Annotated in this window: 104 protein-coding genes and 1 riboswitch (2 of these 105 running past the window's edge); of the genes, 58 read left to right on the top strand and 46 right to left on the bottom strand. The window is 62.3% G+C overall.

Annotated features, from left to right (window positions below):
* The 6 genes from ACB037_RS15340 to ilvN all read left to right on the top strand — a co-directional run.
* Positions 1–590, top strand: partial view of a TetR/AcrR family transcriptional regulator gene (locus ACB037_RS15340; protein WP_010673155.1) — the 3' portion only. The gene continues 34 nt to the left of window position 1, outside the view; 590 of the gene's 624 nt are visible here — the last part of the coding sequence; its start codon lies beyond the left edge, outside the window; its stop codon occupies positions 588–590.
* A 125-nt stretch (positions 591–715) separates the two neighbouring features.
* Entirely contained in the window at positions 716–1,219 is a 504-nt protein-coding gene (locus ACB037_RS15335) for a phosphatase PAP2 family protein (protein ID WP_182935839.1), read from the top strand.
* Positions 1,216–2,325, top strand: coding sequence for an MJ1255/VC2487 family glycosyltransferase (locus ACB037_RS15330; RefSeq protein ID WP_069651847.1), 1,110 nt, complete (start codon positions 1,216–1,218; stop codon positions 2,323–2,325). The genes ACB037_RS15335 and ACB037_RS15330 overlap by 4 nt, the downstream gene beginning before the upstream one ends.
* A 35-nt stretch (positions 2,326–2,360) precedes the next feature.
* Positions 2,361–2,513 (top strand): hypothetical protein, encoded by a 153-nt coding sequence (locus ACB037_RS15325; RefSeq protein ID WP_010673158.1) that lies wholly within the window; start codon positions 2,361–2,363, stop codon positions 2,511–2,513.
* 390 nt (positions 2,514–2,903) lie between these two features.
* Positions 2,904–4,622, top strand: a complete 1,719-nt coding sequence (locus tag ACB037_RS15320) for an acetolactate synthase 3 large subunit (RefSeq protein ID WP_043156169.1) — start codon at positions 2,904–2,906, stop codon at positions 4,620–4,622.
* Positions 4,622–5,116, top strand: coding sequence for an acetolactate synthase small subunit (gene ilvN / locus ACB037_RS15315; protein WP_010673160.1), 495 nt, complete (start codon positions 4,622–4,624; stop codon positions 5,114–5,116). Before ACB037_RS15320 ends, ilvN begins: the two co-directional genes overlap by 1 nt.
* A gap of 478 nt (positions 5,117–5,594) precedes the next feature.
* Here ilvN and pta read toward each other — a convergent pair whose 3' ends face one another.
* Complete coding sequence (gene pta / locus ACB037_RS15310) at positions 5,595–7,748, bottom strand: phosphate acetyltransferase (protein WP_010673161.1); 2,154 nt, start codon at positions 7,746–7,748, stop codon at positions 5,595–5,597.
* A 70-nt stretch (positions 7,749–7,818) separates the two neighbouring features.
* Positions 7,819–9,021 (bottom strand): acetate kinase, encoded by a 1,203-nt coding sequence (locus tag ACB037_RS15305; protein WP_010673162.1) that lies wholly within the window; start codon positions 9,019–9,021, stop codon positions 7,819–7,821.
* Between the two features lie 301 nt (positions 9,022–9,322).
* On the opposite strand from ACB037_RS15305, the gene yfbV reads away from it, so the two are divergent.
* Positions 9,323–9,763, top strand: a complete 441-nt coding sequence (yfbV, locus tag ACB037_RS15300; RefSeq protein WP_029313829.1) for a terminus macrodomain insulation protein YfbV — start codon at positions 9,323–9,325, stop codon at positions 9,761–9,763.
* Positions 9,764–9,815: 52 nt separating this feature from the next.
* Here yfbV and ACB037_RS15295 read toward each other — a convergent pair whose 3' ends face one another.
* The 3 genes from ACB037_RS15295 to ACB037_RS15285 all read right to left on the bottom strand — a co-directional run bounded on the left by ACB037_RS15295 (position 9,816) and on the right by ACB037_RS15285 (position 11,532).
* Positions 9,816–10,316, bottom strand: coding sequence for a YfbU family protein (locus ACB037_RS15295; RefSeq protein ID WP_039040945.1), 501 nt, complete (start codon positions 10,314–10,316; stop codon positions 9,816–9,818).
* A 194-nt stretch (positions 10,317–10,510) separates the two neighbouring features.
* Positions 10,511–10,975 carry a thioredoxin-dependent thiol peroxidase gene (gene bcp, locus ACB037_RS15290; protein WP_010673165.1) on the bottom strand — a complete coding sequence of 155 codons (465 nt, stop codon included), beginning with the start codon at positions 10,973–10,975 and terminating at the stop codon, positions 10,511–10,513.
* Between the two features lie 23 nt (positions 10,976–10,998).
* Positions 10,999–11,532, bottom strand: a complete 534-nt coding sequence (locus ACB037_RS15285; RefSeq protein ID WP_010673166.1) for a glycine cleavage system protein R — start codon at positions 11,530–11,532, stop codon at positions 10,999–11,001.
* Positions 11,533–11,720: 188 nt separating this feature from the next.
* On the opposite strand from ACB037_RS15285, the gene dapA reads away from it, so the two are divergent.
* The 3 genes from dapA to ACB037_RS15270 all read left to right on the top strand — a co-directional run bounded on the left by dapA (position 11,721) and on the right by ACB037_RS15270 (position 14,992).
* Entirely contained in the window at positions 11,721–12,608 is an 888-nt protein-coding gene (gene dapA, locus ACB037_RS15280) for a 4-hydroxy-tetrahydrodipicolinate synthase (RefSeq protein ID WP_029313831.1), read from the top strand.
* Positions 12,601–13,719 carry an outer membrane protein assembly factor BamC gene (gene bamC, locus ACB037_RS15275; protein ID WP_029313833.1) on the top strand — a complete coding sequence of 373 codons (1,119 nt, stop codon included), beginning with the start codon at positions 12,601–12,603 and terminating at the stop codon, positions 13,717–13,719. Before dapA ends, bamC begins: the two co-directional genes overlap by 8 nt.
* Before the next feature lie 169 nt (positions 13,720–13,888).
* The gene (locus ACB037_RS15270; RefSeq protein ID WP_039040947.1) at positions 13,889–14,992 is read left to right on the top strand and encodes a phosphoribosylaminoimidazolesuccinocarboxamide synthase; all 1,104 of its coding nucleotides are present in this window, start codon (positions 13,889–13,891) and stop codon (positions 14,990–14,992) included.
* Between the two features lie 123 nt (positions 14,993–15,115).
* On the opposite strand, the gene ACB037_RS15265 is transcribed toward ACB037_RS15270, so the two are convergent.
* Positions 15,116–15,718, bottom strand: coding sequence for a short chain dehydrogenase (locus ACB037_RS15265; RefSeq protein WP_371175528.1), 603 nt, complete (start codon positions 15,716–15,718; stop codon positions 15,116–15,118).
* A 97-nt stretch (positions 15,719–15,815) separates the two neighbouring features.
* Here ACB037_RS15265 and ACB037_RS15260 point away from each other — a divergent pair, with 97 nt between their 5' ends.
* The 4 genes from ACB037_RS15260 to ACB037_RS15245 all read left to right on the top strand — a co-directional run bounded on the left by ACB037_RS15260 (position 15,816) and on the right by ACB037_RS15245 (position 18,747).
* Positions 15,816–16,718 carry a LysR family transcriptional regulator gene (locus ACB037_RS15260; protein WP_371175527.1) on the top strand — a complete coding sequence of 301 codons (903 nt, stop codon included), beginning with the start codon at positions 15,816–15,818 and terminating at the stop codon, positions 16,716–16,718.
* Between the two features lie 74 nt (positions 16,719–16,792).
* Positions 16,793–17,416, top strand: a complete 624-nt coding sequence (locus ACB037_RS15255; protein WP_319881644.1) for a DUF2057 domain-containing protein — start codon at positions 16,793–16,795, stop codon at positions 17,414–17,416.
* A 73-nt stretch (positions 17,417–17,489) separates the two neighbouring features.
* Positions 17,490–17,936 carry an HIT domain-containing protein gene (locus ACB037_RS15250; RefSeq protein WP_039040966.1) on the top strand — a complete coding sequence of 149 codons (447 nt, stop codon included), beginning with the start codon at positions 17,490–17,492 and terminating at the stop codon, positions 17,934–17,936.
* Positions 17,937–18,054: 118 nt separating this feature from the next.
* Positions 18,055–18,747 (top strand): DUF3334 family protein, encoded by a 693-nt coding sequence (locus ACB037_RS15245; RefSeq protein ID WP_029313837.1) that lies wholly within the window; start codon positions 18,055–18,057, stop codon positions 18,745–18,747.
* Between the two features lie 61 nt (positions 18,748–18,808).
* Here the strand turns inward: ACB037_RS15245 and ACB037_RS15240 are convergent, their stop codons facing one another.
* Entirely contained in the window at positions 18,809–19,807 is a 999-nt protein-coding gene (locus tag ACB037_RS15240) for a DUF2860 family protein (protein ID WP_042881204.1), read from the bottom strand.
* A gap of 202 nt (positions 19,808–20,009) precedes the next feature.
* Here ACB037_RS15240 and arcB point away from each other — a divergent pair, with 202 nt between their 5' ends.
* From arcB to ACB037_RS15210, 6 genes are all read left to right on the top strand, one after another.
* A complete protein-coding gene (gene arcB, locus ACB037_RS15235) occupies positions 20,010–22,322 on the top strand; it encodes an aerobic respiration two-component sensor histidine kinase ArcB (protein WP_069784566.1) in 2,313 nt (770 codons plus the stop codon).
* A 29-nt stretch (positions 22,323–22,351) separates the two neighbouring features.
* Positions 22,352–23,728 carry a dGTPase gene (gene dgt / locus ACB037_RS15230; RefSeq protein ID WP_069651844.1) on the top strand — a complete coding sequence of 459 codons (1,377 nt, stop codon included), beginning with the start codon at positions 22,352–22,354 and terminating at the stop codon, positions 23,726–23,728.
* Positions 23,729–24,021: 293 nt separating this feature from the next.
* Positions 24,022–24,225, top strand: a complete 204-nt coding sequence (locus tag ACB037_RS15225) for a hypothetical protein (RefSeq protein ID WP_080768051.1) — start codon at positions 24,022–24,024, stop codon at positions 24,223–24,225.
* 144 nt (positions 24,226–24,369) lie between these two features.
* Complete coding sequence (locus ACB037_RS15220; RefSeq protein WP_371175526.1) at positions 24,370–28,644, top strand: transporter substrate-binding domain-containing protein; 4,275 nt, start codon at positions 24,370–24,372, stop codon at positions 28,642–28,644.
* The gene (locus ACB037_RS15215) at positions 28,637–29,848 is read left to right on the top strand and encodes an EAL domain-containing protein (protein ID WP_371175525.1); all 1,212 of its coding nucleotides are present in this window, start codon (positions 28,637–28,639) and stop codon (positions 29,846–29,848) included. Before ACB037_RS15220 ends, ACB037_RS15215 begins: the two co-directional genes overlap by 8 nt.
* Before the next feature lie 37 nt (positions 29,849–29,885).
* Positions 29,886–31,862: a methyl-accepting chemotaxis protein gene (locus ACB037_RS15210; RefSeq protein WP_043152548.1), complete on the top strand. Its 1,977-nt coding sequence runs from the start codon at positions 29,886–29,888 to the stop codon at positions 31,860–31,862.
* 167 nt (positions 31,863–32,029) lie between these two features.
* Here the strand turns inward: ACB037_RS15210 and rfaH are convergent, their stop codons facing one another.
* From rfaH to metN, 4 genes are all read right to left on the bottom strand, one after another.
* Entirely contained in the window at positions 32,030–32,530 is a 501-nt protein-coding gene (rfaH, locus tag ACB037_RS15205; RefSeq protein ID WP_010673182.1) for a transcription/translation regulatory transformer protein RfaH, read from the bottom strand.
* A 97-nt stretch (positions 32,531–32,627) separates the two neighbouring features.
* Positions 32,628–33,428 (bottom strand): methionine ABC transporter substrate-binding lipoprotein MetQ, encoded by an 801-nt coding sequence (gene metQ, locus ACB037_RS15200; RefSeq protein ID WP_010673183.1) that lies wholly within the window; start codon positions 33,426–33,428, stop codon positions 32,628–32,630.
* A 26-nt stretch (positions 33,429–33,454) separates the two neighbouring features.
* Positions 33,455–34,108 (bottom strand): methionine ABC transporter permease, encoded by a 654-nt coding sequence (locus ACB037_RS15195; RefSeq protein WP_029313844.1) that lies wholly within the window; start codon positions 34,106–34,108, stop codon positions 33,455–33,457.
* The gene (metN, locus tag ACB037_RS15190) at positions 34,089–35,132 is read right to left on the bottom strand and encodes a methionine ABC transporter ATP-binding protein MetN (RefSeq protein ID WP_039040957.1); all 1,044 of its coding nucleotides are present in this window, start codon (positions 35,130–35,132) and stop codon (positions 34,089–34,091) included. Before metN ends, ACB037_RS15195 begins: the two co-directional genes overlap by 20 nt.
* A 472-nt stretch (positions 35,133–35,604) precedes the next feature.
* On the opposite strand from metN, the gene ACB037_RS15185 reads away from it, so the two are divergent.
* On the top strand, positions 35,605–36,060 hold the full coding sequence (locus ACB037_RS15185; RefSeq protein WP_371175524.1) for a hypothetical protein: 456 nt from the start codon (positions 35,605–35,607) through the stop codon (positions 36,058–36,060).
* 52 nt (positions 36,061–36,112) lie between these two features.
* Here the strand turns inward: ACB037_RS15185 and ppgK are convergent, their stop codons facing one another.
* Both ppgK and queG read right to left on the bottom strand, forming a co-directional pair.
* A complete protein-coding gene (ppgK, locus tag ACB037_RS15180; RefSeq protein WP_010673187.1) occupies positions 36,113–36,856 on the bottom strand; it encodes a polyphosphate--glucose phosphotransferase in 744 nt (247 codons plus the stop codon).
* Positions 36,857–36,939: 83 nt separating this feature from the next.
* Positions 36,940–38,094: a tRNA epoxyqueuosine(34) reductase QueG gene (queG, locus tag ACB037_RS15175; RefSeq protein ID WP_371175523.1), complete on the bottom strand. Its 1,155-nt coding sequence runs from the start codon at positions 38,092–38,094 to the stop codon at positions 36,940–36,942.
* A 99-nt stretch (positions 38,095–38,193) separates the two neighbouring features.
* On the opposite strand from queG, the gene ACB037_RS15170 reads away from it, so the two are divergent.
* The 10 genes from ACB037_RS15170 to ACB037_RS15125 all read left to right on the top strand — a co-directional run bounded on the left by ACB037_RS15170 (position 38,194) and on the right by ACB037_RS15125 (position 48,836).
* Positions 38,194–39,696, top strand: a complete 1,503-nt coding sequence (locus ACB037_RS15170) for an NAD(P)H-hydrate dehydratase (protein WP_319861851.1) — start codon at positions 38,194–38,196, stop codon at positions 39,694–39,696.
* 17 nt (positions 39,697–39,713) lie between these two features.
* Positions 39,714–40,187: a tRNA (adenosine(37)-N6)-threonylcarbamoyltransferase complex ATPase subunit type 1 TsaE gene (gene tsaE, locus ACB037_RS15165; RefSeq protein ID WP_029313846.1), complete on the top strand. Its 474-nt coding sequence runs from the start codon at positions 39,714–39,716 to the stop codon at positions 40,185–40,187.
* Positions 40,188–40,210: 23 nt separating this feature from the next.
* Positions 40,211–41,737: an N-acetylmuramoyl-L-alanine amidase gene (locus tag ACB037_RS15160; protein ID WP_319861850.1), complete on the top strand. Its 1,527-nt coding sequence runs from the start codon at positions 40,211–40,213 to the stop codon at positions 41,735–41,737.
* Between the two features lie 106 nt (positions 41,738–41,843).
* A complete protein-coding gene (mutL, locus tag ACB037_RS15155) occupies positions 41,844–43,727 on the top strand; it encodes a DNA mismatch repair endonuclease MutL (RefSeq protein WP_319859139.1) in 1,884 nt (627 codons plus the stop codon).
* A 92-nt stretch (positions 43,728–43,819) separates the two neighbouring features.
* Positions 43,820–44,737 (top strand): tRNA (adenosine(37)-N6)-dimethylallyltransferase MiaA, encoded by a 918-nt coding sequence (gene miaA, locus ACB037_RS15150; protein ID WP_371175522.1) that lies wholly within the window; start codon positions 43,820–43,822, stop codon positions 44,735–44,737.
* Between the two features lie 72 nt (positions 44,738–44,809).
* Positions 44,810–45,073 carry an RNA chaperone Hfq gene (gene hfq / locus ACB037_RS15145; RefSeq protein ID WP_011704864.1) on the top strand — a complete coding sequence of 88 codons (264 nt, stop codon included), beginning with the start codon at positions 44,810–44,812 and terminating at the stop codon, positions 45,071–45,073.
* Between the two features lie 63 nt (positions 45,074–45,136).
* Positions 45,137–46,423 (top strand): ribosome rescue GTPase HflX, encoded by a 1,287-nt coding sequence (gene hflX / locus ACB037_RS15140; RefSeq protein WP_010673194.1) that lies wholly within the window; start codon positions 45,137–45,139, stop codon positions 46,421–46,423.
* Between the two features lie 93 nt (positions 46,424–46,516).
* Positions 46,517–47,668: an FtsH protease activity modulator HflK gene (gene hflK, locus ACB037_RS15135; protein WP_010673195.1), complete on the top strand. Its 1,152-nt coding sequence runs from the start codon at positions 46,517–46,519 to the stop codon at positions 47,666–47,668.
* Positions 47,669–47,671: 3 nt separating this feature from the next.
* Positions 47,672–48,556 carry a protease modulator HflC gene (gene hflC, locus ACB037_RS15130; protein ID WP_010673196.1) on the top strand — a complete coding sequence of 295 codons (885 nt, stop codon included), beginning with the start codon at positions 47,672–47,674 and terminating at the stop codon, positions 48,554–48,556.
* Positions 48,557–48,647: 91 nt separating this feature from the next.
* Complete coding sequence (locus ACB037_RS15125) at positions 48,648–48,836, top strand: DUF2065 family protein (protein WP_010673197.1); 189 nt, start codon at positions 48,648–48,650, stop codon at positions 48,834–48,836.
* An 88-nt stretch (positions 48,837–48,924) separates the two neighbouring features.
* On the opposite strand, the gene ispB is transcribed toward ACB037_RS15125, so the two are convergent.
* Positions 48,925–49,896, bottom strand: a complete 972-nt coding sequence (ispB, locus tag ACB037_RS15120; RefSeq protein WP_043152564.1) for an octaprenyl diphosphate synthase — start codon at positions 49,894–49,896, stop codon at positions 48,925–48,927.
* A 242-nt stretch (positions 49,897–50,138) separates the two neighbouring features.
* Between ispB and rplU the strand changes: the two genes are divergently transcribed.
* The 4 genes from rplU to ACB037_RS15100 all read left to right on the top strand — a co-directional run bounded on the left by rplU (position 50,139) and on the right by ACB037_RS15100 (position 53,854).
* On the top strand, positions 50,139–50,450 hold the full coding sequence (rplU, locus tag ACB037_RS15115; RefSeq protein WP_005304210.1) for a 50S ribosomal protein L21: 312 nt from the start codon (positions 50,139–50,141) through the stop codon (positions 50,448–50,450).
* Positions 50,451–50,467: 17 nt separating this feature from the next.
* The gene (rpmA, locus tag ACB037_RS15110; protein ID WP_010673199.1) at positions 50,468–50,725 is read left to right on the top strand and encodes a 50S ribosomal protein L27; all 258 of its coding nucleotides are present in this window, start codon (positions 50,468–50,470) and stop codon (positions 50,723–50,725) included.
* A gap of 189 nt (positions 50,726–50,914) precedes the next feature.
* Positions 50,915–52,117 carry an Obg family GTPase CgtA gene (gene cgtA, locus ACB037_RS15105; RefSeq protein WP_010673200.1) on the top strand — a complete coding sequence of 401 codons (1,203 nt, stop codon included), beginning with the start codon at positions 50,915–50,917 and terminating at the stop codon, positions 52,115–52,117.
* Positions 52,118–52,483: 366 nt separating this feature from the next.
* Complete coding sequence (locus ACB037_RS15100) at positions 52,484–53,854, top strand: YjiH family protein (protein WP_201984548.1); 1,371 nt, start codon at positions 52,484–52,486, stop codon at positions 53,852–53,854.
* Between the two features lie 70 nt (positions 53,855–53,924).
* On the opposite strand, the gene ACB037_RS15095 is transcribed toward ACB037_RS15100, so the two are convergent.
* A complete protein-coding gene (locus ACB037_RS15095; RefSeq protein ID WP_371175521.1) occupies positions 53,925–56,810 on the bottom strand; it encodes an HD domain-containing phosphohydrolase in 2,886 nt (961 codons plus the stop codon).
* Positions 56,811–57,026: 216 nt separating this feature from the next.
* Between ACB037_RS15095 and ACB037_RS15090 the strand changes: the two genes are divergently transcribed.
* The gene (locus ACB037_RS15090; RefSeq protein ID WP_371175520.1) at positions 57,027–58,016 is read left to right on the top strand and encodes a luciferase-like monooxygenase; all 990 of its coding nucleotides are present in this window, start codon (positions 57,027–57,029) and stop codon (positions 58,014–58,016) included.
* Positions 58,017–58,198: 182 nt separating this feature from the next.
* The gene (locus ACB037_RS15085) at positions 58,199–58,684 is read left to right on the top strand and encodes a 2TM domain-containing protein (RefSeq protein ID WP_045523772.1); all 486 of its coding nucleotides are present in this window, start codon (positions 58,199–58,201) and stop codon (positions 58,682–58,684) included.
* Positions 58,685–58,810: 126 nt separating this feature from the next.
* On the opposite strand, the gene ACB037_RS15080 is transcribed toward ACB037_RS15085, so the two are convergent.
* From ACB037_RS15080 to lptD, 6 genes are read right to left on the bottom strand one after another with little or no spacing between them, the layout of a single operon-like run.
* The gene (locus ACB037_RS15080; RefSeq protein WP_039040022.1) at positions 58,811–59,632 is read right to left on the bottom strand and encodes a symmetrical bis(5'-nucleosyl)-tetraphosphatase; all 822 of its coding nucleotides are present in this window, start codon (positions 59,630–59,632) and stop codon (positions 58,811–58,813) included.
* Between the two features lie 6 nt (positions 59,633–59,638).
* On the bottom strand, positions 59,639–60,001 hold the full coding sequence (apaG, locus tag ACB037_RS15075) for a Co2+/Mg2+ efflux protein ApaG (protein WP_010673206.1): 363 nt from the start codon (positions 59,999–60,001) through the stop codon (positions 59,639–59,641).
* Between the two features lie 4 nt (positions 60,002–60,005).
* Positions 60,006–60,818: a 16S rRNA (adenine(1518)-N(6)/adenine(1519)-N(6))-dimethyltransferase RsmA gene (rsmA, locus tag ACB037_RS15070; RefSeq protein ID WP_010673207.1), complete on the bottom strand. Its 813-nt coding sequence runs from the start codon at positions 60,816–60,818 to the stop codon at positions 60,006–60,008.
* Positions 60,808–61,803 (bottom strand): 4-hydroxythreonine-4-phosphate dehydrogenase PdxA, encoded by a 996-nt coding sequence (pdxA, locus tag ACB037_RS15065; protein ID WP_080944220.1) that lies wholly within the window; start codon positions 61,801–61,803, stop codon positions 60,808–60,810. The genes rsmA and pdxA overlap by 11 nt, the downstream gene beginning before the upstream one ends.
* Before the next feature lie 50 nt (positions 61,804–61,853).
* Positions 61,854–63,146, bottom strand: coding sequence for a peptidylprolyl isomerase SurA (gene surA / locus ACB037_RS15060; protein WP_010673209.1), 1,293 nt, complete (start codon positions 63,144–63,146; stop codon positions 61,854–61,856).
* 30 nt (positions 63,147–63,176) lie between these two features.
* The gene (lptD, locus tag ACB037_RS15055) at positions 63,177–65,609 is read right to left on the bottom strand and encodes an LPS assembly protein LptD (RefSeq protein ID WP_371175519.1); all 2,433 of its coding nucleotides are present in this window, start codon (positions 65,607–65,609) and stop codon (positions 63,177–63,179) included.
* A 174-nt stretch (positions 65,610–65,783) separates the two neighbouring features.
* Between lptD and ACB037_RS15050 the strand changes: the two genes are divergently transcribed.
* The 3 genes from ACB037_RS15050 to djlA are packed head-to-tail and all read left to right on the top strand — an operon-like array spanning position 65,784 to position 68,303.
* On the top strand, positions 65,784–66,794 hold the full coding sequence (locus tag ACB037_RS15050) for an aminoglycoside phosphotransferase family protein (RefSeq protein WP_371175518.1): 1,011 nt from the start codon (positions 65,784–65,786) through the stop codon (positions 66,792–66,794).
* Positions 66,791–67,459, top strand: coding sequence for an N-acetylmuramate alpha-1-phosphate uridylyltransferase MurU (gene murU, locus ACB037_RS15045; RefSeq protein ID WP_323879718.1), 669 nt, complete (start codon positions 66,791–66,793; stop codon positions 67,457–67,459). The genes ACB037_RS15050 and murU overlap by 4 nt, the downstream gene beginning before the upstream one ends.
* A 19-nt stretch (positions 67,460–67,478) precedes the next feature.
* Positions 67,479–68,303: a co-chaperone DjlA gene (gene djlA, locus ACB037_RS15040; RefSeq protein ID WP_104454692.1), complete on the top strand. Its 825-nt coding sequence runs from the start codon at positions 67,479–67,481 to the stop codon at positions 68,301–68,303.
* An 84-nt stretch (positions 68,304–68,387) separates the two neighbouring features.
* Here the strand turns inward: djlA and ACB037_RS15035 are convergent, their stop codons facing one another.
* The 4 genes from ACB037_RS15035 to ACB037_RS15020 form a co-directional block, all read right to left on the bottom strand.
* Entirely contained in the window at positions 68,388–69,743 is a 1,356-nt protein-coding gene (locus tag ACB037_RS15035) for an NCS2 family permease (protein ID WP_045523766.1), read from the bottom strand.
* A 255-nt stretch (positions 69,744–69,998) separates the two neighbouring features.
* Positions 69,999–70,328 carry a hypothetical protein gene (locus ACB037_RS15030; protein ID WP_201901547.1) on the bottom strand — a complete coding sequence of 110 codons (330 nt, stop codon included), beginning with the start codon at positions 70,326–70,328 and terminating at the stop codon, positions 69,999–70,001.
* 111 nt (positions 70,329–70,439) lie between these two features.
* The gene (gene ettA / locus ACB037_RS15025) at positions 70,440–72,107 is read right to left on the bottom strand and encodes an energy-dependent translational throttle protein EttA (protein WP_010673216.1); all 1,668 of its coding nucleotides are present in this window, start codon (positions 72,105–72,107) and stop codon (positions 70,440–70,442) included.
* A gap of 198 nt (positions 72,108–72,305) precedes the next feature.
* Positions 72,306–73,151 carry a transglycosylase SLT domain-containing protein gene (locus ACB037_RS15020; protein ID WP_371175517.1) on the bottom strand — a complete coding sequence of 282 codons (846 nt, stop codon included), beginning with the start codon at positions 73,149–73,151 and terminating at the stop codon, positions 72,306–72,308.
* Positions 73,152–73,462: 311 nt separating this feature from the next.
* Between ACB037_RS15020 and ACB037_RS15015 the strand changes: the two genes are divergently transcribed.
* The 3 genes from ACB037_RS15015 to ACB037_RS15005 are packed head-to-tail and all read left to right on the top strand — an operon-like array spanning position 73,463 to position 76,240.
* Positions 73,463–74,203 (top strand): glycosyltransferase family 2 protein, encoded by a 741-nt coding sequence (locus ACB037_RS15015; RefSeq protein WP_045523762.1) that lies wholly within the window; start codon positions 73,463–73,465, stop codon positions 74,201–74,203.
* Positions 74,203–74,562 (top strand): lipid-A-disaccharide synthase N-terminal domain-containing protein, encoded by a 360-nt coding sequence (locus ACB037_RS15010; protein ID WP_045523761.1) that lies wholly within the window; start codon positions 74,203–74,205, stop codon positions 74,560–74,562. The genes ACB037_RS15015 and ACB037_RS15010 overlap by 1 nt, the downstream gene beginning before the upstream one ends.
* Positions 74,552–76,240: an ArnT family glycosyltransferase gene (locus ACB037_RS15005; RefSeq protein ID WP_371175516.1), complete on the top strand. Its 1,689-nt coding sequence runs from the start codon at positions 74,552–74,554 to the stop codon at positions 76,238–76,240. Before ACB037_RS15010 ends, ACB037_RS15005 begins: the two co-directional genes overlap by 11 nt.
* 41 nt (positions 76,241–76,281) lie before the next feature.
* Here ACB037_RS15005 and ACB037_RS15000 read toward each other — a convergent pair whose 3' ends face one another.
* Both ACB037_RS15000 and ACB037_RS14995 read right to left on the bottom strand, forming a co-directional pair.
* Positions 76,282–77,280 carry an NAD-dependent epimerase gene (locus tag ACB037_RS15000; protein ID WP_371175515.1) on the bottom strand — a complete coding sequence of 333 codons (999 nt, stop codon included), beginning with the start codon at positions 77,278–77,280 and terminating at the stop codon, positions 76,282–76,284.
* Entirely contained in the window at positions 77,277–78,626 is a 1,350-nt protein-coding gene (locus ACB037_RS14995; protein ID WP_371175514.1) for a UDP-glucose/GDP-mannose dehydrogenase family protein, read from the bottom strand. Before ACB037_RS14995 ends, ACB037_RS15000 begins: the two co-directional genes overlap by 4 nt.
* Before the next feature lie 292 nt (positions 78,627–78,918).
* On the opposite strand from ACB037_RS14995, the gene ACB037_RS14990 reads away from it, so the two are divergent.
* A complete protein-coding gene (locus tag ACB037_RS14990; RefSeq protein WP_124243950.1) occupies positions 78,919–79,527 on the top strand; it encodes a YitT family protein in 609 nt (202 codons plus the stop codon).
* A gap of 97 nt (positions 79,528–79,624) precedes the next feature.
* Here ACB037_RS14990 and ACB037_RS14985 read toward each other — a convergent pair whose 3' ends face one another.
* From ACB037_RS14985 to ACB037_RS14975, 3 genes are read right to left on the bottom strand one after another with little or no spacing between them, the layout of a single operon-like run.
* On the bottom strand, positions 79,625–80,416 hold the full coding sequence (locus ACB037_RS14985; protein WP_371175513.1) for a heme ABC transporter ATP-binding protein: 792 nt from the start codon (positions 80,414–80,416) through the stop codon (positions 79,625–79,627).
* A 15-nt stretch (positions 80,417–80,431) separates the two neighbouring features.
* Positions 80,432–81,463 carry a FecCD family ABC transporter permease gene (locus ACB037_RS14980; RefSeq protein WP_371175533.1) on the bottom strand — a complete coding sequence of 344 codons (1,032 nt, stop codon included), beginning with the start codon at positions 81,461–81,463 and terminating at the stop codon, positions 80,432–80,434.
* Positions 81,460–82,305, bottom strand: a complete 846-nt coding sequence (locus tag ACB037_RS14975) for a hemin ABC transporter substrate-binding protein (RefSeq protein ID WP_041214611.1) — start codon at positions 82,303–82,305, stop codon at positions 81,460–81,462. Before ACB037_RS14975 ends, ACB037_RS14980 begins: the two co-directional genes overlap by 4 nt.
* Positions 82,306–82,472: 167 nt before the next feature.
* Here ACB037_RS14975 and hutX point away from each other — a divergent pair, with 167 nt between their 5' ends.
* Both hutX and hutZ read left to right on the top strand, forming a co-directional pair.
* On the top strand, positions 82,473–82,985 hold the full coding sequence (gene hutX, locus ACB037_RS14970; protein WP_286700462.1) for a heme utilization cystosolic carrier protein HutX: 513 nt from the start codon (positions 82,473–82,475) through the stop codon (positions 82,983–82,985).
* Positions 82,982–83,539, top strand: a complete 558-nt coding sequence (gene hutZ, locus ACB037_RS14965) for a heme utilization protein HutZ (RefSeq protein WP_010673228.1) — start codon at positions 82,982–82,984, stop codon at positions 83,537–83,539. Before hutX ends, hutZ begins: the two co-directional genes overlap by 4 nt.
* Positions 83,540–83,604: 65 nt before the next feature.
* Here the strand turns inward: hutZ and ACB037_RS14960 are convergent, their stop codons facing one another.
* Genes ACB037_RS14960 through ACB037_RS14950 form a run of 3 tightly spaced genes read right to left on the bottom strand, consistent with a single transcriptional unit; the run spans position 83,605 to position 85,586 of the window.
* Positions 83,605–84,012: a hypothetical protein gene (locus ACB037_RS14960; protein WP_041211184.1), complete on the bottom strand. Its 408-nt coding sequence runs from the start codon at positions 84,010–84,012 to the stop codon at positions 83,605–83,607.
* Positions 84,013–84,051: 39 nt separating this feature from the next.
* Entirely contained in the window at positions 84,052–84,603 is a 552-nt protein-coding gene (locus ACB037_RS14955) for a cysteine hydrolase family protein (protein ID WP_048208276.1), read from the bottom strand.
* A gap of 14 nt (positions 84,604–84,617) precedes the next feature.
* Positions 84,618–85,586: a ChaN family lipoprotein gene (locus ACB037_RS14950; RefSeq protein ID WP_371175512.1), complete on the bottom strand. Its 969-nt coding sequence runs from the start codon at positions 85,584–85,586 to the stop codon at positions 84,618–84,620.
* A 195-nt stretch (positions 85,587–85,781) separates the two neighbouring features.
* On the opposite strand from ACB037_RS14950, the gene ACB037_RS14945 reads away from it, so the two are divergent.
* The 4 genes from ACB037_RS14945 (at position 85,782) to ACB037_RS14930 (ending at position 95,801) form a co-directional block, all read left to right on the top strand.
* A complete protein-coding gene (locus ACB037_RS14945) occupies positions 85,782–87,875 on the top strand; it encodes a TonB-dependent hemoglobin/transferrin/lactoferrin family receptor (RefSeq protein ID WP_042881282.1) in 2,094 nt (697 codons plus the stop codon).
* Between the two features lie 261 nt (positions 87,876–88,136).
* Entirely contained in the window at positions 88,137–89,279 is a 1,143-nt protein-coding gene (locus tag ACB037_RS14940) for a 3-phenylpropionate MFS transporter (RefSeq protein WP_010673233.1), read from the top strand.
* Positions 89,280–89,342: 63 nt separating this feature from the next.
* Positions 89,343–92,804, top strand: a complete 3,462-nt coding sequence (locus ACB037_RS14935) for a PAS domain-containing hybrid sensor histidine kinase/response regulator (RefSeq protein ID WP_010673234.1) — start codon at positions 89,343–89,345, stop codon at positions 92,802–92,804.
* Positions 92,805–93,005: 201 nt separating this feature from the next.
* Positions 93,006–93,092: riboswitch (cyclic di-GMP riboswitch) on the top strand.
* Between the two features lie 111 nt (positions 93,093–93,203).
* Complete coding sequence (locus ACB037_RS14930; RefSeq protein ID WP_371175511.1) at positions 93,204–95,801, top strand: glycosyl hydrolase family 18 protein; 2,598 nt, start codon at positions 93,204–93,206, stop codon at positions 95,799–95,801.
* 140 nt (positions 95,802–95,941) lie between these two features.
* Here ACB037_RS14930 and ACB037_RS14925 read toward each other — a convergent pair whose 3' ends face one another.
* Both ACB037_RS14925 and crp read right to left on the bottom strand, forming a co-directional pair.
* Positions 95,942–96,742: a putative RNA methyltransferase gene (locus ACB037_RS14925; RefSeq protein ID WP_010673236.1), complete on the bottom strand. Its 801-nt coding sequence runs from the start codon at positions 96,740–96,742 to the stop codon at positions 95,942–95,944.
* 127 nt (positions 96,743–96,869) lie between these two features.
* Positions 96,870–97,508: a cAMP-activated global transcriptional regulator CRP gene (gene crp / locus ACB037_RS14920; protein WP_010673237.1), complete on the bottom strand. Its 639-nt coding sequence runs from the start codon at positions 97,506–97,508 to the stop codon at positions 96,870–96,872.
* A gap of 373 nt (positions 97,509–97,881) precedes the next feature.
* Here crp and ACB037_RS14915 point away from each other — a divergent pair, with 373 nt between their 5' ends.
* Together ACB037_RS14915 and ACB037_RS14910 are read left to right on the top strand one after the other, a co-directional pair.
* Positions 97,882–98,286, top strand: a complete 405-nt coding sequence (locus ACB037_RS14915) for an OsmC family protein (RefSeq protein WP_010673238.1) — start codon at positions 97,882–97,884, stop codon at positions 98,284–98,286.
* A 48-nt stretch (positions 98,287–98,334) separates the two neighbouring features.
* Complete coding sequence (locus ACB037_RS14910; protein WP_010673239.1) at positions 98,335–98,634, top strand: hypothetical protein; 300 nt, start codon at positions 98,335–98,337, stop codon at positions 98,632–98,634.
* Positions 98,635–98,703: 69 nt separating this feature from the next.
* Here the strand turns inward: ACB037_RS14910 and ACB037_RS14905 are convergent, their stop codons facing one another.
* From ACB037_RS14905 to ACB037_RS14895, 3 genes are all read right to left on the bottom strand, one after another.
* Positions 98,704–99,237, bottom strand: coding sequence for a lipoprotein (locus ACB037_RS14905; RefSeq protein ID WP_043152620.1), 534 nt, complete (start codon positions 99,235–99,237; stop codon positions 98,704–98,706).
* 16 nt (positions 99,238–99,253) lie between these two features.
* Positions 99,254–100,123 (bottom strand): phosphoribulokinase, encoded by an 870-nt coding sequence (locus tag ACB037_RS14900; protein WP_010673241.1) that lies wholly within the window; start codon positions 100,121–100,123, stop codon positions 99,254–99,256.
* Positions 100,124–100,358: 235 nt separating this feature from the next.
* The gene (locus tag ACB037_RS14895; RefSeq protein WP_010673242.1) at positions 100,359–100,604 is read right to left on the bottom strand and encodes a YheU family protein; all 246 of its coding nucleotides are present in this window, start codon (positions 100,602–100,604) and stop codon (positions 100,359–100,361) included.
* 89 nt (positions 100,605–100,693) lie between these two features.
* On the opposite strand from ACB037_RS14895, the gene ACB037_RS14890 reads away from it, so the two are divergent.
* Positions 100,694–101,845 (top strand): GGDEF domain-containing protein, encoded by a 1,152-nt coding sequence (locus tag ACB037_RS14890; protein ID WP_270804436.1) that lies wholly within the window; start codon positions 100,694–100,696, stop codon positions 101,843–101,845.
* On the opposite strand, the gene ACB037_RS14885 is transcribed toward ACB037_RS14890, so the two are convergent.
* The 3 genes from ACB037_RS14885 to ACB037_RS14875 all read right to left on the bottom strand — a co-directional run bounded on the left by ACB037_RS14885 (position 101,827) and on the right by ACB037_RS14875 (position 104,595).
* Entirely contained in the window at positions 101,827–102,810 is a 984-nt protein-coding gene (locus ACB037_RS14885; protein WP_371175510.1) for a hydrolase, read from the bottom strand. The genes ACB037_RS14890 and ACB037_RS14885 overlap by 19 nt on opposite strands.
* A 60-nt stretch (positions 102,811–102,870) precedes the next feature.
* Complete coding sequence (locus ACB037_RS14880; RefSeq protein WP_319911892.1) at positions 102,871–103,770, bottom strand: chemotaxis protein; 900 nt, start codon at positions 103,768–103,770, stop codon at positions 102,871–102,873.
* 138 nt (positions 103,771–103,908) lie between these two features.
* On the bottom strand, positions 103,909–104,595 hold the full coding sequence (locus tag ACB037_RS14875; RefSeq protein WP_371175509.1) for a hypothetical protein: 687 nt from the start codon (positions 104,593–104,595) through the stop codon (positions 103,909–103,911).
* 39 nt (positions 104,596–104,634) lie between these two features.
* On the opposite strand from ACB037_RS14875, the gene ACB037_RS14870 reads away from it, so the two are divergent.
* Positions 104,635–104,841 carry a YheV family putative zinc ribbon protein gene (locus ACB037_RS14870; protein WP_010673247.1) on the top strand — a complete coding sequence of 69 codons (207 nt, stop codon included), beginning with the start codon at positions 104,635–104,637 and terminating at the stop codon, positions 104,839–104,841.
* Between the two features lie 146 nt (positions 104,842–104,987).
* Positions 104,988–105,626: a peptidylprolyl isomerase gene (locus ACB037_RS14865; protein WP_113069756.1), complete on the top strand. Its 639-nt coding sequence runs from the start codon at positions 104,988–104,990 to the stop codon at positions 105,624–105,626.
* 62 nt (positions 105,627–105,688) lie between these two features.
* Here ACB037_RS14865 and ACB037_RS14860 read toward each other — a convergent pair whose 3' ends face one another.
* Together ACB037_RS14860 and ACB037_RS14855 are read right to left on the bottom strand one after the other, a co-directional pair.
* Positions 105,689–105,904, bottom strand: coding sequence for a SlyX family protein (locus ACB037_RS14860; RefSeq protein ID WP_010673249.1), 216 nt, complete (start codon positions 105,902–105,904; stop codon positions 105,689–105,691).
* A gap of 14 nt (positions 105,905–105,918) precedes the next feature.
* Positions 105,919–106,887, bottom strand: coding sequence for a WD40 repeat domain-containing protein (locus ACB037_RS14855; RefSeq protein WP_371175508.1), 969 nt, complete (start codon positions 106,885–106,887; stop codon positions 105,919–105,921).
* A 119-nt stretch (positions 106,888–107,006) separates the two neighbouring features.
* Here ACB037_RS14855 and fkpA point away from each other — a divergent pair, with 119 nt between their 5' ends.
* The gene (fkpA, locus tag ACB037_RS14850) at positions 107,007–107,816 is read left to right on the top strand and encodes an FKBP-type peptidyl-prolyl cis-trans isomerase (RefSeq protein WP_029313875.1); all 810 of its coding nucleotides are present in this window, start codon (positions 107,007–107,009) and stop codon (positions 107,814–107,816) included.
* Positions 107,817–107,964: 148 nt separating this feature from the next.
* Positions 107,965–109,368 carry a sigma-54 dependent transcriptional regulator gene (locus tag ACB037_RS14845; protein ID WP_042881314.1) on the top strand — a complete coding sequence of 468 codons (1,404 nt, stop codon included), beginning with the start codon at positions 107,965–107,967 and terminating at the stop codon, positions 109,366–109,368.
* A gap of 69 nt (positions 109,369–109,437) precedes the next feature.
* On the opposite strand, the gene ACB037_RS14840 is transcribed toward ACB037_RS14845, so the two are convergent.
* The 3 genes from ACB037_RS14840 to ACB037_RS14830 all read right to left on the bottom strand — a co-directional run bounded on the left by ACB037_RS14840 (position 109,438) and on the right by ACB037_RS14830 (position 111,191).
* Positions 109,438–110,304, bottom strand: coding sequence for a tetratricopeptide repeat protein (locus ACB037_RS14840; protein ID WP_371175507.1), 867 nt, complete (start codon positions 110,302–110,304; stop codon positions 109,438–109,440).
* Positions 110,305–110,401: 97 nt separating this feature from the next.
* Positions 110,402–110,737 carry a hypothetical protein gene (locus tag ACB037_RS14835; protein WP_010673254.1) on the bottom strand — a complete coding sequence of 112 codons (336 nt, stop codon included), beginning with the start codon at positions 110,735–110,737 and terminating at the stop codon, positions 110,402–110,404.
* Between the two features lie 115 nt (positions 110,738–110,852).
* On the bottom strand, positions 110,853–111,191 hold the full coding sequence (locus ACB037_RS14830; protein WP_045523719.1) for a DUF2956 domain-containing protein: 339 nt from the start codon (positions 111,189–111,191) through the stop codon (positions 110,853–110,855).
* Positions 111,192–111,439: 248 nt separating this feature from the next.
* Between ACB037_RS14830 and ushA the strand changes: the two genes are divergently transcribed.
* A protein-coding gene (ushA, locus tag ACB037_RS14825) for a bifunctional UDP-sugar hydrolase/5'-nucleotidase UshA (RefSeq protein ID WP_041211202.1) crosses the window boundary here: on the top strand, positions 111,440–111,738 show its beginning. The gene runs 1,372 nt beyond the window's last position; only the first 299 of its 1,671 coding nucleotides appear in the window; the start codon lies at positions 111,440–111,442; its stop codon lies off the right edge, out of view.

The raw sequence follows: 111,738 nt of genomic DNA, 5'->3' as shown, positions 1-111,738 counted from the left end.
GTTCCGACATTCGTGACAAGCTGCTTGCCGCCGCACGCGAACGTTTTCTCAACACCCCCTACAGCAAGGTGACGACCCGCGAGATTGCCGAGCTGGCAGGCTCCAATCTGGCGATGATCCACTACTACTTCGGCAGCAAGGAAGGCCTCTACAAGGCGGTGCTGGGGGATGTGGCCGAGCCCCTCGAGCAAGCCTGGCACGACGAGAGCAGCAACCGCAGCCTGACCGATCTGCTCAACACCTACTATCAGGTGATGGCGCCCAACAGCGAGCTGACCTCCGCCATCTCCAGCGCATTGTCCACCGAAAAGAGCCCGGGGCGTGATTTTGTGCTGAGCCGCCTGCTGGATCGCCAACTTCCCCAGTTCGATGCCCTGCTCGAATCCATGCGCTCCAACGGCCAGCTGGCGGACAACCTGGACCCCGAGATGCTGAAGATCTCCTTCCTCAGCATGATGTGGCAGCCTTTCGTGATGAAGGATCTCTACGAACAGGTGTTTGGTCTGACGGTGGACGAGCACTTCATGAGCCGCCTCGCGGCCCACAACTGCCGCCTGATGGAAAACGGCCTGCGCGGTGCCCTGAACTGACTTTTTCGGGATGACGGATGAAAAAGGGCCCCTGGGCCCTTTTTTTCATCAATCTGTTATCTGGGCGTCAACGAAGTGTCATGCCGCCCTCCTAGTCTGCACTCAGGATGCAAGGGAGGGCCGTGATGAACAAGATCCAGCAATGGGACCTGCGGGTGTGCCGTGTCTGCCTGCTCCACCCCTACAATCAGCCGCAGGCCAGGATAAGCCGGCTTGTCTCCCGTACCGGTGACGGCCCCCTCTATGCCGTGGCGGCCTGCCTGCTCTGGTGGCAGGGGAGCGCCGGACAGGAGGCGGTCAGGGTGGCGCTCTGGGCGTTTGCCCTCGAGTTGCCGCTCTACCTGCTGCTCAAGAATGCCCTCAAACGCCAGCGCCCGGCAGGGCTGCCTGTCTTCATCACCCCGTCGGATCGTTACAGCCTACCCTCGGGCCATACTTCGGCTGCCTTTCTGATGGCGACCGTACTGGCCGCCAGTTTCCCGCTCTGGGCACCGCTGCTGTTTGTCTGGGCCGCGCTGGTGGGGGCGTCCCGCCTGCTGCTCGGGGTGCATTATCTGAGTGATCTGGTGGCCGGGGCGCTGCTTGGCGGTGGTTGCGCCCTCTGGGCGCTGGGTTGGAGCCAGGGATGAGGATACTGTTCGGCGTTCAGGGGACCGGCAACGGTCATATCAGTCGTAGCCGGACCCTGGCGCGCGCATTGAAGAGCAGGGGCGTGGCGGTGGACTATCTGTTCAGCGGGCGCGCCGCTGACGGCTACTTCGAGATGGGAGAGTTCGGGGATTATCGCACCTTCCCCGGTATCACTTTCGCCAGCCATCAGGGGCGCATCTCGGGCTGGCGCACCCTCAAGGGACTCTCTCCCCTGCGTTTCTGGCAAGATCTGCGTGCCCTCGATTGTCGCGAGTACGATCTGGTCATCAGCGACTTCGAGCCGCTCACTGCCCATGCTGCTCGCCGCTGGGGCAAACCCAGCCTCACCATCAGCCATCAGGCCAGCTTCGACTGGCCGATCCCGCGCTGGGGAGAGAGCGGCTTCAACCGCCAGCTGATGCGCCATTTTGCGCCGGTACGCCAGTCCCTGGGGCTGCACTGGTTCCATTTCGGCCAGCCCCTGCTGCCTCCCATCGTCGATCCCCTCGAGCCTGTGCCGGACAACCAGCAGATCCTGGTCTATCTGCCATTCGAGCAGACAGAGACGATCGCGGCCCTGTTGTCGCGTTTCAGCCCGCAGTCGTTCATCTGCTTCCATCCCGAGGTGCGCAAGCGCAGCGAGTGGCGCAACATCTGCTTTGAACCTCAGGCCAGAGAGGGGTTCAAGCTGGCGCTGGCCGGTTGTCGCGGGGTCATCAGCAATGCGGGATTCGAGCTTGCCTCCGAGGCGCTCTCCCTTGGCAAGAAGCTGCTGGTCAAACCCCTGGGTGGCCAGTTCGAGCAGTTGACCAACGGCAGGACCCTGGAGCTGATGGGGCTGGCCCAGTTGATGGACAGCCTGGATGCCAATGCGGTGCGAAGCTGGCTGGAGGCCCCTTCTCCTGGCAGGGTACGCTATCCCGATGTGGCAGGAGAGCTGGCCGACTGGTTGCTGGCCGGGGCCGGGGAGGAGGTGGGGGCGCTCTCCCGCCGCCTCTGGGGCAGGACCCTCTTTCCGGAGGAGGTGTGTGACAGCCTGGGGGAGCTTGCCAGCCGCACCGGCCAGGAGCGTCCCTGGTTATCCCAACTCAGCGCCTTTGACTAAACTGAGTCGATCCCACCACGGAGAGGACGGACACCATGCGCTTTACCAATGAAAACGGCGACACCATGACTCTGGCAGACAATCTCACCCTGCATGAGCTGCTCGACATGGGTGTCAGCATTTCGGTCTGCGAAGAGACGGATCCGGATCAGCAGATCTGGCTGGCAGAACCCGAAGACGAGCAGTGAAACCAGCCAGTTTTTGACGGCCCACCCCCTCGGGGTGGGCCGTTTATTTTGTTCCTGACCGACGCGGGCAGCATGATCCGCTGGTTGTTCCCCCCAGGGCCCCTCTTTGTTGCCCGTCTGGTGGCCAAGTCACTGAATGTTAATAGCTGTTTGAAATTTATGACTGTTATGGCCAGACAAAGCCGTGGACAAGCGTTCACGGGCGGGTTAAGTTGGTTTTTCACCCGCTTTTCGGGTGAATGATGGAAAACCCCTATTTTTCTACTATCGACGGCTCCGAACTCGCCTGATCTGCCTGCAGACAACAACAAGACTCGGATCGGCGCTGCCGGGAAGCAGCGGACTGTCGATAGCTTTCGCTTAACGGAGCAAAGCCTGGAGGGCTTTATCATGGAGATGTTATCAGGCGCCCAGATGGTGGTTAGAGCGCTGGAAGATCAGGGAGTGGAACACGTTTTCGGCTACCCTGGTGGCTCAGTGCTCGACATCTATGACGCTCTCTTCGAAAACGGCAAGATGGAGCATGTCCTGGTGCGGCACGAGCAGGCCGCAGTGCACATGGCGGACGGTTACGCCCGCTCCACCGGCAAGGTGGGCACTGTGCTGGTGACCTCGGGTCCCGGCGCCACCAACTGCATCACGGGGATCGCCACCGCCTACATGGATTCCATTCCCCTGGTGATCCTGTCCGGCCAGGTGCCGACCAGCATGATCGGGGAGGATGCGTTCCAGGAGACCGACATGATCGGCATCTCCCGCCCGGTGGTGAAGCACAGCTTCCTGTGCAAGAAAGCTAGCGACATTCCCGAGGCCATCAAGAAGGCCTATTACATTGCCGCCAGTGGCCGCCCGGGGCCCGTGGTGGTGGATCTGCCCAAAGACGTGCAGAATCCGAAAGAGAAGTTCCCCTATCAGTATCCCGAGTCCGTTTCCCTGCGCTCCTACAATCCGACCAAGGCGGGACACAAGGGCCAGATCAAGCGGGCTGCCAAGCTGCTGACCGAGGCGAGCCGCCCGGTCATGTACGTGGGTGGCGGCGCCATCAACGCCAATGCGGATCACCTGGTGACCAAGCTGGCGGAGCTGCTGAACCTGCCGGTGACCACCACGCTCATGGGACTGGGCGCCTTCTCTGGCACCCATCCGCAGTTCATCGGCATGCTCGGCATGCACGGCACCTTCGAAGCGAACAAGAGCATGCACAACGCGGATCTCATCTTCGCCGTGGGTGCCCGCTTCGATGACCGCGTGACCAACAACGTGGCCAAGTTCTGCCCCAACGCCACCATAGTCCACATCGACATCGACCCCACCTCCATCTCCAAGACGGTACAGGCCCATGTGCCCATCGTCGGCTCGGTGGAAACCGTGCTGGAACAGATGCTGGAAGTGATCCGCGAATGCGGCTTTGACAACGACAAGCAGGCGCTGGCGGACTGGTGGGAGCAGATCAACCAGTGGCGCTCCCGCAACTGCCTGGCCTACGAAACCCATCCCACCCTGATCAAGCCGCAGCAGGTCATCGAGACCCTCTACAAGGTGACCAAGGGGGAGGCGTTCGTCGCCTCCGACGTGGGCCAGCATCAGATGTTTGCCGCCCTCTACTACCCGTTTGCCAAACCACGTCAGTGGATCAACTCAGGTGGTCTCGGCACCATGGGGTTCGGCATTCCGGCCGCCATGGGCGCCCAGTTTGCCAACCCGGATGCGGTGGTCTGCTGCGTCACCGGCGACGGCTCGGTGCAGATGAACATTCAGGAGCTCTCCACCTGCATGCAGTACGGGGTGCCCATCAAGATCATCTCCATCAACAACCGTGCGCTGGGCATGGTCAAGCAGTGGCAGAAGATGTTCTACGGTGGCCGCCACAGCCACTCCTACATGGAATCCCTGCCTGACTTCGTCAAGCTGGCGGAAGCCTATGGCCACGTCGGCATCGCGGTGAGCGATCCGGCGGAGCTGGAGAGCGCCATGGAGAAGGCCTTTGCCATGAAGGACAGACTGGTGTTCATGGACATCTCGGTCGATCCGGACGAGCACGTCTATCCGATGCAGATCAAATTTGGCGCCATGGACGAGATGTGGCTGAGCAAGACGGAGAGAACCTGATGAGACACATCATTTCAGTACTGCTGGAGAACGAATCCGGCGCCCTGAGCCGTGTGGTAGGCCTCTTCTCCCAGCGCGGCTACAACATCGAGACCCTGACGGTGGCCCCCACCGAGGATCCCACTCTGTCCCGCATGACCATCGTCACCATGGGGGATGAGCGGGTGCTGGAGCAGATCCAGAAGCAGCTGCACAAGCTGGTGGACGTGCTCAAGGTGTGTGACCTGAGCGAGGGTGAGCACATCGAGCGGGAGATCGCGCTGGTCAAGGCGCGCGCCGCCGGTGGTGCACGTGACGAACTGAAGCGGCTGGCGGACATCTTCCGTGGCCAGATCGTCGACGTCACCCCCGAGCTCTACACGGTGCAGCTCGTCGGGACCAGCGAAAAGCTGGACGCCTTCATCAAGACGGCTGCCCAGACCAACGAGATCATCGAAGTGGTGCGCTCCGGTGTCTGTGGCATCTCCCGGGCGGACAAATCCCTGCGTCCCTGATGTGGCCGGATGTGAAAATAGCTGTTCAAGGGCTCTTCGGAGCCCTTTTTCGTGTCTGGCAGCGTTGCGGGCAAGTGGGGGGGCCGGTAGGGATGCAGGCCACAGCATCAGGAGGTTATCGAGGGGGTGAAAGAGAAGGGGGAAGGGAGGGTCTTCACCTGTCATTTTCTTTCAAATGATCGGTAAACTATCCACAAAAGCTGTGGAAAACTCTGTAGATTAGCGGTGTGTCTGGCGTTAGTCGCATGATCTTAAAGGGATATTTCAATTTGATCCTGGCTGGATCGCATTTGTGCAATCCCCTGGCGAGGGTGTGAGCGTTTGCTTATCCCTCGTGCCTTGCCAAGGGCGGAGCGCGGATCTGTCTGTAGATCCGGACGGGATCCCGACCTGATCTTGCGGATCAACATTTCTGGGCGCGAGCCATAAAAAAACCCGCCTCTCGGCGGGTTTTTCATTGTATCGGACTGCGGGTCGATTACTCGGCCTGTGCTGCCTGGATGCCGGTCAGGGCGATGGTGTAGACGATGTCGTCCACCAGGGCGCCACGGGAGAGGTCGTTGACCGGCTTGCGCATGCCTTGCAGCATGGGACCGATGGAGACCAGCTCGGCGGAGCGCTGTACCGCCTTGTAGGTGGTGTTGCCGGTGTTGAGATCCGGGAACACGAACACGGTGGCCTTGCCGGCAACCGGGGAGTTCGGTGCCTTGGACTTGGCGACGTTCTCCATGATGGCCGCATCGTACTGCAGCGGGCCGTCGATGATGAGGTCGGGACGCTTGGCCTTGGCCAGCTCGGTGGCTTCACGCACTTTCTCCACGTCCGCGCCGGCGCCGGAGGTGCCGGTGGAGTAGGAGATCATGGCCACGCGCGGCTCGATGCCGAAGGCGGCAGCGGAGTCGGCGGACTGGATGGCGATCTCGGCCAGCTGCTCGGCAGTGGGGTCCGGGTTGATCGCGCAGTCACCGTAGACCAGTACCTGATCCGGCAGCAGCATGAAGAAGATGGAGGAGATCAGGGAAGAGCCCGGGGCGGTCTTGATGATCTGCATCGGCGGACGGATGGTGTTGGCAGTGGTGTGCACGGCGCCGGATACCAGACCGTCGACCTCGTTGCGCTCCAGCATCATGGTACCCAGTACCACGTTGTCTTCCAGCTGCTCGCGGGCAACCACTTCGGTCATGCCCTTGTTCTTGCGCAGCTCGACCAGACGAGCCACATAGCGCTCGCGTACGGCAACCGGATCGATGATCTCGACGCGGTCGGTCAGTACCACGCCCTGCTGTTCGGCAACACGACGGATCTCTTCCGGGTTGCCCAGCAGGACCGGACGGGCGATGCCACGCTCGGCACAGATAGCGGCAGCCTTGATGGTCCGCGGCTCTTCCCCTTCCGGCAGCACGACGCGCTTGTTGGCCTGACGGGCCAGTTCGGTCAGCTGGTAGCGGAAAGCCGGCGGGCTCAGGCGACGGGAACGGGTGGACTTGGCGGAGAGAGACTCGATCCAGTGCTTGTCGATGTGACCAGCAACGTAGTCCTGCACCAGCTCGATACGCTCGCGGTCATCTTCCGGGATGTCGACGTTGAAGTTCTGCAGGCTGACGGCGGTCTGCCAGGTGTTGGTGCCGGTGATCATGATCGGCAGACCGGTGGCCATGGCCTGTTGGCACAGTGCCATCACCTGGGGTTCCGGGTGGTAGTTGCCGGTCAGCAGCAGGGCACCCAGCTTGACGCCGTTCATGGCGGAGAGGCAGGCGGAGACGATGACGTCGGAGCGGTCGCCGGAAGTCACCAGCAGGCTGCCTGGACGGAAGTGCTCGATCATGTTGTGGATGGAGCGGGCACAGAAGGTCACGGTCTGCAGGCGGCGGCTTTCCAGCTCACCCTTGTTGATGATCTTGGCGGCCAAGTGCTTGGCGAGATCCTTGGCGCGCGGTGCGATCAGCTGGGTGTTCCAGGGAATGCAGCCGAGGATGCGCAGCGGACTCTTGCCGAAGACCTGCAGCACTTCCAGGTTGTGGCCGGTATCGGCGCCGTGGTGGTGCGCTTCGAACATCTCGGTCAGGTCGGGACGGGTCACGCCGTGCTCGTCAACCGGGGCACCCACCTTGTTGATGACGCAGCCCACGATGCGCGGGTTGTTGACGCCACCGAAGTTGGAGCAGGCCAGCTCGATGCGCTCTTTGAGCTTCTGGCTGGAGTCGTTGCCCGGATGGGTCACGAACACCATGTCGGCGTCCAGCGCCTTGGCGACGTCGTAGTTCAGCTTGTTGGCAAAGGGTTGCTTGTCGGTCGGAACCAGGCCCTCGATCACCACCACTTCGGCACCGCTGGTCTTCACGTGCTCTTCGAAGCGGGCCACGATCTCTTCCAGCAGGATGTCGGTGTTGCTGGAGGTGATCATGTTCTCGGCGTAGGAGAGGGCGAACGGCTCGGGCGGGTTGATGTTGGCAGCGGCGCGGATCACGGCGGTGGAGCGCTCGGTACCGGTTTCACCCGGACGCGGCTGGGCGACCGGTTTGAAGAAGCTGACATTGACACCGTGACGTTCCATGGCGCGAACGACGCCAAGACTCACGGAGGTTACGCCGACACCAGTGCCGACCGGGATGAGCATAATAGTGCGTGCCACTTATTACCCCTTGTTCATTTTTTGGGATCAGGAAAAGGCCGCCCTGGGGCGGCCTTGCTCTACAGCTAATTTATGCGCCGACCAGTTCCAGCGCGTCGTGGGCGATGACCCACTCTTCGTTGGTCGGGATAACCAGGGCTTTGGTGGAACCAGCCTTGGTGATCTCGCCGCCCTTGCCGAAGCGAGCCTTCAGGTTGGCGTCGTGGTCGACGTCAAAGCCCAGCAGGCCCAGCTTGTTCAGGGTGATCTCACGGATCGGGGCGGAGTTCTCGCCGATGCCGCCGGTGAAGACCACGGCATCCAGACGACCGTCCATGGCGGCGGCGTAGGCACCGATGTACTTGGCCAGACGGTAGCAGTACACGTCCATGGCGCGCTTGGCTTCTTCCTTGCTGTCGTAGTTGTCTTCAACGAAACGGCAGTCGGAGGTGACTTCGGTCAGACCCTGCAGGCCGGATTCCTTGGTCAGCATGGTGTTGATCTCGGCAACGCTCATGCCCAGCTTGTCGTGCAGGAAGAAGATGATGGCCGGATCGATGTCACCGGAACGGGTACCCATCACCAGGCCTTCCAGCGGGGTCAGGCCCATGGAGGTGTCGACGGACTGGCCGTTCTTGATGGCGCAGACGGAGCCGCCGTTGCCCAGGTGGCAGTTGATGATGTTGAGCTCTTCCACCGGCTTGTTCAGCTGCTTGGCCGCTTCCAGGCTGATGTAGTAGTGGCTGGTGCCGTGGGCGCCGTAGCGACGGATGCCGTTCTCTTTGTAGAGCTTGTACGGCAGGGCGTACAGGAAGGCTTCTTCCGGCATGGTCTGGTGGAAGGCGGTGTCGAACACGGCGACGTTCTTCTCGGCCAGTTCCGGGAAGACCTTCAGGGCGGCACGGATACCGATCAGGTGAGCCGGGTTGTGCAGCGGTGCGTAAGGAATGGCGGCTTCGATGCCGGCAATGACGTCATCACAGATGCGAACGGAGGAGGTGAAACGCTCGCCGCCGTGTACCACGCGGTGGCCGATGGCGATCAGGTTCTTGGACAGTTCCGGGTTGAGCGGCAGGATCTTGTGAACGATGAAGTCCAGCGCTTCCTGGTGAGCGGCACCGGCACCCAGATCAGCGTTGCCTTTCTCGCCGTTCAGCTTCCACTTGATGCGGGCGTCGTCGAGGTTGAAGCATTCGGCCAGGCCGGACAGCAGGTCATCACCGGTGGTTGCGTCAATGACAGCAAACTTCAGGGACGAGCTGCCACAGTTAAGAACAAGAACCAGCTTACTCATGAATAAATCCTATCGCAGATTGGGTTGGGTTGGAGGATGCGCCGGACGCGGTGCGTCCAAAAACTATCAACTTATCCTTATGAGGGTTGGCAATCTGTTGCTTGCCCCTTGTATAGTGATACAAGACCCGAAATTCAGACGTCCCTGACTGGTCAGTGGCCGTGCCCCAGCGTAAAAATGGGCGTACAAAGGATAACCTGATTGTTGAAAAATAACAAAGTCATCCTCAACCTTTGTTATTGCCTCTCAAATATTGTCGAGGTTTTGCCGTTAATGCGTTCGAAAAGAGCTCGGAGGTAGCATGAGCATGAACATTTTTGGAACTAAATTACAGCAAGGCCGTCATTATATGACTCTTTGGCCGCGCCGTCCCGAGCTTAATTCCATGTTCCCGGAGAATCGGGTGATCAAGGCCACCGAATTCGCCCTCAAGGTGATCCCGGCACTGGCGGTGCTCAGCGTCATGGTGCAGTTCCAATTTGGCGAGCTTCATTACTGGCCCTCCGTGATGGCGTCCGTGCTCTTCCTGCTCAGCCTGCCGCTGCAAGGGTACTACTGGCTCGGCCAGCGCGCCGATACCCGGCTACCCCCCTCCCTCGCCACCTGGTATCGGGAGATAAACGGCAAGATGAACGAGCAGGGCGGTCAACGTCAGCTGGTGGCCCGTCCCCGCTACGAAGAGCTGGCCGATACCCTCAACGCCGCCTTCAAGCAGCTGGACAAATCCTTCCTCTACGAATGACTTTCCGAAGTCAGACTGATGAAAAAGGCGCCCTCAGGCGCCTTTTTCACATTCAGGCGGCCAGCACTTTGCTGATCTCCTGGATGGATAGCTTGTACTGACGGGGGCACTGACGCCAGACCGCCAGCATGCGCTGGTACTTGTCCCGCATGGCGATGTCGCTGGAGAGCTCATCGCAGGGGCAGGGCAGTTCGGGGAAGCGCTTGTCCACTTCCAGCAGGAAGCAGACGTAATCCGCCAGTTCCCGCTCCTGGCTGCGGCTGTAGCCGTTGAAGGCAAGGCGGCTCTCGTTGACATCGGCCCGGGCGCTGGCATCCAGGTTGCCCCAGGAGATGGCCAGTGCATGGTGCAGCTCCAGGGTGTCCAGCACCTCCTGGCAGGTGGCGAGATCCAGATGGCCGAAGCTCTTCTCCAGCTCGAGGATCTGCAGGCAGTAGCCGCGCTCGACGATGGTGCTGGCACGCTGGTAAAACGCCGCCTTTTCCGGATTGAGTTTGGCCAGGATCTCGTACTGGTTGCTCAGGATCAGGCGTTCGGTGTGGCTCATGTTCATGGGCTGTCTCGCTGGAAAATGAATCTGGGGTCACGTTAACCCATATCCAGGATGAATTTTTTGATCTGAGAGGGGAGGTTGGCGAGAAAAGGGGGGAGAGGCGCTCTGGTGAGCCGCCAGAGAGTGGGGGCTGATGCCGTGGTGAAACGAGCAGGGCCCGCCATGGCGAGCCCTGCAACAATGCCGCTGGTGGCTTACCCCTTGACGAGGTCGAGCACCACCTGATGGTGATCGCTGGTCTTGAACTTGTCGAAGCGATGGGCAACCTTGCCCTCTTCATCGATGAGGAAGCTCAGGCGATGAATGCCGTCATACTCCTTGCCCATGAACTTCTTCGGGCCCCAGACGCCAAAGGCATCGGCCACCGCGTGATCCTCATCGGCCAGCAGGCGGAAGTTGAGGTTGTCGCGCTCCTCAAACTTTTTCAGGCGCTTGGCGCTGTCCGGGCTGATGCCGAGCACCACCACATTGAGGGCAGCCAGCTCGCTATTGACGTCGCGCAGACCGCAGGCCTGGGTGGTGCAACCCGGGGTCATCGCCTTGGGGTAGAAATAGATCAGCACCTTCTTGCCGCGCAGGTCGGCGAGGCGAACCTGATTGCCGTCCTGATCGGAGAGGGAGAAATCGGGGGCCTGGGTACCAGCTTCTAGTGGTGACATGGGGTCTCCTCGGATAAACGCCGTCAGGCGTACTTGTGATTGACGATGAATTCGAACGACTCGGCGCCCAGTCCACGACAGAAATCGGCGAAGGCTGTCTTCGAGCCAGGCTCTTCTCCCTGCTTGGAGAGATTCAACTGAAAGTTCGCCTTGAGCAGGTTGAAGGGCTGCTGTTCCAGGGTGATGGTCTGCATGGCCTGGATGTCCCAGCCGTGATCGCTGAAGAACTGGGTGCACTGACTTACGATGCCCGGCTGATCCCGGATTAGCACCTCTGCGCTGGCGCTGATGTCATATTGCAGGGAGTGGTGGCGCTCGGTGCGTTTCATCATGGTGATGAGATCCCACTCCTGGCTGCGCAGTGGGAGGCTGATTTCCAGTTGCATCAGGCTGTTCCAGTCACCGGACAGCAGCATGATGAAGGTGAATTCGTTGCCGAAGATGCCAAGACGGCTGTCGACAATGTTGCAACCGCAGCCACTGACGTGACGGGTCACCTCATTGACGATGCCAGGCCTGTCCGTGCCGATGGCCGTTACGACCAGGTAGTGAGTCATAAATCGTCTCTCGTCCATTATTGAGAATGCGTTGACCGCGGGTGCCGGCACCCTGCCGTGAGGCCTCTTGTGCGCTCGTGCATTCATACGTTTTGTGCCGGATGGTAACACGGCTTGTCCCGTGCCTCCCTTGTTTTTCAAAAGGGGCAGCTTTACCATTACGCCCCTGAAAATCGGGAGAATTATCCATGTTACGCGGTAGTATTGTTGCGCTCGTTACCCCCATGCTGCCTTCGGGCGACATCGATTGGGTCAGTCTGGCAGCGCTGGTGGAATATCATGTGGATGCCGGGACCAGCGCCATCGTCGCCGTGGGAACCACGGGAGAGTCGGTCACCCTGAGCGAGCAGGAACATATCGCCGTGGTTGAGAAGACGGTGGAATACGCCGCCGGACGCATTCCCGTCATCGCGGGCTGCGGCTCCAACAATACTGCTCATGCCATCGCCCTCTCCCGGCGTTTCGCCACCATGGGCGTGGTGGCGGGTCTCTCGGTTACACCCTATTACAACAAACCCACCCAGGAAGGCCTCTATCGTCACTATTGTGCGATCGCCGAGGCTAGTGGTCTGCCTCAAATTCTCTATAATGTGCCCGGTCGCACCTGCTGTGACCTCAAACCGGAGACGGTGGCCCGTCTGGCCAAGGTGCCCGGCATCATAGGTTTGAAAGAAGCGACTGGCGATCTTGGCCGTACCCCGCTGCTGCGCGAACTGTGCGGGCCGGATTTTGCGCTTTATAGTGGCGATGACGCCAGCGGATGTGATTTTATGCTGCAAGGGGGCGATGGTGTCATTTCGGTCACCACCAATATTGCGGCGCCCCAGATGGCCGACATGTGTCGTGCTGCCCTGGCCGGTGATGCCGGGCAGGCTCATGACATCAACAATCGATTGATGCCGTTGCATCAGACTCTGTTCTGTGAACCGAGTCCCATCCCGGTGAAATGGGCCTGTGCCCGGCTGGGATTGATGGCGACGGCGACCTTGCGTCTGCCCCTGACCGATCTCACCCCCGAGGGGGAAGCGGCGATGGCGCGAGCACTGACGACTGCGGAGTTGATGGCGAGTGTTTAAAGCAAATGGAAAGGGAAATGCAGTGCGCCTGGTACTGAGTGTCGCGACGGTGGCCGTGCTGGCTGCCTGCAGCTCACCCCAGGAACGCAAAATGGCCAACCGTGGCTTCGAGTATGAAGAGAGCCGCCTCGAAGGCCGCGCCTTCCTTGTGCCCGCCGGGTTGAGTACCCCCGCCTTTAACAGCAATTTCGACATTCCGGCCCTGCCCGAGAGTAGCCGTGAGGGCGCCCTCGGGGCCAAGGTGGACGTGCGCCCGCCCGCCCAGTTGCTCACCGTGGTGCCCGGCAGCCAGGTGGTGGCCAATGCCAGCGAGCCAACCGTCGCCTTCTATGCCCTCAGCACCTCCCAGAGCGTGGAGCGCGATACCTGGGCCTTCCTGATGAACTTCCTGGCCGAACACAAGGTCACTACCGAGAAGCTGGATCAACAGGACGGCGTCTTGCAGACCGGCTGGTTTGACAACTCGGCGGTGCTCGATGGCTGGGCGGAAGATGACGATGACTTCAAGATCCGTCAGCGTTACCAGTTCACCCTGCGCAACGATGTGCAGCGTCACGCCATCAAGATGTCGGTACGGGTGCTGGATCACGAAGAGACCATCGACGGCGAGACCAGCACTGTGCTGACGCCGGCGGACGCCCAGCGTTATGCCACCCGCGCCCTGAACCAGTTTTCCCTCTATTACGACAAGCAGCTCAAGGCCCGTGAACAGCACAAGTCCAGCGATGGCATGGGGCTGGAGCTGGGTCTGGACAACAACGAGCTGAGCGCCTGGATTGCCGAAGGGTCGTTTGACCAGGTGTGGCGCCGCCTCAATCAGGTGCTGCCTGCCTATGGTTTCACCATCAAGGACACCCAGCAGTCCCTGGGCTGGATCGACGTGGAGTACGACGAGCCGGACAGCGAGTTCTGGAAGGCCAAGGGAGCGGAGCCCTTCAAGCTCGAGGAAGACAAGTATCGCTTCCAGCTCGGCGAGATGACGGGCGGCAAGACCTCCATCACCCTGTTCGACAAGGACAAGAAGCCTGTCGCATCCGGTGTCATCTCCCAGATGTACATCAGCCTGTCCGAGGCCTTTGCCAAGGGCTTGGCCGATCAGGGGGCGAAGTAAGCATGGAAACAGGGGCCTCGCGCCCCTGTTTTGTTATGTCCGGGTTGCCGCAGGGCCAGCGTGCCGAGCCGGTTGCCCCGGGCCTGAGTACCTGATGATGTGAATCCCCCACAGACAGGGGTCTGGTGCCCCTGCCTAACTAGTCCCACAACAGGAAGTGTTATTAGCCATGAGTCTTGCAGATCAAGTATTGGCGGTGAACGACGATTTGCCGATCCGTACCGATAAACCTGTCCATTCCGGCAAAGTGCGCAGCGTCTACTGGTTGACCCCGGCAGACAGTGCCCGGCTCATTCGGGAGAAAGGCTATGATGTGCCGGCCGATACGCCCCTGGCCCTCATGGTGATCAGTGATCGCATCTCGGCTTTCGACTGCATCTGGCAAGGGGTGGACGGTCTGAACGGCGTGCCGGGCAAGGGTGCGGCGCTCAATGCCATCTCCAGCCACTGGTTCAAGCTGTTCAAGGAGCAGGGGCTGGCGGACAGCCACATCCTGGACATCCCGCACCCCTTCGTCTGGATCGTGCAAAAAGCCCGTCCCGTGATGATCGAGGCCATTGCCCGCCAGTACATCACCGGCTCCATGTGGCGTGCCTACAAGGATGGTGAGCGGGAATTCTGCGGCATCACCCTGCCGGAAGGGCTCAAGAAGGATCAGAAGCTGCCCGAGATCCTCATCACCCCGTCCACCAAGGGGATCCTCAAGGGGCTGGATGGCGTGCCGGAAGCGGACGACGTCAACGTCTCCCGCGGCGACATCGAGCGCCACCATCAGGCCTTCGGCTTCCGCTCCCCGGCGGACATCGACCGCTACGAGGCGCTGCTCAAAGAGGGCTTCAACGTCATCAGCGAGGCGCTGGCTGCCCTGGATCAGGTCTTCGTCGACACCAAGTTCGAGTTCGGTTACGTGACCGATGCCGCCGGTCGCGAGAAGCTCATCTACATGGATGAAGTGGGCACCCCCGACAGCTCCCGCATCTGGGACGGCGCAGCCCTTCGCGGCGGCGAGATCATCGAGAAGTCCAAAGAGGGCTTCCGCCAGTGGCTGCTGAACCACTTCCCGGATCCGGACATCCTGCTCAACAAGAACCGCATGCCCGAGCGCTTCGCCCTGGCCCGGGACAACAAGCTGCCCACCGAGGTGATGATGGATATCTCCCGCACCTATGTGGGGATCGCTGAGAAGATCATCGGTCAGCCGCTGGTACGCAGTGCCAATCCGAAGCAGGAGATCATCGAGGTACTGCGGGAGCAGTACGGCCTGATCGACTGAGGCCGACCGCTTTTTTTGCCGCAGGCGAACAAACGTTTGCCGGTGGCAGGCGAGGCGCTTGCAACGCAGATGACAAAACGGGCCCCATGACGGGGCCCGTTTTCATTGGGTTGTCCGGAGCGCTCAGCCATTGACCCGGAAGATCTGCCCGGTCTGTACCCCCAGTACCGATTTCTTGTAGGCCTGGGCCACCCGGGCGGCGGGTACCGGCACGAAGCCCGGGAAGAAGTCGGCATACTTGCCCATGGACTCTTCCAGCACGGTGGGGCTCACCACGTTGATGCGAATGCCCCTTGGCAGCTCGCAGGCGGCCCCTTTCACGAAGTGCTCGATGGCACCGTTGATGGTGGTGGCGCTCACCCCCCAGTGGATGGGCTCCTCGCTCAGAATGCCGCTGATGAGGGTGATGGAGCCACGGTCGCTCAGGTGGGCAATGGCGGCCCGGGTCAGGTTGATCTGGCCCAACAGCTTGCTCTGAAGCCCCACCTGCCATTGCTCGTCCGTCATCTCGGTCAGGGCATTGAAGGCGACGCTGCCGCTGGCGACCACCAGGGCATCGAAGGACCCGACCTGCTCGAAGAGCGCCCGGATGGAGGCGGGGTCGCGCATGTCCACTCTGGCATCCCCCTGGCTGTGACCGACCCGGATCACCTGATGATCCTGGGCAAGCAGTTCGCTGACGGCGGCGCCAATGGTGCCGGAGGCACCCACAATCACAATCTTCATATCTATCGCTCCTGGTTGAGATGAGTTGATGATAGCGGGATAAAAAGGGAGAAAAAGCGCTTATGATGAACCCATTGTTTCCATATTGGTGCTAATGATGGATATCACTCACCTGGCCAGTTTCTATGAAGTGGTGCAGCGGGGCAGTTTCTCCGCCGCTGCCGATGCCCTGGGGGTGAGCAAGGGGATGCTGAGTCGCCATGTCAGCGCCCTGGAGTCCGCCCTCAATGCCCAGCTGCTCCAGCGCACGACCCGCAGACTCAGCCTGACCGAGGCGGGGCGGGTGCTTCACCTGCAGGCCGGCGAGATCTTCGCCCTGGCCCGGGAGGCGGAGGAGGGGATCCGCGCCCTGACCGAGGAGGACAGCGGCCGCCTGCGCTTCACCTGCCCGGTCAGCACGGGGGACCGCATGGTGAGCGAGCTGCTCGCCCGTTTTGCCGAGCTCTGCCCCGGCGTCCAGGTCGAGCTCAACTTCACCAATGCCATGATCGACATGAGCCAGGGGGAGAATGACATCGCTCTGCGGGCCATGGAGCTGATCCCCGACAACCTGGTGGCCCTGCCGCTCGGCAGGCTCAAGGATGTGGTGGTGGCAAGCCCCGCCCTGCTGGCGCGGGAGGGGATCCCCGCCACTCCCTATGAACTGGGGGGGCGCTCCTGCCTGCTGCAGGGCCACAACCCGGACTGGGAGCAGTGGCACTTTCGCCAGGGGGAGGAGGAGGCGCACATCCTGGTGCAGGGGCGAGTGCGGGCCAACCACTACAGCACCCTGCTGCAACTGGCCCGGGCGGGCATGGGCTTTACCAAGTGTCCACTGATGCTGGTGGAGGCCTGCCTGGCCCGAGGGGAGCTGGTGGCCGTGCTGACGGAGTGGCAGACCGGACTGCACCCGATCCATGTGCTGCACGCCCAGCAGCGCCGGGTGCCGCGCAAGATCCGGCTGTTCAAGCAGGTGCTGGCCCAGTGGTTTGCCGAGCGACCCCATTATCTGCTGGGGTGAGCCTGCATCCCGTTATTTTTCTGTCATCTGGGGCTGCTACCCTGCGCCCTTCATCGCGAAAGGAGAGTCAGGGAATGAATCGTCATCAGGGTTGGGCAGGGGTTGCGCTGCTGTGCTGCGGCGGTGTGCAGGCCGAGGTCAGGGTCGAGGTGCCCCGGGATTTCCAGATCCTGGCGGTGAGCGCAGGCAAGGTGCAGGACGAGCAGCATGCCGTGCTGGCCGACGGGGAGCAGCAACTGCTGGTGCGCTACGAGGGGGTGATCCCGAGTCGCAACAGCAGCGACAACGATCGCCAGGTTCGCTCCGAGCCCCAGGTGCTTCGCTATGAGGCCCGCGGGCAGTCGGTGCGCCTGCAGGCTCCCGTGCCTGCGGACGAGGCCGGGATGGAACGCTACGCCAGGGCCCCTGTCCTGGGCCTGGTGGCGGGGGGACAGCCCCTCGAGGTGCGCCAGGATACGCTGATGGTGCAGGGGATGCAGATCGGTATGGACTGGCATGCCAGGCTGATGGAGTACAACCGTGGCGAGGGGCCTGCCGTGCTCGCCGGTGCGGCGGATGTGGCTGCGGCCGCCGTGGCGACGCCCCGGGCCTCCTCCGTGCCGGCCAGCGCCCTGGAAGGGCAGTTGCAACAGCTTTTCCTGCAGGCGGACCCCGCGCTTCGCAAGCGCTTCATCGGTTGGGCCGTGCCGCGCCTTTAAGTTTGCTCCCCGTTGCAGTAACGTGGGCACATGTTTGATTCCCGATGTGCCCATGTTGATCAGCGAGGCCCCCATGTTTGAATTGCACCCCCGCCTTCAGGCGGATACCCGGATACTCGGGGATCTGCCCCTGTGCCGCGTCCTGCTGGCCAAAGACAGCCAGTATCCCTGGCTGATTCTGGTGCCCCGGGTCGCCAACCTGCGGGAGATCCATCATCTGGCCCCCGAGCAGCAACAGCAGTTGATGCAGGAGTCCTGCGCCGTCGCCACCCTGATGGAGCGGGCACTCGGCCCGGACAAGATCAACGTGGCGGCCCTCGGCAATCTGGTGCCTCAGCTGCACTTGCACCACGTGGCCCGCTTCAGCTCGGATGCGGCCTGGCCCGGTCCCATCTGGGGTGCCTGTCCCGCCATTCCCTATGAGGAGCAGGCCTTGCAAGGGGCGGCTGCCAGTTGGCAAACCCGTCTGGCTACCCTGGATGGATTTCAGCCATTTCTGACTGATAATCCAGTCAAGTGAGAGGTGGCTCGCGCTTTGGGCACCGGGATCACGCAATCTGTTAGCGTATCGCGCCGGTGCATGGTGACATGGGCGACACGAGTGACAGCCCCATTATTTCGATCAGCAGGAAGGTTCCATGATAGTGACAAGATCCGAGGATGATGCCGTATTGACCACAGAGGACGTACTGCTGAGCCTGTGCAATTCGGTGACGAGCGTATTGAGTGCGGCGACCCAGACCCAGGTGCGCTTCTCCGGCATGGTGCAGCGGATCAGCAAGACCTGCCTCAAGCCTGACATCGGCTGTTTCGTGCTGTTTGACGGCGGCTTCTCCGGGCTGGTGGTGATCAACTTCTCCGCCGCCGCGGCCATGGAGCTCTACCAGAGCTACATGCTGAGCATGGGGCTCTCCAAGGAGGATCTTGCCATCTCCCACACCTCGGACGAGGTGAGCAACGTCATGGGCGAGCTGATGAACCAGATCGTCGGCAGCTTCACCACCAAGGTGGGGCGCGAGCTGCAGACCCACATCACCCAGAACCAGCCCAAGATGCTGGCGCTCAACAAGCAGGTGATGCTGAGCGTCGACACCAACCTCGACAATCCCGAGACCCGCCGGGTGACCTTCTTCACCGCCAGCAACAACATCTTCTATCTGGAGCTGGCCATGGACAAGACGGAGTTTATCCGGATCCATGATGGCGGCGTGCAGGAGGAGGTGGATCCCGACGAGCTGATCGCCCAGGCCAAGCAGTCAGCCAAACCGGCACCGGCGGCCGCGCCGGCGAGCAACGAGCACGACGATCTGCTGGATTCCCTCGGCATCTGATGGTCGAGGGTTGTGCAAATGAAGAGGCCACCCCGGGGGTGGCCTCCTTGCTTGGTACGGGTCAGAAGTTGTAAAGCAGCCCGGTACTGAAGCGAAGCGCCTCGGCATCGTAGAAGTCGATGTCGGAGTCGGCGCTGGAGTAGGCAGCGGTGAAGGTGGCGGCAAGGGGTTTGATGCCGAACAGGTTGTGCCAGAAGAAGGTGCCATTGAGGGCGAACTCGCTGGCATCGGCGCGCTGGCCGAACAGGGGATTCGCCTCGTCATACTTGCGCTTGCCGGCGTAGAGGTTGCTCACGATGGACCACTGGGAGGCGCGCTTGGCATAGGTCAGCTGCAGACCGGTGTTCTTGAAGCTCTCCGCACTCCCGTCCAGGCGGGCCTCCTTGTAGAGGAAGGCGGGCTCCAGCAGCTGGTCGCCGCCGAAGTGGTACTGGTAGGAGACAGCCAGGTCGTGGACCTTGCCGTTGCGGCTCAGCATGGAGGCGTAGTGGGTGCCGTGGGTCAGGTCATATTGCTGGCCGCTGCGCTCCTCGTCGAGCTCCACTTCCCGGCTGGTCAGGGTGGCGTAGACGTTGCTGCCCCAGATCCTGTCCCAGGCAAAGCGCACCCCTTTCGAGGTGAGATCGGTGGCGCTGCGGTCCACGCCGGTGGCGAAGGGATCGCTCCACACTTCCACCGGCATGAGGTTGAACACCAGGGAGGTGGCGACGATACCCTTGTCACCCATCTCCTGGCGCAGACCGAGTTGCTGGGTAAAGTCGAAGCGCACCGCGTCCTGGATGAGGTTGCCGAGGAAGACCTGGGTGCGGGTATCGGCGAAGGTGTAGCGGATATCGGCATTGAGCAGCGGGCTCAGACCGCTTTCGCGGCCGGGGGAGCCCAGATCATCGATACGGCTGTTGCTGTCGTCACCGGCATAGAAGTTGGACTTGTGGCTGCCGGCATTGACTCCGCCCAGCAGAAAACCGGACCAGCCGGTCTGGCGGGGGATCTCCCCCAGATCGGCGTGGGCGGTGGTGGCGACCAGCAGGCCAAGGCTCAACAGAACATGATTTCGCATCGGGTATGCTCCTGACATAACGAATGAGAAGGGTGACAGTGTGCCCCGGTATTCCGGTGGAACCGGTGCTGACTGAGGCATGGCAGGCATGCTACCCCAGCCGGAGTGTGACGTTAATCAATAATTGAATACGCGACGGACAAGAGTTCATGGCGCCGTACTGGTATCCTGTTTGCGCAAGAAAAGGGGAGAAAACAACGAGATGAAGCAGATCAAATCCTGGGCGCAATATTACGTCGACCTGATGACCAAGCTGGGACTGGTGCGCTTCAGCATGTTCCTGGCCACCGCCATCATAGTGCTGGCCGTTTCGATCCAGATGGGGGTGACCCTGTTTTTGCGCGGCACCGTGGACATCGTCGACCTGGTGCGCTCTGTCTTCTTCGGTCTGCTGGTGACCCCCTGGGCCGTCTATTTTCTCTCCATCGTGGTGGATCAGCTGGAGGACTCCCGCCAGCGGTTGACCCGGATGGTGCGCAAGTTGCAAGACATGCGCGAGCGGGATCTCGAGCTCAACAGCCAGTTGCAGGAGAACATCAGCCGCCTCAATGCCCAGATCGCCGAGACCAACCGGGCCGAGACCCTGCGCCAGCAAGCCATCGAGGATCTCGAAAACGAAGTGTTCCAGCGGGAGAAGGCCCAGCTGCATCTGGGGGAGCGTACCGCCCTCTTGCGCTCCTTCATCGACTGCTCCCCCGATCTGGTCTATTACCGCAACGAGGACGAGCAGTTCTCCGGTTGCAACCGCGCCATGGAGGAGCTCACCGGCAAGGTGGAAGCGGAACTCATCGGCCTGACCCCGTTCGATGTCTACAAGCACGACATCGCCAGCAAGGTGGTGGAGACCGACAAGCAGGTCTTCGCCCAGAACGAGCCGCTCACCTATGAGCAGTGGCTGGAGTATCCCGATGGCCGCAAGGCCTACTTCGAGCTGCGCAAGGTGCCCTTCTTCGACCGCTTCGGCAAGCGGCTCGGCCTGCTCGGCTTTGGTCGCGACATCACCGAGCGCAAGCAGTACCAGGACAAGCTGGAGAAGGCGAGTCGGGACAAGACCACCTTCATCTCCACCATCAGCCACGAGCTGCGCACCCCGCTCAATGGCATCGTCGGCCTGAGCCGGATGCTGATGGATACGCCCCTCGATGCCAGACAGCAGCAGCAGCTCAAGACCATCCACCTGAGCGCGGTGACGCTCGGCAACATCTTCAACGACATCATCGATCTGGACAAGCTCGACCGTCGCCGGCTGGAGATTGCGCCGGCTCCGCTGGATTTGCCCGCCTTCCTCGACGAGCTGGAGACGCTGTCGCGCATCCAGGCGGAGCAGAAGGGGCTCTACCTGCACTTCGACCGGGACGGCGACATGCCCCAGTTCGTGATGGCGGACGGCACCCGGCTGCGTCAGGTGCTGTGGAACCTGGTGGGCAATGCGGTCAAGTTCACCGATGAAGGGGGCGTCACCATACGCTGTCTCGCCCACGCCGCTGATGAACCGGGCAAGCTGGCGCTGCACTTCGAGGTGGAAGACACCGGGGTGGGTATTCCCCGCGCCCAGCAGGAGAAGATCTTCGCCATGTACTATCAGGTGCAGGGCAAGAAGCACGCCACCGGCACCGGCATCGGCCTTGCGGTCTCCCGCCAGCTGGTGCAGGCCATGGGCGGTCAACTCTATGTGGACAGCGACCCGGGCGAAGGCGCCTGCTTCACCGCCGAGCTGGAGGTGGACTGCGTCGAGCCCAGGGCCGCAGCCCCGGAGCCAGAGATGCCCTCCCTCGACATCCTGCTGGTGGAGGATGTGGAGCTGAACGTCACCGTGGCCTGCGCCCTGCTGAACAAGCTCGGCCATCAGGTCAAGGTGGCGCGGGATGGTGCAGAGGCGCTGGCCATGGCCAACCCGGATGATTTCGACTTGATCCTGCTCGACATCCAGTTGCCGGATATGACGGGGTTCGATGTGGCGGAGCAACTGCTCGCGCGCTACGGCGACAGCCTGCCCCCCATGGTGGCGCTCACCGCCAACGCCACCGGCGATCGCCAGTACTACCGGGATCACGGCATGCAGGATGTGATCAACAAGCCGCTGGGCTCCAAGGCGGTGCGGGAGGTGATAGGCCACCTGTTTGCGGATCTCGCCGGGGACGAGGCGGACGAGCAGGACGATGTCCACCATCAGGATGCCCTGCTGGATCTGCCCTTCCTCACCGATTACGCCAGCACGGTCGGCAAGCCGGTGCTGCTCTCCAGCGTCGAGCTGTTCGAGAAGATGATGCCGGACTACATGGCGGTGCTCGACTCCAACATGATTGCCAGGGATCAGGCCGGAGTGGTGGAGGAGGCCCACAAGATCAAGGGGGCGGCGGGCTCCATCGGCCTGCGCCGGTTGCAGCAGACGGCCCAGCTTATCCAGAGCCCGGATCACCCCGCCTGGTGGGAGAACGTGGAAGACTGGATTGAAACCCTGCGCCGGGAATACCCGGGTGACATCGCCCGCCTGCGGCGCTGGCTGCTCTCGTAGACACGACGCCTCAGGCAAGGAGCCACGACATGTATGACCGTTTGATCCCCCCCGAGCGCATTCACCCCTGGGGAGACGAAGACCTGCTGGAGGCGACGGAGCAGGACCGCACCCGCATCGTGCAGGCGGCGCCGGTGCGTCGGTTGCAGCAGAAGACCCAGGTCTTCCCGCTCGATGTGAAAGCCTCGGTGCGCAGCCGTCTCACCCATTCGCTGGAGGTGCAGGAGACCGGTCGCCAGATCAGTCGCCGCATCCTGGCGGCGCTGCCGGCCGGAGTGGTGTGCGAGGGGGCCTTCATCAATCTGGTGGAGATGTCCTGCCTGTTGCACGATGTCGGCAACCCGCCGTTTGGCCATTTCGGCGAGCAGGTGATGAGTCAGTGGCTTGCCCAGGAGCTGGACGGCCTCTTCGCCCGTGCCCACGACCAGTTGCCGAGCCCCCAGTGGGCAACCCTTCGCCAGGATCTGCTGGTGTTTGACGGCAATGCCCAGAGCCTGCGACTGGTGCACAGCCTCCATGAGCTGAACCTCACCCTGGGGCAGCTGGCGGCGCTGTGCAAATACCCGCAGCAGCCCCTGCCGGGCCTGCACCATCCCCAGGGCTATGGTCAGCACCACGGCTGGACCAGCAAGCGCGGCATCTTCTTCAGCGAACAACCCCTCTATCGTGCCCTCGGCCAGAGCCTGGGGCTGGCCGAGGGGTGCCGTCATCCGCTGGTCTACATCATGGAGGCGGCGGACGACATCTCTTACTGCATCGCCGATCTCGAGGATGCGGTGGACAGGCGCATCCTCACCCAGATCGAGCTGCTGGCAGCTCTGCGCGAGGCGGACGAGGGCGGTTACATGGCCGACCTGCTCGATGAGGCGCTTGCCTCCGGTCGGGGGTTCTTCCCCCATTTTCGCCAGCATCTGACCCGGGATCTGGTGGCGCTGGCCGCCCATACCTATGTGGCCGAGCACGATCAGATCCTGAGCGGGGCCTATCCCCAGGCGCTGCTGCACGGTCAGGCTCCGGCAGCCCGGGTACTCGATACCCTCAAGCGGGTGGCTCGCGAGCTGGTGTTCATGCGCCCGGAGGTGGAGGCGCTGGAGCTGGAAGGCTATGCCGCCCTGCGCGGGGTGCTCTCCACCTACGCCTGCCTGCTGGCCCTGCCCGCCAGCCAGTTCGAGCGGCTGCTCGCAGGCAACGGCGGGAGCGAGCTCTTCTTTGCCCGGCGGCTGTTCCACCGCCTCTCTGCCCGCCACCTCAAGGCGTACCGGCTGGCGGTGGCGAGCCGGGATCCCCGTTTCGAAAAGGAGAGCGAGCAGGAGTGGTACTACCGGGTGCGGCTGCTGCTCGATTATGTGAGCGGCATGACGGATACCTATGCGCTGGAGGAGTTCCGGCTGTTGTCAGGGATTTGACTGAACCTCTTCTTGGCCGTATTCCACCCATATGGGTGGGAGAGATATTGCGTAAAATTCGGTGTTTTTTTACACTGCGGCAACCTGTTCAACTTTCACACGGTAAGGAGACGACCATGCAACATTCCATGTTCAACGTTGCGTTCGATCGCTGCTCTGGCAGCGCGAAGACTCGTGCTCTTTATTTGCCGCGTGGAGGGGACAGGTAACACCTGCTTTTTTCATCACCCGCGGTTGTCCCGCAGGGTGATCACCTCTCTCCGGGGGAACCGCACGTTCAACTGGAGAATATTATGTCTATCGAACTCGCCCTGCTGCGCCACGTAGAGACCCTGGTTCAAAAAAGGATCACCCGGCTGGAGCGTCGCGTCAGCTACCTGCACCTTTCGCCTGCCCTGCTCAAAGACATCGGGCTGGAAGGGCAAAATGTGCAGATCGCCCACATCCGTGAGCGGGAGTTTCAAACCGGTTTCCGGCTCGGGAATCGAATAACCTGATGGGAGGGGGCATGGCCCCCGATCTGGTGGATGGCAGGCCTGGGCCTGCCATTTTTCTTTCCTGATGAGCATTGTCTCAATTTAGTTGTCGCACATTGCGCCAAACACTCTATGATCCCCCTCCGTTTCGTATGGGAGTTGATAATGTTCCGCCGCTGCTGTCGTCTCATCCTGCTATGTGGTCTGGCTTTCTGGAGCCTGATGGTTGCGGCTGCGCCGGCGCAACTGGACCAGAGCAACTTCACCCTGGACGAACTGCACTGGCTTGCCACCCATGATGAACTGGTCGTCGGCATGCCTTCGGCGGCTTGGCCACCCTATGTCTATACCGATGGGCGCGGCAACTTCACCGGCCCCCTGGATGAGTTCGCCTCCCAGATTGCAGCCAGGCTGGGGGTGAGCCTTCGCTACCGTGCCTATGCCAACAATGCGGCGGTCCAGCAGGCCTTGCTGGATGGCAAGGTCGACATGTTGATCGGGGTGGCACCGAGCCCGACCCGCACCCTGCAGATGCAATTTACCTCCGAGCTGATGGCACTGCCCCGCGCCGTGCTGCTGACGGGGGGGCGGGAGAGCCTCTCCCTGGAGGAGGCCTATGGGGTGCGCTGGGTCTGCGTCTTCGGTGTCAGCGCCTGCGATGAGCTGCTGCGCCTGGGGATCTCGAACCTGATCACGGCCGACAGCCGGGACGAGGCGATCTTCATGCTCAAGGAGGGCAAGGCGGATGCCTACCTGGCCGAGTTGCCCATGCTGAACAGGCTGCAAGCCATGGCGGGCATGGCGCTGGCCAGGATCGACTGGATGAGAGATACCTCCCTCGCCATGGCCGTGGCGCCCAGGAATAATGTCTTGCAGGGATTGCTGGAGCGGGCCCTCGAGGATATCTCTCCCCTCGAGCGTCGCGCCATTCTGGAGGCGGGGGATATCCTCGACTATGCCCTGGTGAAAAGGAGCAGGGAGATCGTCTTCAATCCGCAGGAGCAGGCGTGGTTGCAAGCACATCCGGTCATCCGCTACGGGGTTGCCCCGGATTGGCCCGGGATGAGCGAGGTGGACGACAGGGGGCGGCTCAAGGGGCTCATTGCCGATCTGCTGACACTGATGAGCCAGCGTGCCGGGCTCCAGTTCACCCTGGTGCCGACCCGGAGCTGGGCCCAGAGCATGGCGCTCTTCCAGGATCGCAAGCTGGATCTCATCCCGGCCATGACTCCCACCGCGGAGCGTCAGCAGTTTGCCCGGTTTACCCCCAACTACGCGTCGATCAACCGGGTGGTCGTGGCGAGGCAGGGGATGGCCGAGCTCACCGCCGCCAGGGCACTGAAAGGGCACAGGGTGGGCATGGTAGGGGGCTCGGTGGAGCAGGTCTTGCTGAACAAGGTGGGGGCCATCGCCGTGCCGGTGGCCAGCGATGCCGAATTGCTGCCCCTGCTGGACCAGCAGAAGGTCGACTATGTGCTGATGAGCACCACCACCCTGGAGCAGTCGCTGCAAAAGGGATTCAGCGACCGCTACCAGGTGGTCTTCTCCGGCAGCGACCTGCGGGTACCCATCGCCATGGCGACCCAGTTGCAGGATCCCATGCTGCAGCAGATCCTCACCAAGGTGCTGATCGCCATTCCCCCCGACGAGCTCTCCGCCCTGGAGAAAAAGTGGCTCTCCCTGACCATACAGACGGGACTGGATCCGAAGACGGTGCTGCTCTGGTCCTCCCTTGGCGGCGGCATCTTCCTGCTCTGCCTCTTGCTGTTCATGGGCTGGAACCGGACGTTGCGCCGCCAGATCAGCCAGCGGCGGGAGGCCGAGCGGCGGCTCGAGGAGCAGTTGATGTTTGTCCAGATGATGCTGGATGCCCTGCCCAACCAGGTGGTGCTGACCAACGAGCGCTATGAAGTGGCAATGACGAACCGGGCGTACCGGCAGATGTTTCTCGGCGGGGAGAATCTGACAGGCTCCTATGAGCGGTTGCTCCAGAATCGATTGCCCGAGTCGATCCGTGCCAGGGTGATGGAGGAGGATGCCAGCGTCTGGGAGAGCGGAGAGGAGCTTCATGGCCGGGGCGAGATCCGGTTTGATGACGATCGCCTGCACCAGATGATCTACACCAAGCGGCTCTTTGCGGGGCCCGATGACAAGCGGCTCGGGATCCTGACAGTGCTGACCGACGTGACCGAGCTGGAGCAGGCGCGGTTTGCGGCCCAGGAGGCGCAGACCCGGCTGACCCAGATCACCGACAGCATGCCGGGTCTGGTCTATCAGTATCACTGGCTTGGGCCGGGCAAGGGGCACTTCCTCTACACCTCGCAAGGGGTCAGGGAGATGGTGGGGGTGGAAGAGGACCTGGTCGGCATGGCTGTCACCGGTGCCTCCATCCTGGGGCTGACAGGCAAGGCGCACGAGGACTTCGTGGCCACGGTGGATCGTCATGCCCTGAGCATGCAGCCGCTGGATCTCGAGGTGGAGATCCGGCGTCAGGGGGAGGCGGGCTATTTGCAGATCCGTGGTCATTTCGTTCACCAGGAGGGGCTTGAAGGGGTCATATTGAACGGCGTGGTGCAGGACATCACCAAGCTCAAGCGCCAGGAGCTGGAGCTGCGCCAGGCCAGGCGGGTGGCGGAGGAGGCGACCCAGGCGCGCAGCCGCTTCCTCGCCACCATGAGTCATGAGCTTCGCACTCCCATCTCCGGCATGCACGGCATGCTGGAGCTGCTGCAAATGAGCGCGCTGGACGACGATCAGCGCTACATGTTGCGCAATATCTCGACCTCCACCAACCATCTGCTCTATCTGGTGAACGACATCCTGGACTTCTCCAAGATGGAAGCCGGGCAGTTGCAACTGCACCCCCATCACTGCCGCTTGACCTCGGTGATTTGCGATGTCATCCGGGGACATGCGGCCCTGGCCTATGGCAAGGGGCTCAACGTGACGCTGCGGTGGGGGAAGACGGTGCCGGATCTGGCCTGCATCGACGGGATAAGGGTGGGGCAGGTGATCTCCAATCTGTTGAACAACGCGGTGAAGTTCACCGAGGCAGGGGCGATCGCCATCCAGGTGGATTATGAAGACGACCGGCTGGCCTTCCGGGTCCGGGATACCGGGATAGGCATCGCCCTGGAGCAACAGCGCACCCTCTTCATCCCGTTCAAGCAGGTGGAGTCCGACACCAATCGCCGGTTTGGCGGCACCGGGCTCGGGCTGGCCATCTGTCATCAACTCACCCAGAAAATGGGGGGGAGCCTGACCCTGGAAAGTACCCCCGGAATGGGCACCTGCGTGACCTTCACGCTGCCCCTGGCCGAGTGCCAGTGGGAAGCGCCGCCCCTGACCGGTCAGGTATGGTGGTGGTTTGGGGAGGATGAGGGGCTGGAATCGGTGATGGCCAGGCTGGGCGCCAGACTGGTTCGCATGGAGGCACACCATTGGCAGCAGCCCCTCGAGGGGCATCTGCTGGCGCAGGAGAATCACCTGGAACAGGCCCTTGGCAGTGACTGGCTGGCCTGTTTGCAGCGTTCGAACCTCAAGGGCATAGTACTCTCTCCCCATGAGGCCCTGCGGGGGCGCATGGGGGGCGACGCCTGGTGGCGACTGGGACAATCGCCTCTCTACCCCGATCTGTTGCTGGAAACCTGCCAGTCACTGTTCAACCAGCAGGCGAGCCAGTCGAAGGGGATGGAGGGGGAGAAGCTCAGGGGGCGGGTGCTGGTGGCCGATGATCACCCCGTCAACCGGGCATTGCTGACGAGGCAGCTCGCTATCCTGGGGCTCGAATCCGAGGTAGTGGAAGATGGCGAGGAGGCGCTGCGCGCCTGGCAGGGACAGGACTTCGCCCTGCTGCTGACCGACTGCCACATGCCGGTGATGGATGGCTATGCCCTCACGCGAGCCTTGCGGGATGCCGGGGACAGTGCTCCCATTATCGGGGTGACGGCCGATACCTCTGAGGAGGCGAGCCAACAGATGCGTGATGCCGGCATGAACGACATGCTGTTCAAGCCCTACAGCCTGGATGCCCTGAGCCAGACCCTGGGACGCTGGTTGCCGACTCAGGAAGAACAGCTCGCCTCGGAGGCGCCCCGGCAAGCCAGGGTTCAGCTACCTGGCATAAGCTGGTTGACCCTGTTCGGGGATGAGGCGGTGGCTCGCAGCATGGCCAGCGAATACCTGGAAGCCAACGAGCAGGATGGCGAGGACATGAGGCTGGCGCTGGCCAGCCAGGATACCCAGGCGCTGGTGGAGACGGCACATCGCATCAAGGGGGCCGCGCGCATGGTAGGACAGCAGGCATTGGCAGAGGAGGCGGCCCGGCTGGAGGCGGCGGCCAGATTGAAACAACTGGACAAGCTCGATGACCTGGCCAGGGCGGTACAGGCATTGATGGACTCTATCAGAGGTGAAACGGGGTTATGGCTCGATGAATAGCGCACGGCATGAGTTGGCGATCATGGTGGTGGAGGATCACAACTTCCAGCGCAAGGCCCTGATGCACCAGATCCGCGGACTGGGCTACGGCAACCTGCTGGAGGCGCAGGACGGGGAGGAGGCGCTGGCACAGTGCCAGCACCACAGGGTCGACATCCTGTTCTGCGATCTGCGCATGCCCGGCATGGATGGCATGGCGCTGCTGCGCCGCCTCTCCCTTGGCGGGTTCCGCGGCGGCATTGTGCTGTGCAGCGCCCTGGAGGATGACGTGGTCGATGCCGTGCTGCGCATGAGCCGGGCCTATGGCCTGCAGGTGCTGGGGCGCATCGAGAAACCCGCGTCTCCCCAGCAGATCGCGCAGCTCATCGGTGCCTGGCGGCCCCAGCAGGTGCGCAGCCAGGAAGAGGATGGTTATCACCTGACCCTGGATGATCTGCGCCGGGCGCTGGATCAGGACCAGTTACTGCCCTGGTATCAACCCAAGGTGGGTTTTCACAACGGGGAGTGGCTCGGCATGGAGGCGCTTGCCCGCTGGCAGCACCCCGAATATGGCCTTATCTCGCCGGCCCGTTTCATCCCGCTGGCGGAGCACAACGGGCTCATCGACCCGCTCACCGAGGTGATCATCGGCAAGGCGCTGCGGGACGGCCACCTGTGGGAGAAGACCGGGCTCTCCCTGAACCTGTCGATGAACCTCTCCACCACCTCCCTCATCGAGGGGGATCTGTGCAACACCCTGCTCAGCCACTGCCAGCGCTGGAGCATCAACCCCGAGCTCATCACCCTCGAAGTGACCGAGAGCGCCTTCGTCAAGGATCTCGGCAAGTCGCTGGAGGTGCTGACCCGCTTGCGGATGCACGGTTTTGGTCTCTCCATCGATGATTTCGGGACCGGCTACTCCTCCATGCAGCAGCTCGCCCTGCTCCCCTTTACCGAGTTGAAACTGGACAGATCCTTCGTGGATCGCTGCTATGAAGATCCCTCTCGCCTAGCCATCATCGAGTCCAGCATCGAGCTGGCTCGCAAGTTGGGCTTGAAATCGGTGGCCGAGGGGGTCGAAGATGAGGCGACCTGGCAATTGCTGGCGAAGCTGGGGTGCGATCAATGCCAGGGCTTCTTCTCCGCCCGTCCCATGCCCCGCGAGGAGCTGATGGGATGGCATCAGGGTTGGCAGGCTCGTTTGCCCGCGCTCATCAGACGCTAATCCCGGGCAGGATGCCCGACGAATTCCAAGGATGGCCATGAAAATATCAAGCAAGTTGTTGTTGAGCTTCTGTTTTATCAACCTGCTCATCATTCTCTCCTCCGCCCTTGTCTATCATCAGCTCGGCCGGATCGAAGGCTCGCAAGATGCCTTGCTGGCCCAGGCCCTGCCCGCCCTGCAGCGGGACGAGGCGAGCCAGAAAGCCCTGATTGCCACCGTTTCATCCCTGCGGGCCTATCTCATCCTCGGCAAGGATCCGGCACAGGGTGATCGCATCAAGCAGGAGTGGGAAGAGGCCTGGCACGCCATCGAGCGCCAGCGTTTCACCCCCGACCTGACCCGGGCACTCAAGGATTTCAAGGGGGCACAGTCACAGGTGTGGGCCCTGGCTCACACCGAAGAGAACCTGCCCGCCCACACCCTGATGCTGCTGGAGGCCGGCCCTCTGGCGGAGTCGGCCCTCGATCAGTTGCAGTCTTTTGCCAATGAAGAGGTGGCAACGCCCCAGGCGACGTTGCCCGGTGACAGGCGCCTGCTGCTCAAGCAGGTGGGGGATGCCTACAACAGCCTGGGCAATGCGCTCTCTGCCCTGCGGGATTTCCTCATCTCGGGGGAGAAGGAGTACCTGGACAAGTACCGGGACTACTACCAGTTCCACCAGCAGCGGGTGGCCGAGCTGAAGCAGCAAGAGGCCAACTTCACCGAGGCACAAAAGGGGCTCTGGACGCTCTTTGAAGAGATGTCAGCCCCCTTTGCCGAGCTGGTCGGCCAGGTGATCGAGAAGCGCCAGGCCCCGGACTGGGACAGGGCCAACCACCTGATGGCCACCGAGATAGAGCCCGCCCTGACCCGGCTGGCGGATCAGCTGGCGACCCAGGTGACCCATACCCGTGCCGAGGTGGACAAGATGGCGGGGGAGATGGCGGCCGCCAGTCAGACCATTCACCGCACCCTGCTGCTGGCCACCACCAGCGTCATCCTGCTGGGCACCCTGGTGGCCCTGCTGTTCAGCCGACGCCTGACCCGGGACATCGCCAGCCTGGTGAAACGGGCGGGCCTGGTGGCCGATGGCCGCCTCCCCGTCACCCCCTTGCCCGTGCTTCGTCAGGATGAGCTGGGAGGGCTCACGGGCTCCATCAATCGGATGTCGGCACAGTTGCGCGAGCTGGTGGGGGAGATCCAGGGGGCGGTCGGTCAGGTGGAAGGGGCTGGCCGCGAGGTGGGCCAGACCACCAATGCCATCGTGGATGATCTGGCAAGCCAGAATCAGCGGCTCGATGCGGTGGCAGCCGCCATCGAGCAGATGTCGGTCAGTACCCGGGATGTGGCGGGCAACATTGCGGACGCGGCGGGAGCGGCTCGCCAGACCGAGCAACAGGCAAGGGAGGGGGAGCAGGCCCTTGCCCGCATGGGGACCACCATGGCGCAGATTGGTGCCATGATTGCCCAGGCAAACCAGGCGATGACGCAGCTCAGCAGCCAGAGCGAGCAAGTGGGGAGGGTCACCGAAGTGATCGCCACCATCGCCGAGCAGACCAATCTGCTGGCACTCAATGCGGCCATCGAGGCGGCGCGGGCCGGTGAGCAGGGACGGGGATTTGCCGTGGTGGCCGATGAAGTGAGGCAGTTGGCCAGCCGCACCAGCGCATCGACCATGGAGATCAACCAGACCATTGCCAGCATCCAGCAGCAGACCCGGGAGACCGCGGATACCGTGGGCAGCGGCACCCTGCTGGTGGAGCAGGGGCGCGGCGCCGTGGCCTCGGTGACCGAGACCCTGGAGTCGATGGCGACGCTGGTGCAGGATCTCAGCGGCCAGCTTGCCGCCATCGCCACCGCCACCGAGCAGCAGTCAAGGGCGGCGCAGGAGGTGGCGGGCACGGTGGAGGAGATTGCCGGGCTCAGCCATCAGTCCAGCGAGCATGGCCAGCAGGGGGAGCAGATCGCCGCCCGCCTGACCCGGGAGACGGGGAGACTGACATCGGCCATCAGCCGCTTCGAACTGGATGCCTGACGCAAGGGAGAGAAAAACGGGGCAGACCTCTGGGTCTGCCCCGTTTTTTTCGGCCCGAAAACCTGGTGGTGGAAGGATGCACGCCGCAGGTGCGGTCCTGACCGTTCGGAAGCTGGGGGATGGTGTCTTGTGTACTGCCCTGTGTCTCTTTCTGCCGGCAGGACGGGTCACTCCAGGCGGCGGAAGGCCTGGTTTTCGAAGCTGCTGCAGGTCTCCTGGTTGAGCAGGTTGACCAGCAGGATGGCCCGCTTTTCGCCATCCGGCTCCAGATAGATGGCTTCAAACCCGGCGAGGGGGCCGGATTCGATAAGTACCTTGTCTCCCTGGGTCGGCAGACGGGCATAGCTGGCGCGCGCCTCGTCGCTGTCGTCCCGGCTCATGAGCCGGTAGATCAGCTGGCTGCTGACGGGGGTCCACTCCTTGCCGAAGTGGATGATGCGACTGATGCCCCGGGTCGATTTCAGGGTGACCGGGGTGACCTCTTCCAGATCCACGTAGATGAAGAGATAGTTGGGGAACATGGGCTCGCGCTGGGGCACGCGCTTGCCTCGCCGCAGTTTTTCAATCTCGACCATGGGGTAATAGGATTCAACGCCCTGGGCTGCCAGATGGGCGCGGGCGCGGGCCTCTTCCTTGGGTTTGCAGTAGGCCAGATACCATTTTTTCATTGTTGTTCTGTTTTTCGTGTTGCCGTGCTTCTGGCTATCATAACGGGGGTAAAAAAAAAGGCCACGCTTGACGTGGCCTTTTTTCCAGAGTGAGTGATTACCAACCTTTCACCAGACCGCCCTTGAACAGCTCGGTCCCCTTCTTGAAGACCTCGTCGGTCTGGAAGGACTGGACGAACTCCTTGACCTTCTCGTCGTCCTTGTTGTTCTCGCGAGCAACGATCAGGTTGACGTAGGGGGACTCCTTGTCTTCGACAAACAGGCCGTTCTCGGTCGGGGTCAGACCAATCTGACCGGCGAAGGTGTTGTTGATGATGGCCAGATCCACGTCTTCCAGGGAGCGCGGCAGTTGTGCGGCTTCCAGCTCGACGATCTTGAAGTTGCGCGGGTTGCTGGCGATGTCCAGTACGGTCGCTTCCAGACCGGCACCCTCTTTCAGCTTCAGCAGGCCCTGCTTCTCCAGCAGGATCAGGGAACGACCCAGGTTGGTCGGATCGTTCGGCACCGCGATCTGGGCACCGTCTTTCAGCTCGGACAGGGCCTTGACCTTCTTGGAGTAACCGGCGATCGGGTAGACGAAGGTGTTGCCGACCGGCACCAGCTTGAAGCCGCGATCACGGATCTGGGCATCCAGGTAGGGCTTGTGCTGGAAGGCGTTGACGTCGACGCTGCCGTCGTTCAGGGCCACGTTCGGGGTGACGTAGTCGGAGAAGGTGACCACTTCGACGGTCAGGCCGTATTTTTCCTTGGCCACCTTGGCCGCGGTCTCAACCAGCTCGGTCTCGGGACCGGCGATGGCGCCCACCTTCAGGGTCTTGTTCTCTTCCTTCTGGCCGCAGCCGACCAGTACCAGGGTTGCCAGCAGCGCAGCTGCTGCGGATTTGATGCCCAATTTCATAAAAACCTCCTGTCAGAAATCGACGATTAACGATGATCACATTGTTTGACCAGGCGCTCACCCGCGCTCTGGATGAGTTGAACCAGCACCACCAGAATGACCACGGTGACCAGCATGACGGTGGGATCGAAACGCTGGTAGCCGTAGCGAATACCCACATCACCGAGACCACCGCCTCCGATGGCACCTGCCATGGCGGAGTAGTTCACCAGGGTGACGAGGGTGATGATGACGCTGTTGAGGATCCCCGGCAGGGCCTCGGGCAGCAGCACCTTGGCGATGATTTGCAGGGGCTTGGCCCCCATGGCCTTGGCCGCTTCCAGCAGGCCGTCAGGCACCTCCATCAGAGCCCCTTCCACCAGGCGGGCGATGAAGGGAATGCAGCCCACGGTCAGCGGCACGATGGCGGCGATGGTGCCGATGCTGGTGCCGACGATGAAGCGGGTCAACGGAATGATGGCGACCAGCAGAATGATGAAGGGCACCGAGCGACCGACGTTGACGATGACGCCCAGGACCTTGTTGAGCAGCGGATTGGCCAGGATCTGGCCCGCCTTGGTCACGTGCAGCGCCACGCCGAGCGGCAGGCCGAGCAGGCAGCCGAACAGGGCGGAGGCAAACACCATGATGAGGGTGTCGCCCAGAGCCGAAATCAGCAGATTAATCATTGCTTCGGACATAACCCATTACCTCCAGCTGAATGTGGTTGTCGATGAGGAACTGCTGGGTGGCCTCGCACTGGGCCTCGTCCCCGAACAGTTCCGCCAGCAGGAAGCCGAACTTGACGCCACCGGCGTATTCGATGTCTGCGCTCAGGATGCTGATGTCGATGTTGAAACGGCGGCTCGCCTCGGAAATCAGCGGCGAATCCACCGTGGTCCCGGTAAAGCCGAGCTTCACCAGGGGATAGCTGCCGGGCACCCGGTCGCTACTCATCCGATCCTGATACTCCTGAGGCACTTCCAGGTGGATGGTGGAGTGGATGAAATCCCGGGCCAGCTGGGTCTTGGCATTGCTGAAGAACCAGGCCACTTCCCCCTGCTCGATGAGACGGCCGTCGCTGATGATGGCCACTTCGTCGCAGATCCCCTTCACCACGTCCATTTCGTGGGTGATGAGCAGTATGGTGAGCCCCAGCTTGACGTTGATCTCCTTGAGCAGGGTCAGGATCGAGCGGGTGGTCTGCGGGTCGAGGGCCGAGGTGGCCTCGTCACACAGCAGGACCTTGGGAGCCGGTGCCAGGGCGCGGGCGATGGCGACGCGCTGCTTCTGCCCGCCGGAGAGCTCGGACGGATAGGCGTGGGCACGGGCTTCCAGCCCGACCAGGGCCAGCAGTTCGCTGACCCGGCTCTGGATCTTGTCCTTGCTCCAGCCCGCCAGCTCCAGCGGGAAGGCGATGTTGGCAGAGACGGTGCGAGAGGCCAGCAGGTTGAAGTGCTGGAAGATCATGCCGATCTGGCGACGAGCCTGAGTCAGATCCCGCTCGCTGAGGGCGACCAGGTCCTGGCCATCGACGATGACCTGCCCCTCGGTGGGGCGCTCCAGCAGGTTGACGCAGCGGATGAGGGTACTCTTGCCGGCACCGGAGGCACCGATCACCCCGAAGATCTTGCCTTGGGGCACATGCAGGCTCACGTCACGCAGGGCGTGCACGGCATCACTGCCTTTACCGTAGACTTTGTTGAGACCGATCAACTTAATCATGGATTCTTCCGTGCTAACAGCCTTAAAGCACAGGGCGCTACAGGCGGGTAAATTGGGCAGAGGTTTCACTGGGTAGCTCTGTCATCATGGAGGATGATGCTAAGATGTCCGGATGGCTGTGTCAACGCATGTTTTTACGTCTAGACGTCTAAAAAATGGATAAGGATTCCCGCCATTTGACTATGGTGTGGAGGTATCACCACCAGTATCAATATTAGATTCCGATTTGATGACTCTAGTCCGAATATAAGCTGGTAAATATCTTTTATGTCGTCGATTTGATGTCTCCCCTTCGGACAAGGTGCCCGGTCGTCCGGGCTGCATCGCTGCCGGTTTCCCCTTCCTCCTGCCGTCTCTTTTTCTGTTTTCTTTTCCATCTCCTTGATGCAGAACAATAAATGACCAGTTCGTGGCCGTGTCGACATGCCAGCTCCCTATACTGGCTGCAGGTAGATGCCAGGAGGGAGGCGAGATGCGATTCCAACAGATCAAGGACCTGATGCTCTATCTCGAGGAGCTTCATCATCGGCAAGGGCACATTTACGGGCGCCAGATCCTCCGGGTGGATGCTGAGCGCAGCAGGATGTTGCTGGCCTATCTGCAAGGGCGGGAGGATGCCGCGGCGGCTCATCTGCACGATTATCGCGAGCAGATGGGAAGCGCGGTGAAGGAGACCTGGCTGGATCAGGGATTTGGCGAGGATCTGCTGGCCGAGGGGGATCGTCTGGCGCTGCCCGCCACAACCCAGCCCGCGGAGATAGTGGCCCTGGTGTCACGCCAGGAGGAGAGGCTCATCGGCGAGCTGGAACGTCTGGCCCGGGAGTGCCCCACGCCCGACACGGCGGCGCTGCTGAAAGCCCTGGCCTCCATGGCCCAATCCCGCCTGACCCGTCTGGTACACGGTGCTCATCGCCTCGACGATCTCTGAGCCCGGATGAGAGAGACCCGGCACGGGCCGGGTCTTCTGATGTTGCTGGCGGTCAGCCCCCTTGCCGGGCCGCGCCATAGAGGGCGGCGCCTATGATGCCGGCCTGGTTGAGGTTCGCGGCCGCCACCAGGGGAGCCCGGGTCTCAATCTTGTCGATGAACTTGTCGAGCTTGGCGGCGCTGCCGCCCCCCAGGATGAAGAGGTCGGGGGAGAACAGAAACTCCAGGCGAGCCAGGTATTTGTTGAAACGTTTGCCCCAGCGGCCCCAGGAAAGATCCTCGCGCTTGCGCACCGCATCGGAGCAATAGTGTTCAGCCACCATGCCTTCCAGCATCAGGTGGCCCAGCTCGGTATTGGGCAGCAACTGGCCATTGACGAAGACGGCGGTACCGATGCCGGTGCCGACGGTGATGAGAATGATGACCCCCTGGCGATCCTGCCCGGTGCCAAAGCGCATCTCCGCCAGACCGGCCGCATCGGCGTCGTTCAGGACATGGCAGGGCAGGCCGGTCACATCGGCAAACAGGTGGGCGGCATCGGTCTCAATCCAGCTCTTGTCGATGTTGGAGGCATTCTTGGCGATGCCGTTGTGGATGGTGGCGGGAAAACCGCACCCCACGGGCCCCTTCCATTGGAAGTGCTCGACCAGCGCCTTGAGGGTGTGTGCCACGGCGGCCGGGGTTGCCGGTTGCGGTGTGGCGATGCGGTGGCGTTCGCCAATCAGCTCCCCGGTTTCGGTGTCGACCAGGCAGCCCTTGATCCCGGACCCCCCAATATCTACTCCCAGCATCTGCATCAGAATCTTCCTTTTATTGTGCCGATGTTCAATGGTCGGCAGAGCATGAAAAAATGGCTGCGATCCGGCAAGGGCCAGATCACTTATGCGTGATCCGGCAGACCTTTTTCGATGCAGCGGATCAGCAATCGCGTCTTTTTATTCTCTTCCTGCTGACGCCTGGCCAGGGTCGCCAGCGCCCACTCGATATGCTCGGCCACCATGGGCGCCGCCTCAGGCAGCGCCTGTTGCAGGGCGGCCAGGACCTCGTTGCTGGCCGGCCCGTTGCCAAGGGCCACTGCCAGGTTGCGGCGCCAGCGCTGATAGCCGATGCGGCGGATGGGGCTGCCTTCCGTGTGCTTGAGAAATTCGGCCTCGCTCCAGCGCCACAGCACTAGCAGGGGAGGGCGATGCAGGTCGGGGCGGGGGCTGAAATCGGGTTCGGGGCTGGCATCGGCATAGCGGTTCCAGGGGCAGATGAGCTGGCAGTCGTCGCAGCCATAGATGCGATTGCCCATGAGCGGCCTGAACTCCTCGGGAATGGGGCCGTCATTCTCGATGGTGAGATAGGAGATGCAGCGCCGTCCGTCCACCACATAGGGGGCGATGATGGCACCGGTGGGGCAGATGTTGATGCAGGCCACGCACTTGCCACACAGCTCCTTCTCCACCGGGACATCCACGGGCAGCGACAGGGCGATGAGCAATTCTCCCAGAAAGAAGAAGGAGCCGGCGGACTCGTTGATCAGCAGTGAGTGCTTTCCCACCCAGCCAAGGCCGGCCTTGGCCGCCAGCGGCCGTTCCAGAATAGGGGCCGAGTCGACGAAGGGGCGCCACTCGCCCAGGGTTTGTCCCGCTGCCTGCAACAGGGTTTCGCACCGCAGCTCGATGCGCTCCCCCAACTGTTTGAGCCGGTTGCGCAGCACCTTGTGGTAGTCGCGGCCGAGGGCATAGCGGCTGATGTAGCCGAGGGTGGGATCGCGCAGGGTGGCGGCAAAGCCCGCCTCGAACGGGAGGTAGTTCATCCGCACCGAGATGACCCGCAAGGTGCCCGGCAACAGCTCGTGGGGGCGGGCCCTCATCATGCCGTGGCGCGCCATGTAGTCCATGGTGCCGTGATAACCGGCATCCAGCCAGGCCTGCAACCTCGGCTCTTCCAGGGTGAGATCGGTGTCGGCGATGCCGACCTGGTCAAATCCTAGCTCCCTTGCCCAGAGCTTGATATCGTGGGCCAGTTGCGCAAGTTCGGCAGCCGTCATGCAGCATCCCCCCTCTGCCTGCAGGAGTGTGGCAGGCGCAGGGCGGCAATATGGCGTGCCAGTTGCCGGGTCATGGGATGATGAAACGTGGGGGCCGTCATGGTAGAGGTGTTCGGGGACGCTATCCGCAAAAATGAGTGGGAGAGTCTAGCACAACCCCTGTGGCGGGCCGAGCAGATCCGCAGCATGGAACTGCGCTGGGCCGAGCAGGAGGGGCTTCCCCTCTATGTGCTGATGGAGCGGGCCGGGACTGCGCTGTGCAACTATGCCTGTCACCACTGGCCCGACAGCCGTCAGTGGTGGATCTTCGTCGGCCCTGGCAACAACGGTGGGGATGGCTACGTGCTGGCCCGCCTTGCCCGGCGCATCGGCCTCGAGCCTTTGGTGATTGCCGCCCGGGCTCCCGGCCTGCTGAGGGGAGATGCCAGGCGGGCTGCCGAAGAGTGGCTCGCATCGGGGGGGAGCGTGACCATGGCCGAGGATCTGCTGCCCGCCACGCTGCCGCCGCCGGATCTGGTCATAGACGCACTGCTCGGTACCGGCGTCCAGCTTCCCCTCTCCTCGTCAATGACAAAGATCGTCGCAACAATCAATGGCTTGAACGCGCCCGTGCTGGCGGTGGATCTCCCCTCCGGTCTCCATGCCGACACCGGCCGCGCCATGGGCGCACTGGTGCGTGCCACCCGCACCCTCACTTTCATCGGCATCAAGCAGGGCATGCTCACCGCCGACGGGGTGGACGGAGTCGGCCACCTCGACCGGGATCCCCTGGGAGTGACGCCGGGGGAGGAACGGGTTCCCGCTGCCGAGCGGATCGATTATCCCAGCCTCAAGGGGTTGCTGACCCCGCGCAGGCGCTCGGCTCACAAGGGACACAGCGGCAAGGTACTGCTGACGGGGGGGAACCTCGGCATGCAGGGAGCGATCCTGCTGGCGGGTCAGGCCTGTCTGCGGGCGGGGGCGGGATTGGTACGCCTGCGCCAGCACCCGGATTGCCCGGCGGCCAGCCTGGTTCAACCCGAGCTGATGGGATGCCCGGCGGACATGGATGAAGGGTGGGCATCGGTGCAGGTACTGGGCCCCGGGCTCGGTCAGGATGAGTGGGGCCGGGCCCGGTTCGAACAGGGCATCGGAGCCGCCGTGCCACTGGTATTGGACGCCGATGGATTGAATTGGCTGGCGCAGGCCCCCCGTCATCAGGATAATTGGGTGCTCACGCCCCACCCCGGGGAGGCGGCTCGCCTGCTGGGTTGCTCCATCGCCGAGATCGAGGGGGACAGGTTTGCGGCCGTCTCGCGACTGCAACAGCGCTACGGTGGTGTGGTGTTGCTCAAGGGGGCGGGGTCGCTCATCTGCGACTGCAGGCGCATTTCCCTGTGCGACGAGGGTAACCCCGGCATGGCCAGTGGCGGCATGGGTGACCTCTTGTCTGGTATAATCGCCGCCCTTCTGGCTCAGGGCTGGTCTGCGGGCATGGCCACCCGACTCGGGGCCGTGATCCACGCAGAGGCCGCCGATCTGGCCGCTGCCGAGGGTGAGAGGGGCATGCTGGCATCGGATCTGCTGCCCTGGATCCGTCGTCTGGTCAATCCGACACAGTAACAAGTAACAAGAAGAACATGGCAAAAACCTTGATGATGACACTGCCGGACGAGGCAGCAACAGTGGCGCTGGGTGGCCGTCTGGCAAAGGCGTGCCAGCAGGCCACCACGGTATTTCTGCACGGTGCCCTCGGGGCCGGCAAAACCACCCTGACCCGAGGCTGGGTGCAGGGACTGGGTCATGAGGGCAAGGTCAAGAGTCCGACCTATACCCTGGTGGAGCCCTATGAGCTTGCCCAGTGGCAGGTCTATCACTTCGATCTCTATCGACTGGCGGACCCGGAAGAGCTGGAGTTCATGGGCATTCGCGACTATTTCGCCGCCGATACCCTCTGTCTGGTGGAGTGGCCAGAGAAGGGCGACGGCTGGCTGCCAGCCCCGGATCTCGAGATCACCCTGAGTTATGCAAACGAGCAGCGCGAGGTGCAGATTGATGCCCGCACTGCTATCGGCGAAGCCATTCTGGAACGGTTGTCATCTCAGTGCGCGTGATCCTTGTTTTTGTTCTCTCCCTGATGGCATTGCCCACCTGGGCCAATCAGCTCAAGAGTGTGCGGGTGTGGCCATCACCGGACAACACCCGGGTGGTGCTCGACATGAGCAGCGCCCCCAATTTCAACTACTTCACCCTGACCGGTCCGAACCGTCTGGTCATCGACCTGAAAGGGGCGAGCAACGCCACCAACCTGGCCAGCATCGAGAACAAGAGCGAGCTGGTGCGCAAGATCCGCGAGAGCACGCCGCTGGAGAAGGGGGGCCTGCGACTGGTGCTGGATCTCGGCTCTGCCATCAAGCCGGTGGTTTTCCCGCTGGCGCCGGCAGGACCCTATGGCCACCGTCTGGTGATCGATCTTCCCTATGAAGAGAAGGGGAGCGCTGCGGCGCAGCCCGCTCCCGTCGGGGGACACGGCAAGGCCATCGTCATCGCCATCGATCCTGGTCACGGCGGGGAAGACCCGGGCTCCATCGGCCCGCGCCGCACCTACGAGAAGCGGGTGACCCTGGCGGTCTCCCAGAAGCTGGCGGCCCTCATCGACCGGGAGCCCGGCATGCGCGCCGTGCTGACCCGCCGTGGCGACTACTTCGTCGATCTCAACAAACGCTCCGAGATTGCCCGCAAGGCCAAGGCAGACCTGCTGGTGTCGGTGCATGCCGACAGCTTCCACAACTCGACTCCTCGCGGCGCCTCCGTCTGGGTGCTGTCGACCAACCGCGCCAACCGCGAGATGGGTAGCTGGCTCGAGAAGCAGGAGAAGCAGGGTGAGCTGCTGGGGGGCGTTGGCAAGGTATTGGCCGAGTCTGATCCCAACCCCTATCTGGCGCAGACCTTCCTGGATCTCTCCATGGACAAGTCCAGGGCCGAAGGCTATGACGTCAGCCGCCAGATCCTGCGCTCGCTCGGCCGGGTGGCCAGATTGCACAAGAAGGCGCCGGAACATGCGAGCCTGGCGGTGCTGAAGGCGCCGGACATCCCCTCGGTACTGGTGGAGACGGGCTTTATCTCGAACCACGCCGAGGAGAAGCTGCTGGCCACCGCCAGCTATCAGGATCAGCTGGCCCGGGCCATCTTCGAGGGGATCCGCAACTATTACCGCAGCCATCCGACCAAGGGGCCCATGCTCACCGGCAAGGGCCAGGTTGCCGCCCCGCCGCGTCAGGCGCCTGCCAGCAAGCCGGTCGCCGTCAGCAAGCCGGCTGCCCAGCCAACGCAGCAGGTCGTGACCAACCGGATGCCGGCGAGCGAGCCCTATCGCGTCGGTGAGGGCGGCGCCCCGGTCAGCAGCGTCGGCAGCGTCGGCAGCGCCTCCGGTGCCGGTGTGATCAAACCTTACAAGGTCGCAGCCCAGGAGCCGAGTGCGCCGGTAGCCAGCGTGCAGAGCAACGACAAGTCCAACATGATCCGCCACGTGGTCACCCGTGGCCAGAGTCTCTCCCGGCTCGCCGAGAAACACGGGGTGAGCCAGGCGCGACTGGTGGAGATCAACAAGCTCAAGTCGCGGGACATCCAGATAGGGCAGGTGCTCTATATTCCGCGAAAATAGCGCGGGCTGAAGAACGCCGCCCTTCTCTGCCGATGGCAGGGAGGGGCGGTGAGCATTGATGGCGCCAGGTCCACCTCTTCCCCTTTTTCATCTGCAGGAGCAAGCGATGCCAATCCGTATATTGCCGCCGATTCTGGCCAACCAGATTGCTGCCGGTGAGGTCGTGGAGCGGCCCTCCTCCGTGGTGAAGGAACTGGTGGAAAACAGCCTGGATGCGGGGGCCGACCGGGTCGAGATCGACATCGACAAGGGAGGCGCCAAGCTTATCCGCATTCGTGACAACGGCTGCGGTGTCGCCAGGGATGAGCTGGTGCTGGCGCTGTCGCGCCACGCCACCTCCAAGGTGGCGACCCTGGACGATCTGGAAGGGATCAACAGCCTGGGCTTTCGCGGGGAGGCGCTCGCCTCCATCAGCTCCGTCTCCCGCCTCACCTTCACCTCCCGTACGGCAGAGCAGAGCGAGGCCTGGCAGGCCCAGGCGGAAGGGCGTGAGATGAGCGTCACCGTCAAGCCGGCGGCCCACCCGGTGGGCACCACGGTGGAGGTGGTGGATCTCTTCTTCAACACCCCGGCGCGGCGCAAGTTCATGCGCAGCGAAAAGACCGAATTTGCCCACATCGACGAACTGGTGCGCCGCATCGCGCTCTCCCGCTTCGACGCCACCCTGATCCTGCGTCACAACGGCAAAGTGGTGCGCCAGTACAAGGCCGCCAACACGGTGGCGGAGCAGGAGCGCCGCCTTGCCGCCGTCTGCGGCTCCCCCTTCATGCACCATGCCCTGGCGGTATCGAGCGAACACAGCGACGTGCGGTTGTGGGGCTGGCTGGCCACTCCGGCAGGGGCCAGGCCGCAGAACGACCTGCAATACACCTATGTCAATGGCCGCATGATGCGGGACAAGCTCATCAATCACGCCATCCGCCAGGCCTATGACGAGCTGCTGCCCGCCGATCGCTTCGCGGCCTATGTGCTTTATATCGAGCTGGATCCCCGCCAGGTGGATGTCAACGTCCATCCGGCCAAGCACGAAGTGCGTTTCCATCAGGCGCGTCTCATCCACGATTTCATCTTCCAGGCGCTGTTTACCGCCCTGCGTCAGGACGGGGCAGGGAGCGCCACCGATGCACCCCTGGCCGAGACCCAGGTCGAGCTGCCGGGCAGCCCGGAGATCACCTATCCGGGTCAGGCGCCGCGCACCGAGTGGTACGGTGCCGAACACGGCTATCGGGCTCCTGCCCCTGCACGAGATGGCGACGGCGTGCGGGAAGGCGGTGGTGGCAGGGGAGGACACTACCAGCCCCCCGAACCCCCGAGCCGGGCCGCCATGCGAGGCATGGGCGCCTTGCTCACCACCCTGCCCGAGGTGGCGATGCCGGCATCCCGGCCCGTAGCCGAGAGCGGTGCCGTCGAGACGCCAGCCCGAACGGGGGAGTGGCGCGCCCTGAGCCTGGTCGAGCAGGCCTATCTGCTGATGGAGCGTCAGGGGCAGCTGGCGCTGCTCTCCCTGGTGCGCGCCGAGCGTCTGTTGTTGCGCCACTGGCTGCTGGATGCCTGGGGCCAGGGGTTGGCGGCCCAGCCTCTGTTGCTGCCGGTCTCCTTCAAGCTGCCGAAAAACCTGGTCGCCCTGGTGGAGGAGCGGGAACGTCTGCTCAAACGCATGGGGCTGGAGTTGAAAAGCGGGGGACGCGACACCATGATCCTGACTCGGGTGCCCGCCCTGCTGCGCCAGACCGATCTGGCCCGCCTCTTACCCGAATTGTTGCAGCTGGTCGAGAGCGGATCTGACAGTGATGCCGATGCGCAGGCTGGAGTACTATGCCAGTGGTTGGTGGAACAAGGTATAAGTGCCGAAAAAATATACGATTTTGCCACTGCCACCCGGTTGTTGACGGAACTTGTTGCCGATTTCAGTGACCAACTGGCAGACGTTCGCATGGTGCGTCCGTTGCCGCTGGCGAACGTGCTGGCCGAGTTTGCCGATGGCAACTGACGGCGTCTCGTCGTCTGCTGCATCTATATGACCAGTTTTATGCCGGCTCGCCCGTGAAGGGGCGGCCGAAGGGAGTGTTTAACGTGGCTGACTTGCCGACTGCAATTTTTCTGATGGGGCCGACGGCCTCCGGCAAGACGGATCTCGCCATTGAACTGTGCCAGGCCCTGCCCTGCGACATCATCAGCGTGGACTCCGCGCTCATCTATCGCGGCATGGACATAGGCACCGCCAAGCCGACGCCAGCCGAGCTGGCACAGGCCCCGCACCGGCTGATCGACATCCTGGATCCCGCCATGAGCTATTCGGCGGCGGATTTTTGCAAGGATGCCCTGCGGGAGATGAAAGAGATCGCCGACCGTGGTCGCATTCCGCTGCTGGTGGGCGGCACCATGCTCTATTTCAAGGCGCTGCTGGAGGGGCTTTCTCCGCTGCCTTCCGCCGATCCCGCCATTCGGGCCGGCATCGAGGAAGAGGCTGCCCGCCTCGGCTGGCAGGCGCTCCATGACGAACTGGTGCGCATCGACCCGGTGGCCGGTGCCCGCATCCACCCCAACGATCCCCAGCGCCTGTGCCGGGCGCTCGAGGTTTACCGCATCAGCGGCAAGACCCTCACCGAGCTGACCCAGGTACAGGGAGAGGGGCTGCCCTACCGGGCGCTGCAGTTTGCCATCGCGCCGAGGGATCGGGCCGTGCTGCACCAGCGCATCGAACAGCGGTTTGACAAGATGCTGGGCAGCGGCTTCGAGCAGGAGGTCAGGGCGCTTTACGAGCGGGGGGATCTCACCCCGGATCTTCCCTCCATTCGCTGCGTGGGATACCGCCAAATGTGGGACTACCTGGCGAGGGAAGTGGAGTATGATGAGATGCGTTATCGCGGCATTGTTGCCACCCGCCAGTTGGCCAAGCGTCAGATGACCTGGTTGCGCGGTTGGCCTGATGTGACCTGGTTGGAATCTGGTGAGTCTGGCAATCTGGCCAGGGTCGTCGCCCAAGCTGGTCCGGCTTGACACTCCTGTATAATCAGGTTGTTATATTGAATATCCGGTGTTTAAAAACAACAAACTATAAGGAAAAGAAAGATGGCTAAGGGGCAATCTCTCCAAGACCCGTTTTTGAATGCGCTGCGCCGTGAGCGTATTCCTGTTTCTATCTATTTGGTGAACGGCATCAAACTGCAGGGTCAGATCGAATCGTTTGACCAGTTTGTGATTCTGCTGAAGAACACCGTGAGCCAGATGGTCTACAAGCACGCCATTTCCACCGTGGTGCCGGCCCGTGCCGTCAACCATCACCAGCACGCCCCGGGCGCCGCCGGTGAAGAGCAGGGTGAAGCCGAGGCGTGATATCCTGCGGCGAGTTCACTCGCCAACTCAGATCCATCATGATACCTGTCAAGGAGCAAGCGCTTGTTTGACCGTTACGAAGCTGGTGAACAGGCCGTTCTGGTACATGTCAACTTCAGCGATGAGGGCGAGCGGGAGGATCTGGACGAGCTCAAGATGCTGGTGAGCTCGGCCGGGGTCAATGCACTGGGGGTGATCACCACCAGTCGCAGCGCACCCAGCGCCAAATTTTTTGTCGGCAGCGGCAAGGCGGAAGAGATCGCGTCCCAGGTCCAGATGCTGGACGCCGACGTGGTCATCTTCAACCATGCCCTGACCCCCGCCCAGGAGCGCAACCTGGAGCGTCTGTTCCAGTGCCGGGTCGTGGACAGGACTGGTCTTATCCTCGATATCTTCGCCCAGCGCGCCCGCACTCACGAAGGCAAGTTGCAGGTCGAACTGGCCCAGTTGCGCCATCTTTCCACTCGTCTGGTGCGAGGCTGGACCCACCTTGAGCGACAAAAGGGGGGGATCGGTCTGCGCGGCCCGGGTGAAACCCAGCTTGAAACCGACCGACGCCTGCTGCGTGAGCGCATCAAGGCCATTTTGCGCCGCCTTGACAAGGTGGCCAAGCAGCGGGAGCAGGGGCGCCGTGCCCGCAACCGCAACGAAGTGCCGACCGTTTCTCTGGTGGGGTATACCAACGCCGGAAAATCCACTTTGTTCAACCAACTTACAGATGCCAGCGTGTATGCTGCCGACCAATTGTTCGCAACCCTGGACCCCACCCTGCGCAAATTGGTGATCCAGGATGTGGGTGATGTGATCCTGGCGGATACAGTTGGATTTATTCGGCACTTGCCCCATGATCTGGTCGCGGCCTTCAAGGCGACCTTGCAGGAGACTCGCGAAGCGGACCTGCTGCTGCACGTGGTGGACTGCGCCGATGAACAGATGCAGGAGAATATCGAGTCGGTCCAGCGTGTGCTGGCCGAGATCGAGGCGGATGACCGTCCCCAACTGATGATCTGCAACAAGATCGACAAGCTGGGGGATCGTCCGGCTGGTCTTGAACGGGATGAGGCTGGACGACCGGTGCGAGTCTGGTTGTCGGCCCAGACTGGCGAGGGTAGTGAATACCTGTTCCAGGCACTGACCGAACTGCTGGCCGGCTCCATGGTGCATCACACCCTGCAACTGCCCCCTTCCGCCGCCAGACTGCGCAGTGCGCTCTATCGGCTGAAAGGTATCGAGCAGGAAGGTTTCAGCGAGGAGGGGGACTTTGTGCTGGAAGTTCGCCTGCAACTGGCTGACTGGAACCGCCTCATGAAACAAGAAGGTGAGAGTTTACAACGCTTTATCAGGCATTGATGGGTCGATGAATATAAATGGTTTGCTGATTTCATCGCTCCTCTGTGGCCCGATAGAGATGATATCCATCCGCATGTATTAATGGAGACGCTGATGGCTTGGAATGAGCCTGGTAACAATGGCAAAGACCGTGACCCCTGGGGGAACAACGGCAAGAATCAGGGCCCCCCTGATCTGGACGAGATGCTTCGCAAGGTGAGCCGTCGTTTTGGCGGTCTGCTCGGTGGTGGCAAATCCGGTGGTGGTGACGTCGGCAAGTTCGGCCTCTCCATCGCCTTGGTGGTGGCCGTGGTGGTGTGGGTCGTCAGCGGCTTCTACACCATTCGCGAAGCCGAGCGAGGCGTGGTGCTGCGCTTTGGCGAATACTCCCACAACGTGGATCCCGGCCTGCGCTGGAAACCGACCTTCATCGACCGGGTGATCCCGGTGGACGTGGAGTCTGTCCGTTCCCTGCCGGCGTCCGGTTTCATGCTGACCCAGGATGAGAACGTGGTACGGGTCGAGATGGACGTGCAGTATCGCGTGGTCGATCCCGAGCAGTACCTGTTCAGCGTGACCAACGCCGACGAGAGCCTGAGCCAGGCCACCGACAGCGCCCTGCGCTACGTGGTGGGTCACACCCGGATGGACGATGTGCTGACCACGGGTCGTGAGAAGGTGCGTCAGGAAACCTGGCAGGTGATCGACAGCATCATCGAGCCCTATCAGATGGGTCTGCAGATCGTGGACGTCAACTTCCTGCCGGCGCGTCCGCCGGAAGAGGTGAAGGATGCGTTTGATGACGCCATCTCCGCCCAGGAAGATGAGCAGCGTTTCATCCGTGAAGCGGAAGCCTATGCCCGTGAAGTGGAGCCCAAGGCTCGTGGCCAGGTCAAACGTCTGGAGCAGGAGGCCGAAGCCTACAAGTCCCAGATCGTGTTGAAGGCCAAGGGTGAAGTCGCTCGCTTCAACGAGCTGCTGCCCCAGTATCAGGCCGCGCCCGAGCTGACCCGTGATCGTATCTACCTGGAAACCATGGAAGAGCTCTATCAGCAGGCCAACAAGGTGGTGGTCGACATGCCGGCCGGCAACAACAGCATGATCTACCTGCCGCTCGACAAGCTCTCTGGCAAGGCGAATGCCGTGCAACCGGCACGTCCTGCGGGCACCCCGGCAGTCGAGGCGGCCCAGCCGTCCAACGAAGGGGCCAACTCCACTCCGACCCCGCTGCGTGGCGGTGATCGTTTCAGCACAGGGAGAAACTGATAGATGAAAAAGCTAGCTATTGGTGTCATCGCTGTGGCCGCCATGGTCTGCTTCTCTTCCATCTTCATCGTCGATGAAGGACAGAAGGGGATCGTGGTGCAGTTTGGCAAGGTGAAACGGGTCGACTCCGGTGAACCGCGCCTGTACGAGCCGGGTCTGCACTTCAAGGTGCCGCTCATCGACCAGGTACGCAAGATGGATGCCCGCATCCAGACTCTGGAAGGCCAGGCGGATCGCTTCGTTACGTCCGAGAAGAAGGACCTCATCATCGACTCCTACGTGAAGTGGAAGATCGAGGACTTCTCCAAGTACTACCTGGCGACCGGTGGTGGCAACAAGATCCAGGCTGAAGACCTGCTCAAGCGCAAGATCAACAACGGCCTGCGTTCCGAGATCGGTAACCGCACCATCAAGGACATCGTCTCCGGCGAGCGCAGTACCGTGATGGAAGATGCCCTGATGAAGATGGCGCGCTCCTCCGAGCTCGGCATCAAGGTAGTGGATGTGCGCATCAAGCAGATCAACCTGCCGGTGGAAGTTTCCAGTTCCATCTATCAGCGGATGCGTGCCGAGCGGACCGCGGTTGCCCGTGAACACCGTTCACAGGGCCGCGAGCAGGCCGAGATCCTGCGTGCCGACATCGACCGCAAGGTGACCGTGATGATCGCCGACGCCGAGAGTAATGCCCGTCAACTGCGTGGTGAAGGGGATGCCGAAGCCGCCAGGATCTATGCCGACAGCTACAAGAAGGACCCGGAGTTCTTCAGTTTCGTGCGCAGCATGGAGGCCTATCGCAAGAGCTTCGCCGGTGGCAACGACCTCATGGTCCTGAAACCGGACAGCGAGTTCTTCCGCTACCTCAAGTCGCCGCACGGCAACAAGCAGTAAACATGTGTTGATATGACCCAAGGGCCTGATGATTCAGGCCCTTTTGTTTGCCGGCCACAGACCGGCAGGGGAACAGGGAGAAGGAGAGGTGATGCTGACATCCATGTTGATGGGGCTGGGGTTGCTGCTGCTCTTCGAAGGATTGGGGCCCTTGCTTGCTCCCAGGGCATGGCAGCAGATGCTGCGCCTGCTCGGGGAGTTGCCGCCGGAACAGCTGCGCCGCATCGGCGGCTGTCTGGTGGTGGCAGGTGGTGTCATCTTGTGGGCGTTGGCCCGTTAGAATCTGTGTTGATACGACAGTGGCACGGCGAATTCGGACAATAAAAAAGAGGCCAGAGGGCCTCTTTTTTATTGTCCGCGGGCTGGCATCAGGCGCTGCGCTGCACCGCCATGTGGGCCAGGGTCTCCAGCGCTTGCTTGTGCCGGGAGTCCGGCAGGATGGCGAGGGCGTCGATGGCCTTGTCAGCCTCTTCCCGAGCTCGCTGGCGGGAGTATTCGAGAGCTCCGGTGCGATCCAGGATGCCCAGAATACGCTCCAGGTGATCCATCCCGTTGCGGTGCTCGATGGCATCGCGCACCAGTTGACGCTCTTCCGGGGTACCCACTTCCATGGCACGCAACAGCGGCAGGGTCGGCTTGCCTTCGGCCAGATCGTCACCCACGTTCTTGCCCATCTCCTCGCTCTGGGAGCAGTAGTCCATCACGTCGTCGATGATCTGGAACGCGGTACCCAGGTACTTGCCGTAGTCGGTCATGGCCTGCTCGACGGGCTCGGGCTGATGGGTCAGCACGGCGGCGAGTCGGGTTGCGGCTTCAAACAGCTTGGCGGTCTTGCAGTAGATGACCGTCATGTAGCTCTCTTCCGTGGTATCCGGATCGTTGCAGTTCATCAGCTGCAGCACTTCGCCTTCGGCGATGGTGTTGGTGGCATCGGAGAGGATCTCCATCACCTTCAGGTTGGAGAGTTCGCTCATCATCTGGAAGGAGCGGCTGTAGAGGTAGTCACCCACCAGAACGCTGGCGGCGTTGCCAAACAGGGCGTTGGCGGTTTCCCGGCCGCGGCGCAGGTCGGATTCGTCGACCACGTCGTCGTGCAGCAGGGTGGAGGTGTGGATGAATTCGATGATGGCGGCCAGTTTCAGGTGATCTTCACCCTCATAGCCCAGTGCGCGTGCGGCCATCACGGTCAGCATGGGGCGCATCCGTTTTCCGCCTGCACTGACAATATAGAAACCCAGCTGGTTGATCAGGCTGACATCGGACTGGAGTCTCGCCAGGATCAGTTCATTGACCGCCGTCATGTCGGCGGCACAGAGCGCACGGATAGTCTGTTGGTCCATAAGTCTCGTAACGTGACGGCAGCATTTACTGCGTTTTTAGCAATGGCGGGGATTCTACACGATTTCACAATGGGTTACAGTTAGGCGTTTATTCACGGGGGCAGATATGCGCACAAAATAAACTTTTTGCTAAATTGGCCTTGCCTCGGCAAATCGTTCTGCGTAGAATGCCCGCCCATTGTTATAGGTTTTTGTGCGTGTCTGGCCTTGAGCAAAAGACACGCCTTTACGGAGTTAATCAAATGTACGCGGTATTCCAAAGCGGCGGAAAACAACACCGTGTGGCCGAAGGTCAAATCGTTCGTCTGGAAAAGCTGAACGTTGAGACTGGCGCTACCATCGACTTCAACGAAGTGCTGATGGTTGCTGCAGGCGACACTTTCAAAGTAGGTGCTCCTTTCGTTGAAGGTGGCAAGGTTGTGGCTGAAGTTGTGGCTCACGGCCGTGGCGAGAAAGTGACTATCGTCAAGTTCCGTCGTCGTAAGCACCACCGTAAGCAAGCGGGCCACCGTCAGTGGTTCACTGAAGTCAAAATCACTGGCATCAGCGCTTAATTAGAGGAGTCCGATAGATGGCACACAAAAAAGCTGGCGGTTCATCCCGCAACGGTCGCGATTCTGAAGCTAAACGCCTGGGCGTGAAGCGTTTCGGCGGCGAAACAGTTCTGGCTGGCAGCATCATCGTTCGTCAGCGCGGCACCAAGTTCCACGCTGGTGAGAACGTTGGTCTGGGCAAGGACCACACTCTGTTCGCTACCGCGAACGGTAAAGTGCAGTTCGAAGTTAAAGGTCCGCAGAATCGTAAGTACGTCAGCATCGTTGCTGAGTAATTACGGACCGCAAGGATCCGAAGCCCCGCCAACCTGGCGGGGCTTTTGTTTTTCTGATGAGTTTGACGAAAAAACGGCACGCGGATGAGCCGGCGCTGACAGCCCTCATCGGCCAGATGCGCCTCGCCCGAAGGGGCCCGTATCACTATAATTGCGTATCGGTTTTTCGAATTAAGGTGACGGTTACCTATGAAGTTTGTTGATGAAGTCCAGATTCGAGTCGATGCCGGTGACGGTGGTAACGGTTGTGTGAGCTTCCGCCGCGAGAAGTACATCCCGAACGGCGGCCCGGACGGCGGTGACGGCGGTGATGGTGGCGACGTGTATCTGGTGGCCGATGAAAACCTGAACACCCTGATCGACTACCGTTTCGAGCGCTTCCACGCCGCCGAGCGTGGCGAGAACGGCCAGAGTGCCAACTGTACCGGTCGTCGCGGCAAGGACAAGATCCTGCGAGTACCGGTCGGCACCCGCGCCACCGATGAAGACACCGGCGAACTGCTGGGAGATTTGACCAGTCACGATCAGAAGCTGCTGGTTGCCAAGGGCGGCTTCCACGGCCTTGGCAACACCCGCTTCAAGAGCTCGGTCAACCGGGCGCCGCGCCAGAAGAGCAACGGCACCCCGGGTGAAGTGCGTACCCTGAGGCTGGAGCTGCTGCTGCTGGCGGATGTCGGCATGCTGGGTCTGCCCAACGCAGGCAAGTCCACCTTCATTCGCGCCGTTTCTGCGGCCCGTCCGAAAGTGGCAGACTACCCCTTCACCACCCTGGTACCGAACCTGGGTGTGGTACGCGGTGAAAACTCCCGCTCCTTCGTCATTGCCGACATTCCCGGCCTCATCGAAGGGGCTGCCGAGGGAGCAGGCCTGGGTATCCGCTTCCTCAAGCACCTGGAGCGTTGCCGCGTCCTGATCCACCTGGTGGATATCTGCCCGGTGGATGGCTCCGATCCTGCCGAGAATGCCGTGACCATCGTCCGGGAGCTGGAAAAATACAGCCCCGAGCTGGCGGGCAAGCCGCGCTGGCTGGTGTTCAACAAGATGGACCTGATCCTGGAAGAAGAGGCTCAGGAAGTGATGGACAGAGTCAAGGCAGCCCTCAACCACGAAGGTCCGGTCTACGCCATCACCGCCATCAGCAAGGAAGGCACCAAGAAGGTGTGCTACGACATCCTGGATCTGCTGGACACCATGCCCCGTCAGCTGGCGGAAGATGCCAGAGACGCCATCGAGAAGGTGGAGTTCAAGTGGGACGACTATCACAAGAACCAGCTGGCCAAGGCGGAAGCCGATGCCCTGGCGGCGTCCAAGGCCTTCGATGATGGTCTGGACGATGACGACTGGGATGATGAGGACGACGACGGCGTCGAAGTCATTTACGTTCGCGATTGAGCATCATGTTCGTGACAAGACCGGAGCCAGACAGGCTCCGGTTTTTTTATGGGAGGATCGACGGGATCACCCTATAGATATATTTTTCATGTCTCTTATTGCCTGACAGTGGCTGCGGATTATACTGCGCACCTGAATGTAACCTGTATGAAACATTATGCTAACCATTCAAATTGAATCGATATGCATGACTGTTTTGGTTTGTTCTTATGGATGGTTCGCCTGATAAAATATTTATGCTTGAAATGATCAATTAACGGCTTGTTTGTGCAGTTTTTTGGGTTATTCTTGCGCCCGTTTTCCGGGCGAGGGCATGAGTATGCAGGCGGCCCGGCTGAAGGAAAAGTCACATTTAAGGCTGTTTATATGTTGGAAAAGACCCTGGAAGCACCGGCAATCCGTACTCGCCGCAACGTGCTGATGTTTTTGATCCCGTCACTGATCGGGATCCTGCTGTTCATGACCCCGGTCATCTATGACGGCAATGTCACCATTCCCGTCGCCGTGCTGGCGAAGCTGGTTCAAACGGTGTTTGCCGATCATCTGGTGGCCATGGTCAGCGCCATCATCACCACCACCATGCTGATGACCCTGATCGCCTGGCTGTTCAAACCGGCGATCCTGGTGCGCCGTCCCTTCCTCAACAGCCTGTTCAACGTATCCCCCTTCTGGGCCTGCGTGCGGGTGCTGGGCGGGGTCTTCGTGCTGTTGACCTTCTTTGAAGCCGGTCCCGAGGTGCTGCGCTCAGGGGCGACCGGCGGCCTGGTGCTGCATGATCTGCTGCCGGTACTATTCTCCGTCTTCATCTTTGCGGGCCTGCTGCTGCCCTTGCTGCTGGATTTTGGTCTGCTGGAGTTTGTCGGTACCATGATGACCCGGATCATGCGTCCGGTGTTCCGTCTGCCGGGTCGTTCTGCGGTGGACTGCTTCGCCTCCTGGCTCGGTGATGGCAGCGTCGGGATCCTGCTGACCAGCAAGCAGTATGAAGGCAAGTTTTACACCCAGCGGGAAGCGGCTGTCATCGGTACCACCTTCTCCGCCGTCTCCATCACCTTCTGTCTGGTGGTGATCTCCCAGGTGAAGCTGGAGCACATGTTCGTCCCCTTCTACCTGACCGTCTGCCTGGCCGGTGTGGTGGCCGCCATCGTGGTACCGCGCCTGCCGCCGCTCTCCTGGAAGAAGGATGTCTACAGCGACGGTACTCCCCTGTGCCGCAAGCAGGAGGCCATCCCCCATCAGCACAGCGTGCTGAGCTACGGCTATCATCGTGCCCTGACCAAGGCCGACAGCATGACGGATCTCGGCGCCGTGGCGCGTGAAGGGGTGAAAAACGCCCTGGACATGGTATTTGGCGTGCTGCCGGTGGTGATGGCCGTCGGGACCTGTGCCCTGATGCTGGCGGAGCACACCCCGGTGTTCAACTGGCTGGGGGCGCCCTTCGTGCCTTTGCTCGAGCTGCTGCAACTGCCGGAGGCGGAAGCCGCTTCCAAGACCATCATGGTGGGCTTCGCCGATATGTTCATCCCGGCGGTGCTGGCCTCCACTATCGAGAGCGACATCACCCGCTTCGTGATCGCCGCCATGTCGGTCACCCAGCTCATCTACATGTCGGAAGTGGGCGCTCTGTTGCTGGGCAGCAAGATCCCGGTCAAGTTGTGGGAGCTGTTCGTCATCTTCCTGCTGCGCACCCTGGTCACCCTGCCGGTGATTGCCGGTGTGGCGCACCTGCTGTTCTAAGGGGCGAAGTGGAACGAAAAACGGTCAACCCGGGTTGACCGTTTTTTTATGGGCGAGTGCCGGCGGAAGGTCAGTGTGATCCTGCCAGCAGGGCCTGGCATTCGACCTCGTCCAGCTGCTCGGGGGCGAGGAAGCGTCTGGCGTAGTCCCGCCAGATGCCGCTCTCGATGAAGAGGGCAAACAGGGCCGGGTCTATGTGCTGTTCCTGTACCATCTTCACCATGATGGTCAGGGACTGGGAGACCGTTTTGCCAGACTTGTAGGGGCGATCGCTCGCCGTCAGCGCCTCGAAGATGTCTGCAATGGCCATGATGCGGGCTGGAATGCTCATCTGCCCCCCTTGCAACTGGCGCGGATAGCCCGTGCCGTCCATCCGCTCGTGATGGCCCCCCGCAATCTCCGGCACCTTGCGCAAATGGCGGGGGAAGGGGAGCTTCTCCAGCATGCGTATGGTCTGGATGATGTGATCGTTGATCTTGTAGCGCTCCTCTTCGGTGAGGGTGCCACGGCCGATGGCGAGGTTGTAGCGCTCCCCCCGGTTGTAGAGGTGGGTGGGCACCCGCACCTTGAAGCCCCATGGGTTGTGTCGTGCGAGATTGTCGTGCTCGGGGCGAGGGATGAGATGGACCGCCTTGTCGGCGAGCAGCGACTCGCGGCAGGGGAGGGGAGAGGGTGCCTCCTGGTGGCGCTTGCGCTCCTCCTGACTGATGCCGAGCCGATCGTCCAGAGTGCGCAACCAGGTGCGGCTGGCAATGGCATCCAGCCTGGCGAGTTTCTCCGGCGCCATCCACTCGCCCCCCAGATTGCACTCGGCCACGAAGGCGAACTCCTGATCCAGGGTGTGCCAGAGGGGGGTTACAGCCTCGAGGGCGGCCTGCTGCCCGGATGGGGGCAGCAGGGCGCAGAGTGCCTCAATGTGGGCATCCCGCTTGAGCACCTCGAAGCGGGTGCGGATCTCGTGGATCCTGTCGTAAATGGTCTCGAGTTTGGTCGCCTTGTCCACCACGAACTCCGGGGTGGTGACCTTGCCGCAGTCGTGCAGCCAGCTCGCGATATGGATGGCCTCCCACTCCTCTTCGTTGAGCCGGAAATCGGCAAAGGGCCCCGTCTGCTGTGAGCAGGCAGCCTGGGTCAGCATCCTGGCCAGTTCCGGCACCCGCTGGCAGTGGCCGCCGGTGTAGGGGCTCTTGGCATCGATGGCACCGGCGATGAGCTCGATGAAGGCTTCCAGCAGTTGCTTCTGCTCCTCCAGCAGGCGCTGGTTTTCGATGGCGGAGGAGGAGGTGCCCGCCAGCGCCTCGATGAGGCTGATGCGCGAGGCCAGTTCGCGGGCCGAGCAGTCTGGCAGGATCAGCAGCAGGCAGCCGATCAGCTCCTGACGGTGGTTGTGAAGGGGCTCGACCAGCAGTTGGCAGGCACCAGGGAAGGGGCCCCAGTCGGTGAGGTAGCGGGCCCACTGTGCCTCGTCGAGGGGCAGGCAGAGGCGTTCCGTGTGGTAGAGACCGCCGAGCAGCGCCGCCTGCCACTGTACCTGTTCGCACGCCAGCGGCTGCCCCTGCCAGATGGCGTGAACGGCCTGCATCTCGCTCTCCTGGGCCAGGAAGAGGCAGCCGCCCTCGGCCTGGGCAGCCGCCACCGTCTCGTGCAGGATGCGGCTGAGCAATGAATCGAAGCGATGCTCTGCCGCCAGCGCCCGGCCCATGTTCATGAAATTGCCGAGGGTCAGGCGCATGCTGGACATGGCGCGGGCGAGGTCGTCAATTTCGCGGATCGCCGAATCCGGCCCCGGGCTTTCGCCAAAGTCGAAGTGCTGGATCCGCTCAGCCTCCCCGGTCAATACCAGCAAGGGGGCGGCAGTACGCCGGGCTGCCAGCCAGATGACGGGCAGCAGGAGCAGCAGACCGGCAAGGGCCCAGGCGAGATTGTGCAGCGCATCCTGGCGCGCCGGGGCGGTGAGCACCTCGGTGGGCACCAGGAGGGCGAGATAAAACGGAGACTCTTCCCCGAGGGAGGAGAGGTTGACCAGCCACTCCTGACCCTGAACCGTTGCCAGGGTCAGCTCGGCGGGGTGATGCAGCAGAGCAGGCCGAGCAGCCATCTCCTGTTGCAGCCTGGTGAGAATGGGATGATTGAGGGCCGACAGCATGGGCAGGCGGCTCAGTTGCTCGAAGCTTGGAAGGCGCTCGGGATCCGTGGCCAGCAGGGTCCCGACCTCGTCAAACAGCACCAGCTGGCTGCGACCGGGCAGGGGCAACTCGCCGATGAGGGAAGAGAGTCCCTCCACGCCCGCATCGAGCCCGATCACCGCCCGGCGATCGTCGCTCTCCACCGCCAGTGTCATGCCTGGCTCCCGGGTAGTGAAGAAGAGGTAGGGGTGGGTCACTATGATGCCCGTGCTCCAGCGCGCCTCCTTGTACCAGCCCCGATCTCGCGGATCGAAACGGTAATCCGGCATGGGGCGCCGCTCCAGCAGCCGCAGCCGCTGGTCGAAATAGAGGAACTCTCCCTGTCCCTGATGCAGGCTCTGGACCAGCAGGCGGCTCTCGGGCGGAGGCGCCTCCAGCGCCCCTCTCGCCCGTTCGGTCAGCTTGCGTACCAGAAAGAAATCGCCGTCCTCGTAACCGGCATAGATGGCACCGTAACTGGTGCTGTTGGCCAGCACTTCCGCCAGCTGGGGCAGGAAGGCTAGCCGCGTCTCCAGCCCTGTCATGGCGGACAGCTGGCCGCTGCGCAGCAGATTCAGGGACATGCGGGCCGGTCGCTGGTTCAGCTTGATGGCGAGGGCAAGCTGCTCCCGGTATTGCTGGAAGCTCTGACGTTCGTGCTCCAGCCCCTGCTGCATGCCCTGCTGGAACTGCAGCACGATGAGGGCACCCCCCAGCAAGGAGAAGAGCAGGATGAAAAGGGTGGCAATGTGTACGTAAAAGGGTCTGCGACTGAGACTTGCGTTTGTCATGGGCGGATCCTTGTCCCCTGGCGATCGCCGTATTGGTCACCTAACAGTGTGCTTGCTGGATGACAAAAAGCCTAGGACTCGATCTTGCGCTCTTCAGCCCCAAATCAACAGCCAGCCTTCGCGCTGCGCCCTTGCCCTGTGGTGAGATGATTCGTTCAGATATCTCGTGCTACATTGCTCCCCTGATAAACGCCCTGTGAACCAATGGAGTGTCCCATGTCTGTCGTCCCCTATTCCGTGCTGGATCTGGTGCCCGTTCCCGAAGGTGGTCTGCCGGCCGAGTCGTTTCGCCACTCGCTGGATCTGGCTCGCCATGCGGAGCGCTGGGGTTACCACCGCTACTGGCTGGCGGAGCACCACAACATGCCGGGCATTGCCAGCGCCGCCACAGCGGTGCTGATTGGCCACCTGGCCGGGGGCACCACGACGTTGCGGCTCGGAGCTGGCGGCATCATGTTGCCGAACCACTCCCCCCTGGTCATTGCGGAGCAGTTCGGCACGCTGAGTTCCCTCTATCCGGATCGCATCGATCTCGGCCTGGGCCGCGCCCCTGGCAGCGATCCGCGCACCATGCAGGCGCTGCGCCGCCAGCGCAGCGGCGAGGTGGATGACTTCCCGGCGGATGTACGCGAACTGATGAGTTATTTCGGCGACGAGGTCGGTGCCGTGCAGGCGGTGCCGGGTCAGGGACTCCATGTGCCCATCTGGCTGCTGGGCTCCAGCCTCTACAGTGCCCAACTGGCTGCGGCCATGGGGTTGCCGTTCGGCTTTGCTTCCCACTTCGCTCCCGCCATGTTGCTGCAGGCGCTGGAGATCTACCGTACCCAATACCGCCCCTCTGCCCGCTGGCCCAAACCCCATGCGGTGGTGTGCGTGAATCTGATCGCCGCCGACACCGACCGTGAGGCCCGCTTCCTGTTCACCACCCTGCAGCAGCAGTTCCTGCGTCTCTACCGGGGGGATGCCGGCAAGCTGCCACTGCCGGTGCAGACGCTGGGGGATGAGTGGTCTCCCCGCGAATTGATGGCGATGGAGCAGACCCTGGCTCGCTCCCTGGTGGGGGAGCCGGATCGGGTACGCCACGGCCTCAAGGCTCTGCTGGCAGAGACCGGAGCGGACGAGCTGATGTTCAACGGCCCCATCGTCGATCATCAGGCGCGCCTGCGCTCCTTCGAGATTGGTGCCGAGCTGATGCAGGGGTTGTAACCCCCGCGACGCCTGGCCGCCAGCGGCACGCCAAGCCTGGCTGCTCGGGCGAAAGAGCCACGATTGCGCGGTAGTAAGATTTTGATTTTTAAAAGAAGTCAGGTGAGTGTCGGCCATCTGTCGTGTCGCCTCTCATCCCCTTCCCCTATGCTGGCCCTGTCAATCACCACAAGGAGCGCAAGATGATCGTCAGGAAGTTGAGATTGCAACGGGGATGGTCCCAGGAACAGCTGGCGACCCTCACTGGCCTGAGCGTTCGCACCATTCAGCGAATAGAGCAGGGCCAGCAACCTGGACTGGAATCCCTCAAGGCCCTGGCCGCCGTCTTCGAGCTCGATGTGACCCAACTGCAGGAGAGCGAGATGAAAGGGAATGAGGGCGAAGATCGGGGACGCGTGCAGGTGGCGCGGGATGAGCGGGAGGCGATGAAGTTCGTGGAGGGGCTCAGGGGCTTCTACGGCCACCTCATGAGCTATGTGCTGGTGATAGGGGGGCTGTTCATCATCAACTACCTGAGCAACCCGGATTATATCTGGGCCTGGTGGCCCATGCTGGGCTGGGGGTTGGGATTGGCTTCTCACGCCATCAACCTGTTCCAGCCCTTCAAGCTGTTTGGCCCGGAATGGGAGCGGCGCCAGGTCGAGAAACGGCTGGGGCGCAGGCTCTGATCCGCTCATCATGAAAAAACGGGCCCGGCATTGCCGGGCCCGTTCTGTTTTCAGCTCCATTTCGCAGGAGAGGGCATTGCTGTCCTCTCAACGGCGGATCATTCCCTTGTTCCGCAAAGAGCCGCTCTACTTGGCATAGGCCGGGCAGGGGGTGGCGATCAGGGCGTCGTCCTCGTAGCGCCACAGGGTGAGGCTGTTGCCCCAGACGCACCCGGTGTCGAGTCCCTTGATATCGGATTTGCCGGTGTTGCCCATCAGGGCCGCCCAGTGGCCGAAGACCAGGATGGGGTCATCCACATGGTGCTCGCGCTGCTCGAACCAGGGGCGCAGGCCCGGGGTCGATTCGGTGGGGCCCTTCTTGCATTTGAAGTCGAGGCGCCCGTCGAAGTAGCAAAAGCGCATCCGGGTGAAGCTGTTGATGATGTAGCGGTAACGCTCTATGCCCAGCAGGTTGTCGTTCCAGCTGTCGGGCTGATCGCCATACATGTTGTGCAGCAGCCAGCTGTACTGATCCCCGCGCAGCAGGCTCTCCACCTCCCGGGCGCAACTGCGGGCGGTGTGGGCGTCCCAGGCGGGGGAGAGGCCCGCATGCACCATCATGATGGGCAGGTCGGGGTGTTCTGCCAGCAGGGGACGGTGACGCAGCCACTCCAGCAGCTCGTCCCGATCCGGCGCCTCCATCAGCGCCTGCAGCTTGTCTTTCTTCTTGAGCGGGGCGACCCCGTGGGCCACCGCCAGCAGGTGCAGGTCGTGGTTGCCGAGCACGGTGACGGCCTGCTGCCCCAGTGATTTGACGAAACGCAGGGTGTTGAGGGAGTCCGGCCCCCGGGCGACGAGATCGCCGCACAGCCAGAGCGTGTCGTTATCGAAGTCGAACTCGGCAAGATCCAGCAGACGGCGCAAATCGTCGTAGCAGCCCTGGATATCACCGACGAAACAGTTCGCCATGAAACCTCAGTTGATTATGTTGGGGACGGCCAGCGTGAAGGGGGCGATGGGGGCTTCGAATTGTTGCCCCGATTCATCCTGCAGGATGTAGCTGCCTTCCATCACGCCAAGCGGTGTGGCGAGGGGAACGCCACTCTGGTAGGAAAAGGTCTCGCCGGGGGCGATCAGGGGTTGTTCACCGACCACGCCGGGACCTTCCACTTCCAGCATCTTGCCATTGGCATCCGTAATGAGCCAGCGTCGATGCAGCAGTTGCACCGTGCCCGGACCCAGGTTCTCAATCTCGATGCGATAGAGAAAATGGTAGGGATCTGCGGTTCCCGCCACATAGCTGGGGTGGGGGCGGACCACTATCCGGGCTTGGGTCATGGGATCAGGCCTGTTGCTGGTCGGCCAGCCAGTTGGCGATCGTGACGAACTGCTCGAGGGAGAGATTCTCCGGGCGCAGGTTGCCATCGATGCCAAGCTCGGTCAGCTGGGCGTCGGTGATGAAGTTGGAGAAGCTGTTGCGAATGGTCTTGCGACGCTGGCCGAAGCCTTCGGTGCAGACCCGGTTCAGGCAACGAATGTCTTTGGCGACGATAGTCGGGTTCTTGTGCGGGATCAGACGTACCACGGCGGAATCCACCTTCGGCGCCGGCTTGAAGGCGCCCGGGCCCACTTCCAGCACCGGCACGACCTGACAGTAGTACTGGGTCATCACGCTCAGACGGCCATAGGCCTTGCTGCCCGGGCCGGCGGCCAGACGCAGCACCACTTCCTTTTGCAGCATGAAGTGCATGTCCTCCACCCGGTCGGCAAATTCGCACAGGTGGAAGATGAGGGGGGTGGAGATGTTGTAGGGCAGGTTGCCGAAGATGCGCAGCGGCCCCTTGCCTTCCCCCATCAGGGTGCTGAAGTCAAAGCGCATGGCATCGGCTTCGATGACGGTCAGCTTCTCTTTCAGGGTGGGGTGTTCGCGCAGACGTGCCGCCAGATCACGGTCCAGCTCGACCACGGTCATCTTGTCCATCTGGGCGGCGACCGGCTCGGTGAGCGCAGCCAGACCCGGGCCTATCTCCACCAGATTCTGACCCGGTTGCGGGTTGATGGCGGCCACTATCTGGTCGATCACATACCGGTCGTGCAAGAAGTTCTGACCGAAACGCTTACGGGCCGTGTGGCCCATGTGCACCTTACTGCTCATATCTTTTTTTCTCTACCATCTGGATGGCGTGGTTGATCGCGGTGGTGAGGCTGCCGGGGTCTGCCAGGTTCTTGCCTGCCAGATCCAGCGCGGTGCCGTGGTCCACCGAGGTACGGATGAAGGGAAGTCCGAGGGTGATGTTGACCGAGTTGCCAAAGCCCTTGTACTTGAGCACGGGCAGCCCCTGATCGTGGTACATAGCGAGTACCGCATCCGCATCCTTGAGGTATTTGTCCTGGAACAGGGTATCGGCCGGCAGCGGGCCGACCAGATCGATCCCTTCCTGGCGCAGGGCGGCCAGGGCGGGTTCGATGACATCGATCTCTTCACGGCCCAGATGACCCCCTTCCCCGGCATGGGGATTGAGGCCGCAGACATAGATCCGGGGGTGTTCGATGCCGAACTTGCGCTTGAGATCCGCATCCAGGATGCGGATCACCTTGCCAAGGCGATCTTCGGTGATGGCTTTGGCCACATAGGCAAGGGGAATATGGGTGGTCGCGAGGGCCACTCTCAGCCCTTCGGTGGCCAGCAGCATCACCACATCGGCGGTGTCGGACTGCTGGGCGAAGAACTCGGTGTGACCGCTGAACGAGACGCCCGCCTGGTTGATGATCCCCTTGTGCACAGGCCCGGTCACCACGGCGGCGAATTCGCCGCTCAGGTTGCCGTCGCAGGCGCGCTGCAAGGTGGCCAGCACATAGGCGCCGTTACCCTCATCCAGCTTGCCTGGCACCACGGGGGCGCCGAGCGGCACGGGGCAGACGGTCAGAGTCCCCGCCCGCTGCGGACGGGTGGGGGCGCTTTCGTCATAGGGTTCAAGCTCGACGGACAGCCCTAGCAGGGCGGCCCGTTCGCGCAACAGGGCGGGATCGGCGATCACAACCAGCTGATGGGGCCAGGCCCGCTGGGCAATCTGCAGGACCAGATCCGGGCCTATGCCAGCCGGTTCACCCGGGGTGATAGCAAGCCGGTGGCAGCTCAGTTGTGCCTCGGCGTGCCCTGGATGCACCTTGTTCATCTGCTTGTCGCCCATCAATTGGGTTCGATCTGGATGTAGGCTTCGTCGCGCAGCTCATCCAGCCAAGCCTGGGACTCTTCGGCGAAGCGGCGGTTGAAGATGAGCTGGTAGGCGCGTTGCTCCTGGGCCTTGCCGGTGGCGTCCTGGCTGCGGCGATCCTCGAGCTGCACGATGTGCCAGCCGTGGCTGGTGCGGAAGGGTTCGCTGATCTGGCCCGGTTGCAGGCGACCCAGCATGTCGCGGAATTCCGGCACATAGACGTTGGGATCAGACCAGCCCAGCTCGCCACCCTGCACCGCAGAGCCCGGATCCTCGGAGTATTTCTCTGCCATGCTGGCAAAGCTGGCCTTGCCGCTCTTGATGTCGTGCAGGATGCCGTCCAGGGTGCCCTTGGCCTTCTCCTCGCTCAGGATGATGGAGGGCTTGATCAGTATGTGGCGCGCCTTGACCTCGGTCTGCATGACCTGTTGCTGACCCTTGGTGTCGAAGATCTTGATGATGTGCAGACCGGCGCCGGAGCGCAGCGGGCCGACGATGTCACCCTTGCCGGCCCCTTGCACGGCTTCCGCCATCAGGGTGGGCATCTCCTGCGGGCTCAACCAGCCCCAGTCACCCCCTTCCAGCGCCTTGGGACCGTTACTCTCGGCAATAGCCAGCTTGCGGAAGTCGGCACCCTCTTTCAGGGACGCCAGAATGCGCTCGATCTTGGCCTTGGCAGCGTTGAGCTGCTCGGCATTCGGGTTGTCCGGCAGCGCGACCTGGATATGGCCGATATGATATGACGTCTGCTGCTGGCCCTGTTTGCTCAGGGCCTCGACCACCTGTTTGACCTCCTGATCGGAGATGTTGATGCGACGGCGGACCTGGCTGCGGCGCACCTCGTTCATCAGGATCTCGCGGCGCACCTCCTCACGGTACTGGGCGTAGGTCAGGCCTTCCCGCTCCAGTTGGGCGCGCAGTTGCTCCAGGTTCATCTTGTTGTCGGCGGCAATGCTCTGGATGGCCTGTTCCAGCTGGGTGTCACTGATCTTGAGCCCCTGGCGCTCCGCCAGTTGCAGTTGCAGGCTCTCCTGGATCAGGCGATCCAGTGCCTGCTTGCGCAGGGTGACGTCATCGGGCAGGGACTGGCCGCTCTCCTGGGCAGAGGCCTTGACCTTTTGCACCAGGGCCTCCTGCTGACTGGCCAGCACCACATCCTTGTTGACCACGGCCAGCACCTTGTCCATCAGCTCGGGGGCGGCGAGGGCACCCTGGCTCATGACTCCGAACAGGCCTGCGGTCAGCAGGGAAATCAACGTCTTCTTCATATCCATCTCTCAAGGCGTTTGCCAGACCGGTTACTGGTCTCGCAGGTTAAACGGACGAATGTAAGGCAGTGCTTCGGTGTCCAGGGAAGTGCCCTTGGAGCCGGTACCCACGCTACCCAATCCTTTCATTTCAAATTGAATGCCGAGGCTGCGCTCGGACGTCGGGGTCAGGTTCACGTTGTCTGGCGTGTTGACCCATTCCAGGTTGAAGTTGATGCTCCAGCAGCAGGAGTCGTATTTCAGACCCACCTTGCGGTCCACTTTGACGTTCTGGTTGAGCTCCTGATAGTAGCCGCCATAAAGGTGCCAGCGATCGTCCAGCGGGGTGGTCAGCAGCAGGCCGATCTGGTTGAGATCCGTCACCTGGCCCTTGTGGTCGAGGTCGTAGTTGGCATCCCGCACGAAGCGGTGGTTCAACTGGCTGATCAACTTCTCGTGACGGTATTCCAGGGCGCTGTTGGCAGAGCTTATCTGGCGCTGTTCCATATCATATTGTGCCCCCGCATGGGCATACCACTGCTCGTTGATCTTGGCGTCACCCTCGAACGACAGCGGGGAGCGGGTATTGGTGCTCAGCTCATCGCTGCTGTAAAGCTTGACCCTGGGCGCAACGAAGTCGAAGGCTTGGGCAACGGCCAACCGGATTCGTTCATCCCCGGCCGGATCATAAATACGGGTGGTGACCCCCAAGGAGAGCCGGTTGGAGTCGCTGATGCGGTCCAGACCGGCGAAGCGGCGATCGCTGAAGAGGCTGTAGTAGTCCTGGCGCATGGTGGTGGAGTCATAGACACCGATGTTGTCCTGATCCTTGTAGGGCACATAGAGGTACTGGAACTCAGGCTCCAGGGTCTGGTTGGCTCCCTCACCAAACCACTGCTGATCCCGCTCGAAGGTCATGCCGCCCTTGAGACGGAACGAGGGCAGTACCCGGGTGATGGCCCCCTCTTCCAGGGTGACGTCGCCGCCCTCTCTCGGGGTGAAACGATTGGTGAAGGTGCTGCTCATCTGGTCAGGCACCGTCTGGTCGTAACGGGTGTACATCAGCTTGTACTGGCTGTCGAGGAAGTAGCCCGCCTCGTCAACGAGGGGGATGGTCAGGGTGGGGGCCGTGTAGACCCGGGTGCCGGTGTAGGCTTCCCCCTTGTTCTGCTCGATGGCCTGATCGTTGTTGTAGCCGAAGTTGGTCAGCTCGGTATTCCATGCCAGATCGTACCAGTTGCCCTGCTGGTAGTAGTTGTGGTTGATGCGCGGCATCAGCTCGTGGGGTTGCTGGGCGCTGGCCAGCAGGATCTGGTAGGTCCGTACCTCGGCATCGAGGTTCCAGTTCTGCTGGTAGTAACCTGCCTTCAGGGATTGCTGCAACTGGTTGTCGACCTGGGTCCCGACCTTGGGGGTGAAGTCGTTGAAGTAGTTGTAGTCCTGGTCCCGTACCTTGGTGTAGTCCACCGACACCCGCATGGCGTTGTCCATGAACATGGAGGTGTGGCGGGCACTCAGCAGGTAACGGTGACCGTCAGAGAGATGCTGATTGAGGCTGGCCGTCTCGTCGTACTGCTTGTCGTCCGCCAGGTTCTCGAAGTAGAGACTCCCCACGTGGGCCGGGTCCGGCATGTAGCGGAACTCGACCTGTTCCATCAGGCCCCGTCTGTCCATGAAGCGGGAGGTGATGGTGGCATCGTAGTTGGGGGCGATGTTCCAGTAGAACGGCTGGGTGATGTCCATGCCGTTCTTGGAGCTTTGGGTATAGCCCGGGTAGAGCAGACCGGTCTTGCGCTCATCCTTGATGGGGAAGTTGATATAGGGGAAGTAGAAGACCGGATAGTCATAGAGCCAGAGGCTGGCGTTCCAGGCCTCCCCGAATACCTCGGACTGATCGATGTCGATGCTGCCGGCCTTCAGGGTCCAGGCCTCCTGGCCCGGTGGGCAGGTGGTGTACTGGGCCCCTTCCAGAGTGATGTTCTGGTTGTTGTTGGTCATGGTCACCTTTTCGGCAAAGCCGCGCACCGGTGAGCCATGGACCTGATACTTGCCCTCTTCCAGCTCGGAGTTCTTGGTGTCCAGGTTGGATTTCAGGGTCTTGTCGCTGGTGACCGTGATCTGGCCATCGTTGTAATAGATGTTGCCGATGGCGATGACATCCCGGCTCTTCTGGTCGAGCTGGGCATAGTCGGAGTCGAACTTGCGCACGCCCTGGCGCACCTTGACGTCACCCTCGTAGACGGCGGTACCGCCCTGCTTGGCCTCCAGGCGATCGGCATCCACCTCGACGGGCTGGGCATTGGCGTCCTGGCCCGCAGTGGGCTTCTCTATCTTGGGGACATAGTCATAGCAGAGGCTGTCGAGGATCCCGGTAGCGGGTGGCGCATTGAGTGGCGCTGCCTGGGCCATGAGCGGGCTCAGGGCAGGAACAAGGCTGATGGTCAGGGCGATGGGACAGGAGTATCCCAGTGTCCATTTTGTCATGTGAAAGGCTCGCGCAATCCGTAGTAAAAACGGTGGATTCAGGGCATGCATTTTATGTCAGGATCCATCGAGTTGACATTGCATGTCATTGCTTTATGTTAGCCGGCAATGATAAAGCATTATTGCGGCCAGGGCTAACAGCCAAGTGCTGCTTTCCAATTTGGTTCCCGACTCATGCACGATCGCGCTTCCCTGCTTTTGCAATGGGCTCGCCGGATTTCCGGTGACGCCAACCTCTCGTTGACGCTTATTTCCGGTGACGCCAGTTTCCGCCGCTACTTCCGGGGCGGCGGTCTGGTGTGGGTGGATGCTAATCCGAAAACCGAAAAAAATCATGAATTCGTTCGCAATGCGGCCGCCCTGCACGATGCGGGGCTGCTGGCCCCCGAGGTAAAGGGGGTCGACTACGAGCAGGGATTGCTGGCGGTGACGGATCTGGGGGATACCCAGCTTATCGGCTGCCTGAACGAAGCGAGCGTACTGGTCTGGTATGGCAAGGCCATCGCCCTGCTGCCAGGGCTCGGCGCCGTGGCGCTCGAGCTCGAGCCCTTCGATGAGGCCTTCATGGCCCGCGAAAATGCCATCTTCCCCGAGTGGTTGCTGGGACATCACTTGCAACTGGCTCTGAGTGATGAAGAGCAGCAGTTGCTGGCGGAGACCTTCGCCTGCCTCATGGCGAGCAACCTGGCCCAGCCACAAGGAGTGATGCACCGGGACTTCCACAGCCGCAACCTGATGGTGTGCGGCGGGACGAACCCGAAGGAGAGCGACCTCGCCCTTATCGACTTCCAGGACATGGTCATCGGGCCGCTGAGCTATGACCTGGTCTCCCTGCTCAAAGATTGCTACGTGCGCTGGCCGGACGTGGTGATCGAGCAGGGCATGCGACTTGGCTTCGACACCCTGCAAGGGGCCGGTCTGCTCGGCAATCTGGACTATGCCGCGTTTCGTCGCGCAGCCGATCTCACCGGCATGCAGCGCCACCTCAAGGCGGCGGGGATCTTCACCCGCCTCTATCACCGCGATGGCAAGGCCGGCTACCTCAAGGACATTCCCCGTACCCTGGGCTACGTGGTCGATGTCTGTCGCAGCCATGGCGCCGCCTATCCGGTGCTGGCCCGCTTCGGCCAGTGGCTGGAGCAGGTGGTGCTGCCGGGATTGGCGCGCACCGGGGTGACACCATGAAGGCGATGATCCTGGCCGCCGGGCGCGGCGAGCGGATGCGTCCGCTCACCGATCTGCTGCCCAAGCCGCTGCTGGCGGCGGGGGGCAAGCCGCTCATCGTGCACCATATCGAAAAACTCAAGGCAGCCGGCGTGACCACACTTGTCATCAACCACGCCTGGCTCGGACACAAGCTGGTGGCGGCCCTCGGCGATGGCAGTGCACTCGGGGTATCCATCCACTGGTCGGCCGAAGAGAGCGCGCTCGAGACCGCCGGCGGCATCGTGCAGGCGCTGCCCCTGCTGGGCTGCGAACCCTTTCTGGTGATCAACGGCGATACCTGGCTCGACCTGGATTATCGCGCTCTGGTGAACCAGCCGCTTGGGGAGGATCTCGCCCACCTCTGGCTGGTGCCCAACCCTCCCCAGCACCCGCAAGGGGACTTCTCCCTGCAAGCGGGTCGGGTGCTGGACACCCCGGCCCTCACCTTCAGCGGCGTCGGCCTCTATCAGCCCGCCGCCTTTGCCGGCTTGCCCTGCGGGGCGCGCAAGCTGGCCCCCCTGCTGCGCGACTGGATGGTGCAGGGACGGGTGGGTGGCAGCCTGCTGGCAGGCGAGTGGCGCGACATCGGCACAGTGGATCGGCTGCGCGAGCTGGACGAGCAACTGCTCGCCGGCACCCATTAACTTCACGAGGTCTTGAACCATGCGTATTTGGGGCAAGGTGCTTGGCACCTTCTTCGGTTTTCTGCTCGGCAACATCTTCGGTGCCCTGCTGGGCCTGTGGATCGGCCATCGCTTCGATCGGGGCATGGGGATCCGCGGTGCCTTCCAGCGGGCGCCCAGCCAGCAACAGCAGGCCGTTTTCTTCCATGCCACCTTCGCCGTCATGGGCCACATCGCCAAGGCGAGCGGCCAGGTCACCGAGCATGAAATACGGGTCGCATCCAACCTGATGGACAGGATGCGGCTGGCCGGAGAGCAGCGGGTACGGGCCCAGGAGTCATTCCGCCAGGGCAAGGAGGCGGACTTCCCCCTGCGCGAGACCCTGGCGGAGTTTCGCCAGGCGAGCCTGGGGCAGCGCGACATCCTGCGCTTCTTCCTCGAGGTCCAGCTGCAGGCCGCCTTCGCCGACGGTCAGGTGGAGGCGAACGAGCGGGCCATCCTGCAAACCATTGCCGACGAGCTGGGGTTCAGTCGCATCGAGCTGGCCCGCATTCTGGCAATGGCCGAGGCCCAGATGAACTTCTTCCACCGCCAGCAACAGCAGGGCAGTGGCCAGGGGCAGCAATACCGCCAGGAGCCCCCCTCCCGGGATCGCCTCAAGGATGCCTATCAGTTGCTTGGGGTGAACGAGAGCGACAGCGATCAGGAGATCAAGCGTGCCTATCGCAAGGAGATGAGCAAGCATCACCCTGACAAGCTGGCCGCCAAGGGATTGCCCCCCGAGATGATGGAGATGGCCAAGGAGAAGACCCAGGAGATCCAGCAGGCCTGGGAGTGGATCCGTGAGGCCCGCGGTATTCGCTGAGCCCTGAGCCCGCCATAAAAAAATGCCCGTCGATGACGGGCATTTTTGTTTTCAGAGTCTGGTTTTCTTTTCATGGAAGAAAAATCAGTGGGCATCGACCCAGACAAACTTGAGGACGAAGAGCAGGGCTACCACCAGCACGCAGGGGTTGATCTCGCGCCAGCGGCCGGTACCCGCCTTCATCACGCAGTAGGAGATGAAGCCGACGGCGATCCCCTCGGTGATGGAGAAGCTGAACGGCATCATGACGGCGGTCATGAAGGCCGGCACCGCTTCGGTCAGGTCTTCCCACTTCACCCGGGTCAGCTCGGAGCACATCAGCACGCCCACGTAGATGAGGGCGCCGGCTGCGGCGTAGGCCGGCACCATGGCGGCCACCGGAGAGAAGAAGATGGCCAGCAGGAACAGGATGCCCACCACGATGGCGGTCAGGCCGGTGCGACCGCCGACGGCGACGCCGGAGCTGCTCTCGATGTAGGCCGTCACGGACGAGGTCCCCATGAAAGCGCCGCCGACGGAGCTGACGCTGTCCACCACCAGGGCCTGCTTCATGCGCGGGAAGTGCCCCTTGTCATCGGCCAGCTTGGCGCGGTTGGTCACGCCGATCAGGGTGCCGGAAGAGTCGAACAGGTTGACCAGCATGAAGGAGAAGATGATCCCGGCGAGGCTGATGTCCAGCGATCCCATCAGGTCCAGCTGGCCGAAGACCGGTGCAATGCTCGGCGGCACGGAGACGAAGCCCTTGAAGGTGACGTCGCCGAACAGCCAGCCCAGGGTGGTGGTCACCACGATGGCGATGAGCACGGCGGAGTGGACGCCGCGGGCGGAGAAGATGCAGATGAGGAAGAAGCCGAGCAGCCCCAGCAGGCAGGGTAGGGAGGTGAGGTTGCCCACGGTCACCATGGTGGCGGGGCTCGCGACCACGATGCCGGCATTGTGCAGGCCGAGCAGGGCGATGAGCAGACCGATGCCGGCGGTGATGCCGACCCGAAGTGTCAGAGGAATGTTGGCGATGAGCCAGTAGCGTACCCGCAGCAGGGTCAGGATCAGCAGGCCCAGCGCACCCCAGAAGATGGTGCCCATGCCCACTTGCCAGGAGTAGCCCATGCCGGCCACCACCACGAAGGCGAAGAAGGCGTTGAGGCCCATGGCGGGAGCCAGGGCGATGGGCAGGTTGGCCAGCAGACCCATCAGGATGCTGCCGATGCCGGCGATGAGGCAGGTGGTAACGAACACGGCCTGGGTATCCATGCCTGCCGCAGAGAGGATCTGCGGGTTGACGAAGACGATGTAGACCATGGTCAGGAAGGTGGTGATGCCGGCGATCACCTCGGTGCGGGCCGTGGTGCCATGACCGCGCAGGGCAAACAGGCGCTCGAGCAATCCCTGCCCGGCAGCCGGGCTGGCGGTCTGCCCGGTAGCGTGATGTGGTTGATTCATGTTGGATTCCAATGGGTGACGTGAAATAGGCAGCAGGGGGCCCGGCCCATCCATGCGGGGCGACGGATCCTGATTCTGGCGGTGAAGTGACCAGACTCGTCCTGATACCGTGACAGCGCGCACATTTTCACACAGGCGGCCAGGTTTACAAACCCCGGATGTGCGAGGCGGATCAATGAATAGAGTAAAAATTCAAACGTTTTCCCTCAGAGGCAGGAGAAAGGGGACCAATAGAGCCCCGTTTCCACATCGGGATCAACGGTTTTTCTGGTAGCGTTCGATAAGCTGGCTCAGCACGGCATCGCTCTGCTCCAGCAAGGGATCGAGGGCCAACCCCATGCGTTGCAGCAGCAGGGTGGCCTGGGTTTCACTCAAGGGGCGGCCATCAAGGAAGTAGGCCTGCTCGGCCAGTTGCTTGTCATGGCGGGGCAGCAGCACCCAGTGCACCCGTCGGGGTTCGATGACGGCGAGGATCCGGTTGGCGGCCGCGCAGAAGGTATCGATGTGCTGCTTGCCATCCGGCCCCAGGCAGCCGGGTTCGAGCCGGATCTGGATGGTGAGTCTGGTGGTGGAGGCTTGGGTCATGGGTCGCTATCGCTGGGGAATAGGTGGAGATTGTAAGTCAGAAGAGGCAAAAAAGGGGAGCCCCGGCTCCCCTTGTGACGTCATACCTGGCGGCGCGGCTGTTGCCTCGTCTTACTTGGCAATGCGCTTGTACTTGGCGCGGCGCGGCTGGATAGCCTCGGCACCGTAGGTCTTCTTCTTCCACTCTTCGTATTCGGTGAAGTTGCCTTCAAAGAACTCGATCTTGCCCTCGTCCTGGTAGTCCAGGATGTGGGTGGCGATGCGGTCGAGGAACCAGCGGTCGTGGGAGATGACCATGGCGCAACCCGGGAACTCCAGCAGGGCGTTCTCGAGGGCGCGCAGGGTTTCGATGTCCAGATCGTTGGTCGGTTCATCCAGCAGCAGCACGTTGCCGCCGGTCTGCAGCAGCTTGGCCAGGTGCAGACGGCCACGTTCACCACCGGAGAGCTCGCCGACCCGCTTCTGCTGGTCGGAACCCTTGAAGTTGAAGCGGCCGATGTAGGCGCGGCTCGGGAACTCGTAGTTGCCGATGCGCAGGATGTCCTGGCCGTCGGCGACTTCCTCGAACACCGTCTTCTTGTCGTTCATGCTGTCGCGGAACTGATCCACGGAGGCCAGCACCACGGTGTCACCCAGGGTGATGGAACCGGAATCCGGTTGCTCCTGACCCGACATCATGCGGAACAGGGTCGATTTACCGGCACCGTTCGGACCGATGATGCCGACGATGGCACCCTTCGGAATGGAGAAGGAGAGATCGTCGATCAGCTGGCGGTCGCCATAGGACTTGCAGAGGTTGGCCACCTCCACCACCTTGTCGCCCAGGCGCGGTCCGGGCGGAATGAACAGCTCGTTGGTCTCGTTGCGCTTCTGGTAGTCGTTGGTGTTGAGCTCTTCGAAGCGAGCCATACGAGCCTTGGATTTGGCCTGACGGCCTTTCGGGTTCTGACGAACCCACTCCAGTTCCTTCTCGATGGACTTGCGACGGGCGGCTTCGGAACTCGCTTCCTGGGCCAGACGGGCATCTTTTTGCTCCAGCCAGGAGGAGTAGTTGCCCTCCCAGGGGATGCCTTCGCCGCGGTCCAGCTCCAGGATCCAGCCCGCCACGTTGTCGAGGAAGTAGCGGTCGTGGGTGATGGCCACGACGGTGCCTTCGTAGTCGTGCAGGAAGCGCTCCAGCCAGGCCACGGATTCCGCATCCAGGTGGTTGGTCGGTTCGTCCAAGAGCAGCATGTCCGGTTTTTCCAGCAGCAGGCGGCACAGGGCCACGCGGCGGCGCTCACCCCCGGAGAGGTGCTTGATCTGGGCATCCCAGGCCGGCAGGCGCAGGGCATCGGCCGCGCGCTCCAGCTGGTTTTCCATGTTGTGGCCGCCCTGGGCGGCGATGATGGCTTCCAGCTCGCCCTGTTCGCGGGCCAGCTTGTCAAAATCCGCATCCGGGTCGGCGTAGGCTGCATAGACCTCGTCGAGGCGCGCCATGGCGCGTTTGACGTCGCCGACCGCTTCTTCGACCGCTTCGCGTACGGTCTGCTCCGGATCCAGCTTCGGCTCCTGGGGCAGGTAGCCGATCTTGATGCCGGGCTGCGGACGGGCTTCCCCTTCGATCTCGGTGTCGATGCCCGCCATGATGCGCAGCAGGGTCGATTTCCCGGCGCCGTTCAGACCCAGCACGCCTATTTTGGCCCCCGGGAAGAAGGAGAGGGAGATGTTCTTGAGAATATGACGCTTGGGTGGCACGACCTTGCCAACCCTGTTCATGGTGTAAATAAATTGAGCCATTGGCTAATTCTCTTCCTTTCAGCAGTTTAATGTCTTGGCATTAACAAACTGATGTCGTGGTGGGGCCGGGTCGACGGGCCGTCAACCCGGTTCCAAAAAACCCGTCGATTGTAAACCAATGGGAGAGGGGCGGCAAAGCCGGGCGCCGCAGGCCGGGACGGCCGACAGGCGCGAGGGAAGAGGGGCAACCGGGCAAGCTCAGCGCGGTGAGCTGCGGCGGGCCGGTTTGTCAGGATCCTGCCCCGAGTAGTAGAGCACCCGCTGCACATACTCCTGGGTTTCCTGATAGGGCGGCACACCGCCGTGGCGCAGCACGGCTTGCTCCCCGGCGTTGTAGGCGGCGCTGATCCTCACCCAGTCCGGACCGAACTGCTTCTCCAGCCACTTCAGGTAGATCATGGCACCACGGATGTTCTGCTGGGCATCGAACGGCCGGGTCACGCCGAAGCGGGCCTGGGTTTCGGGAATGAGCTGCATGACGCCCTGCGCCTGCTTGGGGGAGACGGCGGTGCTGTTCAGATTGGATTCGGCGATGGCGATGGCCAGGGCGAGCTGGGGGTCCACTTTGTGACGCTGGGCGGCCTGGCGGATCATGACGGCCAGCTTTTGCTTGGCCTGTGACTGTCTGGCCAGGTAGCGCTCCTGATCGAAGGGGGTGCTGGGGCGTACCCAGGGAGCACCACCGCCACCGCCTCCGATGCCGCAGGTACCCAGGGGGGCATTGCCGACCTGCTCGTTGTAGTAACGGGCGGCCTGCTGGTTGCCAAGGCGCATGGCCATGGCCAGGTAGGCGTTGGCGCTGCGGGCATTGCGGATCCCCTGGGGGCCGCGGGCCAGCAGGCGGCCGATGCGGTAATAGGCTTCCGGGTTGCCAAGGTTGGCGGCGGTGCAGTAGTGGGCGATGGCCTGCCTCGGATTGCCCTGTTCCATGGCGGCGCCCTGGCGCAGTGCGCTCATGGCCTTGGGGGCCTGACGAAAGGGATCTGCGTGGGAAGTGGTGGCCAGCAGTATCAGGAGTCCCCAGCCCCAGAGTCGTTTTTTCATGGAAACCTCGTCTTTGGTATCCGCAACATATAGGCCCGATCCGGGGAGGGACGCCAGCCAGCAGATGGAACATCTGGTTATGTGGGTGAGCAACAGAGATGAAAACGGTATGGAACTTTTGGTGCAGGGGAGAGGCGGTATGACACCCGGGGCAGTGACTGCTTTGACAGATTTGTTAATTGAGGTTCAATATGCTGACACAGTTGTTTTCTAACGCCTTGTATTTGCATGATGTCAGCCAGGCCACGATGCAATGTCGTCGGGTCTGCCGGGTGAATCGATAGCGCCTCGGATGAGGGCAGGATATGCATATGGTCGAATCGGTCGATATCTCTGTCGTGGTACCCGCCAAGGATGAACGGGACAATCTGGCCCCGCTCGTCGGCGAAATAGATGCCGCCCTTGGGGGCAGGTTCGAGTACGAACTTATCTATGTGGACGATGGCAGCGTGGACGGAAGTCATGTGGTGCTGCGCGATTTGCAGACGCGTTTCACCAGGCTGAAGGTGCTATGCCATGTCCATGCCGTGGGCCAGAGCATGGCGGTGCTGAGCGGGGTGCGCCACGGGCGTGGCGACTGGCTGGTGGTACTCGACGGCGATGGTCAGAACGATCCCGCCGACATTCCCGCCATGCTGGAGGAGGCGATGCGCCGCTACCAGAGCGATCCATACCAGGTGGGCCTCATCGGCCACAGGGTCAACCGCCGCGACGACTGGGTCAAGCGTCTCTCTTCAACGCTGGCCAACGGCTTTCGCGACCTGCTGCTGCGCGACGGCATTCCGGATACCGGCTGCGGGCTCAAGGTCGTGCGTCGCGACTGGTATCTGAAACTGCCTGCCTTCAATCACATGCACCGCTACATCCCCGCGCTGATCCAGGCTCAAGGGGGGCGCATGGCGCCCTGGCCGGTCAACCACAGGCCACGCCAGGCGGGCATCTCCAAATACGGGGTCTGGAACCGGCTCTGGGTCGGGCTGGTGGACGTGGTCGGGGTCTGGTGGTTGCAGCGCCGCTCCAAGGTGGTTGAAATCCGGGAGATGCTGGAGTGATGGACGCCTGGCTGTCTGCCCCCATCGACTGGCTGGACTGGACCGGGGTGCACGTCACCGGCTGGAAGCTGATCGGCTACACGGGGGCGCTGATGTTCGGCGGACGCTGGCTGGTGCAGTTTCTGGCGTCCAGGCGGGCGGGGCGACCCGTCATCCCGCGCCTGTTCTGGTACATGAGCGTGCTCGGCAGCCTGATGACGCTCAGCTACTTCACCTTCTCTCCCAAGCAGGACTCCGTCGGCGTGCTGCAAAACCTCTTCCCCACCTTCACCGCGCTCTACAGCCTCTATCTCGATATCCAGCATCGGGGCTGGCGGCGTGACAAGGGAGTGACCGGGGAGGCGCGTCATGGTGAGTGATCGCACCCTGCTCAATCAGACGTCCCTTGGCTGGTTGCTGCTGATCGCGCTGGTGGTACTGGGGGCCGGGCTGGGTCTGCGGGACCCCTGGCCGGCGGACGAGCCGCGCTTTGCCCTGATCGCCAAGGAGATGGTGGAGAGTGGCCGGTGGCTCTTCCCCATGCGCGGCGGGGAGCTCTATCCGGACAAGCCGCCGCTGTTTATGTGGGGGATCGCGATCGGCTATGTGTTGACTGGCTCCATCAAGGTGGCCTTTCTGCTGCCTTCCCTGCTGGCGGGGTTGCTGACCATCTTGCTTGTGTGGGACCTGGGGCGTCGGTTATGGAACCCAGCGGTCGGCTTTATGGCCGGGCTGTTGCTGTTGTTCACCGTCCAGTTCACCCTGCAGGCCAAGACGGCGCAGATCGATGCCCTGGCGACGGCCTTCATCACCCTCGGTCTCTATGGTTTTCTGCGCTTCCTGCTCTGCGAGGGAGGATGGCGCTGGTACTGGCTCGGCTGGTTTGCCGCGGGGCTTGGCGTCATCACCAAGGGGGTGGGAGTACTGGCCCTGCTGGTGCTGCTTCCCGCGCTCTGGACCCACAGGGCACAAATCCGCGCCGCGCCTTTGTCAGCCTGGCTGAAGGCCCTGCTCGGGCCGCTGGCCATGGCCCTGGCGATGAGCCTCTGGCTGGTCCCCATGCTGGAGGCCGTGACCCGAAGCGGGGATCCCCTCCTGCTGGCCTACAGAGACAACATATTGCTGCGCCAGACGGTGACTCGCTATACCAGCGCCTGGCACCACGTCAAACCCTTCTGGTACTACCTTACCTCGGTGATCCCACCGTTCTGGCTGCCGCTCTCCTTGCTGCTGCCCTGGCTGGTGGTGGCCTGGCGGCGCGCCATTCGGGCGCAGGACAGGCGTATCCTGCTGCTGCTGGGTTATCTGATGCTGGTGGTGCTGTTTTTCTCCTGCTCGCCAGGCAAGCGGGGCGTCTACATCACGCCCGGTACGCCCGCCCTGGCGCTCCTGACCGCACCCTTCATCGGCACCCTGCTGGTCCGGGTCTGGCCGGGGCGACTACTGGCCGGGCTCGGCTGGTTGCTGGGAGGGGTAGGGCTGGTGGGGGCTCTGGTGCTGGCATTTAGCGACAGAGTGGCCAGCCGTCTGGGGGAACTGGGGCCGGATCCCTGGCTTCCCCTGGTGGTGCTGGGGGGATCCTTGCTGCTGATCAATGCCTGGCTTCGCCGGGCGCCACTGACCGCCATTCTCTGCTCCCTGGCGGTGGGGTGGCTGATCTACTCCTGCTGGATAAGCGTGCGCCTCAACGAGGTGCGCACCCCTCAGGGAGTCATGGCATTGGCGGCGCAGAGGGTGCCCGCGGGGGATGAACTGCTGCTGGCGGGCTTCAAGGAGCAGCATCTGCTGTTTAGCCTGCAACCAGTGAAACATTACCCTTATCTGATGGGAGACGGGGAGCAGGCCCGGGAAGCTGCCGCCTGGATAGGGGCTGCCCCCGGGCGCTGGGTACTGGGGAGCGCCGACCTGATGGTGAGGTGTTTTGACCCCGCGAAGATGGAAAACCTCGGCAACCGTCACCGTACCGACTGGCTGCTGGCAGGCCCGCAAGCACTCAAACCCGCCTGTCGTGGGCTCTCCCCCACCATGGTGCCCTTCAGCTATACCCCTTCATCCTGAGCGCAGGGTCTGAGCCAGGCGACCCTGCCACCTCGCCTGGCTCAGACCCGGTAGTAGTCCCGATACCAGCGGACAAAGCCGTCAACCCCTTCCTTGAGCCCAATACGGGGGCGATAGCCCGTGGCGTCGAACAGCGAGCGGGTGTCGGCCCAGGTGGCGAGCACGTCGCCGGGCTGCATGGGTAGCATGTTGCGGATGGCCCGTTTGCCGAGGGTCGCCTCGATGGCATCCACGAAGTCCAGCAGCCTGACCGGGCTGCCGTTGCCGATGTTGAAGAGGCGATAGGGGGCCGGGCTGGCGTCCGGGGCCCCCTGCCAGTGGGCATCGCCCGCAGGGGGGATGTCTGAGATGCGCACTATCCCCTCGACGATGTCGTCGACATGGGTGAAATCCCGGCAGAGCTGGCCCTGGTTGTAGAGGTCGATGGGGTCGCCGTTCAGGATGGCGTGCACGAACTTGAACAGGGCCATGTCGGGCCGACCCCAGGGGCCGTAGACGGTGAAAAAGCGCAGCCCGGTTGTGGGCAGGCCGTAGAGATGGGAGTAGGAGTGGGCCATCAGCTCTCCCGCCTTCTTGCTCGCCGCATAGAGAGAGACGGGATGATCCGCCCCATGGGACGGCTTGAACGGCATCTGTTCGTTCAGCCCGTAGACCGAGCTGGAGGAGGCATAGATCAGGTGCTGCACCCGGGTCTGGCGACACCCCTCCAGCACGGTGAGGTGGCCGGTGAGGTTGCTGTCGGCATAGGCGAAGGGGTTGTCCAGGGAGTAGCGCACCCCGGCCTGGGCCCCCAGATGGATCACCCGGTCAAACTGCTCGCGGGCAAAGAGCGAAGCCATGGCCGCGCGGTCCGCGAGATCGGTGCGCTCGAAGCGAAAGCCGGGCAGAGGCGTGAGCAGGGCGAGGCGCGCCTCCTTGAGACTCACCGCGTAGTAGTCGTTGAGGTTGTCTATCCCCACCACCTGATGGCCGTCGCCACAGAGCCTGCGCGCCACATGAAATCCGATAAACCCGGCGGCGCCGGTGACGAGGTACTTCATCGCTCCTCCTGATGGGTCAGGCTATCGCCACGGCCGATGGCATAGTAGGTGAAACCGCGCTGGCGCAGACGGGCCGGATCATAGAGGTTGCGGCCGTCGAAGATGATGGCCTGCTTCAGGGTCTGGCGAAGCAGGTCGAAATCCGGTGCGCGGAACTGTTGCCACTCTGTGCAGACGAGCAGGGCATCAGCCCCCTGGAGGGCGGCTTCCTGGGTGTCGCACAGGATCAAGTCCGCCCGCTGGCCATAGAGGCGGGCGGCCTCGGTCATGGCCTCGGGGTCGAACGCCTGCACCTGGCCTCCTGCCGCCCAGATCGCCTCCATCAGCACCCTGCTCGGGGCTTCGCGCATGTCGTCGGTATTGGGTTTGAAGGCGAGTCCCCATAACGCGAAGGTGCGCCCCGACAGACTGGCACCAAAATGGTGGTGCAGCCGGGTCATGAGCCTGTGCTTCTGCGCCTCGTTGACCTGCTCCACCGAGCGCAGCAGGGGGGTCTCGCACCCCGCCTCCTTCGCGGTGTGGATCAGCGCCCTGACATCCTTGGGGAAGCAGGATCCGCCATAACCGCAGCCCGGGTAGATGAAGTGGTGGCCGATGCGCGGATCGGCACCAATGCCCTTGCGCACCTCCTCGATGTCGGCGCCCAGGGCTTCGGCCAGGGTGGCCATCTCGTTCATGAAGGAGATGCGGGTCGCCAGCATGGCGTTGGCGGCGTACTTGGTCAGTTCGGCGCTGCGTGCATCCATCCGCAGGATGCGGTCTCGCTTGCGGTTGAAGGGGGCGTAGAGCTCCTCCAGCAGGGAGAAGGCGTGATCGGAGTCGGTGCCGATGATGATGCGATCCGGCCGCAGGCAGTCGGCGACGGCGGCGCCCTCCTTGAGAAATTCGGGGTTGGAAACCACGTCGAGCGGAAGATCGAGACCACGGTCGGCGAGGCGCTCCGCAATGTGTCGCCGTACCCGGCTGGCGGTGCCGACAGGGACAGTGCTCTTGTTGACCACCACCTTGCCCCCTTGCATCAGGCGGCCTATGGTGTCCGCCACCGTCATTACCTGATGGAGGTCGGCGGATCCGTCCTCGTCCGGCGGCGTTCCGACTGCGATGAAGATAAGCTCGGCAAACTCCACCGCCCGTGCCGGGTCTGTGGTGAAGATCAGGCGACTGGCCTGATGATTGCGCAGCACCAGAGGGGCGAGGCCGGGCTCGAAGAGGGGAATGTGTCCCGCTTTCAGGGCCGCGACCTTGTCGGCATCCACATCCACACAGATCACCTTGTGACCCATCTCCGCCAGTACGGCGGCCTGAACCAACCCGACATAACCTATTCCGAATACGGTGACTCTCATCCGCTGTTGTTCCGCTGGCAGTGACAAGCGACTCATTCTAGAACGATTCGGGTGCGGGGGCAGCGCCCCGTTTCAGGTTTTTCAGCATCATGCCGGCGGTGAGTGTGGGACATTTTGGTGCAAGGATTGTAACGCCTGGATGACGCGCACCAATTTGGCGCATGAAGGGTGGGACTTGTGATCCATCTCACTCAAAATGGAGACTGTCGGCATAACGAAGCCCCGGTTCACGGGGCTCGCTCCGCCCGACGGGCGGCCAACACTCTCTTGCTTCGCGACTGGATACCTGGTTATGGACAACACTTCACGCTCTGCGCATCCACTGTATGAGGATGTGCTCGCCTTGCTGACCGCAGCAGGCTTCGTTTCCCTCGGCATCTTCCTGTTCCATCAGGTCGGCCTGCTCACCGGTGGCACCGCCGGCCTGGCGCTGCTGCTGCAACAGGTGACCGGCATCAGCTTCGGCCTGCTGTTCTTCGCCATGAACCTGCCTTTCTATGCCCTGGCCTGGCTCAGATTGGGGCCGCGCTTCACCCTCAATACCTTTGCCGCCGTGGCCACCGTCTCCTTCATGACGGATCACCTCAACGCCGTGCTGCAAATCGGCAAGATCGAACCCGTCTACGCGGCGCTGATCGGCGGCACCCTGATCGGCATGGGGCTGCTGATCATGTTCCGCCACAAGGCGAGCCTGGGGGGCTTCAACATCCTGGCGCTCTTCATTCAGGACAGATGGGGTGTGCGGGCAGGCAAGCTGCAAATGGGACTGGATTGCGCCATCGTCGTCGCCTCTTTCTTCGTGGTCTCCCCCTGGCTGCTGGCGCTTTCCGTGGTGGCTGCCATCATCTGTAACCTGGTGTTGACACTCAATCACAAGCCGGGGCGCTACCAGATAGCCTGATGTGCCCGTGGGGATTGCCCTGCTGGTCAGCCCAAGGCTGGATACCGCAAAAAGACAGAGCGCCTGAAGGCGCTCTGTTGCTATCTGCCCCCGGGTGTCACACCACCATGGGGACGCCGTTCTCGGGGTGGTGGATCACCTGGGCGGGGTAGTCGTAGAGGCGCGCGATGAGCGCCGGGGTCAGCACCTCGCCTGCGCTGCCGTCAGCCATCAGCCTTCCCTGCTCCAGCATCACCAGCCTATCGGCGTAGCGGGCTGCCAGATTGAGATCGTGCAACACCACCAGCACGGCGGTGTTGCGGCCGGCCAGCGCCCGGGCCATGGCGAGCAACTGGTGCTGGTATTTGAGATCCAGCGCCGAGGTGGGCTCGTCCAGCAGCAGCAGCCGCGCTTGCTGCGGTTCCTCCGGTGCCTGCCAGATCTGGGCCAGCACCCGGGCGAACTGCACCCGTTGACGCTCCCCGCCGGAGAGGCCGGGATAGAGGCGGTTCGCCAGATGGTCGACCCCGGCGTGGGTCATGGCGGCGCGGACAATCTCGTCGCGCCGGCTGGCAGGCTCGCTGTGGGGCAGCCGGCCCATGGCCACCACCTCTTCGCACAGGAAGGGGAAGCTCAAGGAGGAGCTTTGCGGCAGCACACCGACCCTGTGGGCCAGAGCGTTGTCGGCCCACCCCCTGCGGGTCTGGCCGAACAGGTGGATCTCCCCTTCATGTTCCAGCTCGCCGGTCAGGCACTTGAGCAGCGAGCTTTTGCCCGCCCCGTTGGGGCCGAGCAGGGCGGTCAGGCTGCCGGCATGCAGGTCGAGATCCAGGCTGTCCAGGATAAGTCGGTTGCCACGACTGAGGCGAAGGCCCCGGCAACTGAGCAGGGGGGAGGGGGATCCGGGCAAGGTGGCGATCTCCTGTTACAGGGTTCGGCGGCTCTTGACCAAGAGCCAGATGAAGAAGGGGGCACCCAGCAGGGCAGTGATGATGCCGACCGGCAGCTCGGCCGGTGCGAGCAGGGTACGCGCCAGCATGTCGGCCCCCAGCAGCAGGCCAGCCCCCAGCAGGGCAGACAGCGGGAGCAGGCGGACATGGTTGGGACCGGCCAGCAGCCGTACCAGATGGGGAATCACCAGACCGACAAAGCCGATCATGCCGGCCACGGCCACCGCCACGCCGACACCAGCAGCGGTGAGCAGGATGAGGCGACGCTTCAGCGTCTGCACGTTCACCCCCAGGTGCCGTGCCTCTCCCTCTCCCAGCAGCAGGGCGTTGAGGGGATTGGCATCGCGCATGAACAGCAGCAGCAAAGCGGCCAGGGTCAGCAGCGCCAGTGTCACATCGACCGGCTTGCCTGCCGCCAGGGAGCCCATCTGCCACAGGCTCAAGTTGCGCAGCATCTGATCGTCCGCGAGATAGGTGAGCAGTCCGATGACGGCACCGGAGAGCGCCGTGATGGCCACCCCGGCCAGCAGCATCACGGTGACCGAGGTGCCCCCTTCCCGGGTACCCAGCAGATAGACGAGGGTGGTGGTGAGGGCTCCGCCGAGAAAGGCGAGCAGGGGCAGCAACCCCAGGCCGAGCAGGCTCTGCAGGTGCGAACCCAACGGGGCGAGCAACACGATGGCCAGGGCCGCGCCGAGTGCCGCCCCCCCCGACACCCCTATGATGCCGGGGTCTGCCAGGGGGTTGCGAAACAGTCCCTGCATCACGGCGCCGCAGAGGCCGAGAATGCCCCCCACGGCGATGCAGAGCAGGGTTCGTGGCAGACGGATCTCCTGCACGATCAATAATTTGTGAGCCTCAATCCCGCTCTGTGGTCCGGCAAACAGGGCGCGCAGGCTCTCGCCAAGGGAGAGGGACATGGGGCCGGTCGCGAGGGACCCGACCAGCAGCAACGCCAGCGCGCAGCCGGTCAGGGCGAGCAGCCAGGGCAGAGGCAGGCGCATCAGGAACCCTGCTTGATCCACTGGGCGATCTGGTTCGCCTGTTGCAGGGAACGAAGGCTGAGCCCCCCTTGCAGGGCATGCCCGTCGATGGCGTGGATGGCCTTGTTCTTGCCTGCCGGGGTGGCTGACAGGGCGGGCACCTGGCTCAGGACGGCGTCGGGATCCTGATACTGCTGCCAGTCGCGGCCGCTCACCAGCACCAGATCAGGTTGCAGCTCGATGAGGGATTCGGTGGAGACGGGCTTGTAGTCGTGGAGCCCAGCCACAGGATTGACGCCGCCCGCCAGGGTGACGAGGGCGCTGGCGGTGGTGTTGCCACCGGCGATGCTGGTGGGCTGACCCTTGTGCAGCAGCAGGAAGGCGACCTTGAGGGGCTTGTTCTGCTTCGCCTGCGCCGCCAGGGTGTCGCTCTGGGCGGCAATTTCCTCCTTGAGCTTGCTCCCTGCCGCCTGGTCACCCAGGAGATGGGCCAGGGTATCGATGCGCTCGTTGAGGTTGGCCAGCGTAGGGGCTGTGGCCATGACCTCGACCTTGACGTTGGCACGGCGCAACTGATCAAGCGTGCTGTTCGGGCCCATCTCGTCGCTGCCGACCACCAGGGTCGGAGAGAGGCTCAAGATCCCTTCGGCGGCGAGGGCGCGGTGATAGCCGACCTTGGGCACGCCTCTGGGCTCCGGACTGCTGACATCGGTGGCGACCAGGCTCTGCTCGCCCCCCAGCGCCAGGATGAGTTCCGTGGTGGCCGGGCCTATGCTGACGATACGCTCCACCGCCATGACGGATGGGGAAGAGAGGGAAAGGGCACAGCCGAGCAGGCTGAATGCGAGGGCAAAACGACGGCCCATGCGAACCTCCGAAGGGTGAATGAAATAGGGTTGCCGCCGAGAATATCAAGTCGCCCACCAAAATGCACTGAGAATGAAAGCGATTATCAATTGCGTTACTTGGGGCGCTTTATTACAGTATCCGCCGCGACACCGAGCACCATCGTCAGATCATCCAGGGAGAACCGATGAGCATTGCACAACGCATTCAGGCGCTGCTGGAGCAAGACCCCAGTGCCCACCCGTCCACTATCGCCACCGAGCTGGCCGTCAGCGAGTGGGAGGTGGTACGCCATCTGCCTGCCGCCCTGATGACGTCAGTGCCGGCCGGGGAGGCCGAAGCCCTGCTGGCGGACCTGTCCAGCTGGGGGCAGGTGACCACCATCGTCGAATCCGATGGCTCCATCTTCGAGGTGAAGGCTCCCTTCCCCAAGGGCAAGAACGCGCGCGGCTACTACAACCTGATGGGGCGGGATGGCGAACTGCACGGCCACCTCAAGCTCGACAACGTGGCGGGCATCGCCCTGGTCAGCAAGCTCTTCATGGGCAAGGAAGGGCACTCCTTCCAGTTCTTCGGCCACAGTGGCCGCTGCATTTTCAAGATCTACCTGGGCCGGGACGAGCAGCGTCAACTGCTACCTGAGCAGGTGGAGCGTTTCATGGCCCTGCGCCGTCAGTATCAAGAGGAAGTGAAAGCATGAGTGAACGTCAGGAGCGCCTGCAAAACCGCCTGCAACCGGAGATCCGCGAGTTCCGCGACGGTTGCCGTACCCTGCAGCTCGCCACTGTGGATGGCGAAGGCAACCCCAATGCCAGCTATGCCCCCTTCGTGCTGCAGGAAGATGGATACTATGTGCTCATCTCCGAGATAGCTCGCCACGCCCGCAACCTGCAACAGGTGCCCAAGGTATCGCTGATGCTGATCGAGGACGAAACCGGTGCCCGCGAGCTGTTTGCCCGCAAGCGTCTGACCTTCGATGCGGTCGCCGAGGTGGTGGCGCGCGACGACGCACGCTGGGAGAAGGCCGTTGCGGCGCTGGAAGGGCGCTTCGGCGAGATAGTCAAAGGGCTCTCCAATCTCAAGGACTTCGTGCTGTTTAGGCTCAAGCCCGAGCAGGGACTGTTCGTCAAGGGATTCGGTCAGGCGTTCCGTGTCTCCGGCGACGAGCTGGTGGACTTCGTTCACCTGGTGGAAGGGCACAAACGCATCGACAACGGCGCCGAGCTGACCAGCCCGGCGGATGAACCCGTTTGAGGGGACTATCAGCGAGATGAGAAAACGGGCAGCCTGGGCTGCCCGTTTTGTTGTTATGTCCCGGGTTACTCCTGCCAGCCTGCCTGGTTGGGGAAGGCATCGCGATCGGCCTGGGTGGCGCTCTCGTTGCATTCCCCGCGGATCTTCCAGGAGGTCTGGCTGAGGACGATATAGCCGCTTCGGCAATACTTGCGCGTAGCCAGCATCTGGGTGAGCTGCTCGTCCTGCAGGGCTTCCCGGCGTTCCAGCAGGCTCTTGTCGCGGCGGCTCAGCCGGTTGTCATCTCCCTCCTGCAACCGGGTTGGCAGGACGTCGAGAGGGGCGGCCTCGAAGGTGAAGCGCTTGCTCCCGTCGTCGCTGATATGGGTGTGGAACAGGGGGGCCGGGCCATCGGGTGCCGCCCCCGGCAAGCCGGAGCAGGCGGTGAGCGCCGGTAACAGCAGCGTGAGGGCAACGGCAGAGAGTAGACGCACACAAGACTCCAATCGGGTGTTCACATCAGGACGGGCAGCTTAACACGCCCGCTCGGGTTGAATGGTGGCCAGCAGCTCATCCGTCGTGAGCAGGGTCACGCTTCTTCCTTGAGGCAGGCTCAGATGCCGCCACATGAAGTGGTGGTGCTGGATGATCTGCTCCGCACTCAGGTGCGGCCTGTCCGCCGTGGTATGGGCGTCGGTCACCGCAAAGGCGTCAAAGCCCCTGGCGGCGGCGCTGCGCAACGTGGTATCGACGCAAAAGTCGGTGGCACAGCCGCAGATGAGCAGTCTGTCTACCGACTGCTCTGCCAGCAGGAAGCCGAGCTCGGTATCGAGGAAGCTGTCACAGGCGGTCTTGCGCACCCGGCTGTCGTGGGGAGACGGGGTCAGATCGGCGTGCAGTTGCCAGCCTGCACTGCCAGGTTCCAGCTCGGAACCCGGTTCGTCGTGTTGTACATAGATGACCCGTCCGTGTTGGCCCCGCACGCGATCGGCCAGACGATTGATGTTGGCGATGACCTGGGCATCCTGATGGCGGGGGTTATCGAACAACCCCTGTTGCATGTCGACGACGAGTAACACATCCATATGAAATCCTTGGGCTATTTTGAGGGTTGCAACCATTGGCTGCAGTCACGGCTTCGGGATTGATGCAGTGCGCCCATATCTTGCTTCATTTCCTTTGCATTTAGCCAGCGTTCCGGCAGGGGAGCGATGCGGACCCTGACATCGGCGTCTCTCCCGGGGGCTGTCTCGTCACCGGTTTGCGGCACGATGAGTGCCACCTTGAGTGCCGGATTGCGGCTGGCGATGCGACTGGCGATCCCGAGTCCCCCCTCCACGTGAAAGTTGCCTGCGATATGCATGATGCGCCTGCCGGGATGCTTGCCCAGATAATCCACCATGCTTTCGGCCATGGTGTCGTCCCAGCTGGTCTGGGCGGCGAAGCGACGGGCATTGCCGTCCGCATCCCCATGGTGCATGGAGGCCATGAACTTCTGGCGGTAGCCGTCATCCCCCAGAGTCAGCTCGCGGGCAATCTGGCTGCGGCGATTGGCCGGCAGTTTGTCGAGCCAGGCCGGTCCCTCCTGACCGACGCAGCTCACCAGGGGTTTGGGGGCATTGGCGGCGATCACTGGCAGGTGTTGCGCCTTGGCGAACTCCACCAGAGGGCGGTAATCACTCTGGTAGTTGTGCCAGGCATGGCCATCTCGAATGAGGGCCGATTCGCCGATGCGTCCGGCCAGGTAGGCATCCAGCACCGGCTGATCGGCGCGGCTGAACTGCTCCATGGAGAGCACCAGGGCCCGGCCATCTGCCTGCGACATCTCGTCAAGCCCCGCCAGCAGACGGGCCTGCAACAGATGGATGGCCGGGTGAGTGTGAAGCTCCCCCACCAGCACGATGTCGGCATCCGCCACCCGCGCCACCACCTGCTCGAAGGTCAACGCCTGCCCCTGGGCCGTATCGAGCCGTGCGTGATAGAGGGTCTCGGGTGGGGTGTTCTGCGGCGTGGTGGCGCAGGCGGCCAGCAGCAGGGGCAGGGCGAGCAGGGGGAGTCGTCGGATCATGGTTACTCACTCAAGAAACAGGGGATGGGAAAAGGCTGCACCATGGGATGGCGGCATGGCGAGCAAAAAGTGGCGCCAGTGTAAGGGGGAATGACGATAAAGTGAAATGAGAATGATTCACTTTATTATTGATCTTTATCTCTGGCGGGGTAATATGCCTTCCGCTTGATAATAATTCTCAATAAGGACTTTGCAGTGGCGCACAACAACACCCCCTCCCTGATAGCCCTCGCCGTGGCGGCCGGGCTGATCTCCCCCGCTTTCGCCGCAGACAAGAAAGCCGATGAAGTCATGGTCGTCAGCGGCTCACGGATGGAACAGAAGCTGGAAGATGTTTCCGGTCCCATCGCCGTCATTACCTCGGAGCAGATTGAAGAGCAGGTCGTCAGCAACGTCGCCGATCTGTTCCGCTATGAGCCCGGGGTGAGCGTGCAGGGAGGCGCAGGAGATGCCCAGACCTTCACCATTCGCGGCATGAGCGAAAACCGGGTCAAGGTGGTGCAGGACGGTGTGCGCCAGAACGATGCCTACAAGAATGGCGGCGTGGGTCAGACCTACTTCGACACCGACATGATCAAGCAGGTGGAAGTGGCCAAAGGGCCGGCCTCTGCCGCTTACGGTTCTGATGCTCTGGGAGGCGTCATTGCCATCACCACCAAGGATGCTGGCGATTTCCTCAAGGGCCGCGACAGCTATCTGGATGCGACCACGGGTTATGCCTCCAGCAGCCACCAGAGAATGGCCGGCATCACGGGGGCGCTGCGCACCGGGGAAGTCGAGAACCTGCTGCGCTACACCTGGCGCGATGGCGGTGTCACCCAGAATTATGACGGCGACAAGAACGAGTTCGACATCGTCAGCCAGGCCGTGCTGTTCAAGAGCAAGTGGAATCTCTCCGATGATCAGTTCCTGAAACTGACGGTGGATTACTTCACCGAGGGGCAGGATCCGGATGCCATCGATCTGACCAAGGCGGGCTCCGTCTTCAACCAGCCCATTACCGACAAGGAGACCGACAACCTCTCCCTGGTACTGGATCATGGCCTCGCCCTGAACGCCCCCTGGGCGGATCGCGTGGACAGCAAGATCTACTACAGCCGCGCCAAGCAGACCCTGGATCAGTACGCTTCGTCCAAGTATCCGGTCATGCCGGGCAACCCCTATGTGACCAAGAACTCCCTGGATCACAACGGTTTCGAGCAGGAGAGCCTGGGCGCCCAGGTGAAGTTCAACAAGGCGCTCGCCAGCCAGCGTCTGGCCTGGGGCCTGGAATACGAGCACACCGACAACGAGCGCACCCGCTTCAAGGGGCCGACCGTTCCGGGTGACTTCGTCGGCTACAACGAGCTGAGCTTCCCCTCCACCACCAGCGAGCGCAGTGCGCTCTGGGCCTTTGACGAGATCAAGTTCGGCGAGCGCTGGGTGCTGACCCCGGGCGTGCGTTACGACTACTACAAGATGACCCCGGATGAGGATCCCGCCTACACGGGCGAGAACATGAAGAAGATCTCCGAAGGGGAGTTCTCTCCCAAGCTGGGGCTGGTGTTCAAGGCGCACGAGGCGGCGAACCTGTTCGCCCAGTACAGCCACGGCTTCAAGGCGCCCATGTATGACAACGCCTTCTCCACCCTGAACCACCAGGCGTATGGCTATCGCATCGAGCCCAACCCGAACCTCAAGCCAGAGAGCAGCGACGGCATCGATCTGGGGGTGCGCGGCAGCCGTGGCGGGTTCAGCTATGAAGTGGCCACCTTCTACAACAAGTTCGACGACTTCATCGAGCTGACGGCCGTGGGCACCGAAGGCCGTACCGCCCTCTATCAGTACCAGAACCTGGACAAGGCGACCACCAAGGGGGCCGAGGCCAAGGCGGACTACTGGTTGAACGAGCTGGTCAACGTCTGGGGCAACCTGGCCTACATCGAGGGCAAGGATGGCGAGGGCAACTACATCAACAGCCTGAGCCCCCTGAACGGCAGCGTCGGGGTGCGTCTGGAGCAGCCGAACTGGAACATCAACACCGCATTGCGCTTTGCCGACGACATGGACAAGGTGGGCAAGGATGCGCGAGGCAACGACAACATCAAGAGCGCAGGCTGGGGCGTGGTGGATCTCTATGCCCAGTTCAAGCCGGTGCAGGACCTGCAGCTCAACGTGGGGGTATTCAACCTGTTTGACAAGGAGTACGTGAGCTACGAGAGCATCACCGGCCTTGCCGCCACCGCGGATACCAGCAAGCAGACCGAGCCTGGCCGCAACCTCAGTGCACGGGTCAAGTACGTGTTCTGATGGTCGTGGACCAGCATGCAGGAAAAGGGGCCCTCGGGCCCCTTTTGACATGAAGGTCGGCGTCTGCAAAAAAGAAACCCGCCAGGGGCGGGTGGAAGGATTGCAACACTCATCAGGAAGCGGTGTTACCCAATAGACAGGGGGATGTGACAAAGGTTCAACTTTATTGATATTTATGGTTTTTATCTGTCATGCCGCCTGGGGATCCCCGCCCCGAAATCGGTTATCATTTGTGCCCCTTGTCATGCAGCCCGAGCCTCTATGCCCGCGTTCTCCTGGTTAGCCCTGTTTTTTGGCGCCTTCTACTTCGTTTATGGCGCCTATCTGCCGTTCTGGTCGCTCTGGCTGGAAGGCATCGGGGTGAGTACTGAACAGATAGGGTTGTTGCTGGGGGTGGGCATGGCCATCCGCTTTGCCGGCAACCTGATGGTGATGGGGCGAGTCAAGGGGGCCGGCCAGTTGCTGCCCGTCACCCGGCTGCTCTGTCTGCTGAGTCTGCTGGCCTTCCTCGGTTTCTATCTGGGCCACAGCCTCTGGTGGCTGGTGGTGCTGACCCTGGCGGCCAACTTCATCTACCCGACCCTGATGCCCATGGGAGAGGCGCTTGCCACCCGCATGGTGGTTCAGACCCACCTCGACTACGGCAAGGTGCGGCTGTGCGGCTCCTTTGCCTTTATCGTCGCCTCCACCCTGGTGGGGGCCCTGGTGGGCAACTTTGGCAGCGACTGGGTGCTGCACACCATGGTGGCCGGGCTGCTGATCATGCTGGGGCTCAGCCTGCTGCCGCTGCGACCCGCCCCCCGGGAGCTGCAAGGGGAGCGGGCCAAGGCCTCGCTGCTCGTCACGCTCAGGTCGGCCCCGGTGCGCCGCTTCTTGCTCATCACCGCCCTGCTGCAAGGGAGCCACGCGGCCTACTACGGTTTCAGCGCCATCTACTGGAAGAGCGCTGGCTACAGCGGCACCCTGATCGGGTATCTCTGGGCTCTGGGAGTGGTGGCGGAGATCGCCATGTTCGCCGCGGACAAGCGCTTCCTCCAGCGCTTCGGCGCCCAGACCCTGTTTCTGGTAGGGGCCCTTGGCTGCGTGGTGCGCTGGGTGCTGCTCGGCAGTTCTACCGACCTGGCGGTGCTGGTGCTCGGCCAGCTGCTGCACGGGGTCACCTTCTGCGTCAGTCACCTCGGCGCCATCCGCTTCATGACCCGCCAGTTGCCCGCGGAGCAGCAGATCCCCACCCAGGCGCTCTATGCGGCCCTGGGCCTTGGCATGACGGTGGCGGCCCTGATGGCGATCTGCGGCGTGCTGTTCGAGCCGCTGGGGGGCGGCATCTTCTTTATCATGGTGCTGGTAGTGCTGCCGGTCTTCGTGTTGCGGCTGCGTGAAGAGAGCCCTGAACAGGGCCGATGACACAGGTCTGCCGGTCTCTGGCGCGGCAGACCTCCGACTTATCTGGAAAAGGGAAGTAGAGAGATGCACCAAGGATGGCTGCTGATCGGGTTGTCGCTCGCCTATCTGGGCTTGCTGTTCCTCATCGCCTATGTGGCGGACAAGAACAAGCGCCGTCGCCCCAAGGGGCAGCCTCTGCTCTACAGCCTGTCGCTGGCGGTCTATTGCACCTCCTGGACCTTCTTCGGCACCGTGGGCCAAGCCAGCGAATCCCCCTGGTCGCCGGTGCCCATCTACCTGGGACCCATGCTGGTGTTCCTGTTTGGCTGGCGCCTGCTGGCCCGCCTCATCCTGGTGGCCAAGCGCGAGCACATCACCTCCATCGCCGATTTCATCGCCGCTCGTTATGGCAAGTCCCAGCGCCTGGCCATGGTGATCAGCCTCATCGCCGTCATGGGGATACTTCCCTATCTGGTGCTACAACTCAAGGCGATCGTCACCGGGCTCGATCTGCTGATGGCCAACAGCACGGGGGTCAGTCCCACCAGCAACATGGCGGAGCTGGCGCTGGGGGTCACCCTGCTGCTGGCCCTGTTCAGCATTCTATTCGGCACCCGCAACCTGGATGCCACCGAGCACCACAGGGGCATGGTGGTGGCCATCGCCTTCGAGTCCGTGGTCAAGCTGCTCGCCTTCATGGCGGTGGGGGGCTTTGCGCTCTGGCTCATCATCGCCAGACCGAGCGAGGCGCGTACTCTGGTGGCGGGCGACTTCCTCGATGCGGTGGTGGCGGTGACGCCGGGCAGTCTGCTGGAGCTCGCCATCTACACCCTGATCGCCATGTGCGCCGTCATCTGCCTGCCGCGCCAGTTTCACGTGACCGTGGTGGAGAACAACCAGGGGCAGGATCTGCACTGGGCCCGCTGGATCTTCCCCCTCTATCTCTTCCTGATGGGGCTCTTCATCTGGCCGCTGGCGCTGGCAGGCAAGCAGTGGGTCGGGGCAGATATGGCCTCGGACACCTATGTGATAAGCCTCCCCATGTCCCTCGGATTCGACGGCATGGCGATGCTGGCATTTCTCGGCGGCACCTCGGCGGCCACCGGCATGGTGATCGTCTGCACCATCGCCCTGGCCATCATGGTGAGCAACGATCTGGTGTTGCCGGTCCTGCTGCGCCGGGTCTGGCAACAGGGGCGGGACGAGCGCCTGATGCGGTTGCTGCTGCAGGTGCGTCGGGGCGCCATCTTGCTGATTTTGCTGGCGGCCTGGGCGCTCTATCTCTGGCTCGGGGATCTCACCAGTCTGTCGCGCATCGGCTATCTCTCGTTCGGGGCCGTGGCCCAGTTCGCACCGGCCCTGCTGCTCGGCCTGTACTGGCGTCATGGCAATCGCAAGGGCGTCTATCTCGGGCTCGCCCTCGGGGTCAGCCTCTGGTTCGTGACCCTGCTGGCGGAGAGCGGACTGCTGGCTGGCTCCCCTCTCGAAGCCCTGCTGGCGCCCCCAGACTGGCCGGCGGTGCGGGATCTGAGCCTGGGGGCCTGGTGCCTCTTCCTGAGTCTTCTGCTCAACCTCGCCGGCTATGTGGCGGGCTCCCTGCTGTCACGGGCGGCGGTGAGTGAGCGGCTGCAGGCAGCCAACTTCGTCGGCAAGACGAGCCGGGATACCTCGGCGCTTTATCATGCGCGGGTCTCGGTGAAGGAGCTGGAGATGCTGGCGGCCCGCTTCGTCGGTTCCAGCCGCGTCAAGCGGGCCTTCGGCCGCTTCGCGGGCGAACGGGGAGGCACCCTGGCGCCCCAGATGCAGGCCTCCGCCGAGCTCATCGCCCACACGGAGCGACTGCTGGCGGGGGTATTCGGTACCTCGTCCGCCCGCCTGGTGCTGGCCTCTGCCCTGCAGGGACGCAACATGCAGCTCGAGGAGATCGCCACCATAGTGGACGAGGCCTCCGACATGTTCCGCTTCAACCGCGGCCTGTTGCAGGGGGCAATCGAACACATGGGGCAGGGGATCTCCGTGGTGGACAGGGAGCTCAGGCTGGTGGCCTGGAACCGACGCTACATCGAGTTGTTCTCCTATCCCCCCGGTCTCATTCAGGTGGGCCGTTCCATCGAGGAGATCATCCGCTACAACGCCGGACAGGGGTTGTGCGGCCAGGGAGACATCGAGGCCCAGGTGGCGCGGCGGGTTGCCTTCATGAAGCGTGGCAGCCCCCATGTCTCGGCGCGGGAGCGTCCCGATGGCCGGGTCATCGAGATGCAGGGCAACCCCATGCCTGCGGGGGGCTTTGTCATGACCTTCACCGACATCACCCCGTTCAGGGCGGCGGAGCGGGTGCTGCGGGAAGCGAACGAGCACCTGGAGGCGCGGGTGGCCGAGCGCACCCACGAGCTCTCCGAACTCAACCGCCAACTGCTGCTGGTAAACCAGCAGGTGGAGCGGGCCAACCAGTCCAAGAGCCGGTTCCTTGCGGCGGTGAGCCACGACCTGACCCAGCCGCTGAACGCGGCCAAGCTCTTTACCTCCTCCTTGCTGGAGATGCTGCCCCCGGAGGATGAACCGGCCCGTATCGCTCGCCACATCGACGACGCCCTGGGGGCGACCGAGGATCTCATCACGGATCTGCTGGACATCTCGCGCCTCGAGGCGGGCAAGTTCAAGGCGAAGAAGCTCGATTTCGCCCTGAGCGATGTGCTGGACAATCTCAAGGCGGAATTCGGCGTGCTGGCCCAGGCCGGTGGGATCCAGTTCTCCGTGGTGGAGAGCCGCCTTGCGGTCTACAGCGATGTGCGCTTGCTGCGGCGGGTGTTGCAGAACTTCCTCACCAACGCATTTCGCTACAACCCCGGCGGTCGGGTGCTGCTTGGCTGTCGCCGCATGGGGGAGAAGGTGCGCATCGAGGTGTGGGACAACGGCCCCGGCATCCCGGAGGGCAAGCAGGAGGCGATCTTCGACGAGTTTTCCCGCCTCGATCACTCCCGCACCGCCAGGGAGCAGGGGCTTGGCCTCGGGCTCGCCATCGCCCGCGGCATTTCGCTGGTGCTGGGTCATCAGCTCTCCCTGCGCAGCTGGCCCGGAGCGGGGTCCGTCTTTGCCATCACCCTGAACCTCGCGACCCGGCCCGTCATCCCCAGCCAGGTGACGACCCCGGCCCTGCGAGACAGCCAGCTGGAAGGGGTCAGGATCCTCTGCATCGACAACGAGGAGGATATCCTCATCGCCATGGCCTCGCTGCTGGGACGCTGGGGCTGCGAGGTGCGCTGTGCCCAGAGCCTGGAGCAGGCGGAAGAGATCATCGGCGGCGGCTTCCTGCCTGCGCTGGTGCTGTCGGACTATCACCTGGATGACGGCAAGACCGGGTTGCAGGCGTTGCACATGATCAGGCTGGCCCATGGCAACGGTATCGGCGGCATCATCATCAGTGCGGATCGCAAGAGCGAGTTGCAGGCACAGATCCGTGAGCACGGCTTTGGCTACGTGAGCAAACCGGTCAAACCTCTCAAGCTGCGCGCCCTGATGAACAGCCTGCTGATGCCGGTTCAGTGACTGGTCTCACAGAATCGAGCATTGGCTGAACATTTTCTGGATGCCATCCAGGTGTCATGATCGGCGATGATGGTGCCTCTTTCGTCGCCATTTTCCGAGTTTGGTGATAATTGAGTCTTGTTGGGTGTCACTTTTGGCAGGTGGCACCCGGGCGACTCTCCTCTATAGTCATTCGGCGATTATTTTTGTCGCAAATCAAGTTGTGCAAAAAGGCAAACCGGATGAAAGTCCGGGACGCAAAGCTTCCGGTCTAAGGGTCTGCGTACCTAGGATAGCGGGGCCACCACAGGTTGTATCGTCCATGGGCCAAGCCATGGTTGCGATGTTGTCTGCGTTACCTGGCAGGTTGCGTTGCCTTTTTCGTTGTTAATTCCAATAACGAAATAAGGAAGTTCAAATATGTTAAGTCCAAAACTTTCCCTGCTGGCGCTTCTGGTCGGGGGGCTTTGCACTACCTCCGCCTTCGCCGCTGCCCCGGGCAAACCCACCATTGGCTCCGGCCCCACCAAGTTTGCCATCGTTGAAGTCAATCAGGCCGCTTCGGCCTACAACCAGCTGGTGACCGTCCACAAGGATGGCGCTCCCGTCAGCGTGACCTGGAACCTCTGGTCCGGTGACGTCGGACAGACTGCCAAGGTACTGCTCGACGGCAAGGAGGTGTGGTCAGGCCCGGCCTCCGCCGCGGGTACTGCCAACTTCAAGGTCACCAAGGGGGGGCGTTACCAGATGCAGGTGGCCCTGTGCAACGCCGACGGCTGCACCCTCTCCGACAAGAAGGAGCTGATGGTCGCCGATACCGACGGCAGCCACCTGGCGCCGCTCAATGCGCCCCTCAAGGAGAACAACAAGCCCTACGCCAACAAGTCCGGCAAGGTGGTGGGGGCCTACTACGTGGAGTGGGGGGTCTATGGTCGCAAGTTCACCGTGGACAAGATCCCGGCCCAGAACCTGACCCATATCCTCTACGGCTTCACCCCCATCTGCGGTGGCAACGGCATCAACGACAGCCTCAAAGAGATCTCGGGCAGCTTCGAGGCGTTGCAGCGCTCCTGTGCGGGCCGCGAAGACTTCAAGGTCTCCATCCATGATCCCTGGGCGGCGATCCAGATGTCCCAGGGCAACCTCAGCGCCTGGGATGAGCCCTACAAGGGCAACTTCGGCAACCTGATGGCCCTCAAACAGGCCCACCCGGACCTCAAGATCCTGCCGTCTGTCGGCGGATGGACCCTCTCCGATCCCTTCTATTTCCTGGGTGACAAGACCAAGCGCGATACCTTCGTCGCCTCGGTCAAAGAGTTCCTGCAGACCTGGAAATTCTTCGACGGCGTGGACATCGACTGGGAGTTCCCGGGCGGACAGGGGGCCAACCCCAGCCTGGGCGGCCCGAATGACGGCACCACCTATGTGGTGCTGATGAAGGAGTTGCGAGCCATGCTCGATGAACTGGAAGCCGAGACCGGCCGCCAGTATGAGCTGACCTCGGCCATCAGCGCCGGCGGTGACAAGATTGCCAAGGTGGATTATCAGGCGGCCCAGCAGTACATGGACCACATCTTCCTGATGAGCTACGACTTCAGCGGCGCCTTCGACCTGACGAATCTGGCCCACCAGACCAACCTCTTTGCCTCCAGCTGGGATCCGGCCACCAAGTACACCACCGACAAGGGCGTCAAGGCGCTGCTGGGTCAGGGGGTGACACCGGGCAAGATTGTGGTGGGGGCGGCCATGTATGGCCGTGGCTGGACCGGAGTGAAGAACTACCAGGCCGGCAACCCCTTCACCGGCACCGCCACCGGACCGGTGAGCGGTACCTGGGAAAATGGCGTGGTGGATTACCGCGACATCGTCAACAACCGCATGGGCGCAGGCTGGGAGCAGGGCTATGACGAGTCGGCCGAGGCCCCCTATGTCTTCAAGGCCAGCAGTGGTGACCTCATCACCTTTGACAACGACCGCTCGGTCAAGGCCAAGGGGCAGTACGTGCTGGCGAACCAGCTCGGCGGTCTGTTCGCCTGGGAAATTGATGCGGACAACGGCGACATCCTCAACGCCATGCACGAGGGGCTGGGCCACGGCGAGGGTACGCTGCCGCCGGTCAACAAACCGCCGGTTGCCAATGCCGGCAGCGATCTGAGTGCCACCGGCCCGGCCGAGGTGACCCTCAACGGCAGCGCCTCCCACGATCCGGAAAACGGGGCGCTGACCTACAGCTGGAAACAGGTCTCCGGACCCCAGGCCAGCCTGCTGGATGCCACCCAGGCCAAGGCCCGTGTGGTACTGGATGCCGTCAGCAGCGACATCAATCTGGTGTTCGAGCTGACCGTGACCGACGATCAGGGGCTCTCGGCCAAGGATCAGGTGGTGGTCACCAACAAGGCGCCGCAGCCGAACCTGCCCCCCGTGGTCAGCGTACCGTCCAGTGCGACCGTCGAGGCCGGCAAGCAGGTGAGCATCAAGGCCACCGCTTCCGACCCCAATGGTGATGCCCTGAGCTATCAGTGGACAGTGCCGGCCGGGCTCAGCGCCACCGGTCTGGACAGCGCGACCCTGGTGGTCACGGGCTCGAACGTGACCAGTGACACGGCCTACGATCTGACCCTGGTGGTCACCGACGGGGCGCTGGATGCCACAGCCGTTACCCGCCTGACCGTCAAGCCGGCCAGTACAGGTGGTGGCTGCGAGGCCAGCGATCCGGATGCGGCCAACCATCCTGCCTGGAGTGCTGGTACCGTCTACAACACCAATGACAAGGTGAGCCACAAGCAACTGGTGTGGCAGGCCAAGTATTGGACCCAGGGCAACGAGCCGAGCCGCACCGCCGATCAGTGGAAACTGGTGAGCCAGGTGCAACTGGGTTGGGATGCCGGAGTGGTCTACAACGGTGGTGATGTCACCAGCCACAACGGCCGCAAGTGGAAGGCCCAGTACTGGACCAAGGGCGATGAGCCCGGCAAGGCCGCCGTCTGGGTCGATCAGGGCGCGGCGAGCTGCAACTGATCTGCCGTGATGAAAAATGGGGCCGAGGGCCCCATTTTTGTCTTGTTGCGTGGTCGGGTGTCTCTTCCCTGTCAGGGGAAAGGCGCACTCGCTTTGTCAAAAAGGCCCGTCAGGGCCTTTTTTCATGGTATGTCACCGGTTTACAGCGGTTTTTGCCACAGGCTGAGCAGCAGATCCTGCTCGAGGGCGTCGGGCCCCTGGTGGGTGAAGGCATGGCGCTGCTCGCCGCTGGCACGCCAGCCGAGGCGGCTGGTCTCCAGAATGTGCTCGCGCAGGCCCTGATCCAGCGCCGTACTGAACTGGGCGCGTTGCTGGGCAACATTGACAAGCCCGGTGAAGGCGGGCCAGCTCAGGGGATGTTCCATGCTCACCGGATTGAGGCTGACGCGCAATTGCCACTGATGGCGAGGGCCTGGCTGCACGTGGAGCAGATAGCCGCCCGGCGCCAGCCAGCTGACCAGGAGTTCCGTCTTGACCTTGAGGTCGTTGACCAGCAGCACCTGGGCCGTGCCAGGCAGCAGCGGGGCGCGCGCCGGGTCGGCGATGACGAACTGGCCTTCCGGTTGCGCCTTGTTGGCAGCGAAGATGGCATTCTTGGCCAGATCGAAACCGCCGACCTGCCAGCCGGGCAGCCGCTCAGCCAGGGCGCGGCAGTAGTACCCCTCGCCACAGCCGAGGTGGACAAGCTCGCGCTCGCCAAGAGGAGCGAGCAGGTTCGCCATGGCGTCCACCAGAGGCAGCTGGTGGCCTTGTTCCAGGAAGCGGCGCTTGGCGCGCAGCAGGGCCCGGCTGTCGCTGTCCTTGGGGTTCTTCTTGCCGGGGATGAGGTCCAGATAGCCTTCCGGTGCGGGATCGAAGTGGTGCTTGTTGTCGCAATAGACCCCGCGGGAGGCGGCATGAAGGTGCAGGGGGCTGCGGCAAAGGGGGCATTGAAGGTGCATAGGAGTTCTCTTGGCGAAGGCCATGACGGCGGGGCGCTCGGGATTATAGGGGAGAGGATCGGAAAAGGCTGCCATGGGCAGCCTTTTTATCCAACGGCGCTGTGCGGGCGCCGTCGGCGGAACCCGGTCAGCGGGTACCAAACACCACTATGGTCTTGCCGTGGGCGGAGATGAGCTCCTGCTCTTCCAGCATCTTGAGGATGCGGCCGACGGTTTCACGGGAGCAGCCGACGATCTGGCCGATCTCCTGGCGGGTGATCTTGATCTGCATGCCATCCGGATGGGTCATGGCATCCGGCTGTTTGGCCAGGTTGAGCAGGGTCTGGGCAATGCGGCCGGTCACGTCCAGGAAGGCGAGGTTGCCGACCTTCTGGCTGGTGTGCTGCAGGCGTTTGGCCATTTGACCGGATAGACGCATCAGGATGTCCGGGTTGACCTGGATCAGCTGGCGGAACTTCTTGTAGGAGATCTCGGCGACTTCGCAGGCGCCTTTGGCACGTACCCAGGCGGAACGCTCCGGATTCTCGTTCTCTTCGAACATCCCCATCTCGCCCAGGAAATCCCCCTGATTCAGGTAGGAGAGGATCATCTCCTTGCCTTCGTCATCCTTGATCAGGACGGCGACGGTGCCCTTGACGATGTAGTAGAGGGTTTCCGCTTTTTCACCGGCGTGGATCAGGGTGCTCTTGGCGGGATACTTATGAATGTGGCAATGCGACAAGAACCACTCAAGGGTGGGATCGCTTTGCGGTTTGCCAATGATCATGAGACTTCCTCTGTAGTGTCATTTTTATGGACTGTGCGTCCAGGCAAGTTGCCAAGCTTGCCATTCCTTACTCTTTGGTCGCAGTAGAATAAGAGCCTTTGCCTGTGCTGACAAGGCTTTGGGGTTTTGCCGTCCACCGGTGAGCCGCCATCTGCTGCGTCGTCCGGGGCATTCTAGGCAAGAAGAGGAGGTCGGATGTTGATTTCGATCTATTTCCCTTTGGGTCGTCGTCCGTTTCGCAGGAGAGGCTTGTCGCCGCAAAACGGGGCTTTATCGTCGGGAACGGGCAAGATCCTGGCGCATGTGCCACTCGACCCCGGCTTGAGGTATGCTATGGGCGTTAGAACCGTCGTCATTGAGAGGAAAGTGAGAGATGAAAGCCAAGGTCAGCTGGGTGGAAGGCATGAAGTTTGTGGGGGAGAGCGAGTCCGGTCATCAGGTGACCCTGGATGGCGCCAACCCGGGTGAAGGTGCCAGCCCGATGGAGATGATCCTGCTGGCTGTCGGCGGTTGCAGCTCCATCGATGTGGTCTCCATCCTGGAGAAGGCCCGTCAATCCGTGACTGCCTGCCATGTCGAACTGGAAGGGACCCGCGCCGATACCGTTCCCCGGGTATTTGAGCAGATCCACCTCAAGTTCGTGGTGACCGGCAAGGGGCTGGCGGAGAAGCAGGTCGCCCGTGCGGTGGATCTGTCCATGGAAAAATATTGTTCAGTTTCCCTGATGTTGGAAAAAGCGGTAGAAATTACCCATAGTTATCAAATTCTTGAGGGTTGACCGCTATAGTTTGTCCCGTCGATAACGCCATGACATAAGGAAAGTGCGATGAAAAAAATGATGATGTTGCTTCCCCTGTTCGGTCTGGCCGCCTGCAGCATGCCGCAGCCGACCCAGTATCAATACAGCCAGTATCAGTGCGGGGAAGAGTTGCTGGCCATCACCTATGATGCTCAGGCCGACATGGTGCAGTTCCCTTATGCCGGTGTCTATCACAAGCTGGGGCGCATCGAGTCGCCCAAAGAGACTGCCAGCTATTCCGACGGGGTGACTACCTTCTCCCGTCAGGACAAGCAGGCCACCCTGGTCAAGAGCGGTGTGACCCAGCTGACCTGCGAGTTGAAGTGACCCTGATGCCGTCACGGCGTGCATGGAAAACGGCCTGCGTGAAGCAGGCCGTTTTTGTTGAAAGAGACATCAGTCTGACGGTAGTGAGCCCAGCAACTGGGCGGCCAGTTGCTGGCTAAGCTGGCCACGGGCCTCCTCTGCGACAGGCACATCGCTGGCGAGCTGGATGGCGCTGCTCCACACCGCTTTCTGGCTATGCCCGTCGAGCAGCACGACGGCCAGGGTTCCCTTGCGGGCATTGGCGGCGGCGTTCAGGCCCGGTGTCATGCCGAGGCGGGAGAAGATCTCGCCATCGCTCATGTCCTGGCTGCCAGCTACCCCGATGGCGACCCAGACGTCGGCCTCATCCAGGGGAACGCTGCGCCAGCCTTTGCCGTCCAGTTGCCGGATGACGGCCTGCTGTACCGGCTCGAGCCAGGGCGCGGCGCTGTTGCCCGCATACTGGAATTGTTCGGCCAGCGCATAGCGTGGTGTCGCCCCGTAGGTCCAATGCTCCGCCGGGCGAACCACCATGGTGCCCGTTTCGACCGTGGGGGCGGCGGGGCCGGAGCTGCAACCGCCCAGCAGGGTTGCCAGCGTGAATGAGAGAAGTGCAGCGCGCATCGTTAAGCTCCTTGGCTCAGGTGATCTTGCCCGTTTCGATCAGTTGCTGGATCAGGGGGCGCAGGATCAATTCCATTGCGAAGCCCATCTTGCCACCCGGCACGACGATGGTGTTCATCCTGGACATGAAGGCGCCGTCTATCATCGACAGCAGGTAGGGGAAGTCCACCTGCTTGATGCCCCGAAACCTGATCACCAGCATACTCTCGTCCAGGCTGGGTATCACCTTGGCGCTGAAGGGGTTGGAAGTATCGACGGTCGGCACCCGCTGGAAGTTGATGTGGGTGCGGGAGAACTGCGGCGTGATGAAGTTGATGTAGTCGTCCATGGAACGCACGATGGAGTCGGTCACCGCCTCGCGGGAGTGGCCGCGTTCCGAGGTGTCGCGAATGAGCTTCTGGATCCACTCCAGGTTGACGATGGGCACCACGCCGATGAGAAAGTCCACGTGCCGCGCCACGTTGTGCTCCCCCGTGACCACGCCGCCATGCAGTCCTTCGTAGAACAGCAGATCCGTCTCGCCGGGCAGATCCTGCCAGGGGGTGAAGGTGCCCGGCATCTGGTTGAAAGGCACCGCCTCGTCGAAGCTGTGCAGATAGCGCCGATACTGGCCGGTGCCGCTCTGGCCATATTCCTGGAAAAAGGACTCCAGCAGACCGAAGTCGTTGGCCTCCGGGCCGAAGTAGCTGATATGCCGCCCCTGCTCCCGGGCCTTGCGGATAGCCACGTCCATCTCGGGCCTGGTGTAGCGGTGAAAACTGTCCCCCTCGACCACGGCCGCCTTGTATCCAAGCTGGTGGAACATGGAGCGGAAGGCGTTGGTGGAGGTGGAAGTACCGGCACCGGACGAACCGGTGACCGCGATGATGGGATGCTTGGCGGACATAGAATTCTCTCTTCCTTGGGAGTTCCGTTATAAGGGGTGGCCCAAAGTGCGGTCAAGTGCGCCGTCATCCTCCTGCAGCCACCACGCTTCCCGGCAATAGCGATGAACGAGGGCTGCCCTGTGCTCTGGGTACGTTGGAATAGGTGCTTCTGGATGGCGAACTGGCCATGCGGCCTGATGGTGCGAGTTGGATAGGGGGAGGGCGGGGTGAGCCGCCCGATAAGCCGTGACCGCGTTACGCTTGGGGGAAGTCGTCAGTGGGTGACTTGCTTAAATGAGTCTTTGGGACGACATTGACACTTTCGTGCAGCTCGCTATAGACAAGCACGGCGCTACCTTGTAGCAATTGTTGCCTGACTGCTTCGACCTTGTCGGTCAGGCTGACATCCTGTTCACCGTATTCGGTGCCTTCTTGCAGCACAAAGTGTTCGAGCAGGTTGGTGAGGGTGTCCGGCTCCAGTTCTTGCCAGGGGATAATCATGATTTCATCTTCACTCAGTGGGTTGCGGATATTGTCGGTGTCTGGTCGGCAAGCGCAAGGGATTTGTCTCGTTTTGGACGAGGGGTGCCATGCAATCCATTGACGCACGCCGACCCTCCAGTCAATTCGAACAGCACCTGTTCGATGCCCGCCGCCGCGCCCTGAGCGCCGGTTTGCGCTGGTACTGGGTCATCAATCTCATCGCCCTCGTATTTCTGCTGACCCGCTTCTACATCTATCGGGATGCACACCTGGTACTGGTCGACAACCTGCCCTGGTCTTACAAATGGCAGCTGATCACCATGATAGGAGTCGGCCTGTTGCTGCCGTTCGGGTGGGGCTGGCTCTCCCGTCAACCCCATGTCATCTGGCAGGGCTCCCTGTACGTCTGCGTCCTTTCCTGGGGATTGGCCTGGGCCATGGTGGGTTACACCATCTCGATCGTCGACTTGAAGGGGGGCTTCAGCTTCATTTTCAACATGGTCAGCCTGCTGCTGCTGACCGGTCTCGTCGCCGCGTATTGCGATGTGCGGCTGTTTTACGCCCTGGTGTCGGTCCCCCTGCTGTTCTTGCTGATGAGAGCCTCCTGGAGCCCTGATCCTTTTGTTCTGGTCAACACCATTGTGGTCGGGGTCTTGCTGGTGGTGCTGGAGACGGGGCGGCGCATGCTCAACGGCTGGTTCGAGCTTGCGGTGTCAAGGGAGCACGACAACCTGATGCTGGCGAACAAGATGAATGCCATGGCTCACCGGGATCCCCTTACCGGCATTGCCAACCGTCGCCACTTCGATCAGGCGTGCAAGCGTGCCATTGCGCAAGGCACGACCCTGGATGTGCCGCTCACCGTAATCCTGCTCGATGTGGATTTCTTCAAGCGCTACAACGATCGCTATGGTCATCAGGCGGGGGATGAGTGCCTGATCCTGGTGGCCGAGTGCCTGGAGGAGAGTGTGCGGGAACCCGGTGATCTGGTGGCGCGCTACGGGGGAGAGGAGTTCGTGGTGCTGCTGCAGGAGACGACGCTGGCCGGTGGCCAGGAGGTGGCGGAGCGCATTCGCACCACTCTGGCGGCCAGGGCTCTGCCCCATGAGGATTCCGACGTTTCCCCCCACCTCACCCTGAGCCAGGGGATAGCCCAGTGGCGAACCGGGGAGAGCCTCGTCATGCTGCTCGAGCGGGTCGATGGCGCCCTCTATCAGGCCAAGGAAGAGGGGCGCAACGGTTATCGGCTCGCACCTTGAGTCTGCTCCCGCAACCACTGGCTGATGCGCTCATCCAGCCAGAAGCGGGGGCGCCAGGGAGAGCCGTGCAGGAAGCCCACGTGGCCGCCCTGGCGGCTCAGCTCGTAGCGCACCAGAGGGGAGAGCTGCTCTGCCGCCGGAATGACGGCATCGGTCATGAAGGGATCGTCGGCGGCGTGAATGACGAGGGTCGGGATGGGAATGCGGGCCAGCATGCCTAGGCCGGAGCAGGTCTGGTAGTAGTGATCGGCGCTCTCGAAACCATGGAGCGGTGCCGTCACCAGCTCGTCGAACTCCCTCAGTGTGGCGATGCGGGTGATCTGGGCCGGCTGCCAGCGCGCCCGTGCCGCGCTCTGGCGCCGGATCTTGCTTTGCAGGTTGGTTCGCATGGTCCGCAGCAGGTAGTTCTGATAGACCCGTGAGAAGCCCTGATTGACCCGATCGGCACAGCTTGCCAGTTGCAGCGGGGCCGACACTACCACCGCCGCCTTCAATGGTGCCGGGCAGGCCCGCGCCAGCAGATTGACCAGCATGTTGCCCCCCAGGGAATAGCCGATGGCGACCAGGGGGCGGCCTGGAAAACGCCGCCCCAGCTCGGCAATCACCGCCTGGGCGTCCTCGATGGCGCCTGAGTGATAGGCCTGCAGCAGCCGATTCGGCTCGCCACTGCACCCCCGAAAGTGCATCAGCACCGCCTCGTTCCCTTGCCGCTGCAGGTGGGCAAAGAGCCCCTTGGCATAGTGGGAGTGAATGCTCCCCTCCAGTCCGTGGAACACCACCACCAGGGGTTGTTCATCCTGGCCGGGTTCGCCGCTCCAGGCCAGATCAACGAAATCGCCGTCCGGGAGTTCGAAGCGCTCCTGGATGAAGCGGGCAGGCGAGCGGCGCAGCCACTTGGGCAAAATGGTTTGCAGATGGGGGTTGCGGGCCCACCAGGGGGCGTGAAAGTGGCTTTCTGTCAACATGCAACGACTCGGAAGAGCAGGGAGGAAAAGGGGGCGGCGAGCCCTTGGCTCGCCGCGACATCAGGCCATCAGACGATCGTGGTGCTCGGCGCCGCGCAGCATGGCCTGGATCAGTTCGTTGGCTTCAAACTTGGTGAGCGCCTCGTGGGCGCCGACCTGGTGGGCCCGCTCCACGCTGATCTCGCTGGAGAGGGAGGTGTGCAGGATGATGTAGGCTCCCGCCAGCTTGGCATCGCTCTGCACCTCGAAGGCCAGCTCGTAACCATCCAGCCCCGGCATCTCTATATCGCTCACCAGAATGTCGATCCGCGTGCCCTGGGAGACCCGGGTCTGCATCAGGGTGAGGGCGTCGCGTCCGTTGGTGCAGACCTCGTAGGGGATGTTGATGTAATCGAGCGCCGCCATGAGCTGGCGACGGGCGACGGAGGAGTCGTCCACCAGCAGGATCCGCATCGGCTTGAGCCGCTCGCGCTGCACGTCGGTCAGCACGGGGTAGAGATGGCTGGGATCGTCCGGATAGACCCGCGACAGGATGAGTTCCACATCCAGCAACTGGATCAACTGTTCTCCCACCCGGGTCACGCCGGTGACGAAGACGTTTTGTCCCAAGGAGGGAGGGGGCGGCTCGATGTCACGCCAGTTGCACTCGGTGATCTTGTCGATGCCCCGCACCAGAAAGCCCACCAGAGTGCGGCGGCAATCGGTGATGATGATGAAGCAGTGGGGCATCTCCTCCCGGCTGATGGGGCGGTAGCCCACGGCCATTGCCATGTCGATCACCGGGATGGTGGTACCGCGCATGCTGGCGGCCCCGAGCACGGTGGGATGGGATTGTGGCAGGGCGGTGAGCTGGGTGTAGGGCACGATCTCCTTCACCTTGAGGGTACCGATGGCGAAGGATTGTCTGGCAGAGAGGTGGAACAGCAACATGCCCTGGGATTGGTTGGCCTTGCTCGTCATGGCGGATGTCCTGTTGATCTAGTCGGTGACGGTCAATCGGGTGTTCAGCATAAAGGATGGTGACATGAATGACTCCTTTGTTGTTAGCGGCGGTGAGCCGCAAAACTGGATTTCTTTTGCCATCCTTTTATGCCTCTCTTATCGGGTCGCGGACGGCTGAGGGGAGAGGGGCGCCCCGAGCCATTGCAGATGAGCCTCGGCCAGCGCGCTTTCATCCCGATAACCCAGCCTGCTCACCACCTGTGACGGTGTGCTGCCGCTTCGCAGCAGGCGAATCCCCTGCAACAGTTGCCACTGATCCTGCAGTAGCCGGGCGTCCGGGCCCTCGAGACCGCGAGTGCCCAGCAGGGTCTGCCAGGCAGCCACGCTATCCGGCTGCGCTCTGGCCAGGGCTTGCCAGGCATCTTGCAGTGCCTGATCCCCCAGGGACGAGATGGTGCAGCCATGCAACTCATCCCCCACCACTTGCAGCCGCTGCCCATAGGGGCCTTGCCAGTCGCGGGGGCGTGACCAGGCCGCCAGGCTGTCCAGCAGTGCGTCCATCAACGGGCTTGCCTGCAACCAGCCAGCCTGGGCGGGCTGGGGCACCCGCACGGAGCAGGCCAGCAGATCATGCTGGCAGTCAGCCAGAGGGGTGAAGGCGGCGAGGGCATCGGCACAGAGCCAGAAGTGGCTGCCAGGTGTCAGCAGCAGCTCATGGGCACCCAATTTCAGCAGCGCCGCCCCCTGGGTGACGCGCAGCAATTGGCCCATGGGGGAGCGCTTGCGGGGGCCGACCTGAAGGGTGGAAGTGGAAAAATGCTGATATTCGATGGCGTGATGCATGTAAAAACCCTGATATGATGCTGCCTGGAGGTAACAAAAATGGAAACCAGACGTAAAAAACGCTTCATTGCCGGGGCGGTTTGCCCGGCGTGCGGCAAGATGGACACCATGATGCTGTATATGGAGCATGGAGTCGAGAAGGTGACCTGTGTCGAGTGCGGGGATACCCAGGTGCAGACCCAGGAGCAGGTGGACAAGGCGACGCGCGAGGCGGAGCAGGTGATAGGGGTGTTTCGTCCCGAGTGAGTGCCATGCCTCAAGGTGATGGTACGCCGGTCAGGCTGGTCGCTGTTGATGACTTTTTCATCACACTGAAGCCGGGCCGACCATATGCTTGTCTGCCTTTTTGAGGTATTCTGAGCCCGTTTTTTTCTATCCGCAGGATCCCTGACATGAAAGTAGCTCCCCTGAGCGTGGTTACGCTGGAATACACGGTCACCGACGAACACGGTGAAGTCATCGACACCACTGTCGGTAAAGAGCCGCTGGTGTATCTGCACGGTACCCGTTACCTGGTCTCCGGCCTCGAAGCCGAGCTGGAAGGTCGCAGCGTGGGCGAGGCGTTCGACGTCACCCTGACGCCGAACCAGGCCTATGGCGAGTACGACGAGAATCTGGTGCAGGAAGTGCCCGGCGAGCTGTTCGACGGTATGGAAGTGTCTGAAGGGGATACTTTTGTGGCCGAGACCGACGACGGCCACCGCCCGGTGACCGTCATCGAGGTGTCCGAGGAGTTCATCAAGGTGGACGGCAATCATCCCCTGGCTGGCGTGACCCTGGGCTTCAAGGTCGAGATCAAGGACGTACGTGCCGCGACCGCCGAAGAGCTGGCCCATGGCCATGTGCACGGCGCCGGTGGCTGCGGTCACGATCATGGTCATGACCATGATCACGGCCATGATCACGATCATGACCACGGTGGCTGCTGTGGCGGCCATGGTCACAGCCATGCACACGATCACGGCGACGATCACGGTCACGGTGGTTGCTGCGGTGGTGGCGGTTGTGGTGGTAAGGGCCATCAGCACTGATCACGGCCTGGCCGATGATAAAAAACCCGCGCATGGCGCGGGTTTTTTATGGCTGGCACTCATCAGTAGTGCGGTGGAGGCGTCTCTTCGGCCATGCTGGCGATCTGGCTCGGCTGTACGCTCTGCAATTTATCCACCAGTAGATGGATCTGGTGTTTGAGCCGGTCCAGCTCGCGACCCTGGGTGGTGACCTCGTCGTTGAGCTGCTCCACCGTGTATTCGGCAAAGGCGAGGCGGCTTTCCAGGGTTTCGAGGCGTTCGTTTAGTTGCTGACTCATGGGCCTTTTGGTCCTTACTTGATAGTCCAGATTTCAGCCAGGCCACTGGAGCTGGCACTGACGAGGTGGTCATTGTCGCGCAAAGCCACGCCATAGACCACAGCGCTAGGCGGTTTCACCTTGGGATGGGGCGAGACGCGCCAGCTCTGCAACGGCTGGCCGTCACTCACCTGCCACAGAGTGAGCTGGCGGGAGGGGGCGCCGGTGATGAGCCAGTTGCCGCCGTTGGCGAAGCGGGCGCTGGTGTAGACCTCGAAGCGGTGATCATATTGCAACCGGCTGTGCTCCTTGCCGGTTTTGAGATCCCAGATGCTGGCCTGGCGACTGTCTGCGGTGAAGGCGAAGCGTCCGGACGGATCCAGTCTCGCCATCACGACTCGCCCGGCGTGGTTGAAGCGCCACACCACCTGGCCCGTGCGGGTATCCCACAGATAGGCGCTGTAATCGTTGCCGCCGGTGAGGGCATAGCGACTATTGGGGGAGAGATCCACCGTGTTGATCTGTTCGGTGTGGCCGAGGAATTGCAGCCGGCGTCCGGTCTGGGTGTCGACCACTTCCGCCTTGCCGTCTTCACGGCCGATGAGCACCTGGCGGCCATCCGCCGAGATCGCCGCATCGCGCAGGCGGGATTCTGGCAGGGAGTAGTAGCCCTGGGAGCGGCCATCCTGCAAGCGCCAGATGGCGAAGGTGTGCTGGGTGGCGGTGATGGCATGGCTGTCATCGGGGGAGAAGCGGGTCAGGGTGACGAACTCCTCCTGGTCATCGCTCTGGCGCCAGCGCCAGCGCTCTTTGCCCTGTTCCAGATCCCACACCACAGTGCCCTGACCCAGGCTGGAGACCAGCGCGAGCTTGCCGGAACTGGCGAGATCCGCGCTCAGCAGACCCTGGTTGGCGAGGCGGATCTGCTGGCTGGGAAGTGAGCGTTGTTCGCACCCCGTCAGCATCAGGCAAATACCGATGAGATAAATGGCACTTTTGATCATTTTTCCTGTCTCATGCTTTCGTTACCTGCGATCACGGCGTTAGTATAAGGCGCTTATCACGATAAACCTCTCATTTCACGAAGGAACCGAGAGCGGTATTTAGAGTTTTGGAGAAACTGATGAACAATTTTCTGAAGGTGTCCCTGTTGGCTGCGGCGGTTGCCGTCGGTCTGACTGCTTGCCAAAAAGATGAGAAACCTGCTGCGACCAACACCGCAGAGGTCAAGGCAGAAGCCAGCAAGCCGGCAGAGGCCCCCAAGGCTGAGGCCAAGAGCTTTGAAGAGCAATCCGGCTATGCGATCGGCCTCTCCATGGGTCGTTATATCGCCAATACCCTGGAGCGCCAGCAAGAGCTCGGCATCAAGCTGGACAACACCGTGATCCTGAAGGGTGTCACCGACGGTCTGGGCAAAGAAGCCAAGATGACCGACGAGGAGATCCAGAAGGTTCTGCAGGAATACGACGCCAAGATCAACGAGCTGACCAAGGCTAAGGCCGACAAGGATGCCGTGGAAAACCTGAAGAAGGGTGAAGAGTTCCTGGCTGCCAACGCCAAGAAAGAGGGCGTGAAGAGCACTGAGTCCGGCCTGCAATATCAGGTCGAGAAGATGGGTGACGGCGCCAAGCCGAAGGCCACCGACATCGTCAAGGTGCACTACACCGGTACCCTGACCGATGGCACCAAGTTTGACAGCTCCGTCGATCGCGGTGAGCCGGCTACCTTCCCGCTCAACCAGGTGATCCCGGGCTGGACCGAAGGGGTGCAACTGATGCCGGTCGGCTCCAAGTTCAAGTTCTTCCTGCCGTCCAAGCTGGCCTATGGCGAGCACGGTGCAGGTTCCATCCCGGCCAACGCCGTGCTGGTATTTGACGTAGAGCTGCTGGCCATCGAAAAACCGGCTGCCGATGGCGACAACGCCAAGAAATAAGCTCAAAGCACCATAAAAACGGCTCCCCAGGGAGCCGTTTTTGCTTGTGTATTGTCGCAATCCCCCGGATAAAGCGATGAGGCCGTCTTGAGTGTGTGGCGGCTAGCCCCCAGAATAGACAACAAAATCAAGCGCAAGGATGGATCTCGTGGCTGAAAGCAAACCCCGTGTCCTGTTGGTGGAAGATACCCGCAGTCTGGCGGTCGTCTATGAGCAGTATCTGGCCCAGGATGGCTACGAGGTGCAGCTGGCAGATTGTGGCCAGCAGGCTTTGGCACAATTGCTGGCAAGCCCGCCCCCCGTGGTGCTGCTCGACCTGGAGTTGCCCGACATGTCCGGCATGGACATCTTGCAGCAGATCACGGAGCGGCAACTGCCCTGCTCCGTGGTGGTGATCACCGCTCACGGCTCGGTGGATGTGGCGGTGGAGGCGATGCGGTTCGGGGCCTTCGATTTTCTCACCAAGCCGTTCGATGGCAAGCGCCTGTGCGCCACGGCGCGCAATGCCCTGAAGCACCAGCAGCTCAGCTCGCTGGTGGCCCAGTATCGGGAAAACTTCGAGCGCAGCTCCTTTGCCGGTTTCATCGGCGCCTCCATGGCGATGCAGGCGGTCTATCGCATCATCGAGAGCGCGGCGCCGAGCAAGGCCACCGTCTTCATCACTGGCGAGAGCGGCACCGGCAAGGAGGTGTGCGCCGAGGCCATCCACCAGTGCAGCCCGCGTCGGGATCAGCCCTTCATCGCCCTCAACTGCGCCGCCATTCCCCATGACCTGATGGAGAGCGAGATCTTCGGCCACGTGAAAGGGTCGTTTACCGGTGCCCAGGGGGATCGCAAGGGGGCGGCCAGTCTGGCGGACGGCGGTACCCTCTTCCTCGATGAGATCTGCGAGATGGATCTCGACCTGCAGAGCAAGCTGCTGCGTTTCATCCAGACCGGCACCCTGCAGCGGGTCGGCAGCGGCAAGCTGGAGACGGTGGATGTGCGCTTTGTCTGCGCCACCAACCGGGATCCCCTGGTGGAGGTCAAGGCCGGACGGTTTCGTGAAGACCTTTACTACCGCCTGCACGTGATCCCGCTGGCGCTGCCTCCCCTGAGGGAGCGGGGAGAGGACATCCTGCTGCTGGCCCGGGAGTTGCTGCTGCGTTATGCCGGTGAGGAGAACAAGCGGTTCAGGGACTTTGATGCGGACGCAGTGCAGGTGCTGCTCGACTACCCCTGGCCCGGCAACGTGCGCGAGCTGCAAAACGTGGTGCGCAACATAGTGGTGCTCAATGATGGCGAGCTGGTGAGCCCGGATATCCTGCCACCTCCCCTCAACGGGGGGCGTACCCTGGCCCCGGAGCCTGCGGTCGGGATCGCGGATCCCCAGTCAGAATCCGTCGTCGTTCGCAGGCAGGTCCGTCCGCTCTGGCAGGTGGAGAAGGAGGCCATCGAGCAGGCCATCGCCAGTTGTGACGGCAACATCCCCAAGGCGGCGGCCCTGCTGGAAATAAGCCCTTCCACGATTTATCGCAAGAAGCAGAGCTGGGAAGAGGCGAGTCCGGCCTGAGCCGTCACCTCTGCTCCCGGGCAGACATGCTGATGTGCGGGGCGGCCAATTGGTCGCCCCGCACGCCTATCAGAGTTTGGCGAGCTGCTTGAGCCTGGCCAGCCGTTCTGCCTCGTAGGCGGTGAACCAGCCATCCTGTGACAGCAGAAACCAGGCGCGGGCAAAGTACTCGGTCGCCGCGGGATCATTGAGCACGAGTGCATTCTCCCCCAGCTCCTCGAACACATAGCCATCCTCGGGGGTGCCGACGGCGGCCATGTCGTCGCGCAACTGCGCCAGTTCGGCCATGGCCTGTTCATGGCGCTCCTGGGCCCGGCTCAGGCGCGCCAGACTCCAGCGGGCGATAAAGGCTTTGCCCTGGTTGTTGTGCTGCTCGTGCCAAGCCAGGCACTTTTGCTGACAGGCGATGGCCTCGTCGAGGCGACCCAGCTCGAACAGGGTCCAGCCCTGATTGTTATAGAGGCTGGCGAGCCAGCCTCGCGTCCGCTTGTCGTGACTGCGCTCGGCCAGGGTCATCGCCAGCTGGTGCCAGTGGCTCTGCTCCTCCAAGGGGGCGGCGATGGCCACCATGTGGGCCGCATCGATGGCCAGATAGTGCTCTTCGTACTGCTCTCCCAGTTGCCAGGCCTGTTCAAACAGGGCTCTGGCGCTGGCCTTGTCACCGGCGGAGTTGAAGGTGCGGCCACGCTCCAGCAAGGCGCGCAGGCGGGCCCGTGGAGTCGCCTCGGTGAGGCGGGGTTCTATCTCGTCGAGCAGCTGGTGCGCCTGTGCAAACTGGCGTTGCAGCGAATGGGTGCGGGCTATCTGGGTGAGGAGCTCCAGCTCCCATTGCAGGTTGGCGGCACGCGCCTCGGGCAGCTGTGCTTGAAAACGCTGGGCGCTGGCAACGGGATCCTGATAATCCCACAGTGCCATGAAATCGGGCGGATTGTTCATCTGGCCTCCATGCCGGTTATCCGCCCACCAAGATGCCTGAAGGCCATTCTTTGTACAAGAAGGGGGCTGGCGCCATCGTGACGCCAGCGCTTGCCGATCAGTAGACCATGGCAAGGCTCATCAGCATCAGACCTAGGGCAGCAAAGGCTCCCTCCTTGATAGCCAGGCGCGGTACCAGTGCCTTGGGCAGGGCAGGGAACAGGCTCAGGGCAAAGCCGAACCCCGGCATCAGCCAGTGGAAAGCAGGGCTTCTCAGGGCGGGATCCGCAGCGCCATTGATGACGATGAGCAGGATAAAGAGGGTGAAGGCGGGCAGGATAAACCAGCGGGCATGGCCGGCGGCAACCGCCCGCAGTGGCGAGATGCGATAGAGCACCAGGGTCACGAGGAAGAGGGCGAGGGGAGCCAGCAGATAGAGCGGGGCCGGGTTCATGATGAGTGTCTCCTGACAAGGGGGGCAGAGTGTAGGCAGTCCGGGTGGGGAATGACCAGTCCCCCGCGCCCGGGCTGTGAAGCGGATCGCAGGGCAAAGGTTTGCCTGGGCAGGATCAGCGGAACCAGAACCAGAGCACGGCAAATACCAGCCAGCTCAGCACCAGCAGGATCCAGGGCAGCGGGTGCTGGCGGGTGAGCTCGATGACCTCGGCTTCGCTCTCCTCTTCCGGCGTCTCTTGGGAAGGGTGCCTGGCTTTGGCTTGCAGTTTCTTCTGGCGGCTGGCCTCGCGGGCCTTCGCCTTCATCTGTTTCTTGTATTCGTCTATGCCCTTCTGGATCCCCTGGGCGATGAGCTGGGTTTGCTCCTTGGTCTGCCCCGGCTTCTGGTTGGCACGGGCGATCTTCATCGCCTCCTGCTGGGTTTCGGGGGAAATTTTGTCGTACTTGGCCATTCCAGGCACTCCTTGGCATTGATTGGCGGGCAGTATGCCATAACCGTTACCGGCGGGCTGCCATCATGGGGGAAATTGCTCTGCGAGTGGGGTGCCTCTGTTCCAAATAGGGGAAACAGGTTGCGTGGATGATCACATTTGGCGGAATTTGTGAGTCGCCGATGAAAAACCGTCACATGTTGTTTGTTATATTACCGCCCGATCCTGGATAGGGTCGTCCAATAACAAAATAACAAGGTGATATGGAAATGAATTATAAATTTGTCAAAGGAAGTATCGCACTGGCAGTGCTTGCCGCATTGAGCGGCTGCAATACCTCAAGCAACGACAGCGTCGCCCCCTGCACCGAAAATGTCTGCAAGCTGACCATTTTGCATACCAATGATACCCACGGTCGTTTCTGGCACAACGACAAGGGCGAATATGGCATGGCGGCCCAGAAGACCCTGGTCGAGCGGCTGCGTGCCGAGGCGAAAGCGGCGGGCAGCGAAGTGCTGGTGCTCTCCGGCGGTGACGTCAACACCGGGGTGCCAGAGTCGGATCTGCA

It is taken from the genome of Aeromonas sp. S19(2024), assembly GCF_041402625.1.
GTDB classification, from domain to species: Bacteria; Pseudomonadota; Gammaproteobacteria; order Enterobacterales; family Aeromonadaceae; genus Aeromonas; species Aeromonas caviae.
This window is presented reverse-complemented; position numbering and strand designations above follow the sequence as displayed.

What these genes read in the sequence shown, in the direction of transcription:
- ACB037_RS15020 (WP_371175517.1), bottom strand. Translation starts at nt 73,151, where the DNA reads ATGAAAAAACGACTCTGGGGCTGGGGACTCCTGATACTGCTGGCCACC.
- ACB037_RS15250 (WP_039040966.1), top strand. Translation starts at nt 17,490, where the DNA reads ATGTTTGAATTGCACCCCCGCCTTCAGGCGGATACCCGGATACTCGGG.
- ACB037_RS14955 (WP_048208276.1), bottom strand. Translation starts at nt 84,603, where the DNA reads ATGGATGTGTTACTCGTCGTCGACATGCAACAGGGGTTGTTCGATAAC.
- hfq (WP_011704864.1), top strand. Translation starts at nt 44,810, where the DNA reads ATGGCTAAGGGGCAATCTCTCCAAGACCCGTTTTTGAATGCGCTGCGC.
- ACB037_RS15210 (WP_043152548.1), top strand. Translation starts at nt 29,886, where the DNA reads ATGAAAATATCAAGCAAGTTGTTGTTGAGCTTCTGTTTTATCAACCTG.
- rsmA (WP_010673207.1), bottom strand. Translation starts at nt 60,818, where the DNA reads ATGAGCAGTAAGGTGCACATGGGCCACACGGCCCGTAAGCGTTTCGGT.
- ACB037_RS14895 (WP_010673242.1), bottom strand. Translation starts at nt 100,604, where the DNA reads ATGATTATCCCCTGGCAAGAACTGGAGCCGGACACCCTCACCAACCTG.
- ACB037_RS15215 (WP_371175525.1), top strand. Translation starts at nt 28,637, where the DNA reads ATGAATAGCGCACGGCATGAGTTGGCGATCATGGTGGTGGAGGATCAC.
- ACB037_RS14940 (WP_010673233.1), top strand. Translation starts at nt 88,137, where the DNA reads ATGCCCGCGTTCTCCTGGTTAGCCCTGTTTTTTGGCGCCTTCTACTTC.
- ettA (WP_010673216.1), bottom strand. Translation starts at nt 72,107, where the DNA reads ATGGCTCAATTTATTTACACCATGAACAGGGTTGGCAAGGTCGTGCCA.
- ACB037_RS14855 (WP_371175508.1), bottom strand. Translation starts at nt 106,887, where the DNA reads ATGATCAAAAGTGCCATTTATCTCATCGGTATTTGCCTGATGCTGACG.
- ilvN (WP_010673160.1), top strand. Translation starts at nt 4,622, where the DNA reads ATGAGACACATCATTTCAGTACTGCTGGAGAACGAATCCGGCGCCCTG.
- ACB037_RS14870 (WP_010673247.1), top strand. Translation starts at nt 104,635, where the DNA reads ATGGAAACCAGACGTAAAAAACGCTTCATTGCCGGGGCGGTTTGCCCG.
- ACB037_RS15320 (WP_043156169.1), top strand. Translation starts at nt 2,904, where the DNA reads ATGGAGATGTTATCAGGCGCCCAGATGGTGGTTAGAGCGCTGGAAGAT.
- ACB037_RS14975 (WP_041214611.1), bottom strand. Translation starts at nt 82,305, where the DNA reads ATGGGCCGTCGTTTTGCCCTCGCATTCAGCCTGCTCGGCTGTGCCCTT.
- ACB037_RS14880 (WP_319911892.1), bottom strand. Translation starts at nt 103,770, where the DNA reads ATGACGAGCAAGGCCAACCAATCCCAGGGCATGTTGCTGTTCCACCTC.
- ACB037_RS14835 (WP_010673254.1), bottom strand. Translation starts at nt 110,737, where the DNA reads ATGAACCCGGCCCCGCTCTATCTGCTGGCTCCCCTCGCCCTCTTCCTC.
- ACB037_RS14890 (WP_270804436.1), top strand. Translation starts at nt 100,694, where the DNA reads ATGCAATCCATTGACGCACGCCGACCCTCCAGTCAATTCGAACAGCAC.
- apaG (WP_010673206.1), bottom strand. Translation starts at nt 60,001, where the DNA reads ATGACCCAAGCCCGGATAGTGGTCCGCCCCCACCCCAGCTATGTGGCG.
- ACB037_RS14915 (WP_010673238.1), top strand. Translation starts at nt 97,882, where the DNA reads ATGAAAGCCAAGGTCAGCTGGGTGGAAGGCATGAAGTTTGTGGGGGAG.
- ACB037_RS14900 (WP_010673241.1), bottom strand. Translation starts at nt 100,123, where the DNA reads ATGTCCGCCAAGCATCCCATCATCGCGGTCACCGGTTCGTCCGGTGCC.
- ACB037_RS15195 (WP_029313844.1), bottom strand. Translation starts at nt 34,108, where the DNA reads ATGTCCGAAGCAATGATTAATCTGCTGATTTCGGCTCTGGGCGACACC.
- ACB037_RS15225 (WP_080768051.1), top strand. Translation starts at nt 24,022, where the DNA reads ATGTCTATCGAACTCGCCCTGCTGCGCCACGTAGAGACCCTGGTTCAA.
- ACB037_RS15255 (WP_319881644.1), top strand. Translation starts at nt 16,793, where the DNA reads ATGAATCGTCATCAGGGTTGGGCAGGGGTTGCGCTGCTGTGCTGCGGC.
- rplU (WP_005304210.1), top strand. Translation starts at nt 50,139, where the DNA reads ATGTACGCGGTATTCCAAAGCGGCGGAAAACAACACCGTGTGGCCGAA.
- ACB037_RS15335 (WP_182935839.1), top strand. Translation starts at nt 716, where the DNA reads ATGAACAAGATCCAGCAATGGGACCTGCGGGTGTGCCGTGTCTGCCTG.
- ACB037_RS14930 (WP_371175511.1), top strand. Translation starts at nt 93,204, where the DNA reads ATGTTAAGTCCAAAACTTTCCCTGCTGGCGCTTCTGGTCGGGGGGCTT.
- ACB037_RS15245 (WP_029313837.1), top strand. Translation starts at nt 18,055, where the DNA reads ATGATAGTGACAAGATCCGAGGATGATGCCGTATTGACCACAGAGGAC.
- crp (WP_010673237.1), bottom strand. Translation starts at nt 97,508, where the DNA reads ATGATCATTGGCAAACCGCAAAGCGATCCCACCCTTGAGTGGTTCTTG.
- ACB037_RS14910 (WP_010673239.1), top strand. Translation starts at nt 98,335, where the DNA reads ATGAAAAAAATGATGATGTTGCTTCCCCTGTTCGGTCTGGCCGCCTGC.
- ACB037_RS14860 (WP_010673249.1), bottom strand. Translation starts at nt 105,904, where the DNA reads ATGAGTCAGCAACTAAACGAACGCCTCGAAACCCTGGAAAGCCGCCTC.
- ACB037_RS15220 (WP_371175526.1), top strand. Translation starts at nt 24,370, where the DNA reads ATGTTCCGCCGCTGCTGTCGTCTCATCCTGCTATGTGGTCTGGCTTTC.
- hutZ (WP_010673228.1), top strand. Translation starts at nt 82,982, where the DNA reads ATGAGTGAACGTCAGGAGCGCCTGCAAAACCGCCTGCAACCGGAGATC.
- ACB037_RS14840 (WP_371175507.1), bottom strand. Translation starts at nt 110,304, where the DNA reads ATGAACAATCCGCCCGATTTCATGGCACTGTGGGATTATCAGGATCCC.
- metN (WP_039040957.1), bottom strand. Translation starts at nt 35,132, where the DNA reads ATGATTAAGTTGATCGGTCTCAACAAAGTCTACGGTAAAGGCAGTGAT.
- ACB037_RS15030 (WP_201901547.1), bottom strand. Translation starts at nt 70,328, where the DNA reads ATGACCCAAGCCTCCACCACCAGACTCACCATCCAGATCCGGCTCGAA.
- ACB037_RS15090 (WP_371175520.1), top strand. Translation starts at nt 57,027, where the DNA reads ATGTCTGTCGTCCCCTATTCCGTGCTGGATCTGGTGCCCGTTCCCGAA.
- ACB037_RS14865 (WP_113069756.1), top strand. Translation starts at nt 104,988, where the DNA reads ATGAAAGTAGCTCCCCTGAGCGTGGTTACGCTGGAATACACGGTCACC.
- fkpA (WP_029313875.1), top strand. Translation starts at nt 107,007, where the DNA reads ATGAACAATTTTCTGAAGGTGTCCCTGTTGGCTGCGGCGGTTGCCGTC.
- metQ (WP_010673183.1), bottom strand. Translation starts at nt 33,428, where the DNA reads ATGAAATTGGGCATCAAATCCGCAGCAGCTGCGCTGCTGGCAACCCTG.
- ACB037_RS15035 (WP_045523766.1), bottom strand. Translation starts at nt 69,743, where the DNA reads ATGAATCAACCACATCACGCTACCGGGCAGACCGCCAGCCCGGCTGCC.
- hflK (WP_010673195.1), top strand. Translation starts at nt 46,517, where the DNA reads ATGGCTTGGAATGAGCCTGGTAACAATGGCAAAGACCGTGACCCCTGG.
- ACB037_RS15080 (WP_039040022.1), bottom strand. Translation starts at nt 59,632, where the DNA reads ATGGCGAACTGTTTCGTCGGTGATATCCAGGGCTGCTACGACGATTTG.
- arcB (WP_069784566.1), top strand. Translation starts at nt 20,010, where the DNA reads ATGAAGCAGATCAAATCCTGGGCGCAATATTACGTCGACCTGATGACC.
- dgt (WP_069651844.1), top strand. Translation starts at nt 22,352, where the DNA reads ATGTATGACCGTTTGATCCCCCCCGAGCGCATTCACCCCTGGGGAGAC.
- ACB037_RS15260 (WP_371175527.1), top strand. Translation starts at nt 15,816, where the DNA reads ATGGATATCACTCACCTGGCCAGTTTCTATGAAGTGGTGCAGCGGGGC.
- ACB037_RS15085 (WP_045523772.1), top strand. Translation starts at nt 58,199, where the DNA reads ATGATCGTCAGGAAGTTGAGATTGCAACGGGGATGGTCCCAGGAACAG.
- ACB037_RS15330 (WP_069651847.1), top strand. Translation starts at nt 1,216, where the DNA reads ATGAGGATACTGTTCGGCGTTCAGGGGACCGGCAACGGTCATATCAGT.
- ACB037_RS15015 (WP_045523762.1), top strand. Translation starts at nt 73,463, where the DNA reads ATGGTCGAATCGGTCGATATCTCTGTCGTGGTACCCGCCAAGGATGAA.
- ACB037_RS14905 (WP_043152620.1), bottom strand. Translation starts at nt 99,237, where the DNA reads ATGCGCGCTGCACTTCTCTCATTCACGCTGGCAACCCTGCTGGGCGGT.
- ACB037_RS15325 (WP_010673158.1), top strand. Translation starts at nt 2,361, where the DNA reads ATGCGCTTTACCAATGAAAACGGCGACACCATGACTCTGGCAGACAAT.
- ppgK (WP_010673187.1), bottom strand. Translation starts at nt 36,856, where the DNA reads ATGCAGATGCTGGGAGTAGATATTGGGGGGTCCGGGATCAAGGGCTGC.
- cgtA (WP_010673200.1), top strand. Translation starts at nt 50,915, where the DNA reads ATGAAGTTTGTTGATGAAGTCCAGATTCGAGTCGATGCCGGTGACGGT.
- ACB037_RS14925 (WP_010673236.1), bottom strand. Translation starts at nt 96,742, where the DNA reads ATGCACCTTCAATGCCCCCTTTGCCGCAGCCCCCTGCACCTTCATGCC.
- ACB037_RS14830 (WP_045523719.1), bottom strand. Translation starts at nt 111,191, where the DNA reads ATGGCCAAGTACGACAAAATTTCCCCCGAAACCCAGCAGGAGGCGATG.
- dapA (WP_029313831.1), top strand. Translation starts at nt 11,721, where the DNA reads ATGTTACGCGGTAGTATTGTTGCGCTCGTTACCCCCATGCTGCCTTCG.
- lptD (WP_371175519.1), bottom strand. Translation starts at nt 65,609, where the DNA reads ATGACAAAATGGACACTGGGATACTCCTGTCCCATCGCCCTGACCATC.
- rfaH (WP_010673182.1), bottom strand. Translation starts at nt 32,530, where the DNA reads ATGAAAAAATGGTATCTGGCCTACTGCAAACCCAAGGAAGAGGCCCGC.
- ACB037_RS15265 (WP_371175528.1), bottom strand. Translation starts at nt 15,718, where the DNA reads ATGAAGATTGTGATTGTGGGTGCCTCCGGCACCATTGGCGCCGCCGTC.
- ACB037_RS15270 (WP_039040947.1), top strand. Translation starts at nt 13,889, where the DNA reads ATGAGTCTTGCAGATCAAGTATTGGCGGTGAACGACGATTTGCCGATC.
- ACB037_RS15050 (WP_371175518.1), top strand. Translation starts at nt 65,784, where the DNA reads ATGCACGATCGCGCTTCCCTGCTTTTGCAATGGGCTCGCCGGATTTCC.
- queG (WP_371175523.1), bottom strand. Translation starts at nt 38,094, where the DNA reads ATGACGGCTGCCGAACTTGCGCAACTGGCCCACGATATCAAGCTCTGG.
- ACB037_RS15305 (WP_010673162.1), bottom strand. Translation starts at nt 9,021, where the DNA reads ATGAGTAAGCTGGTTCTTGTTCTTAACTGTGGCAGCTCGTCCCTGAAG.
- hutX (WP_286700462.1), top strand. Translation starts at nt 82,473, where the DNA reads ATGAGCATTGCACAACGCATTCAGGCGCTGCTGGAGCAAGACCCCAGT.
- bcp (WP_010673165.1), bottom strand. Translation starts at nt 10,975, where the DNA reads ATGTCACCACTAGAAGCTGGTACCCAGGCCCCCGATTTCTCCCTCTCC.
- ACB037_RS15095 (WP_371175521.1), bottom strand. Translation starts at nt 56,810, where the DNA reads ATGACAAACGCAAGTCTCAGTCGCAGACCCTTTTACGTACACATTGCC.
- ACB037_RS15295 (WP_039040945.1), bottom strand. Translation starts at nt 10,316, where the DNA reads ATGAACATGAGCCACACCGAACGCCTGATCCTGAGCAACCAGTACGAG.
- ACB037_RS15125 (WP_010673197.1), top strand. Translation starts at nt 48,648, where the DNA reads ATGCTGACATCCATGTTGATGGGGCTGGGGTTGCTGCTGCTCTTCGAA.
- ACB037_RS14875 (WP_371175509.1), bottom strand. Translation starts at nt 104,595, where the DNA reads ATGCATCACGCCATCGAATATCAGCATTTTTCCACTTCCACCCTTCAG.
- ACB037_RS14990 (WP_124243950.1), top strand. Translation starts at nt 78,919, where the DNA reads ATGGACAACACTTCACGCTCTGCGCATCCACTGTATGAGGATGTGCTC.
- rpmA (WP_010673199.1), top strand. Translation starts at nt 50,468, where the DNA reads ATGGCACACAAAAAAGCTGGCGGTTCATCCCGCAACGGTCGCGATTCT.
- surA (WP_010673209.1), bottom strand. Translation starts at nt 63,146, where the DNA reads ATGAAGAAGACGTTGATTTCCCTGCTGACCGCAGGCCTGTTCGGAGTC.
- ACB037_RS15005 (WP_371175516.1), top strand. Translation starts at nt 74,552, where the DNA reads ATGGTGAGTGATCGCACCCTGCTCAATCAGACGTCCCTTGGCTGGTTG.
- ACB037_RS15100 (WP_201984548.1), top strand. Translation starts at nt 52,484, where the DNA reads ATGTTGGAAAAGACCCTGGAAGCACCGGCAATCCGTACTCGCCGCAAC.
- ACB037_RS15010 (WP_045523761.1), top strand. Translation starts at nt 74,203, where the DNA reads ATGGACGCCTGGCTGTCTGCCCCCATCGACTGGCTGGACTGGACCGGG.
- ispB (WP_043152564.1), bottom strand. Translation starts at nt 49,896, where the DNA reads ATGGACCAACAGACTATCCGTGCGCTCTGTGCCGCCGACATGACGGCG.
- djlA (WP_104454692.1), top strand. Translation starts at nt 67,479, where the DNA reads ATGCGTATTTGGGGCAAGGTGCTTGGCACCTTCTTCGGTTTTCTGCTC.
- ACB037_RS14885 (WP_371175510.1), bottom strand. Translation starts at nt 102,810, where the DNA reads ATGTTGACAGAAAGCCACTTTCACGCCCCCTGGTGGGCCCGCAACCCC.
- tsaE (WP_029313846.1), top strand. Translation starts at nt 39,714, where the DNA reads ATGGCAAAAACCTTGATGATGACACTGCCGGACGAGGCAGCAACAGTG.
- ACB037_RS14935 (WP_010673234.1), top strand. Translation starts at nt 89,343, where the DNA reads ATGCACCAAGGATGGCTGCTGATCGGGTTGTCGCTCGCCTATCTGGGC.
- ACB037_RS15240 (WP_042881204.1), bottom strand. Translation starts at nt 19,807, where the DNA reads ATGCGAAATCATGTTCTGTTGAGCCTTGGCCTGCTGGTCGCCACCACC.
- ACB037_RS15160 (WP_319861850.1), top strand. Translation starts at nt 40,211, where the DNA reads ATGGCATTGCCCACCTGGGCCAATCAGCTCAAGAGTGTGCGGGTGTGG.
- hflC (WP_010673196.1), top strand. Translation starts at nt 47,672, where the DNA reads ATGAAAAAGCTAGCTATTGGTGTCATCGCTGTGGCCGCCATGGTCTGC.
- ACB037_RS14950 (WP_371175512.1), bottom strand. Translation starts at nt 85,586, where the DNA reads ATGATCCGACGACTCCCCCTGCTCGCCCTGCCCCTGCTGCTGGCCGCC.
- ACB037_RS15285 (WP_010673166.1), bottom strand. Translation starts at nt 11,532, where the DNA reads ATGACTCACTACCTGGTCGTAACGGCCATCGGCACGGACAGGCCTGGC.
- ACB037_RS15000 (WP_371175515.1), bottom strand. Translation starts at nt 77,280, where the DNA reads ATGAAGTACCTCGTCACCGGCGCCGCCGGGTTTATCGGATTTCATGTG.
- mutL (WP_319859139.1), top strand. Translation starts at nt 41,844, where the DNA reads ATGCCAATCCGTATATTGCCGCCGATTCTGGCCAACCAGATTGCTGCC.
- murU (WP_323879718.1), top strand. Translation starts at nt 66,791, where the DNA reads ATGAAGGCGATGATCCTGGCCGCCGGGCGCGGCGAGCGGATGCGTCCG.
- ACB037_RS15185 (WP_371175524.1), top strand. Translation starts at nt 35,605, where the DNA reads ATGCGATTCCAACAGATCAAGGACCTGATGCTCTATCTCGAGGAGCTT.
- ACB037_RS14995 (WP_371175514.1), bottom strand. Translation starts at nt 78,626, where the DNA reads ATGAGAGTCACCGTATTCGGAATAGGTTATGTCGGGTTGGTTCAGGCC.
- ACB037_RS15170 (WP_319861851.1), top strand. Translation starts at nt 38,194, where the DNA reads ATGGTAGAGGTGTTCGGGGACGCTATCCGCAAAAATGAGTGGGAGAGT.
- yfbV (WP_029313829.1), top strand. Translation starts at nt 9,323, where the DNA reads ATGAGCATGAACATTTTTGGAACTAAATTACAGCAAGGCCGTCATTAT.